At 46.5% G+C, this 115,343-nt stretch carries 107 protein-coding genes, 1 pseudogene and 1 CRISPR repeat array (2 of these 109 running past the window's edge); of the genes and pseudogenes, 62 read left to right on the top strand and 46 right to left on the bottom strand.

Going from position 1 to position 115,343, the window contains the following annotated elements; genetic code table 11:
• The 7 genes from GO755_RS10665 to GO755_RS10695 all read left to right on the top strand — a co-directional run.
• Positions 1-2,556 carry the 3' portion of an efflux RND transporter permease subunit gene (locus tag GO755_RS10665; protein ID WP_157584725.1) on the top strand. The gene continues 651 nt to the left of window position 1, outside the view, so 2,556 of the gene's 3,207 nt are visible here — the last part of the coding sequence; its start codon lies beyond the left edge, outside the window; its stop codon occupies positions 2,554-2,556.
• Positions 2,546-3,982: a TolC family protein gene (locus GO755_RS10670; protein ID WP_157584726.1), complete on the top strand. Its 1,437-nt coding sequence runs from the start codon at positions 2,546-2,548 to the stop codon at positions 3,980-3,982. The genes GO755_RS10665 and GO755_RS10670 overlap by 11 nt, the downstream gene beginning before the upstream one ends.
• Before the next feature lie 245 nt (positions 3,983-4,227).
• Entirely contained in the window at positions 4,228-5,094 is an 867-nt protein-coding gene (locus GO755_RS10675) for an STAS domain-containing protein (RefSeq protein WP_157584727.1), read from the top strand.
• 12 nt (positions 5,095-5,106) lie between these two features.
• Positions 5,107-5,505 carry an STAS domain-containing protein gene (locus GO755_RS10680; protein WP_157584728.1) on the top strand — a complete coding sequence of 133 codons (399 nt, stop codon included), beginning with the start codon at positions 5,107-5,109 and terminating at the stop codon, positions 5,503-5,505.
• Complete coding sequence (locus GO755_RS10685; protein ID WP_198174803.1) at positions 5,486-5,899, top strand: anti-sigma regulatory factor; 414 nt, start codon at positions 5,486-5,488, stop codon at positions 5,897-5,899. The genes GO755_RS10680 and GO755_RS10685 overlap by 20 nt, the downstream gene beginning before the upstream one ends.
• Positions 5,892-6,926 carry an ATP-binding SpoIIE family protein phosphatase gene (locus GO755_RS10690; RefSeq protein WP_157584729.1) on the top strand — a complete coding sequence of 345 codons (1,035 nt, stop codon included), beginning with the start codon at positions 5,892-5,894 and terminating at the stop codon, positions 6,924-6,926. Before GO755_RS10685 ends, GO755_RS10690 begins: the two co-directional genes overlap by 8 nt.
• Positions 6,927-6,945: 19 nt before the next feature.
• The gene (locus tag GO755_RS10695) at positions 6,946-8,580 is read left to right on the top strand and encodes an ATP-binding protein (protein WP_227686918.1); all 1,635 of its coding nucleotides are present in this window, start codon (positions 6,946-6,948) and stop codon (positions 8,578-8,580) included.
• A 30-nt stretch (positions 8,581-8,610) separates the two neighbouring features.
• Here the strand turns inward: GO755_RS10695 and GO755_RS10700 are convergent, their stop codons facing one another.
• Together GO755_RS10700 and GO755_RS10705 are read right to left on the bottom strand one after the other, a co-directional pair.
• On the bottom strand, positions 8,611-8,868 hold the full coding sequence (locus tag GO755_RS10700; RefSeq protein ID WP_157584731.1) for a hypothetical protein: 258 nt from the start codon (positions 8,866-8,868) through the stop codon (positions 8,611-8,613).
• Positions 8,869-8,924: 56 nt separating this feature from the next.
• Complete coding sequence (locus GO755_RS10705; protein WP_157584732.1) at positions 8,925-9,788, bottom strand: M23 family metallopeptidase; 864 nt, start codon at positions 9,786-9,788, stop codon at positions 8,925-8,927.
• 322 nt (positions 9,789-10,110) lie between these two features.
• Between GO755_RS10705 and GO755_RS10710 the strand changes: the two genes are divergently transcribed.
• The 5 genes from GO755_RS10710 to GO755_RS10730 all read left to right on the top strand — a co-directional run bounded on the left by GO755_RS10710 (position 10,111) and on the right by GO755_RS10730 (position 14,733).
• The gene (locus tag GO755_RS10710; protein WP_157584733.1) at positions 10,111-10,329 is read left to right on the top strand and encodes a YgaP family membrane protein; all 219 of its coding nucleotides are present in this window, start codon (positions 10,111-10,113) and stop codon (positions 10,327-10,329) included.
• A 101-nt stretch (positions 10,330-10,430) separates the two neighbouring features.
• Positions 10,431-11,159 (top strand): hypothetical protein, encoded by a 729-nt coding sequence (locus tag GO755_RS10715; protein ID WP_157584734.1) that lies wholly within the window; start codon positions 10,431-10,433, stop codon positions 11,157-11,159.
• Between the two features lie 272 nt (positions 11,160-11,431).
• Complete coding sequence (locus GO755_RS10720; protein WP_227686919.1) at positions 11,432-12,433, top strand: hypothetical protein; 1,002 nt, start codon at positions 11,432-11,434, stop codon at positions 12,431-12,433.
• 122 nt (positions 12,434-12,555) lie between these two features.
• Complete coding sequence (locus tag GO755_RS10725; protein WP_157584736.1) at positions 12,556-13,929, top strand: hypothetical protein; 1,374 nt, start codon at positions 12,556-12,558, stop codon at positions 13,927-13,929.
• A gap of 9 nt (positions 13,930-13,938) precedes the next feature.
• On the top strand, positions 13,939-14,733 hold the full coding sequence (locus GO755_RS10730; protein WP_157584737.1) for a phytanoyl-CoA dioxygenase family protein: 795 nt from the start codon (positions 13,939-13,941) through the stop codon (positions 14,731-14,733).
• A gap of 4 nt (positions 14,734-14,737) precedes the next feature.
• Here GO755_RS10730 and GO755_RS10735 read toward each other — a convergent pair whose 3' ends face one another.
• The 3 genes from GO755_RS10735 to GO755_RS10745 all read right to left on the bottom strand — a co-directional run bounded on the left by GO755_RS10735 (position 14,738) and on the right by GO755_RS10745 (position 17,319).
• Positions 14,738-15,274, bottom strand: a complete 537-nt coding sequence (locus GO755_RS10735; protein WP_157584738.1) for a GNAT family N-acetyltransferase — start codon at positions 15,272-15,274, stop codon at positions 14,738-14,740.
• 669 nt (positions 15,275-15,943) lie between these two features.
• Positions 15,944-16,768 (bottom strand): 1,4-dihydroxy-2-naphthoyl-CoA synthase, encoded by an 825-nt coding sequence (gene menB, locus GO755_RS10740; RefSeq protein WP_157584739.1) that lies wholly within the window; start codon positions 16,766-16,768, stop codon positions 15,944-15,946.
• Between the two features lie 92 nt (positions 16,769-16,860).
• Positions 16,861-17,319 carry a DUF2452 domain-containing protein gene (locus GO755_RS10745; protein WP_157584740.1) on the bottom strand — a complete coding sequence of 153 codons (459 nt, stop codon included), beginning with the start codon at positions 17,317-17,319 and terminating at the stop codon, positions 16,861-16,863.
• Positions 17,320-17,438: 119 nt separating this feature from the next.
• On the opposite strand from GO755_RS10745, the gene GO755_RS10750 reads away from it, so the two are divergent.
• From GO755_RS10750 to GO755_RS10765, 4 genes are all read left to right on the top strand, one after another.
• A complete protein-coding gene (locus GO755_RS10750) occupies positions 17,439-17,906 on the top strand; it encodes a QcrA and Rieske domain-containing protein (RefSeq protein WP_198174804.1) in 468 nt (155 codons plus the stop codon).
• Between the two features lie 74 nt (positions 17,907-17,980).
• Positions 17,981-19,084 (top strand): AMP-binding protein, encoded by a 1,104-nt coding sequence (locus GO755_RS10755; RefSeq protein ID WP_157584742.1) that lies wholly within the window; start codon positions 17,981-17,983, stop codon positions 19,082-19,084.
• A 27-nt stretch (positions 19,085-19,111) separates the two neighbouring features.
• Positions 19,112-19,852 (top strand): hypothetical protein, encoded by a 741-nt coding sequence (locus GO755_RS10760; protein WP_157584743.1) that lies wholly within the window; start codon positions 19,112-19,114, stop codon positions 19,850-19,852.
• 25 nt (positions 19,853-19,877) lie between these two features.
• A complete protein-coding gene (locus GO755_RS10765) occupies positions 19,878-21,032 on the top strand; it encodes a DmpA family aminopeptidase (RefSeq protein WP_157584744.1) in 1,155 nt (384 codons plus the stop codon).
• On the opposite strand, the gene GO755_RS10770 is transcribed toward GO755_RS10765, so the two are convergent.
• The 13 genes from GO755_RS10770 to GO755_RS10830 form a co-directional block, all read right to left on the bottom strand.
• Entirely contained in the window at positions 21,029-21,676 is a 648-nt protein-coding gene (locus GO755_RS10770) for a class I SAM-dependent methyltransferase (protein ID WP_157584745.1), read from the bottom strand. The genes GO755_RS10765 and GO755_RS10770 overlap by 4 nt on opposite strands.
• 5 nt (positions 21,677-21,681) lie before the next feature.
• A complete protein-coding gene (locus tag GO755_RS10775) occupies positions 21,682-24,135 on the bottom strand; it encodes a tol-pal system YbgF family protein (protein ID WP_157584746.1) in 2,454 nt (817 codons plus the stop codon).
• Positions 24,092-25,156: a hypothetical protein gene (locus tag GO755_RS10780; RefSeq protein ID WP_198174805.1), complete on the bottom strand. Its 1,065-nt coding sequence runs from the start codon at positions 25,154-25,156 to the stop codon at positions 24,092-24,094. The genes GO755_RS10775 and GO755_RS10780 overlap by 44 nt, the downstream gene beginning before the upstream one ends.
• 21 nt (positions 25,157-25,177) lie before the next feature.
• Positions 25,178-25,528, bottom strand: a complete 351-nt coding sequence (locus GO755_RS10785) for a hypothetical protein (RefSeq protein ID WP_157584747.1) — start codon at positions 25,526-25,528, stop codon at positions 25,178-25,180.
• Between the two features lie 267 nt (positions 25,529-25,795).
• Positions 25,796-26,332, bottom strand: coding sequence for a hypothetical protein (locus tag GO755_RS10790; RefSeq protein ID WP_157584748.1), 537 nt, complete (start codon positions 26,330-26,332; stop codon positions 25,796-25,798).
• A gap of 7 nt (positions 26,333-26,339) precedes the next feature.
• Positions 26,340-26,789 carry a hypothetical protein gene (locus GO755_RS10795; RefSeq protein ID WP_157584749.1) on the bottom strand — a complete coding sequence of 150 codons (450 nt, stop codon included), beginning with the start codon at positions 26,787-26,789 and terminating at the stop codon, positions 26,340-26,342.
• Between the two features lie 185 nt (positions 26,790-26,974).
• The gene (locus GO755_RS10800; RefSeq protein WP_157584750.1) at positions 26,975-27,610 is read right to left on the bottom strand and encodes a response regulator transcription factor; all 636 of its coding nucleotides are present in this window, start codon (positions 27,608-27,610) and stop codon (positions 26,975-26,977) included.
• Between the two features lie 37 nt (positions 27,611-27,647).
• On the bottom strand, positions 27,648-29,609 hold the full coding sequence (locus tag GO755_RS10805) for a tetratricopeptide repeat-containing sensor histidine kinase (RefSeq protein ID WP_157584751.1): 1,962 nt from the start codon (positions 29,607-29,609) through the stop codon (positions 27,648-27,650).
• 89 nt (positions 29,610-29,698) lie between these two features.
• Positions 29,699-32,029 (bottom strand): glycoside hydrolase family 65 protein, encoded by a 2,331-nt coding sequence (locus GO755_RS10810; RefSeq protein WP_157584752.1) that lies wholly within the window; start codon positions 32,027-32,029, stop codon positions 29,699-29,701.
• Positions 32,029-32,619, bottom strand: a complete 591-nt coding sequence (locus tag GO755_RS10815; protein ID WP_157584753.1) for a DinB family protein — start codon at positions 32,617-32,619, stop codon at positions 32,029-32,031. Before GO755_RS10815 ends, GO755_RS10810 begins: the two co-directional genes overlap by 1 nt.
• Before the next feature lie 98 nt (positions 32,620-32,717).
• Positions 32,718-33,323 (bottom strand): nucleotidyltransferase family protein, encoded by a 606-nt coding sequence (locus GO755_RS10820; RefSeq protein WP_157584754.1) that lies wholly within the window; start codon positions 33,321-33,323, stop codon positions 32,718-32,720.
• Positions 33,324-33,439: 116 nt separating this feature from the next.
• A complete protein-coding gene (truA, locus tag GO755_RS10825; RefSeq protein WP_157584755.1) occupies positions 33,440-34,198 on the bottom strand; it encodes a tRNA pseudouridine(38-40) synthase TruA in 759 nt (252 codons plus the stop codon).
• Positions 34,199-34,328: 130 nt separating this feature from the next.
• A complete protein-coding gene (locus GO755_RS10830; protein WP_157584756.1) occupies positions 34,329-35,567 on the bottom strand; it encodes a helix-turn-helix domain-containing protein in 1,239 nt (412 codons plus the stop codon).
• A gap of 178 nt (positions 35,568-35,745) precedes the next feature.
• Between GO755_RS10830 and GO755_RS10835 the strand changes: the two genes are divergently transcribed.
• The 3 genes from GO755_RS10835 (at position 35,746) to GO755_RS10845 (ending at position 42,639) form a co-directional block, all read left to right on the top strand.
• A complete protein-coding gene (locus tag GO755_RS10835; RefSeq protein ID WP_157584757.1) occupies positions 35,746-37,164 on the top strand; it encodes an aldehyde dehydrogenase family protein in 1,419 nt (472 codons plus the stop codon).
• Between the two features lie 262 nt (positions 37,165-37,426).
• Positions 37,427-38,113: a CRISPR direct-repeat array (repeat unit 30 nt; unit sequence CTTCTAATCGTACCTGTAGGGAATTGAAAT).
• Positions 38,114-38,257: 144 nt separating this feature from the next.
• Positions 38,258-39,421: a T9SS type A sorting domain-containing protein gene (locus GO755_RS10840; RefSeq protein ID WP_157584758.1), complete on the top strand. Its 1,164-nt coding sequence runs from the start codon at positions 38,258-38,260 to the stop codon at positions 39,419-39,421.
• Positions 39,422-39,705: 284 nt separating this feature from the next.
• The gene (locus GO755_RS10845; protein WP_157584759.1) at positions 39,706-42,639 is read left to right on the top strand and encodes a TolB-like translocation protein; all 2,934 of its coding nucleotides are present in this window, start codon (positions 39,706-39,708) and stop codon (positions 42,637-42,639) included.
• 97 nt (positions 42,640-42,736) lie between these two features.
• Here the strand turns inward: GO755_RS10845 and GO755_RS10850 are convergent, their stop codons facing one another.
• The 5 genes from GO755_RS10850 to GO755_RS10870 all read right to left on the bottom strand — a co-directional run bounded on the left by GO755_RS10850 (position 42,737) and on the right by GO755_RS10870 (position 47,684).
• Positions 42,737-44,059: an ABC transporter permease gene (locus GO755_RS10850; protein ID WP_157584760.1), complete on the bottom strand. Its 1,323-nt coding sequence runs from the start codon at positions 44,057-44,059 to the stop codon at positions 42,737-42,739.
• Positions 44,060-44,173: 114 nt separating this feature from the next.
• Positions 44,174-45,085 carry an ABC transporter ATP-binding protein gene (locus tag GO755_RS10855; RefSeq protein ID WP_157584761.1) on the bottom strand — a complete coding sequence of 304 codons (912 nt, stop codon included), beginning with the start codon at positions 45,083-45,085 and terminating at the stop codon, positions 44,174-44,176.
• A gap of 167 nt (positions 45,086-45,252) precedes the next feature.
• Positions 45,253-45,672, bottom strand: coding sequence for an RDD family protein (locus GO755_RS10860; protein WP_317165833.1), 420 nt, complete (start codon positions 45,670-45,672; stop codon positions 45,253-45,255).
• Positions 45,673-45,776: 104 nt separating this feature from the next.
• On the bottom strand, positions 45,777-47,024 hold the full coding sequence (locus tag GO755_RS10865; protein ID WP_157584762.1) for a dicarboxylate/amino acid:cation symporter: 1,248 nt from the start codon (positions 47,022-47,024) through the stop codon (positions 45,777-45,779).
• A 201-nt stretch (positions 47,025-47,225) separates the two neighbouring features.
• Positions 47,226-47,684, bottom strand: coding sequence for an SRPBCC family protein (locus tag GO755_RS10870; protein WP_157584763.1), 459 nt, complete (start codon positions 47,682-47,684; stop codon positions 47,226-47,228).
• 158 nt (positions 47,685-47,842) lie between these two features.
• On the opposite strand from GO755_RS10870, the gene GO755_RS10875 reads away from it, so the two are divergent.
• The 8 genes and pseudogenes from GO755_RS10875 to GO755_RS10910 all read left to right on the top strand — a co-directional run bounded on the left by GO755_RS10875 (position 47,843) and on the right by GO755_RS10910 (position 57,496).
• On the top strand, positions 47,843-51,844 hold the full coding sequence (locus GO755_RS10875; RefSeq protein WP_157584764.1) for a hybrid sensor histidine kinase/response regulator transcription factor: 4,002 nt from the start codon (positions 47,843-47,845) through the stop codon (positions 51,842-51,844).
• A gap of 252 nt (positions 51,845-52,096) precedes the next feature.
• Positions 52,097-52,456 carry a LytR/AlgR family response regulator transcription factor gene (locus GO755_RS10880; RefSeq protein WP_227686920.1) on the top strand — a complete coding sequence of 120 codons (360 nt, stop codon included), beginning with the start codon at positions 52,097-52,099 and terminating at the stop codon, positions 52,454-52,456.
• A 189-nt stretch (positions 52,457-52,645) separates the two neighbouring features.
• Entirely contained in the window at positions 52,646-53,164 is a 519-nt protein-coding gene (locus GO755_RS10885; RefSeq protein ID WP_157584766.1) for an RNA polymerase sigma factor, read from the top strand.
• Entirely contained in the window at positions 53,148-53,933 is a 786-nt protein-coding gene (locus tag GO755_RS10890; protein WP_157584767.1) for a HEAT repeat domain-containing protein, read from the top strand. Before GO755_RS10885 ends, GO755_RS10890 begins: the two co-directional genes overlap by 17 nt.
• 129 nt (positions 53,934-54,062) lie before the next feature.
• Complete coding sequence (locus GO755_RS10895) at positions 54,063-54,842, top strand: DUF4097 family beta strand repeat-containing protein (protein ID WP_157584768.1); 780 nt, start codon at positions 54,063-54,065, stop codon at positions 54,840-54,842.
• A 24-nt stretch (positions 54,843-54,866) separates the two neighbouring features.
• Positions 54,867-55,571 (top strand): DUF4097 family beta strand repeat-containing protein, encoded by a 705-nt coding sequence (locus GO755_RS10900; RefSeq protein WP_157584769.1) that lies wholly within the window; start codon positions 54,867-54,869, stop codon positions 55,569-55,571.
• Between the two features lie 149 nt (positions 55,572-55,720).
• The gene (locus tag GO755_RS10905; RefSeq protein ID WP_157584770.1) at positions 55,721-56,677 is read left to right on the top strand and encodes a glycoside hydrolase family 43 protein; all 957 of its coding nucleotides are present in this window, start codon (positions 55,721-55,723) and stop codon (positions 56,675-56,677) included.
• Between the two features lie 101 nt (positions 56,678-56,778).
• Positions 56,779-57,496: pseudogene (locus tag GO755_RS10910) on the top strand (endonuclease III domain-containing protein).
• Between the two features lie 19 nt (positions 57,497-57,515).
• Here the strand turns inward: GO755_RS10910 and GO755_RS10915 are convergent.
• The 3 genes from GO755_RS10915 to GO755_RS10925 all read right to left on the bottom strand — a co-directional run bounded on the left by GO755_RS10915 (position 57,516) and on the right by GO755_RS10925 (position 59,961).
• Positions 57,516-58,265 (bottom strand): hypothetical protein, encoded by a 750-nt coding sequence (locus GO755_RS10915; RefSeq protein WP_157584771.1) that lies wholly within the window; start codon positions 58,263-58,265, stop codon positions 57,516-57,518.
• A gap of 99 nt (positions 58,266-58,364) precedes the next feature.
• The gene (locus GO755_RS10920; protein WP_157584772.1) at positions 58,365-58,856 is read right to left on the bottom strand and encodes a hypothetical protein; all 492 of its coding nucleotides are present in this window, start codon (positions 58,854-58,856) and stop codon (positions 58,365-58,367) included.
• Positions 58,857-58,968: 112 nt separating this feature from the next.
• Positions 58,969-59,961, bottom strand: coding sequence for an OmpA family protein (locus GO755_RS10925; protein WP_157584773.1), 993 nt, complete (start codon positions 59,959-59,961; stop codon positions 58,969-58,971).
• Positions 59,962-60,206: 245 nt separating this feature from the next.
• Here GO755_RS10925 and GO755_RS10930 point away from each other — a divergent pair, with 245 nt between their 5' ends.
• The 3 genes from GO755_RS10930 to GO755_RS10940 all read left to right on the top strand — a co-directional run bounded on the left by GO755_RS10930 (position 60,207) and on the right by GO755_RS10940 (position 63,910).
• Complete coding sequence (locus GO755_RS10930; protein ID WP_157584774.1) at positions 60,207-61,247, top strand: threonine aldolase family protein; 1,041 nt, start codon at positions 60,207-60,209, stop codon at positions 61,245-61,247.
• Between the two features lie 103 nt (positions 61,248-61,350).
• Positions 61,351-62,964 (top strand): carbon-nitrogen hydrolase family protein, encoded by a 1,614-nt coding sequence (locus GO755_RS10935; protein WP_157584775.1) that lies wholly within the window; start codon positions 61,351-61,353, stop codon positions 62,962-62,964.
• A 220-nt stretch (positions 62,965-63,184) separates the two neighbouring features.
• Positions 63,185-63,910 carry a hypothetical protein gene (locus tag GO755_RS10940; RefSeq protein WP_157584776.1) on the top strand — a complete coding sequence of 242 codons (726 nt, stop codon included), beginning with the start codon at positions 63,185-63,187 and terminating at the stop codon, positions 63,908-63,910.
• Between the two features lie 24 nt (positions 63,911-63,934).
• On the opposite strand, the gene GO755_RS10945 is transcribed toward GO755_RS10940, so the two are convergent.
• Both GO755_RS10945 and GO755_RS10950 read right to left on the bottom strand, forming a co-directional pair.
• Positions 63,935-64,753 carry a peptidoglycan-binding domain-containing protein gene (locus GO755_RS10945; protein ID WP_157584777.1) on the bottom strand — a complete coding sequence of 273 codons (819 nt, stop codon included), beginning with the start codon at positions 64,751-64,753 and terminating at the stop codon, positions 63,935-63,937.
• Positions 64,754-64,887: 134 nt separating this feature from the next.
• Positions 64,888-65,304: a ribosomal maturation YjgA family protein gene (locus GO755_RS10950; RefSeq protein ID WP_157584778.1), complete on the bottom strand. Its 417-nt coding sequence runs from the start codon at positions 65,302-65,304 to the stop codon at positions 64,888-64,890.
• A 123-nt stretch (positions 65,305-65,427) separates the two neighbouring features.
• Here GO755_RS10950 and GO755_RS10955 point away from each other — a divergent pair, with 123 nt between their 5' ends.
• Entirely contained in the window at positions 65,428-65,835 is a 408-nt protein-coding gene (locus GO755_RS10955) for an RrF2 family transcriptional regulator (RefSeq protein ID WP_157584779.1), read from the top strand.
• Positions 65,836-65,902: 67 nt separating this feature from the next.
• Entirely contained in the window at positions 65,903-66,547 is a 645-nt protein-coding gene (locus GO755_RS10960) for an NAD(P)-dependent oxidoreductase (RefSeq protein ID WP_157584780.1), read from the top strand.
• A gap of 48 nt (positions 66,548-66,595) precedes the next feature.
• On the opposite strand, the gene GO755_RS10965 is transcribed toward GO755_RS10960, so the two are convergent.
• From GO755_RS10965 to GO755_RS10975, 3 genes are read right to left on the bottom strand one after another with little or no spacing between them, the layout of a single operon-like run.
• Entirely contained in the window at positions 66,596-67,621 is a 1,026-nt protein-coding gene (locus GO755_RS10965; protein WP_157584781.1) for a zinc-dependent alcohol dehydrogenase, read from the bottom strand.
• Positions 67,622-67,629: 8 nt separating this feature from the next.
• Positions 67,630-68,973: an MFS transporter gene (locus GO755_RS10970; RefSeq protein WP_157584782.1), complete on the bottom strand. Its 1,344-nt coding sequence runs from the start codon at positions 68,971-68,973 to the stop codon at positions 67,630-67,632.
• A 51-nt stretch (positions 68,974-69,024) separates the two neighbouring features.
• Positions 69,025-69,903, bottom strand: coding sequence for a glycerophosphodiester phosphodiesterase family protein (locus tag GO755_RS10975; RefSeq protein ID WP_157584783.1), 879 nt, complete (start codon positions 69,901-69,903; stop codon positions 69,025-69,027).
• Between the two features lie 174 nt (positions 69,904-70,077).
• Between GO755_RS10975 and GO755_RS10980 the strand changes: the two genes are divergently transcribed.
• Positions 70,078-71,094 carry an LLM class flavin-dependent oxidoreductase gene (locus GO755_RS10980; protein ID WP_157584784.1) on the top strand — a complete coding sequence of 339 codons (1,017 nt, stop codon included), beginning with the start codon at positions 70,078-70,080 and terminating at the stop codon, positions 71,092-71,094.
• Positions 71,095-71,185: 91 nt separating this feature from the next.
• On the opposite strand, the gene leuS is transcribed toward GO755_RS10980, so the two are convergent.
• A complete protein-coding gene (gene leuS, locus GO755_RS10985) occupies positions 71,186-74,026 on the bottom strand; it encodes a leucine--tRNA ligase (protein WP_157584785.1) in 2,841 nt (946 codons plus the stop codon).
• Positions 74,027-74,433: 407 nt separating this feature from the next.
• On the opposite strand from leuS, the gene GO755_RS10990 reads away from it, so the two are divergent.
• From GO755_RS10990 to GO755_RS11040, 11 genes are all read left to right on the top strand, one after another.
• Positions 74,434-75,627: a S8 family serine peptidase gene (locus GO755_RS10990; RefSeq protein ID WP_157584786.1), complete on the top strand. Its 1,194-nt coding sequence runs from the start codon at positions 74,434-74,436 to the stop codon at positions 75,625-75,627.
• A 112-nt stretch (positions 75,628-75,739) separates the two neighbouring features.
• Positions 75,740-76,324 carry a Crp/Fnr family transcriptional regulator gene (locus GO755_RS10995; RefSeq protein WP_157584787.1) on the top strand — a complete coding sequence of 195 codons (585 nt, stop codon included), beginning with the start codon at positions 75,740-75,742 and terminating at the stop codon, positions 76,322-76,324.
• 75 nt (positions 76,325-76,399) lie between these two features.
• Positions 76,400-76,849 (top strand): DoxX family protein, encoded by a 450-nt coding sequence (locus tag GO755_RS11000; RefSeq protein WP_157584788.1) that lies wholly within the window; start codon positions 76,400-76,402, stop codon positions 76,847-76,849.
• A 171-nt stretch (positions 76,850-77,020) separates the two neighbouring features.
• Positions 77,021-78,088: a sulfite exporter TauE/SafE family protein gene (locus tag GO755_RS11005; protein WP_157584789.1), complete on the top strand. Its 1,068-nt coding sequence runs from the start codon at positions 77,021-77,023 to the stop codon at positions 78,086-78,088.
• 103 nt (positions 78,089-78,191) lie between these two features.
• On the top strand, positions 78,192-79,382 hold the full coding sequence (locus GO755_RS11010) for a trans-sulfuration enzyme family protein (protein ID WP_157584790.1): 1,191 nt from the start codon (positions 78,192-78,194) through the stop codon (positions 79,380-79,382).
• A gap of 184 nt (positions 79,383-79,566) precedes the next feature.
• Positions 79,567-79,860: a hypothetical protein gene (locus GO755_RS11015; protein ID WP_157584791.1), complete on the top strand. Its 294-nt coding sequence runs from the start codon at positions 79,567-79,569 to the stop codon at positions 79,858-79,860.
• Positions 79,857-80,309 carry a type II toxin-antitoxin system VapC family toxin gene (locus GO755_RS11020; protein WP_157584792.1) on the top strand — a complete coding sequence of 151 codons (453 nt, stop codon included), beginning with the start codon at positions 79,857-79,859 and terminating at the stop codon, positions 80,307-80,309. Before GO755_RS11015 ends, GO755_RS11020 begins: the two co-directional genes overlap by 4 nt.
• Positions 80,310-80,316: 7 nt before the next feature.
• On the top strand, positions 80,317-81,426 hold the full coding sequence (locus tag GO755_RS11025) for a Gfo/Idh/MocA family protein (protein ID WP_157584793.1): 1,110 nt from the start codon (positions 80,317-80,319) through the stop codon (positions 81,424-81,426).
• A 1-nt stretch (position 81,427) separates the two neighbouring features.
• Positions 81,428-82,159, top strand: coding sequence for a phosphoadenylyl-sulfate reductase (locus GO755_RS11030; RefSeq protein WP_157584794.1), 732 nt, complete (start codon positions 81,428-81,430; stop codon positions 82,157-82,159).
• Positions 82,160-82,258: 99 nt separating this feature from the next.
• Entirely contained in the window at positions 82,259-83,161 is a 903-nt protein-coding gene (gene cysD / locus GO755_RS11035; protein WP_157584795.1) for a sulfate adenylyltransferase subunit CysD, read from the top strand.
• A gap of 86 nt (positions 83,162-83,247) precedes the next feature.
• Positions 83,248-84,498: a sulfate adenylyltransferase subunit 1 gene (locus GO755_RS11040; protein ID WP_157584796.1), complete on the top strand. Its 1,251-nt coding sequence runs from the start codon at positions 83,248-83,250 to the stop codon at positions 84,496-84,498.
• Positions 84,499-84,580: 82 nt separating this feature from the next.
• Here GO755_RS11040 and GO755_RS11045 read toward each other — a convergent pair whose 3' ends face one another.
• On the bottom strand, positions 84,581-86,074 hold the full coding sequence (locus GO755_RS11045; RefSeq protein ID WP_157584797.1) for a glycine--tRNA ligase: 1,494 nt from the start codon (positions 86,072-86,074) through the stop codon (positions 84,581-84,583).
• A gap of 200 nt (positions 86,075-86,274) precedes the next feature.
• Between GO755_RS11045 and GO755_RS11050 the strand changes: the two genes are divergently transcribed.
• Positions 86,275-87,216: a ribose-phosphate pyrophosphokinase gene (locus GO755_RS11050; RefSeq protein ID WP_157584864.1), complete on the top strand. Its 942-nt coding sequence runs from the start codon at positions 86,275-86,277 to the stop codon at positions 87,214-87,216.
• Between the two features lie 88 nt (positions 87,217-87,304).
• Positions 87,305-87,874, top strand: a complete 570-nt coding sequence (locus GO755_RS11055; protein WP_157584798.1) for a 50S ribosomal protein L25/general stress protein Ctc — start codon at positions 87,305-87,307, stop codon at positions 87,872-87,874.
• Positions 87,875-87,989: 115 nt separating this feature from the next.
• Here the strand turns inward: GO755_RS11055 and GO755_RS11060 are convergent, their stop codons facing one another.
• Together GO755_RS11060 and GO755_RS11065 are read right to left on the bottom strand one after the other, a co-directional pair.
• Positions 87,990-90,317, bottom strand: a complete 2,328-nt coding sequence (locus tag GO755_RS11060) for a heavy metal translocating P-type ATPase (protein WP_157584799.1) — start codon at positions 90,315-90,317, stop codon at positions 87,990-87,992.
• A gap of 11 nt (positions 90,318-90,328) precedes the next feature.
• Positions 90,329-90,535 (bottom strand): heavy-metal-associated domain-containing protein, encoded by a 207-nt coding sequence (locus GO755_RS11065; RefSeq protein WP_157584800.1) that lies wholly within the window; start codon positions 90,533-90,535, stop codon positions 90,329-90,331.
• A 218-nt stretch (positions 90,536-90,753) separates the two neighbouring features.
• On the opposite strand from GO755_RS11065, the gene GO755_RS11070 reads away from it, so the two are divergent.
• From GO755_RS11070 to GO755_RS11080, 3 genes are all read left to right on the top strand, one after another.
• Complete coding sequence (locus GO755_RS11070; RefSeq protein WP_157584801.1) at positions 90,754-93,852, top strand: efflux RND transporter permease subunit; 3,099 nt, start codon at positions 90,754-90,756, stop codon at positions 93,850-93,852.
• A gap of 457 nt (positions 93,853-94,309) precedes the next feature.
• Positions 94,310-94,987: a response regulator gene (locus GO755_RS11075; protein WP_198174813.1), complete on the top strand. Its 678-nt coding sequence runs from the start codon at positions 94,310-94,312 to the stop codon at positions 94,985-94,987.
• A gap of 103 nt (positions 94,988-95,090) precedes the next feature.
• Positions 95,091-96,509, top strand: a complete 1,419-nt coding sequence (locus GO755_RS11080) for a sensor histidine kinase (protein ID WP_157584802.1) — start codon at positions 95,091-95,093, stop codon at positions 96,507-96,509.
• A 57-nt stretch (positions 96,510-96,566) separates the two neighbouring features.
• Here the strand turns inward: GO755_RS11080 and GO755_RS11085 are convergent, their stop codons facing one another.
• The 10 genes from GO755_RS11085 to GO755_RS11130 all read right to left on the bottom strand — a co-directional run bounded on the left by GO755_RS11085 (position 96,567) and on the right by GO755_RS11130 (position 103,510).
• Positions 96,567-97,253, bottom strand: a complete 687-nt coding sequence (locus GO755_RS11085; protein WP_157584803.1) for a hypothetical protein — start codon at positions 97,251-97,253, stop codon at positions 96,567-96,569.
• Positions 97,250-97,627, bottom strand: coding sequence for a GntR family transcriptional regulator (locus GO755_RS11090; RefSeq protein WP_157584804.1), 378 nt, complete (start codon positions 97,625-97,627; stop codon positions 97,250-97,252). The genes GO755_RS11085 and GO755_RS11090 overlap by 4 nt, the downstream gene beginning before the upstream one ends.
• A 2-nt stretch (positions 97,628-97,629) precedes the next feature.
• A complete protein-coding gene (locus GO755_RS11095) occupies positions 97,630-98,466 on the bottom strand; it encodes a hypothetical protein (protein ID WP_157584805.1) in 837 nt (278 codons plus the stop codon).
• Complete coding sequence (locus GO755_RS11100; RefSeq protein ID WP_157584806.1) at positions 98,463-99,335, bottom strand: ABC transporter ATP-binding protein; 873 nt, start codon at positions 99,333-99,335, stop codon at positions 98,463-98,465. Before GO755_RS11100 ends, GO755_RS11095 begins: the two co-directional genes overlap by 4 nt.
• Before the next feature lie 153 nt (positions 99,336-99,488).
• Positions 99,489-99,725: a hypothetical protein gene (locus GO755_RS11105; protein WP_157584807.1), complete on the bottom strand. Its 237-nt coding sequence runs from the start codon at positions 99,723-99,725 to the stop codon at positions 99,489-99,491.
• Positions 99,726-99,954: 229 nt separating this feature from the next.
• Positions 99,955-100,164, bottom strand: coding sequence for a hypothetical protein (locus tag GO755_RS11110; protein WP_198174806.1), 210 nt, complete (start codon positions 100,162-100,164; stop codon positions 99,955-99,957).
• 108 nt (positions 100,165-100,272) lie between these two features.
• The gene (locus tag GO755_RS11115; protein ID WP_157584808.1) at positions 100,273-100,599 is read right to left on the bottom strand and encodes a hypothetical protein; all 327 of its coding nucleotides are present in this window, start codon (positions 100,597-100,599) and stop codon (positions 100,273-100,275) included.
• Positions 100,600-100,699: 100 nt separating this feature from the next.
• A complete protein-coding gene (locus GO755_RS11120) occupies positions 100,700-102,295 on the bottom strand; it encodes a peptide chain release factor 3 (RefSeq protein WP_157584809.1) in 1,596 nt (531 codons plus the stop codon).
• 81 nt (positions 102,296-102,376) lie between these two features.
• Positions 102,377-102,754: a DUF423 domain-containing protein gene (locus GO755_RS11125; RefSeq protein ID WP_157584810.1), complete on the bottom strand. Its 378-nt coding sequence runs from the start codon at positions 102,752-102,754 to the stop codon at positions 102,377-102,379.
• Between the two features lie 96 nt (positions 102,755-102,850).
• A complete protein-coding gene (locus GO755_RS11130; protein ID WP_157584811.1) occupies positions 102,851-103,510 on the bottom strand; it encodes a YggS family pyridoxal phosphate-dependent enzyme in 660 nt (219 codons plus the stop codon).
• A 190-nt stretch (positions 103,511-103,700) separates the two neighbouring features.
• Between GO755_RS11130 and GO755_RS11135 the strand changes: the two genes are divergently transcribed.
• The 8 genes from GO755_RS11135 to GO755_RS11170 all read left to right on the top strand — a co-directional run bounded on the left by GO755_RS11135 (position 103,701) and on the right by GO755_RS11170 (position 110,606).
• Entirely contained in the window at positions 103,701-104,642 is a 942-nt protein-coding gene (locus tag GO755_RS11135) for a hypothetical protein (RefSeq protein WP_157584865.1), read from the top strand.
• A 124-nt stretch (positions 104,643-104,766) separates the two neighbouring features.
• Positions 104,767-105,129 (top strand): 30S ribosomal protein S6, encoded by a 363-nt coding sequence (gene rpsF, locus GO755_RS11140; protein ID WP_157584812.1) that lies wholly within the window; start codon positions 104,767-104,769, stop codon positions 105,127-105,129.
• 11 nt (positions 105,130-105,140) lie between these two features.
• Positions 105,141-105,392, top strand: coding sequence for a 30S ribosomal protein S18 (gene rpsR, locus GO755_RS11145; protein WP_012925715.1), 252 nt, complete (start codon positions 105,141-105,143; stop codon positions 105,390-105,392).
• Positions 105,393-105,521: 129 nt separating this feature from the next.
• Positions 105,522-105,965, top strand: coding sequence for a 50S ribosomal protein L9 (gene rplI, locus GO755_RS11150; RefSeq protein WP_111341605.1), 444 nt, complete (start codon positions 105,522-105,524; stop codon positions 105,963-105,965).
• Between the two features lie 206 nt (positions 105,966-106,171).
• The gene (locus tag GO755_RS11155) at positions 106,172-107,170 is read left to right on the top strand and encodes a GSCFA domain-containing protein (RefSeq protein WP_157584813.1); all 999 of its coding nucleotides are present in this window, start codon (positions 106,172-106,174) and stop codon (positions 107,168-107,170) included.
• Positions 107,171-107,260: 90 nt separating this feature from the next.
• Complete coding sequence (locus tag GO755_RS11160; protein WP_157584814.1) at positions 107,261-108,364, top strand: Mrp/NBP35 family ATP-binding protein; 1,104 nt, start codon at positions 107,261-107,263, stop codon at positions 108,362-108,364.
• Between the two features lie 41 nt (positions 108,365-108,405).
• Complete coding sequence (locus tag GO755_RS11165) at positions 108,406-108,672, top strand: NifU family protein (RefSeq protein ID WP_157584815.1); 267 nt, start codon at positions 108,406-108,408, stop codon at positions 108,670-108,672.
• A 278-nt stretch (positions 108,673-108,950) separates the two neighbouring features.
• On the top strand, positions 108,951-110,606 hold the full coding sequence (locus GO755_RS11170) for a D-alanine--D-alanine ligase family protein (protein ID WP_317165835.1): 1,656 nt from the start codon (positions 108,951-108,953) through the stop codon (positions 110,604-110,606).
• Positions 110,607-110,671: 65 nt separating this feature from the next.
• Here the strand turns inward: GO755_RS11170 and GO755_RS11175 are convergent, their stop codons facing one another.
• On the bottom strand, positions 110,672-111,754 hold the full coding sequence (locus tag GO755_RS11175) for a Gfo/Idh/MocA family protein (RefSeq protein WP_157584817.1): 1,083 nt from the start codon (positions 111,752-111,754) through the stop codon (positions 110,672-110,674).
• A gap of 420 nt (positions 111,755-112,174) precedes the next feature.
• Between GO755_RS11175 and GO755_RS11180 the strand changes: the two genes are divergently transcribed.
• From GO755_RS11180 to GO755_RS11200, 5 genes are all read left to right on the top strand, one after another.
• Complete coding sequence (locus tag GO755_RS11180) at positions 112,175-112,549, top strand: hypothetical protein (RefSeq protein WP_227686921.1); 375 nt, start codon at positions 112,175-112,177, stop codon at positions 112,547-112,549.
• 196 nt (positions 112,550-112,745) lie between these two features.
• Entirely contained in the window at positions 112,746-112,979 is a 234-nt protein-coding gene (locus GO755_RS11185; RefSeq protein WP_157584818.1) for a response regulator transcription factor, read from the top strand.
• A gap of 121 nt (positions 112,980-113,100) precedes the next feature.
• A complete protein-coding gene (locus GO755_RS11190; RefSeq protein WP_157584819.1) occupies positions 113,101-113,814 on the top strand; it encodes a GntR family transcriptional regulator in 714 nt (237 codons plus the stop codon).
• Between the two features lie 57 nt (positions 113,815-113,871).
• On the top strand, positions 113,872-114,639 hold the full coding sequence (gene deoC / locus GO755_RS11195) for a deoxyribose-phosphate aldolase (RefSeq protein ID WP_157584820.1): 768 nt from the start codon (positions 113,872-113,874) through the stop codon (positions 114,637-114,639).
• Positions 114,640-114,663: 24 nt separating this feature from the next.
• On the top strand, positions 114,664-115,343 hold the 5' portion of the coding sequence (locus GO755_RS11200; protein WP_157584821.1) for a carbohydrate kinase family protein. It continues 442 nt past the right edge of the window; 680 of the gene's 1,122 nt are visible here — the first part of the coding sequence; it begins with the start codon at positions 114,664-114,666; the stop codon falls past the right edge of the window.

Raw genomic sequence — 115,343 nt, forward strand, 5'->3', positions numbered from 1 at the left:
GGGCGACTTGGTCAAAGCTCTGGTATAGCTGCCCAGTCGCTGGAATACGTGCTCACCTACAAAGGGCGTTATAGTGAACCCAAAGAATACGAAAGTATTATTATTCGAGCCAATTCACAGGGGGAAAGCATCCACTTAAGGGATATTGGCCGAGTTGAATTGGGTAGTGAATTCGTTAACATCTATTCCAACCTGGATGGCCACCCTTCGGCTGCTATCGTGTTGCGGCAAAACTATGGTAGTAATGCCAGTGATGTTATTGAGCAGGTAAAGAAGAAGCTCGAGGTAATGAAAGAGTCCTTCCCTCCGGGAGTGGATTATAAAATCAGTTATGACGTATCCAACTTCCTGGATGCATCGATCGAGCAGGTAATTGATACGTTGCGAGATGCGTTTATCCTGGTAGCCTTCGTTGTTTTCATCTTCCTGGGCGATTGGCGGTCTACCCTGATTCCGATCCTCGCGGTTCCGGTGTCTCTGATTGGGGCGTTCTTTGTGATTCAGGCATTTGGTCTTTCCATTAACTTAATTACGCTTTTCGCCCTGGTGTTGGCCATTGGTATTGTGGTCGATGACGCCATTGTGGTGGTGGAAGCCGTGCACGCCAAGATGGAGGAAAAGCCCCATCTGACCCCCTTTGGTGCAGTTAGGCAAGTGTTGGGTGAGATTAGTGGCGCCATTATCGCCATTACCCTGGTGATGGTATCGGTATTCCTGCCTATTTCCTTTATGACGGGTCCGGTAGGTACGTTCTATCGTCAGTTCTCCATTACCATGGCTAGCTCCATTGTAATTTCGGCCCTGATCGCTTTGACGCTTACTCCCGTGTTATGTGCCATGTTGTTGAAAAATCATCATGGCCATGAAAAGAAGAAAAGCGTAATGACTAAAATGCTCGACAGTTTCAACCGGGGTTTTGATAAAATAACTGGACGATATGTCGGCTTGTTACGATTAATCGTTAACCGAAGATTTGTTACGTTCCTGATATTAGCGGGCTTCTGTTTAGGAATTGCCTACGAGAACCAGATCCTGCCAGCAGGCTTTATTCCGAACGAAGACCAGAGTACGATTTATGCCATTATCCAGACGCCACCGGGTACGACGCTGGAAAAAACGAATCAGGTTTCTCAATCGCTACAGAAAATTTGCGAAGAGGTACCGGGAATTGAGTCGGTGTCTTCGTTGGCTGGTTACGAGATTATGACAGAAGGGCGGGGCTCCAATGCGGGAACTTGTCTGATCAACCTGAAACCCTGGGGGGATCGTAGCAAGAACGTGAAGGAGATTATGGAAGAGCTGGAAGGCAAAACGAGAAACCTGGGCGCGACGATCGAATTCTTCGAACCACCCGCTATTCCTGGTTTTGGTACATCAGGTGGTTTCTCTATGCGTATGCTGGATAAAAACACGGATACTGACTACCGTGAGTTTGATATAGTTAACAAGAAGTTCATGGCAGATTTGGGCAAGCGTCCAGAGCTTATGGGCTTGTTTACCTTCTTTGCCGCCAACTATCCTCAATACGAACTGGAGATTGACAATAACCTGGCTATGCAAAAAGGCGTGTCTATCGGAAAAGCGATGGACAACCTCAATATCATGATTGGCAGTACCTACGAACAAGGGTTTATTAAGTTTAACCAGTTCTTCAAAGTGTACGTGCAATCTGAACCCGGTTTCAGAAGGCTGCCAACTGATATCCTGAAGCTTTTTGTTAAAAACGATGCGGGCGAAATGGTACCTTACTCGGCTTTCATGAAGCTGAAAAAAGGGCAGGGTCCTAATGAAATTACCCGTTTCAACATGTACAATTCATCGGCTATTCAGGGTCAGCCAGCTAAGGGCTACACCACAGCCGATGCCATCGCAGCTATCCGGGAGGTGGCCGCCAAGACACTGCCCAAAGGGTACGATATCGCGTTTGAAGGGCTTTCGTATGATGAATCGATGCGGGGAAATGAGACCTTGTATGTCTTCCTGATCGTGATAGCCTTTGTGTACCTGGTGCTGGCTGCTCAATACGAAAGCTTCATCATACCACTAGCGGTGTTAACCTCGCTGCCGGTTGGGATATTTGGCTCGTTTTTCCTGCTAAAAGCAATGGGGCTGGAGAATAACATTTATGCTCAGATCGGGCTTATCATGCTGGTTGGTCTCCTGGGTAAAAATGCCGTACTGATCGTGGAATTTGCCGTGCAGAAGCGTCAGCAGGGCGAAACGATTCTAAATGCAGCCATTGAGGGAGCGAAGGTTCGTTTCCGCCCGATTCTGATGACCTCATTCGCCTTCGTAGCCGGATTAATACCCTTGATTAGTGCATCGGGTGCTGGTGCTATTGGGAACCGTACTATTGGTGCTTCTGCTATGGGTGGTATGTTATTCGGGACCATTTTCGGGGTAATCATTATCCCTGGATTGTACTATATATTTGGTAGTCTGGCAGATGGACGCAAGATGATTAAAGATGAAGAAGACGGTTCGCTCACCGAAAATCTGGTTCATTCTGTAGACAGTTTCCCCCAACTTGAAGAAAGTGAAATCAATGAGAAATAAAAGAATATTCACTTGGTTAGGGATAACGTTTATTATCACCCTAATCAATAACGGTTGTACAGTACCCCATTTAGTTGGTAAGACAGAGAATAAACTAGTGCCTGCGAGCTATTACAGCTCGCAGGACTCGACCAATTCGGCAAAGTCCAGGTGGAAGGAATATTTTACTGATCCTTACTTATATGCCCTGATTGATACGGCTTTATATAACAATCAGGAATTGAATATTACGATACAGGACATCCAGATGGCTAATAACGAAATATTAGCCAGAAAAGGGGCTTATCTACCCTTTGTATCGGTTGGTGGCGGAGCCGGTGTTGAAAAAGTGTCTCGCTATACCAGTCAGGGAGCTGCTGATGCCTATACAGAAATAAAACCAGGTGTACCAACGCCAGATGTTTTACCAAATACGTATGTAGGCGTCTTTGCCAGTTGGGAGGTGGATATTTGGCACAAACTGCGAAACTCGAGAAAAGTAGCCATAACCAATTACCTGGCCTCTATTGAAGGGAAGAATTTCCTAGTTACGAATCTGGTTGCCGAAATTGCCCGGTCTTACTATGAGCTCATGGCGCTTGATAACCAACTGGAGATCGTACAAAGGAACATCACTGTTCTTACAAATGCTCTGGCCATAATTAAGCAGGAGAAAGAAGCCGCCAAAGTAACTGAACTGGCAGTTCGTAGGTTTGAGGCCGAAGTATTTAAAACGCAGAGTCTACAGTACGAAATTCAGCAAAAGATTGTCGAAACAGAAAACCGGATTAATTTCCAGGTAGGTAGATACCCACAACATGTTCAGCGAAATTCTCAGAATTTCAATCAATTAGTTCCGACTAAAATCTCGGCGGGTATCCCATCGCAATTGTTAGAAAATCGGCCTGATATTCGACAAGCTGAATTGCAACTACAGGCCGCCAAGCTGGATGTAACTGTAGCGAAAGCAAATTTTTACCCTTCGTTAAACATCTCGGCATCACTGGGCGTCATGGCCTACAGTCCTCTGTATTTGGCGAGTTTACCCGAATCGTTAATTGCTTCTCTGGTCGGTGGTTTAGCTGGTCCGTGGATCAATAAGAATGCAATCACAGCTACGTATCAAAGCGCTAATGCAAGACAAATCCAGACTGTTTATAATTACGAGAAAACGGTTCTGAATGCGTTTATCGAGGTAGCTAATCAGTTGTCGAATATTGATAACCTGGAGAAAAAATACAACATGAAAAACAACCAGGTAGAGGCACTTACCCAGTCAACTGGGATATCCATTAAGTTATTCACATCTGCCAGAGCCGATTATATGGAGGTGTTATTAACCCAGCGTGATGTACTGGAAGCAAGAATGGAGCTTATTGAAACCAGAATGATGCAAATGAATGCCGTAGTCAATACGTACCGGGCATTGGGTGGCGGCTGGAAATAACTATAGGTCTAAATCTATCTAGTGCTAAAAAGATAAAAATCAGTCCTGATCAGGGCTGATTTTTATCTTTTTAGCACTTCTGTGCATTAAGCTGTAAAGACTCTTCTAGTTAATCCTAAGCGCTATTTAAGTGGATATTGTAACCACGGCAAACACTTTTATGACATCATGATACTCCTTTGTTATTTAATTTTTATATACCCTGCTAATTTTTACTTTTGTTTGACTTCCTAGCATATCTCCCTATGGCCACCAGTATTTCTCAATTACTAAAAAACAATAAGTCAACGCTTCTTGACGGATGGATTCAGAAGCAGCTAACAAATGAAAGTTTACGGGATGATTTAATGACAAATGACGAGCTCCGTACACAATCGGAAGAGTTAGTCAATGCCTTAGCCAAATCCCTAACCGATGAGAATATAACCCAGGTTGACTCCTCTGATTTCGACGAAGTCTTCGAAATTCTGTCAACGATCTCGATGTCCCGCGCCAGGCAGGGCTTTTCTCCGCGTGAAACAGGTTTATATATCTTCAGTTTAAAGGAAGCGCTGATAGACCTTCTGCAACAAAAACTGTCTGAGAATCCAACGGAGCTTTTTGAGCTTAGTCAGAAACTGAATCGGCTGCTCGATAATTTTGGCGTCCTTACGTTTGAAACCTTTATCAAAGGTCGGGAAGATGTAATTCTGAGGCAGACGGAAGAAATCAGTGATATCTCAACTCCGGTTATTCAAATTTGGGATGGGATTCTGGCTTTACCCATCATTGGCACTTTAGATAGTTCACGTACGCAGGTCGTTATGGAAAATCTACTCCAGAAGATTGTCGATACGGGAAGTAGCATTGCCATTCTGGATATATCCGGCGTACCAGCCGTCGATTCCTTGGTTGCCCAGCATCTGATCAAAACCGTGAGTGCTACGCGTTTAATGGGTGCCGACTGCATTATCAGCGGTATTCGTCCCGAGATCGCTCAAACGGTTGTCCATCTGGGAATCGATTTATCGAACATCATTACTAAAGCAACGATGGCTAGTGCCCTCAAACATGCCTTTAGTATGCATAGGCTGGCCGTAAAACGGCACGAAACCGAAAAGAAAGGCTTTTAACGCAACCTGTATATGGATAAAATACCTATCCTGCGAATGGGGCCTTTTTTATTGGTTACCATTCAAATTGATTTATATGACCGATTGGCATTAAATCTGGAAACGGATTTAATCAATATGGTTCACAAGACTGGCGCTCGTGGCGTACTGATCGATATTTCGGCGGTATCGATTGTCGATTCATTTATGGGCCGTATTCTGGGCAATATTGCCAGTATGACGAGAGTGCTGGATGCTGAAACCGTAGTCGTTGGGATGCAACCAGCCGTAGCCATTACGCTTATTGAACTTGGCTTATCATTACATGGCGTCCATACGGCCCTTGACGTGGAGAGAGGTATGGCCCTACTGCAAACAAAGCATAGTCTGGACGACGAAATGGCAGGCGACGATGCTGATGACACTGAGTAAGGACAGCATGTCGATTACGCGGGAACAGGATGTTGTTCCATGCCGTAATCGTGTAAAAGAAGTTGCCGTGAAAATCGGTATGGGTATCGTTAACCAAACGAAGCTCGTTACAGCCGCCAGCGAATTGGTTCGAAATATACTTCGCTACGCCGATAGTGGGGAGGTTTTAATTGAGGTCGTTAGTAAAGGCCGTGAATCAGGTATTCGGCTAACATTTTCAGATAAAGGGCCGGGTATTGCCGACATTAATCTGGCCATGCAGGACGGCTACTCTACAGGAAGAAGTCTGGGACTGGGTTTGCCAGGTACCAAGCGCCTGGTCAACGAATTTGATATTAAAAGTACGGTTGGCCAGGGCACTGTAGTAACTATTTTAAAGTGGAAGAATGGATAACTCCACGCATGTACGATTTAAGGTAGCCGACCGGAGCTATTTGGCGATCGTAAAGAAAGGAATTAACCAATTGGCCACTCAGGCGGGATTTCAAAGTCAGCGACTGAATGAAATTGACCTGATTGTTGCTGAAATGGCTTCAAACCTGGTAAAGCATGCAGGCGGAGGTGATATCCTGGTTCGCCCTATTCACCTATTTACTAATTCGGGACTTGAGTTCATTAGCATTGACAGTGGACCCGGTATGGCCGATCCTACCAGAATGATGCAGGATGGCGTGTCGACGACCAGCACATTAGGTCATGGATTGGGGTCAATTAACCGACTAGCCGATCAGGCTCAGTTGTACTCGATAAAGGATTGGGGCACCATTCTGCTAGTCCGTGTTTTCATCAAGCCTGTGGCTAATCTGGCACCGGCTTTAGGGATTGATTTTCGATCAATACTTGTATCCAAACCTGGTGAGACAGTATGTGGAGATGGCTGTTATTTGAAAACGACCCCCAGTCACATTAAGCTCTTTCTGGGAGACGGCCTGGGGCATGGCCCAGAGGCCAATACGGCGATTCAGACGGCAATCAATGCCTTCCGAATTTGTCCTGACCACCGCCCCGCAGATATCTTACGGTATATTCATCGATCTGTGACCAAAACCCGTGGCTTAGTAGGTTCTGTGATTGTATATGATGTGGCCACCCGACAGTGGAACTGGTGTGGGGTTGGCAACATCTCAACACGGCTCAGCGGTGCTATGGCAACCAAAAACTTCCTGTCTTATAACGGAATTATAGGTATGAACCTACCCACTACCATGAGTGATCATGTATTACCATTTGAACGGGGTCAACTACTGGTCATGTGTTCTGACGGGTTGCAATCCCGATGGGATCATACGAAGTATCCATTTATTTTTCGCTATGATCTAACAATTCTGGCGGCCGCCTTGTATAAAGATTATTCCCGGCAAACGGATGACACATCCTTAGTTGTCGGACGCATTCAGGGAGACTATGGAGGAATTAGCTAAAATATCTCTGAATAACGAGATGGATTTGATATTGTCTCATAAGCGGGCCATGAAACTGGCTGAGCTCGTGGGATTGTCATTAGCAAACCAAACTACGTTTGCTACGGCGGTTTCTGAAGTAGCCCGTTATGCACTTGAGCAAGGGACTAACCCTACATTGACCCTGTGCCTTAACAAATCCAGGAACAGTCAGTCGCTGGTGGCCATTATTGAAGACAAGAATCTACCGGTTGCCAATCCACTCCATCAAGGGTTGTTGTATGCCCAGCGATTGGTCGAGAAGATGGAAATAACCAACCTGGAAGCTGGAAACAAACTCACACTCTATTACAGTTTACCAACAAATCGTAAAATCAGTGCTGAGCACGTTGCCAATTGGCGTTCCCAATTCGACGCCAATCAACCCTTGTCAGCTTATGATGAGATCAAACGAAAAAATGACCAATTGCAGGAGCTCGCTGAGCGATTGCAAACGAGCGAGGAGCATTACAAGCGAGTAACAAATTCATTGCCGCTCATGATCTTTACGGCCAATCAGGCGGGACAGTTGTTATATGCCAACTCCTGGATAACTGAATTTACAGGGTATTCCGTACAAGCGCTTAATCAGACTAAATGGGCTCAAAGTATACATCCAGATGATTACAACGCTTTTTGGGCATTATGGACTAAACAAGCCGCCGAAGGCCTGCCATTTCACTATGAATGTCAATTAAAAGAAGGGGCTTCTCAATCGTATGTATGGCATCTTTTTTCGGCACAACCCATAAAAAGCGAACTCGGCAAATTAGCTGCCTGGACGGGCTTTGCGGTTAATATTCATGCTCAGAAGCTTGTCGAGAAAGCCCTTCGGGAAAATGAAGAACTGATTCAGGCAAAAACTAACCTGGAGAAAGCTCAGCAGTCCCTTGAGTCGACCGTGAGTGAACTGAACCGAAGCAACACCGAATTAAGCCAGTTTGCCTACATTGCCAGCCATGATTTACAGGAACCTCTCCGCAAAATTCAACAGTTTGGCGATCTTCTCCGTACACGGAATAGCACCGATCTGTCGACTGAGTCATTAACTTATCTGGAGCGAATGCAGTCGGCGGCCAATCGAATGTCATGGCTAATTAAAGATTTATTGGCCTACTCCCGCTTATCGACCCGCCGTGAGACGACGATTAGTTCTCCCCTCGCGAGCGTGATTAATCGTTCGTTAGAGAATTTGTCGCTAACCATTGAGGAAACAAACGCTCAAATTCAGATAGATACCCTTCCCATAATTGAAGGAGAAGCATCCCAATTGGATCAGTTATTTCAAAATTTATTGAGTAACGCCCTGAAATTTCGTCGGAATGGCATCATTCCTCATATTCGGATAAGCTCTCAGGAAATACCCGCCACCGATCTTCCTGCTTTACTAAAGCCTGCCCGATCGGCTGCGGCCTACCATAAAATTGACGTAACCGATAATGGGATTGGATTCGATGAAAAGTATCTGGATCGTATTTTTCAAGTCTTTCAACGGCTGCACCCTAAGAACGAGTTTGCCGGAACGGGGGTCGGTTTGGCGATCTGCCAGAAGGTAGCGGCCAATCATGGCGGTGCCATTACGGCCAGTAGTCAGCCAGGACATGGCGCCACATTTAGCGTTTATTTTCCGGTATAACCAGCGGTATACGTTTATGGGAGGTATGCTTTATAAATATCCCTTCCTCGCTTCATCCAGATCGGTCTCCGTTAGCATTCCCATCTGACCTAGTGTCGTTAGTCCTTCAACTGTATGGGCCCGGTCCGATTCCGATAACTTATTCTCTTCTGTCTGCCCATAAACTGCCTGGTCAATGGCTTCTCGAAGTTGAGTCACATTATCAAGGGCAAACACATCACTGGCCTCAGCGACTTTTTGCGTCAGGCCATCGTTGATAGATGGCATTTTCTGCTTACGTTTATCCATTGGAAAGACTGGTTAAGTTCTATCAATAAACAATTAATCGGGCCGTATTTCCCCGTTTATTTCACTTGCGGTATATCGGACGGATCAATCAACAAAAAGCCAGGGTTAATACAAGCTCCATGCCAACGTACGCCAAAGTGCAAGTGTGGGCCTGTTACCCGGCCCGTTTCGCCTACTAAGCCTATTTTTTGTCCCTTCGTAACGGTCTGATTGGGTTTAACCGAATAGCTCTTCAAATGAAAATACTCTGAGATCAAGCCATTCCCGTGGTCAATGTAGACCGAATTTCCACTATAGAAATGATTCGCAGCCAGTAGTACCCGGCCATTGCCAGCGCTTAATGCTGGTTCTCCCATTCCAACAGGGTAGTCTTGCCCCGTATGCCGATCGCGGGGTTGACCATCAAAGGTCCGACAAGCCCCAAAATTACCTTCTCCTTTCGGCAGCGGATTAGCGGGCTTGCCTATTGGCAAATCGAAAACGGCAGGGCGCACCGTAGCTTTGTAGCTAATTATTGGGTTGATGACAGCCGCTTCTTTAGCGGCACGAGCCTGATTTTGCGGGGATACATTGATGTATTCCTTCTTCGGGAAGTTTTTAAGATCTTCCTGTGTGCAGGCTTTGAGCATTACCTGGAGAGTGGCAGTTTCCAATTTTCCACCCGTTGTTCGACGCGAGATTGTATAGGAACCTGGCTTCATATCCATATCAACAGGATAGTAACAAGTGCCATTGACAGCCGACCAGGCTCGTTTCTCCAAACTACAACGTAGACAGTTACCCGCCCAGCGGGCTACTTCGCCTTGAGCCACACTCACCGATTTACCAACTGTCCCTAAAGAGGTTTTCTTATTTTGGGCATGGTTGGGAGGCAAGTTCAGGTAGGAGCTTATTAACGCGATTAAGAGAATGGCCTTCATGGGATGGAGCGTAAAGGTGCTCTTGATAAACCGCGAAAATGGTCCATTGTTTTTGTTGGTTAATCTTCCTGCAGATACTGTTCATGCCGAAAAGGGTGGGGCTCAATCTAATCGAAGATGCCTTTATAGGCAAAAAATGATGTTACGTAATGCCGTGTAACATCAATTAGTAGGTCACTAAGCAATAATTTAGTCAATATTGTCATTTAATTAGAAGAATTTGCAACCAACTGATATTTACCTACCAACTGACTCATAACCATTGCTTTCTACTAAGAAAATCCTATTTTTACCTGCCAACCTCTTGTAACTTTCTTAACTTATGCTACTCAAAAAAAATGTCAGTTTTGTAGACCAGATTATACGGTCTATACTAATCGTCGATTTGCTCGTTCCCTGTCTACTGGATCTTCTTCCCAGTATCGTTGCTTATTTTTTCATCGGCCTTTCGTTAGTTCTTGTCGTTAGCTGCATCACTCGTTACTGCTGGGTTTACGACTTGCTCAAGATTTCAACAAGGCAGCAGGAGATCAACTTTTAAGTAGCCAATTATTTTTGTCGCCAAAATCGCCCCTGCTCCTTAACAAGCAGGGGCGTCTTTTTTATGTAGTTTTACAACTCAAACCGGGTTGTCTCCAAGTTATGTCCGTAAAGAATTTTTATCAGACTCTGTATCAAAACGAATCGCTCTTCCAATTACCCGGCGAATCCTGGGAGCCATCGACACAAGTACAGGCCAACTCAGCTGATCTTATTCTTGCCGATGTATCAAGCACCCCCGAAACCACTGACTTACTAGCGGATTTAGACACTTTGTCGGCGGCAACACTAATCACTAAAACCGAACCTGTTCTGGACGATCTGGTACAACCCGAATTAATTGTTATTCCTACTGTCAACCGGCCAGAACCCGTCGTTTTAATCAATACCCCCGAGCCTTTGAGTGAACCAGCTCCACGCCCAACCACACCTTCTATATTGCCACCTGTTCAGCAAATCCGATTGCCACAACTTAACCATAAAGTTCTGTTGCTAGCCGATGAAGAGTTAGACCCGAGTAATTTGTTGTTTCTGGAGAAGATTCTGAAAGCGGTAAACCTGAATATTGAAGGCGTCGATTTACTCAATCTGCATGGTGTACGGGATATGGATTTCCCCGAACTACTCCGAGGGAAGTACATCAATCACTTCATTACATTTGGGGTACCTTTTGAGCGAATTAATCTCGATATCATGATGGACCGTTACTCTCCGGTTCGGTTCGAGGGCATCACCTTTCTAATGGCCGATTCATTGCCCACGATTGAAGCCGATCAAAATTTAAAAAAACGACTCTGGGGAGCTCTTCAACGGATATTTCTGCAACGATAAGCGCCAGTCACTGTTGGATGCGCATTTAAGGTAGAACGTCTACGCTTTTCTAACCTACCATCCAGCATAAATATTCTCCGTATCCCACTGGATGACTTGCATCAATAGGGTACTATTTCCGTATTTACAACCGTTTTATTTTTAACGACCTGATCGGACCAGCCTTGAGTTGTCCGGTTTCTCTAATGACGCTTATCAAACGCCTTTTTTCAGTTTTTTCCCGTAATCCTTCGCTACAGGCACCTGTGACACCAACTGTCGCCATAGTGCCAATGTCTGCATCGCTGGATATTACCCCGTTGAACCAACCGGAATCTGAACATCCACTCAACTCGTTACTTACTACCCATCTTCAACTTGAGCCTTTGCCTGGCTGGCTGGCCGATGAAGAAAGTCTGCGCGACGAGGGTGTCTTGTTTGGCCTCTCAGATACCCGCCCTGATAGTAAAGTTGCTCAGATCAGGGCCTATTTTGGGAAACAGTCAGCCCCATTAGACGAACAAATCGAGTACTATACCGAAAAGATTGGTGAGCTCAATTTATTCATCGAGCATCGTGAAAATCGTATTACGGCCCTTCGTGACCAGATAAGCGATCTACGCGATAGCCAGCCAACACCAAACAATTTAGTTCGGCATGGAGTAAGTCTTATTTTATCGACCGTATTGTGTATCGGTAATTTCTACCTGATCGACGAAACTCTGCACACAGCCTTCCCTAATCGCTGGATTGCGGTGGGTGTGTTTATAGCCGGTATGTTCAATTTGTTTGGACGTACATCGTTCTTTTATGAAACAGATACCAGGCTAACTGGTCGGCGACTAATTGAAGAGTTTAGTTTACCATTGGCGACGTCACTCTTTATACTTGTTCATGCTTTACAATCGCAATCGATAGGGCAGGCAATTGGCTTATTTGTCTTTGTGTTTTTTCTGTTCCTGCTGGCGGGCAAGTTACTGTTAAGTACGTTGACAGCGCTACAAACCGACTTCTCAGCCATTCAGAGCAACCACCGATTAGCGCTAAATAAGACACAAAATCTGTCAGCCTGGGAGGCCGAAATTGAGCAACTTAGCCAAGAGATTGACGCCATTCGGGCAAAGAAGTGGCCGCTTGTAACGGCTCTAAATCATGTACAGGCCGAGCAGACCCGTTTGAACACTCAGCGCGATGGGCTTGTTAACTTATTTATAAGTGAGTTTGAACTCGCCCGCAGTCTGCGCGATCGTCTGACTGAGCAACAGCGAAAATCAATTATGAATTATGAATTATGAATTTCTACACCATTACGTTTCATTTAGGGCTTCCGCATTATAGCACGACTAGTAGAGGAAAAGTCGGCGGAATAGCGTAGCTCTATCATTCATAATTTATCACTTATCGGTCATCATTGATTATGGAGCCAACTAACAATCCTGACTTTCAGCACGGTTACACAAGCGGTGTTGAAGGGGTAAACCGGGAAACATACGAAGGATATTTATCGAGCCAGATTAATACAGACTGGCTTTCTGAGCGAATTCAGGAAAAACGGACCGAATTGGCCAATACCGAACGCCAACTATCCGAAACCACCGAAGCGAACAGAACAGCCTTTGCCACCCTGCAGGCACATACGGTACAGGTTGAGCGATTGGCCAAACAAATCAGCCAGCGTGAAGCTGACCGGCATGCTTTGGAAGCCAGCCGGGATAACCTACTCGAACGCCGAACCAAAGCCGCTCCTGAATACTCGCTGCTGGCCGGTCTATTATTTCTAGTAGCGGGTATTTCATTTTTGGCGGGCGATCTGATTATCTCGCACGAAATTGTTGCCTACGCGCTCAACATTCGTAATACCAACGAAGCTTGGGCGTTTGCAGTCGGATTAGCCATGGTATCGATTCTATTAAAGCCTGCTTATGACCGACTTATCGAGAAACCTTACCAGGAAGATCCCGTAAAAAACGGTCGAAAATACGAGCGGTTTAAAATGGCTCTGGCTGTATTCGCCGTACTGACATTGGCCGTACTGGGCTGGTTTCGGTATGAAGCTTATCGGACAGACCAACTCAAATCAGCTATCAATAAATCGGTTCGACAACTCCAATTGAATACCGATCCGACTGCTACGACACAAACGCTTAGCCCATCGACACTAAACCAGATTGAAAAACAACTGAGCCAATCGAGCGAACTGAACCTAGCGCTGGTAAATAGTCCCTGGGCCTTATTATCGTTTGTATTGAGTGGCATATTGTTCGCTCTGGCAGGGGCTGTCTGTCTCGGCATTGCCTTGCCAGTGCTATCGGCATTCTGGTTTAGGTGGTTACAGGCTGATATAAAACTTTGGAAACTCCGCCGTCGACTAAAACGATTAGATAAGGAAATTGCGCCACTTGAAGCTCAATTTGCGGAGCAACTTACCCAGCAAAACGTATTACAGCATAATCTCGATTTATTGCCGAATCTTGCCGAACTAAAAGAACAGCGGCAGGCTACTTTAGCCGATTTAAACGAGTTACTAGCCGAACTAAAACTAGCCCAAACTGACAGTCGCATTAGCAATTTCAATGACGGATATGGTCAGGGAGAAGCTACCCGTACCGGTTTAAGCGACGACGAACAACGGCAATTACGAAAGGAAATGCTTTCGCTTCAGAGCAGTAACCGGAAACGAGTGGACGAACCTCGTACGAATGGGACTCCATCTACGAATGGCACAAATGGGAAACCACAAGCATTAAGACCTTACCAGACCGTTCGGAAATTTCTGTCGGACGAGTTGTAAGAATGGGCTATGGGAAATACACTTGACAGTAAGCAGATTCAGGATTTCGTCCAGAAGGGCTTCGTCCGGATTGATCAGGCGTTCTCATCTAAATTAGCCGAAGAAGGCCGAACCATTCTGTGGGCTGATACAGGCTGTGATCCCAACAATCCGGCAACCTGGACTAAACCGGTTATCCGACTTGGTAACTACGGACAAGAACCGTTTCGTCAAGCCGCTAACACTCCTTGCCTACTGACTGCGTTCGATCAATTGGTTGGGCCTGGACGATGGCTACCTCGGACAAGTCTTGGCACATTTCCCATTCGTTTCCCCAGCCCAGACGATCCTGGTGATGCAGGATGGCATATTGATGTAAGCTTTGCTTCACAAGATGATGACCCAAATGACTTTCTATCCTGGCGGGCCAATATAAATTCCAAAGGGCGGGCACTGTTGATGCTGTTTCTTTTCTCAACAATCACCGAGAACGACGCCCCGACCCGCATTCGGGTTGGTTCTCATGTAGATATTGCCCGGCAACTGGAACCAGCAGGCGAAGCGGGTTTAACCTTACGAGATCTGGCGGCCAACGGCTTTCAGGAAACAGCAGGACGACAGGTAGTAACAGCAACTGGCGAAGCAGGTACTGTTTACTTATGCCATCCCTTTTTGGTACATGCTGCTCAGGCTCATCACGGTTCTACTCCCCGTTTTTTAGCGCAGCCTCCTCTCCTACCAGCTGAGTCCTTACAGTTGGAGCGACCCAATGGCGACTATTCGCCAGTTGAACAAGCGATCCGTTTAGCGCTGGCAACAAACTAACTGGCTATAGATTGGGCAACCATTCAAAACATAGCTTGTCGGCATCATCGCTCGTTATCTGATGAAAACCATTTTTAGTCAGTACGCCAATGGAAGCCTGATTATCAGGCATAGTGTGGGCAATAATTCGCTTAACACCTGCTTGTTGCCATGCATGCCGAACGAGCGTGCCCACTACCTCGGTGGCAATTCCCCGGCGTCTCCATTCATCGGAAACCGAATAACCGATTTCGAGCAGACCCTCCGAATCGGGTGGCCCGAAATAACCTCCACTAGCCACTAAAGTTGCGGGTGTCGTTGTAGTTGGATAGGTAATCGCATACCAGCCGTACCAGCCAGCGACTTCTTCGCCACCTGCCAAAAGCTGATCCAGAAAAAATTGCATAGCTCCCTGATCGTACTCACCAGGAGGCCAATCGGAAGGAATAGCCACATTAAGTGCATGTCCTAGCTGTTGATTACTGACTAATTCGAACTGTAGTAAAGTTGGTGAACTAGCGACGAAGAGGAGTCGAGACGAATAGAGAAACAGTGAATTCATGCTCTAAACTACTAGGACTTTCGCTTAAAGCCGTGCCACGGTTTATAATGATAGTTAAAGTAAACGTGGCACGGCTTTAAGCGAAAGTCCTACTTATTTACGAATTAGAGTAATTCTCATAATTACAAATTCAATTACATTCGGTCTGTTGCTTTCTAGCACACGAAATCTATATAGGTGAACCAGGCATGATGTAATAAGGCCGTTGATTAACAAAGCCTCATAGTATAAACGATAATGACAAATGATGCTTCGAACTCCCGTTGGCAGAACCTATATTTCTGGGCTTCACTAATTGGGTTTATAATCTGGATACTTGCCTTCATAGGGCAGAAAATCGATCATAATGACTGGGGTTATGGAATTATCGTAATGGGGCCTGTCTATTTCTTCATTCCACCACTGCAAATACTACTTTGTGGAATAACGACATACCACTGGCAGGAATGGCATGATCGTCGTAAGCGAATAAGTACATTACTTTGCTCGCTAGGCGTTTTAGGCTCTTTGCCGCTTATGTTTTTCCTAGGAATTCTTCCCTAATATGACTTAGAGCTTACTTCACAAAAAGAGCCAGAAAAGACAGCTTATTAAAATCGCTGTTTGTTCTGGCTCTTAAAAACCGATATTCTACAACACTGGGTTTAAATCCCGGTGCACAAATCTTCTTTATGGAAACTTTGGAAATTTACTAAAGTCAGGCTTACGCTTTTCCAGGAAGGCATCTTTTCCTTCCTTCGCTTCTTCTGAAAGATAATAAAGCAGCGTCGCGTCGCCAGCCAATTGCTGGATGCCAGCCTGTCCATCCAGTTCGGCATTGAAAGAGGCCTTCAGCATGCGAAGGGCAATAGGGCTTTTCTCCAGAATTTTTCGGCACCAGGTAAGGGTCACTTCTTCCAATTGATCGAGGGGTACAACCTTGTTGACTAAGCCCATGTCTAAGGCTTCCTGTGCATCGTACTGATCGCACAGAAACCAGATTTCGCGGGCTTTTTTCTGTCCGACTACCCGCGCCAGGTACGATGCACCAAATCCACCATCAAACGAGCCCACTTTAGGGCCAGTTTGACCAAAGCGGGCATTATCGGCGGCAATGCTAAGATCGCAAACGACGTGCAGAACGTGGCCACCACCAATTGCATACCCTGCCACCATCGCAATAACAGGCTTCGGAATGCGCCGGATCTGCATTTGGAGGTCCAGCACATTCAGACGTGGCACTTTGTCTTCACCTACATAACCACCATGCCCACGAACAGACTGATCGCCCCCAGAACAGAATGCTTCGCCCCCTTCGCCGGTGAGAATAACAACGCCAACGCGCTCATCCTGCCGCGCCAGCTCCATCGCTTCCGACATTTCCCTGACGGTCAGCGGTGTAAAGGCGTTGCGCTTGTGAGGACGATTGATACTGATCTTGGCAACTCCTTCGTAATAGGTGAACAGAATCTCCTCGTATTCTTTAATGGTTTCCCAGGGGTAATTGCTTTGCATAAATAAAAAGTGAAAGTGCGAAAGAGTGAATGAGCGAAAGAGTGTTGCAGCAGAAATTGGCTATTGCAACACTCTTTCGCTCATTCTCTCTTTCACTCATTAAATGAAACTTCGTGATACTGCACATCCCACGTATGATCTGCCATCATGCGGACGGTGGCGAGGCAGCGTTCAAATGGGAACTTACGACCCCATTCGTTCGGGCCAATCATCGACAACAGATCGGTGCCGTTTTTACGTTGATAAAAATGATAGGTATGGCCAACAACGGGCTCAAAATTCATCTGAGCCGAATAAATCCGCTCCGATATTTCGACCCGGTTTCGAATGGCCGTAGCCTGTTCGGCCAGCAACTGCATTTGTTTATACAGTTGACTAAGCTGCATGTCGGTTTGTTCGCGCATGGCTGCAACAGCCCGTCCTGTGATCTTGCCCTTGTCTTCAGGGCGAATAACAGCGCTACCGGCTGTGTGTGCATAAGCCAGCAGGCCCGGTGCCTCGGCAACTTTATCCGGCGAAATCGGATTGATGATAACTTTCGCTTCTTCCATAAGTAATAATTGGGTAACCGCCCTGCGAACGTCTTTGTTCGCTGTCGTTGAATGACAAAAAATAAAGCATATTTACACCGTGAAACGGCTTAATGCCACAAAAGTACGTGAAAACCGTTATGGAAACTACCCTTCCAGCAACAGATCAGCCAACAATAGACCGTCAGGAGTTTCTTAAACTCGTTGGCACCAGTATTGGCGCACTTATTCTAACACGCTGTATGGCAGGTTGCTCAGGACAGAGCAACGCGGACCCAACGCCAAACCAGACTCAGAAAGTTGATTTTACTCTTAGTCTGGATGATAATGCCAATCAGAACCTGCTTGTTAAAGGAGGTTCTGTGATTGTCGACAATGTGATTGTCGTTCAAACCAAAGATGGGAAATATGTGGCAGTATCAGCCAATTGTACACATGAAGGAACGAAATTAGTCTACAAAGGAGCTGATAATCAATTCTATTGTCCGCTCGATCTCTCTCGTTTCGATATTAATGGTAAAGTAGTCTCTGGTCCTGCCAAACTGCCTCTAACTCAATATATCATCGAATCCAATTTTACGGCTGGCACACTGCGGGTACATAATTAATGATGAATGATGAATGATGAATGATGAATGATGAATGATTTTACAAATAGTAGTTCATTATTCTATCGTAACAAATGACGCTTGATCCTATTCGTCCTGACACTTGGCCATTGCCGCAAACGCCTTACGAAGCAGAGGCTCTGGCGTTTTGTCGAGCCTGGTTGAGCGGTCAGACGGAGTTTACACTGTACACCTCTGGTTCAACAGGGACGCCTAAGCCCATTCAACTCACACGGGCACAAATGCAGGCAAGCGCGCATTTAACTGGCCAAACACTTGGTTTACAGGCAGGTGATGTTGCTCTTGTTTGTCTGAATATTCGCTACGTAGCCGGTATTATGATGCTCGTGCGCGGACTTGAGCTTGGTCTGCCCATGACAGTCATTGAGCCAGTGGGCAATCCGCTACTTGATTTCAACACAGATCGTTTTGCGTTTACCGCGCTGGTTCCGTTACAACTCCAGACAATTTTAGAAACTAATGATCCCGGCAAACTGGCAATTCTGAACGGAATGAAGGCCATTTTGGTGGGAGGAGCAGCTACAAGTCCAGCTCTGGAACGAGCTATGCAGGTCATTACAGCTCCGGTTTACGCCACTTATGGCATGACCGAAACGGTTTCTCATATTGCCCTCCGACGACTCAACGGCTCTGACGCCAGCGAGTCATTTACAGCCCTCACTGGTGTCGACCTGGGTACCGACGAACGAGGTTGCCTACACATCACCTCAGCCGCCACAAATTTTGAGCGGATTCAGACCAACGATGTGGTTGAACTAGTTGATCCCATGCATTTCCGATTAGTAGGTCGAGCCGACCGGGTAATTAATAGCGGGGGTGTTAAAATACAGCCCGAACAGGTTGAACAGGTGATTCAGGGGGTATTGACCACACTCACTTCAGGAAATGATAATACGACTAGGCGGCTCTTTGTAACGGGTCTGCCAAATGAACGCCTGGGACAACGGGTTGTGGTGGTTTATGAGCAAGGAGCTTGGGGCTCGTGGCAGGGGCAAAAGAGCAGCTTAAGCCAGGAAGAATGGGCGAAGATACAGGAGGCTGTTCGGGAGAAATTAGGCGTTTATGCCGTACCGAAAGAACTCATTGCAGTTGGCCAATTTATAGAAACACCCACCGGCAAGATTGATCAAAAAGCGACAGTAGCACAAATACGCTAACTTTGCCAGACTATTAACCGACGTGTTATGTCTTTCAAAAGTCTCCAGATTCGCTACCAGACCGCCCGGTCGCTGCCTGCCCCTTATGCTTACTTTTATACCCTGACCATAGATAAAATTGCGGGAAACGCTATTCAGGTAGATCTGGCAATTACTTATCCAGATCGCGATGATATCGACGATGACGAATTGATCGCTGAAGGTTATACGCGAGATGATGATTATGTATGGTCGGGACAATTGCCCAGAGCCTGGTGGGAATCGCTGTCCAATCTGGTCGGTAAAACACGTCTGCAACCCATTAACGAAGACGAGCTGGACGAAGACGATGATTTCTGGGACATTACCATTGATACCGACAACGGAAACAAAACACAGGGAAAGCCAGCCAAAGCTGATGACTGGCAGTATTTAATGCAGGAACTGATTCAGGCTTCCTATGAAGTCGTCGGTCGTGAGCGGCCTTTTGAGCTGACATTCCTGACTATAAGTGGCCAACAAGGTATACAGGAAATGCGCATGATGGCTTCCTTCGCCGAACGCACGGTCAAAATCACAAGCGTTGAAAATCGACGTGACCACACCAAACTACTTCCCTGGTCAACGTTACAACACGTAATGGGGCAGGTCTACAACCACGATTACGATCCCGATGATGCCCTGCCTAAACGCCCAAAACAGGAAGGCCAATGGCTAAATCTGGGCACCGAGGAATGGCATGAAATAAGTGATTATCGGGCATTGGTGAAACTTTTAAAGGGTTTGTAATCTGGGGTCAATACTCAATCATCTTATGAACTACCTCCTTTCGTTCCTACTCTTTGCAGCCACAATTGCCGAAGCACAAACACCGACAAAACTCAGAGCGCGTGATTTAGGGATTCCATTCAATGGAACACCGGGCAAATTCAACGCAATTACGGATGTACCGGGCGTACTGGTTGGCTACAAAACCCGAATTGAAGGAGCAGGTAAATGGGTATTGGGAAGTGGTCCTATCCGAACGGGTGTAACAGTGGTGATGCCGGTTGGCAAAGCCGCTAAAAGTTATCCGGCGGGTTATTTCATTTTCAACGGGGATGGCGAGATGACTGGAATTCCGTACATCCACGATTATGGAATGGGCTATGGTCCAATTGGGATTACGAATACCAACAGCGTGGGAGCGGTTAGAGATGCTATTGGTGCCTGGTGTCATCAGAAGTTCAACACTAAAAATCCGCTCGATTTTGCCTTTGGTTTACCTATTGTCGGAGAAACCTGGGATGGCGTTTTGAATGACATTAATGGCCTTCATATTCAGAAAGAGCATGTATTCAGCGCTTTGGACGGAGCGACTTCAGGCCCAATACAGGAAGGGAATGTTGGCGGAGGTACAGGTATGGTTTGCTATGCGTTCAAAGGTGGCACCGGCACCGCTTCACGAATCGTTAAAATCGGGAATAAGTCCTATACAGTTGGCGTATTGGTGCAGGCCAACTTCGGTCGTAGACCGGATTTGTTGGTTGCGGGTTTACCCGTTGGACAGGAAATTTCGGATCTGATGCCAATTATCAATGAGAAAGATGGGTCGATCATTGCCATCGTCGGAACAGATGTGCCGCTGGTTTCTTCGCAACTGAATCTGGTAGCTAAGCGCGTAACAATGGGCATTGCCCGAACGGGTACATACGGCACCAATAGCTCGGGCGATATTTTTATGGCCTTTTCGACCCAGACTGCCGATCATGATACCACCACAAAATTGACCACGTACCGATCAGTGGATAAATCGAGTCTGGACCCCATATTTAAAGCGACTGTTGAAGCAACGGAAGAAGCGATTATAAACGCTTTGGTCGCAGCTGAAACAATGGCGGGCATTAACAACAATAAAGTGTATGCCCTACCGCATGACCGACTGCAAGGCGTTTTGAAAAAATACAACCGACTCCAAAAGGTGAATTAAGGGCGAATCCATACCTCGGCCGACACCATTCCGCCTACCTGAGTACGGCATTTTTCACAGGTTAATCCTGCTTCAACAAGGAGTTTTTGCCAATCGGCTAAGCGTTGGGTCTGTATTCCTGCCGTAAGTTGAAAAAAGCGAATCATCGTCCATAAAAGCGCTTTTTGCCAGCCGATTTTGGGTTTTACAAAATCGGCAACGATCCATACTCCAGCCGTTTTCAGCACATTGCACAGCTGTGGAATCATAGATGATGCTAACGTTTGCTCCGTGAAAAGATCCAGCACAAAAGGAGTAAAGATACCATCAAAGCGTTCGTCTGATTTCAGGCTTGACTCATCCCCCACCCGAAATTCGACCGAACCAACCAACGATTTTCTGACCATACGTTGGCTGGCGAGGGACAGCATTTGAGAGGAAGCTTCCAGATAAAGAACCTGTTTCGGTCGACATGTGAGCAATACCTGTTCCAGTAGCCAACCCGACCCACCACCCAGGATCAATAAGGAGGCATTAGGTGGAATACGATCCAGAAATACAGTTTGTGCTCGTTGCAATCGGTGGCCAAATACACAAAATGCAAGGGCATCATATACCGGAGCAATCCAATTAAAATTACCTCCGGCATTCGTTTTTGCCCTCATATAGTCTATTCATCAACCCGGTCGCCAAACGTCAGGAAATCCTTGTACATCGCACACTCACGAATCATTTCTTTGTTAAACATCGTACGGGTGTGGTTGTTAACAAAGTCATTGTAAGCGCTGGCGTATTTAGTTTTGCGCAGGGCCAGCATATTCTTTACAAAAGTCGAATCCTCCTCATACACATACCCATTCCGAATCTGCTCAATGGAGCGTTGCAATGAAAACGCATGCGCTTCGCAACGAGCAGCCATGTAGGCAGAACGGTCGGTCAGGGCGGGCGTTTTCGCTGATTTTACTGATTGTTCAAAATACCCTCTGGCATGAGTTGTCGTATAATAATCGGTATTCATAAGCTGGTCAATGCGTTTTTGCTTCTCGACAGGATTCGAAGGAAGCAGGTAAATCGGTGGTTCGCCCCCACTCCAGTACGATTTCACCAGCAACCACGAATTGCCATACCAACTCAAATTCCAGGCTCCACAACCTAACTGATAATACAACTCAGCCGCTTTGTCGCCCGTAGCGGCTTTAGCCTGTTGTTCTAAATCGGCCATGTGTCGGGCAAACTGAACGGGTGTATATGGATTTTCATCGGCCTCTTCGGGGAAGTTTACACTGCCATCGGTCGCATGAATGGCGGGCATTTTAACCGCAAAGGGATTTTTCTGAAAGTACATCGCGAACGACTCATTCGCCCAGGTTTCGTCGGATACCTTCTCGAAGGCATCGGCGGCTTTGGCATACTGGTGTTCCATCATCAGTCGGCGGCCCAATAACAGACTCAGATAGTCATTGTTTACGCCCGACAACTTCAGCAATCGTTTATCAAAATCCGTTTTCGCCTGACTCGCGAAATCAATCGTTTGCTCCACAGTCGTGGCAGAAATAGTATCCTCAATGGTATTTTTGTCTGTGGTACTGGCAAAATAACTATCTGAACCTGCCTGCGTCGTAAGCATCGTCAGCAAATACGCTTTAGCCTCACTTGGCCCGTCAACAGGTTGTTCTTTCGAACGACTACAACCTGACAACCAGCCACTTTTCGATTCGGTCTTGTGGCGATAGGTATCTGCAAACTGCTTACAGACAGTCACAAAGGCATTGTTCAGTCGAAAGTTACCTGTCGTATCAAACGCTTCCAGATAACCAATCAACTGGTTTTCTGCTTCGGGCGTAATTGTCGTAATTTGAGCAGCCAGCAATAGCATCCGCTGTACATTAATCTGCTTTTTCAGGTTGGCATTGGCCGATGGCAACAAAACGGCCTCATCCAGATGCGTTTGAGCAGCCTTGTAGTCTTTTCCAATGTAATCCAGATAAGCTGCGGCTGTGTACCAGAAAGCGGGATTAGTCAACGCTTTATTCTCAGCCGATTCGAGGGCAAACGACCGTAGTTTATCAAAGTACGAAGCGGGGTCACTTTTGCGAGTTACCAAAGTCGAATCAGGATGATTACTCATGTTCGTGCTGATATACCCCTCATCGGTCGTAAAAAAATAGTATTCATTCCGGTTGATTTCTCGCGCCATGACCAGCTCAATCAGCGGGTTTTTCGGTGTTAACCGGACTATTTCTTTAAGCAAGTCCAGCGCATCCTGCCCTGGCTGAATGGCGCACAAAGCGTAGACAGCCGCTCGTTCTCCATCCGTTTTGGCATACTGTAAGGCACTTTCCTGAAAGTGAATACCATACTTGCGCAAACTCGTTTCGGCCGCTTTCCGACGCGATGGACATCGGTCAAAAACCTGGGCAAATTCGTAGATAGCCTGTGCCGTATCGCCCAATGCCAGCGTAGCTCCTGCCCGTCGGCAGAAGGCCCAATCGCTCATAAACGTGTGCTTAGGCAAGGGCTTTACCAGTTGGTCATACAGTTGTTGCGCCTGCTTATAATCCTCGATTTCACAGGCTAGTTTTACAGCCTGAAAGGCATAGCGTTCTTTCAAAAAAGCATCTGTTGTCGTTCGATAAGACGTTTTAGCATCATCCAGCAGTTCAGGAAGTTTCGTACTATCTGCCTGAGTAGGATTCGGGTCCCAGGGATTTCCCTGACCATCATCGGCGGCCCAGGCAAAGTCCAGATACGTAACAGCCGGGGCATTTGTTCGGGCTAATTTGGCTTTAAGGGCGCCTACTGCATCTGGCTCTTCGCTGTACAATGCCTTGTAAATCTGCGGTTCCGAGAAGCTATTGCCTGCATAGGTTGTCCAGGCTTTGATGTTCTCATCTATCACCATACTATCGCTGTACTGCTCGCTTATTTCGGCATCATTATAAAACTGAGGAGTGAAAAAATAGCGGCTATCGCCCGGCTGGCTATTGGCCGACTCGGGCATAAAAAAGCTCATGAATTCGTTCGGATCGAACGATGGACCACAGGCAAAGCCAAGTACTACAGACACTAACAGAAAAGGTCTACGGAAGCGGCCGAGGCCGAAGGAGAGTTTGAAGCGTTTCACGCGGGTATGTTGCTAGAAGGGTAGAGTCGAGATGGTATAAAGCAAATGTAAGCCGTTGATTAGAAATCTGATTGAGTAATCTGTCCTTTTCGATTAACAGTATGTCAGGTGAGATCGCTTCAGCCCGAAACAGATCACCCCGACGAATGGCAAACCCAAACGCCGATGTATCGCGGGTTGCAATAAACCGTGTACTGTCAGATTGAGCCATGAGAAACCTAGTGTTTACCAGCACCTTCCGATCAATATTGTTCAAGAAAGTCAGGAACCGATTGTTACGATACACAACCGTCCAGCGAAAGAGCGGCATGACAAAATCGAGCGGCAACGGATAGGTGGGTATGTATGATAGATACTGATTAGCCACATTAGAATCATAAATCGAGTTACGGGTATCAACCCGCTTCCAGTCGGCCACGTTGTAGAGCATCAGCATACCCCGCGCTACGGGAGGAATACCCGTCTGGTCGGTGTATTTAATCTGGTGCAGGCGAATCGTTGCCGAAAGCGGACAGTGGAGTTGGTTTTTCAGCAAGGTTAGCAGCCGGAAGTAGCGGTCACGAGTGCCGGTACTCCAGTCGCAATCGAACTGCACTTCCGAGAATGTCAATGCCTGTTGCTGACTGATTTTCTTAATAGCCTTAGTAATATGCGTGGCGAGTTCAGGCAAAGCATTAGGCGACAAATTGGCCAGTGTTCGATTGGTTATAAATATCACAGGTACGAGGCTACCAATGGGCTTTTGCCGAAATTGAACAAAGGCTTTAGGCACAGGTTGTCGAGTTCTGGGCTCCCAGTCTACATCGAAAAAATGAATATATAGCTTCTTGACGTTCAGGCTTTTGAGCTGATCAATTTCCGTACGTGTCGGATTATAGGCGACTTTCCAATGATAAAAAGCGGGCGTGAGTTCGTGCGGTGCCTCCTCTGTTTGATGGCTCGACGATTGGCAAGCGACTACGTTCAGGCACAATAGTATAAAGGTTAGTATACGCCCACGCTCCTTACTTTGTTTTTCCATTAAAATTTTAAACACAGCGTACTAATATCGGTATAGATCCGACGGATTTTCAAGACCATTTATCCAGGCTACAACTTCCGGCAACGTACCGGTAAAGTTACCAGCCTGTCCGCTAACCTCACCTTGATTTAACGCTACATTCAGCGTTACGGCACATCCAAGTAAGCCAGGATATAGCCGAAGGTTCATGGTAACCGTTGATTCATCCAGCCAGCGTACATCATCTGCCGACCAAAGATGTTCCAGTCCAAATAAAGTCTTGTTGTCGCTAATCCGAACCAGATAGGGCTGATCAACCCAATGGCTCATGCGAATTTCCATACTGCCAAAACTCACCTTATACTGTTTATCAGGTGAAAAGAGCTCCTCCATCTGCCTCTATTTTGTTAAGTGGAGCAAAAGTAATTCGGCAGGCCAGGAATCGACTAGAGGTATTTAGTATCTGGTATAGATGGATAAATTATAGGTATCAAAAGGCAGATAGGATACAGTTTTTCCTTTCCCCTCACCCCAACCCCTCCCGCAACGGCGGACCGCCCAAAACGGGAGAGGGGCTAAAAAAGGTCGGTAGTGCTCCCCTCTCCCGTTTTGGGCGGTCCGCCGTTGCGGGAGGGGTCGGGGGTGAGGGGAATGGGAAAATTATCGTCCCAGATTCAAGCCATACGCAAAATTGAACGAGAAAGCGCCACTACCTTCGCCGAAACTGGTAACAAAGCTGGTTCCGATATCGACGTAATTATGATTCGGTAGGCGGACGACATAACCAAAGGCAGGTTCGAATCGGAAGGCGGTGGCGGCAATTCGACTTACACCTATGTCGACACCCAGGTTCAGGCCGGCGTGCAAGCCATCTATAATATAAAAACGCGGGCCTATCGTTATGGGAATCGAGATGCCCGAGGCCGCTCCGTAGTAATAGCGAAAATCGTCTCGATATCGACCTTTCACCAGAAAAAACTCCATACCCGTTTTTCCGGTAATCGTTATGTTAGAGCCTAGTGGTTGCTGGTAACGAATGTCGAGTCCGGTTGTAAAACCAGTTGCATTATACCGACCAACGCCAACAGCCAGGGGCGTACCAATGAACAGAACTTGGTTGCGGCCCTGAGCCAGAACCGATGTTTTTGCGCCGGAGAAAGCCAGCAACAATAGGAGGATGAGGATGCAGCGTTTCATGTCAAAGTTATTTTTTAGCGTTGAATTTCAGGGCTATAGGTTCATTCGTTTGCGCGTCTGTTTCCGACACATTGAAGATGATATTATCTCCATCGGCGTCTGCTACGAGTTCACCATCCAGATAAAGTCCGTAGGCTTCGCTGGTTTTCTTTACCTGAATGTTGTCAATATCAATGGATGAATCAGTCTGCCCTGTCACCTTTAGGATAAGGGTAAGCGTAATATGATCTTGTGATGTAGCTGCCAGTTTAACTGTACCTGAAATGGTTTGCCCACTCTGGGAATAAGGCATTTTGGGGAGGTCAATCTCGTCGGAGCCAGCTGCATAGTAGAACGATGTCAGCGTATAGGTGCCCGCGACTGCATCGGCTGGGTTTTCCGGGGCGATGTCATTTTCGCCTTTTTTACAAGCGCTGAACGCCAGCGTTACGCATAAGAAAAGAATGAGCTTTTTCATGGCATTTGGTTTTTTACATCAGCGATTACCGTCAATCACTGAGGCAAAACTATCGGCTCATTTCAGGGCCGACAATACCGCATTTGCATGATTTTTAAAGAGCGAAAGGACGAATGAGTGAAAGAGTGAAAAGCTGTCGCATGCTATTTTTCGCTCTTTTACTCATTCGCTCTTTAAACCGCTTTTTACTTTCGCCCTAGGTACTTGTTCACTGCCTCTACTTTGGAGTGGACCTGGAGTTTTTCGTAGATATTGAAGATGTGCTTACGCACTGTAGTGGGGCTGACAAACAACTCATTAGCCACTTCTTTGTGGCTGTGCCCTTTGGATAGTCGATCCAGGATTTCGCGCTCACGGGGCGTCAATACATCGAGTTCGTTTGGTGCAGAGGTGTTGACATGGAACGAACCGGCAATTTTGCGGGCAATCGTACTACTCATGGGAGCTCCGCCTTCATGGAGTTCGGTAATGGCTTCGAGGAGTTTATGGGGTGGGCTGCGTTTCAGGATATACGAGTTAGCGCCCGCTTTAAGGGCTTCAAAGACGGTTTCATCTTCGTCATACATCGTGCACATCATGAACTGCGTATTGGGACAGCGCGTTTTCAGATGTCGAACGCAGTCGATCCCGTTCATACCAGGCAGGTCGATATCCATGAGCACCACATCGACGCAATGATCTGGCAGGTAATCGAGGGCCGATTCGGCAGTCTCGAACGTAGCCTGGCAGGAGAATCCTTCAGCTCCATCGACCAGAATAGCCAATGACTGCCGAATGGGCTCTTTGTCTTCAACGATGGCAACCGTAATGGAGGTTTTCATCCGGCAATATTGGTCGTTTTTTCAATTCAATACTATACTACGTTTGTAGTATTTTCTCCGTCGAACCGAGCGGGTACGGATAGGTAATTTTCACGCAGGTTCCTGTTGGCGACGGCAAAATTTCACAACTTCCTCCCGATTCGGCCATTCGGTTCTGCATATTTCCTAAACCATTCCGCAAACGGGATTTTTCAGTTGGGGTAAATCCCCGTCCGTTATCGCATACCTCAATCGATAACTTTCCAGCCTCAGGTTTAATGCGTAAGGTTACTTCCGTCGCCTGCGCATGCTTGACGACATTGTTAAGCGCTTCCTTTACGGTTAGAAATACGTTCCGACGGTCGGCGCCCCGCATCGTTATCTCACTGGCAGACTCCTCTACGTTGGTTCTCAAGAGAAGGGTAGTGTTTTCAATGAATTCGCTGGCGTAAGCGCGCGTATAAGCAATCAGGCCGTTGAGACTATCATTTTTGGTATTGAGCGACCAGATAATCTCATTCATAGTCGTCACCATATCCGCCGAAATACTCGAGATCTTCTCCACTTCAGGCGTTGTATTAGGCCCCATACGCGTCTTAACTACTTCACTTAGCAAACCAATAGCGGTAAGCGATGCCCCCATGTCATCGTGCATTTCCTTAGAGATACGAAGCCGCTCTTTCTGCTGCCCCTGTAATTCAGACTGCACCACGGCCAATTCTCGTTCGCGCTCAGCGGCCAATAACGCGTTTTCTGCCGTTCGCTGCCGCTGTCGATAGTAGAGATACCCAAAAATCAACCCACCGATAACGATCACGACAGTCAGGCTCGCCAATAAAAGCCAGAAGTCCTGGCGTTGCCGCTCCAGTTCTAGCTGGTCAATATGGCGCTGTTTTTCGGCAAGTTTCTGGCGATTTTCAGCTTGCTTCAGTTGGAGTTCATAGCGCTCCAGTAGTTCTTTTGTCTCCTGATTATTCAGTGAATCATCGATACCAATGTACTTATCGAGCCATTCGGCAGTCGTTTTATACTGATGGAGTCCTTCATTGGCAACTGCATATTCCCGATAAATATTCCTTAATTCGGCTAAGCCAGCCTCACTTTTTGTAGCTATCGCATTCGATTCGTCCAGCAGTGTTTTGGCCCGTGCGAACTGCCTCATACGGTTATTCGTCTGAGCCAGTGCCATCAGCAAATGCAGTTCATGACGAGGATTTTCTACCTTCCGACTCATGCGAAGGGCTTCATGCTGGTAATAAAGCGCCGAATCATATCGGGCTTCAGTCATATACTGGTGCCCGATATTGTTGAAGAGGTTGATCATGAAATCCAGGTCATTTTCAGGATCAACCCACTCTTTTGCCTTGAGGTAATACGCCCGCGATTCGTTTGCTTTATTCTGTTTACTCAACAGATTGGCAATGCTGAAATAGTCGATAGCAATTGAGCGACGATCCTGTTTATCTGTGATGTCGAAAGCCAGCGCCCGTTTGTAATAATCTAATGCTTGTGGAAGCATTCGTTGCTGCTCATAGATGTAGCCTAAATTCTGATTGATAATCGCCACGTTCTTCAGTTTGCCAATCAACTGCATGAAGTGGGCAGCCTGCCGATAGTTTGGAACGGCTTCCTGCAATTTACCTGAAAATAAAGCGGTATTGGCCAGTGCAAAATAGCTCAGTCCCAGGTTCCGTTTCGATGTATCCTGCTTAGCCTTCAGGAGCGCGGCTTGGGCAACTTTTCTGGCTTCATCGTGCCGACCGAGATTGTTTAGCAAATAAGCCATCAGCCGAACACTCTCGAAATAGCCTTTTGTGTATTTGATTTTCTCAGTGAATTCGTAGGCTTTCTGATAATTGGCCAGCGCTGTTGTCGCCTGTTTGGTTTCAATGGCCTCCCCTTTTTTGAGCAACTCCATCACGTAGCTGGTATCGGTCGGGTTAGGTACTGGCTGGCTAAAGCTGGTTACCCAATTGGTCAGTAAAACAATCCATAGAAACCAGAGTGATCGAAACAACATAGCAATGACAGTTGAAAGCAACATTCCGTGCCCTGATGTCAAAACCAGAACACGGAATGTTAGTCGGTAAACTAAGTACTCGCTCAGGCTTAAGCCTTCAGACTCACCGTCTTCTGACTCTCGGCTTTTATCGTCACCTCTTTGCTATGCAACTTAATCGTAACAGGCTGCTCCGAAAAATTCTGCACTGTTACGTCCTGTTGTGTAGCCGTTACCTGTAACAACGCACCCCGGAAACGAATTTTGAACGCCAGCGATTGCCAGTTATCCGGGCAAAAAGGATTCAATACAACGCGATGGTCGGCCCCGTTCTCGCCTTCAATACGTAAGCCACCAAAGCCTTTCACTACTGCCAGCCATGTTCCGGCCATTGAGGTAATGTGGCAACCATCTTCAGTGTCATTGTTGTAATCGTCGAGATCGAGCCGGGCGGTCCGCAGATACATTTCGTAGGCTTTCTCTTTCATACCCAGCTTCGACGCCTGAATGGAGTGAACGCAGGGTGACAATGACGACTCATGCACGGTCATCGGTTCGTAAAATTCAAAATTGCGCCGGAGTGTATCCGTATCGAACTCGTTCTCAAAGAAATACAGTCCCTGCAAGACATCAGCCTGTTTGATGAAACACGACCGCAGAATCCGATCCCACGACCAATGCTGGTTGATGGGTCGCTGTCCTTTCGGAATGTCTGACACCGGCATCAAGTCTTTATCCAAAAAGCCTTCCTGTTGCAGGAAAACACCCAATTTTTCGTCGCTCGGCAAGTACATCTTGTCAATAATCTGTCGGGCGGTGGCTAGTTCTTTCTCTTCGCGGAAATGAATCCGGTCAATCAGTTCAGCATATTTTTCGGCATCCAACGCCTTTACTTTACCCACCGCTTCTACCGTGTAGCGCAGCGTCCAGGCCGCCAGGTAATTGGTATACCAGTTGTTGTTGACGTTGTTTTCGTACTCATTTGGCCCCGTCACGCCCAACATCACATACTGTTCTTTTGACTTCGACCAGTTCACGCGCTGGGACCAGAACCGGCTAATGGCAATGAGCACTTCCAGGCCATAATCGACCAGATATCGTTCGTCGCCCGTGTAACGCACGTAGTCGTAAATGGCATAAGCGATAGCGCCGTTCCGGTGGATTTCCTCAAATGTGATTTCCCACTCGTTATGGCACTCTTCCCCATTCATGGTCACCATCGGATAAAGTGCGGCTCCAGCCCGGAAACCGAGTTTCTTCGCGTTTTCGATCGCTTTGCCAAGCTGTTTGTAGCGATAAACCAGCAGGTTTTTGGCCACTTTCTGATCGGCGGTCGAGAGATAGAAAGGCAGGCAGTAGGCTTCGGTGTCCCAATAGGTTGAGCCGCCGTACTTCTCTCCAGTGAACCCTTTAGGACCGATATTCAATCGCTCATCTTCGCCCGTGTACGTCTGGTTGAGCTGAAAAATGTTGAATCGTATACCCTGTTGGGCTGCAATATCGCCTTCAATAATAATGTCGTTGGTTTTCCACTTATCGGCCCAGGCCTGCCTCTGCTCAAAAAGCATTTTGTCAAAGCCTTTCCGCGTAATCCGCTGAATGTACAGATGGGCGTCCTTAATAATGGTATCCGAATCATAATTGAGCGACGACAGGTTCACTCCGTATTTATAGATAACGGTTTCCTGTCCTTTACGGCAATCGAGTGTAATTCGGTTGGCTACATACTTCTCGTACTTGATCGGTTGCGACTGAAAATCCACTTTCACACCATCCTGCTCAATGTCGACACACATGCCAGTGGCTACATGGAAGCCCGTTTTTCGTGTGCGGAGTTCGATATAGGCTTCACCGTAGGCCGTTTCCTTACGCACTTCATCCCAGAACGTTTCATCGTAGTTCGCATCCCGGTTGCGAATGTCGCCATCGATGTAGGGTGTAATGGTGATTTTAGCCTCGAAATTCAGCGGCTTGACAGCGTATCGAATAGCCCCGGATTCATCATCCACGATGGAGCAAAATCGTTTGGAATTGACTTTTAGCTCTTTACCACTTTTTAGAACGGCGATGAATGATCGTTCGAGATACCCTTCCTGCATATTCAACACTCGCCGGAAATCACGGACTTCACACTGATTCAGGTCGAGCGTTTCGTATTCAATGTCGATGTCGATACCAATCCAGTTCGCGGCATTCAGGACTTTGGCAAAGTATTCAGGATAGCCGTTTTTCCACCAGCCTACGCGGGTTTTGTCGGGATAATACACCCCGGCCACGTAGTTGCCCTGTAAGGTTTTTCCGGTAAATTTTTCTTCAAACGAACCGCGTCCGCCTAATCGGCCATTGCCGAGCGACATTACGCTTTCGGTAATTTCATTAAAGTCACGGTGAAATCCCTCTTCAACAATGTTCCAGGGGTCTTGTGTGATATAGTGTTTCATCAGAGATTATTAGTCGTAATCGCAAAAGTAGCCATTTCAGCTTTTACACGCATGGCTTGTTTCATGTGTCGCTCGGTATGCGCTACCAGCATAAGGAAAGCATCTCCCAGCCTAATTTTGAGCCAGTTACCGAACAATGTCATCACTTTCTCCTGATTCCAATCGAGGTAAACGGCTTTATCTAACAGGCTATGTAATAGCGTTTGCAACTCAAGAAACTGGCCCATAACATCGGCAGGAACCAACTCGGCAGCTGGGCGTGGCCGAATCATTCCCGGAGCGGGCAGTTTTATTTTAACCTGAGGATCAACGGCATATCGGATCGCCTTACCCACCCAATCACTTTCAAGTACCTGGTCGGTTGGGCTCATTTGTATCAGTCCCAGTTTGTCAACCTTATGTTGAATGTTACGGATGTAAAAGCGCTCGGCCAGGTTCAGGTGTTGCAGGCATTCAATAATGCTCCAGCGTTCAGGAGCTGGTTTCCAGCGCAATTGCGCATCGGTCAGGGTCGCAAACTCCATTTTCACCGTTTCCAGAACGGCTGAAAGGCGCGTTTGCAAGTCGTGGGCAGTATCGAGTTTTTGCATGTATTTAGGGTTTAACCGCAAAGGGCTTCGCAAAGAGCGCAACGTTTAAGACAACTTATTGCTTTGCGAAGTCTTTGCGCGCTCTGCGGTTAAGAAAATTATTGTGATTGCATCTGCGCCTGCTGAAATGCTTCAACATCGCGTTTTGAATCCAGGTCTATGCTTCCAGCTTCAAAGGGTACTTCTGAACAGTCGTTGCGATGTTTGCCGATTACCCATTTCACACCTTTATCACCCGCTAACTGAAGCAGCTCATTAATATAATCCCGGTCAAAAATGGCAGGTACACTCAGTTGTGTATCGTAGCGACAGGCAACGATCCCTTTGCCCCCATCTTTGCGTACCTCGAACATATGCAATAATAACCCCAGCGATACTAAGGGTTGATCGGTATGTAAAACCAGCACCGCTTCGATGTCTTTATGCGTTAAATACAAGGCCGCCAGACCTGTTTTCAGCGATGAGGCCTGCCCTGTTGGCCAGCTCGGATTATCAACCAGCGTGACTGGCAAACCAGTTAATTCGGGTACGATACGAGCGCGATTGGCACCTAATACCACTACCACTGGACCTCGTTGTAATGCCAGCGCATTTTCAGTTACCCGACGAATGAGCGATTGGCCTTTGTAGGTCAATAACTGTTTTGGCTCACCACCCATACGCGAGGAATCCCCGGCAGCTAATATGATTGTTCCAATTTTCAAGTGAACTCTTTTTTGTTTGGGACAAGATAACAAAAAAATGAGTGAAGAGTGAAGAATGAAAAGTGAAGAATAAAAAGCTGACGCGTAGATATTCTTCACTTTTCATTCTTCACTCTTCACTCATTTTTTCGCTCTTTAAACACTTCAGCAGGATAACCAACTTCCACCAGCGATAGGCCTTCGGCAGGCGCTGCCCGGCCAGCCCGTCGGCGGTCTCGGGACAGAATTATCTGCTCAAACTCATCCAGCGTCAATCGCCCCTGCCCTATTGCCAGCAACGTACCGACAATGGCGCGTACCATACCATGCAAAAACCGATTGGCTTTAATGTGAAAGACTAAATCTCCGTTTGATTTTTGCTCCCAATATGCTCGATCAATCTGGCAATTAAATGTTCGAACGTCGGTTTTCACCTTGCTAAAACTCTCGAAGTCAGTATGATTCAGTAAGATCAAAGCTGCTTCATTCATAGACCCCACATCCAAGGGCAGCGTAAACACATACGCCAGACCTTCCCGAAATGGGTCTTTACGTCGGCTAATTTGGTACTGGTAGTAGCGAAATGTAGCGGTGTAACGAGCGTGGTCGTCGGCTCTTACGGGGAAGCAGTTGTAAACGGCTATATCAGGCGGGAGCAAACTATTCAGTGACCGGATCAAGTGTCCGGGCAAAGGTGTATCGAATTCAAAATGAGCGAATTGCTGGCCTGCATGAACGCCCGCATCGGTTCGGCCACTACCCACAATAGGAATAGGCCGACGGAGTACCGTTGCCAGGGCTGTTTCCAGAGCTTCCTGTACACTTAGGCCATTAGGTTGCCGTTGCCAGCCATGATAGTTGGTGCCCCGATAGGCCAATTGGAGAAAATAACGCATAACACCAACAAAAGTAAGCGTTGCTGGCGTTGACAGAGCAAGTTTTTTCTGACAGGATTTACAGGATTTACAGGATTGTAGCTGCTAGAAAAATCCTATTTATCTTGTAAATCCTGTCAGAAAAAAAGTTTTAAAGCCGCTCGACTTCAAATCTTAATTCATCGACTAGTTGCCGCAGGCGATCCGTATTTGGTGCTGGCGGGGGAAGTTGCTGGCTCACAAAGGCAGCGATTTCCCACACTTCCAGTACATCTTTCAGGGCTACTTCACGATTGGCAATATCGGCCCGGTCGGCGGTGAGCAGCAGTGACCCTTTCACTTTCACTTGATTGTATACCCGCCGACAGCAGATAGCTGATCCTGTAGGTTGCTGATGAATGAGCAGGATATATAATTTCCCATCGGCAATGTCGAACCAGTTTCGGGTAAATTTCCCTACGAGTAAGGCGCCGGGAAAGGCAAAGTCGTCGCCCGCTTCGAATGCTCGATAATGACCTTCGGGTAAGGTTGGCAGGTGCATAGCCGGGAGCCGGTGCAGAAAATCAGCCTGCTGAAAGCGCTGTCCATATTCGGCAAATTGTCGTTGCATTACCACAGGAATCGTGGGTGCAATCGGCTGGGCAGACGAGCTTGAATATGCTGAATTTGACGATCCTTCATATATATTGTTGAACGTCAGCGACTCCGTTTGCCGGGTTGGTGTATTAGGCCGAACGGGTTCAGGCCGGGGTTTTGGATCAGGCTGCGACGCAAACAATCGGTCGACAGCCGATTGGCCGGTGCGATCTGATTGACGATTATCGGGTTGCGGCTGAAATGTAGGTTGTACAGGTCGCTCATTTCCAGCGTTCGGCACGCCGGGCCGCACAGGTGGTGTAATGACAGGAGGAACGGGAGTATCTTGAACTCGACGTGGTTCGTCCTGCGTTTTGTAATACTTATTCAGTACCGACGACAGCGGTTGTGGTTCTGGTGTTGGGGGCGTGGGTTGCGAAAAAATATCCGGGAAATCGGGATGCTGGAACGGGTCGTCATCATCGGCTAATTTTCCATCAGATCGGATTGACGGCCCATTATCGCTGCTTCCCCGGTCATTTCGATGAGCGTACACATCGGCTGTTTTCTGCCCAAGCGGTATACTAAGATTAGGTGTTTCACGAAGTTTACGCAGATCCTGACGAGTTAGCAGTTCCACCGTCGTGTTAAACGCTTTTGCAATGGTCTGTATATTTTGCTGATTCGGGTTGGCACGCCCTTCCTCATAAGCCCCTAACAGCGAGCGCTTTATATTTATTTTTCGAGAGAATTGCTCCTGCGTCAAACCATTCAGTTTGCGTAAGTAGCGGATGTTGTCACTAACGAGCGTCATCCAGTTCGGGGTGGCTAAAGTTTCAGCTAAGATAAACGATTCATGTTTTAAATCCACATCGTCTTCTTTTTTGTACTTTTAGCGTATTCTTTAAAAATGTTTCAAGTTCAAGGTTCCACATTTCCTGTTTCAACCTGAATTTTGACTATGAAACGTTGAATTTTGACCCTGACATCGCATGATCTCTGTAGAGAATAAAACTGGTTTTCAGGACGCATTCGATGCGCAACGACGCTATGCTTCTCAAATAGCCCTGACCACCGTCGATCAGCGTCTTGAACGTATCCGACGTCTGCAAACCTGGATCACTGTCCATGAAGCGGCTATCCAGCAAGCTCTTTACGATGATCTCCGAAAGCCAGCGTCCGAAGTCATGCTGACCGACTTGATGTCGTTACACGTCGAAATCAAACATACTCTTCGCCACTTAAAATTGTGGCTGAAACCCAAACAATTACCTACGCCCTTACCACTGATTGGCACGAGCAGTTACGTACGGCATGAACCCAAAGGGAACGTGCTCATCATTTCGCCCTGGAATTATCCGATTGCCCTTACTCTTCGCCCTTTAGTATCGGCTATCGCTGCCGGAAACGTGGCAATCCTGAAACCTTCCGAACTAACGCCACACACGTCTGCCCTACTTAAACGGATGATTGCGGAGCTGTTTCCGCCTGAAGAAGTGATCGTTTTTGAAGGTGATGCCGATGTGTCGCAAACCCTGCTTGAACTTCCATTCAACCACATTTACTTTACCGGGAGCCCTGCCGTTGGCCGGGTGGTAATGACGGCAGCAGCAAAGCATCTGGCTTCAGTAACGCTCGAATTAGGGGGTAAATCGCCCGCCATTATCGACGAGTCGGCGAATCTACAACAGGCTGCGGGTCAGTTGGCCTGGGCCAAATGCATCAATTGTGGCCAAACCTGCATTGCCCCGGACTATATTCTTATCCATCAGTCCATTAAGCAGCCCTTTATGGAGGCTTTGCGCGAGAAGCTGACGGCTATGTATAGCCCCGATGGCCAACCTGTTGAAGCTTCCGACAGCTACGCCCGTATTATAAACGATCGGCATTTTGGACGCCTTCGCGATCTTATAGACGATGCAGTGACCAAAGGAGCCAAAGTTACACTCGGTGGCAAGATGAATCCCGGCCAGAACTTCATTGAGCCAACGGTTCTGGAAGATGTTACCGACAATATGCGTGTGATGCAAGAGGAAATCTTTGGCCCACTGGTACCCGTATTGACATACTCAACCCTCGATGATGCTTTACGGATTGTAAACCAGCGAGAGAAACCACTGGCTCTCTATATTCATAGCCGAAACCGCCAGCATACGCAGTACATTCTGGATCGCACATCGGCGGGGGATACCGTTGTGAATGAAACGATGCTCCAATTCGTCAACTCCGAACTTCCCTTTGGTGGCATCAATAACAGTGGTGTAGGCAAGTCAAACGGCTTTTTCAGTTTTCAGGAATTCTCCAATCAGCGGGGCGTCATGCAGCGTGACTTCGGCACTATGAAATTCATCTATCCGCCTTATACTGATACGGTGAAGAAACTGATCAATTACATCATGAAGTTTTTATAGTTTCCGTAAAAGACGAGGTGCCGACAACGCCAAAGTCAGGCAATGTCGTCGACCGTTTTTTTACAAGTAAATTTGTTCTTTGATCGACGGAAAATCCCCCAACTTAGGGCAACAACTAGCTCTATACCACTGGCTATCAGCGAGTCGTCAATCGGCCTATAGTATCGTAGTATTACTGAACGACGACTTTATAGACGATTTGGCCATGCTAATTCCCCCATCTAGGCTACAGAAAGGCTTTTTTTTAGTTGTAAATTCACGTCTTCTAATCGTACCTGTAGGGAATTGAAATTTGAGACTCAGATGGCGAAGGCGAAGGCAGAAATACTTCTAATCGTACCTGTAGGGAATTGAAATAAGGTTATAGCCTGAAGCAATTACCTGGATCGTATACTTCTAATCGTACCTGTAGGGAATTGAAATTTGCCGGGCGCAGGCACAGACGGATACCGAACAGGTCTTCTAATCGTACCTGTAGGGAATTGAAATTAGTTTTTGCTCGGAACGGTTTGGTAAAACCTTCACTTCTAATCGTACCTGTAGGGAATTGAAATGTGGCATTAGCCGCTTGCGCCTGGGCAATAGCTTGACTTCTAATCGTACCTGTCGGGAATTGAAATTGTTGTTTACCGCCGTGCCGTCAGGTCGGTCAAAATCTTCTAATCGTACCTGTCGGGAATTGAAATTTTGTACCGTTAACGGGAGGGTCAGGCTTGGGCAGCTTCTAATCGTACCTATCGGGAATTGAAATCGATCCCCGATGTTCCAGTGGTGACGCCCGTCTTTGCTTCTAATCGTACCTATCGGGAATTGAAATTGTTCCACTCATTTCCTCCGTCATCCGGGTCACGACCTTCTAATCGTACCTGTCGGGAATTGAAATGCGTCGGCAAGACAATGCTGTAATACTGGTCGTTGCCTTCTAATCGCACCTGCTGGGAATTAAAATAGTGAATATAATAGCCTATAAAGTATCTTAACTTATGTACTATTGCTTCAAAACTTAACACAGATTCTTTTTAAAACCGAAGCAATTTCTATAGTATTGCGCCAAAGTATATTTTTCTAAAAAAACAGCTTACTTCTGGCACCAATGAATAAACGGCTCTACTCCGATTTTTTTTTAATTCGTATCCTGATAATCAGCTTTCTGACAGCCATCCCTGCTATTAGTTTTGGGCAGCTTTACAACAACACTTTCACGGGGGCTTCTGCCTGCCCAACCAATGGAAATGTACCAACGAATGGTGCTAATGCAACAGGTACTCCATTCACAAGAAATACAATAACCTGTATGAATACCGGAAATGTATTCAATTCGACAACCCTGAATATCACAGCGGCCGTTAATGATAATTCCTATATTCAGTTTTCAGTAACTGCCGATGCCGGCCATAAATTATTTATTACCTCGCTTAGTTTTTTTCGTCAGGCAAGTAACAGTGCACCAAACCAGTTGGAGGTCCGGTATAGTACAGATGGGTTTGTTACGTCAACCAGTTGGGGGGCAGCGCCCATATCATCCCCAACTGGCTCTATTACTACGTGGGATTTTCCCGACTTTTCAACACCACTGGGCGGTACGGTAACGTTCCGCTTTTATCCATACGGTACACAGCGTGCCGATTTACTAACTACCGGGGCTAAAGCTGACGGCACGTTTCGGGTCGATGATGTTACACTGAATGGAGCCTCTCCCCTTCCGGTAAGCCTTGTGTCGTTTACGGGCAAATCCAGCAAAAATGAGGTCCTACTCAATTGGGTTACCGATTGGGAAGATAAAAATCAGGGCTTTGAAATTCAAAAAAGCACAAATGCCCAAAGTTTTGAACGTATTGGCTTTGTCGAAGGGAATAGGAATACCCAGCTGCAGTCTGTCTATGCATTTACGGATGCGGATGTGCTGCCTGATCAACTTTATTATTACCGTCTCAAACAGATAGATATAGGGGGTAACTTTGCATTTTCGTCTATCGTTGCTGTTAGAGCTACTGCTGATGAGATAGAAGCAGAATCAACCGTATTTCCCAATCCCAGTAACGGCAATTTTACGCTTTCGGTAAACGATTCCGGGCTATCCACTATCAATTTATATACGGTCTCTGGCCTTGATATACCAATTAGCGCAACCCCGGCAGAAAATGCCAAAACATTTAACATTGCAGCACAACGACCATTAGCTCCCGGTCTGTATTATCTAAAAGTCAACGCTGCGAATGGCGCCAAAACAAAAGCGCTGAAAGTATTCATTCATTAATTCAACTTGTCAATCTCTTCTCAAGCAAGGCTTAATTCATTTTTAGGCAACAAAATGATTGATTGTCCACGGAGACACAGAGAACTCAGCGCATTAATGAATTGATAGTTAGGTGATTAAATCTCCATGTTCTCTGTGTCTCCGTAGACAATCATTTTGCGCGCTTACTTGACTATCAATAACCGATCTGGCTGGCCGGTCGATAATACAATAACTTTACACTAACACTTATTCCATAAACACGCAGGGCCTTTTTTCGTTAAAACTCCGTACATTGATACCGCATGTTACGAAGAAACGTCCTTACGATCTCACTCCTGCTCGTAGCCCTACTTGGCGCGGCACAAACATTACCGATTCTCGATCAAAATCCAACCAGCCTACGCTGGTATAGGCTTACGACTCCGCATTTCCGGGTACTCTATCCAACGGGTCTCGACTCAACGGCTCAACGAACCGCCAGCCGACTTGAAAGTCTGTATGAACCCACCAGTGCATCGCTCGAAAAACAACCCCGAACTATTTCGGTACTCCTTCAGAATCAGACAACCAATAGCAACGGATTTGTCACCCTGTTTCCTCGACGATCAGAGTTTTTTGCCGTGCCCCCACAAGATCCAGGTTTGCTAGGCACCTTTAACTGGCTCGATCTGCTAGCTGTGCATGAGTATCGGCATGTGGTTCAAAATGATAAAGCGTTGCAGGGGTATGGGCGAGTTCTCTATTCGCTGCTGGGCAATACGGGCTTGTTTTTACCACTACTGACCGTGCCCGACTGGTTCGCCGAAGGGGATGCTGTCAGTAATGAAACTCTCCTCAGCAACAGCGGGCGCGGACGAATTCCGAATTTCGATTTAGGCATGCGAGCCAATCTACTCGCCGGAAAACCATTCGACTATCCAAAGGCGGTTGCTGGCTCGTACCGGGATAATGTGCCCAATCACTATGTGCTGGGTTATTTTCTGACCACTTACCTTAAGCGCACTTACGGTCCCGATGTTTGGAGTCGTGTTTTGAATCGTAACTACCGGCGATGGCCGTTTCCGTTTGCTTTCTCGGCCAGTATCAAAGATGAAACCAAGTTGCGAACGGAGGATTTGTACCAGAAAACAATGGATGATCTAACCGAAATCTGGAAGAAACAGCAGGAAAGATTGACCATTACCCCTGCCACTGGCTTCTCAGTTAGTGCCGAAAATCAGCAATCGTCCAGGCCAGTCTTTACAAACTATCAACATCCCCAATTCCTGACCGATTCGACTGTATTGTGTGTCAAAAGCGGACTCGGCGACACTCCCAGGCTAGTCATTTTATCAAAAAACAAACCGGAGAAAGTCATTCAGGTACAAGGTTTCCCGAACGACCCCGATCTGCTGTCAGCCACACCCACCAAAGCCTGCTGGATTGAATTTGGCTATGATCCCCGCTGGGGCCAGCGCGTTTACTCCAATATACGGTTGCTCGATCTTAAAACCGGTAAGTTGACCCGTCTGACTCACCGCGCCCGTTATATGGTGGCCACGCTCTCGCCCGATAACACGAAACTGGCTGTTGTTGAAAACACCGATCGTTACAAAACCCGATTGCTTGTACTCGATGCAAAAACCGGTAAGCTGTTGAAACAATTACCCAACGCCGACAATACATTTTACCAGCATCCCCGTTGGCAGAACGACAATCGCACGATTGTGACGATTGCGCTCAAAAACGGCCAGAAAACTATACAGGCAATCGACACTCAAACCAACACGAAAAGCGATTTGCTTCCCCCCGTCAATGAAAACATTAGCCATCCGCAGCCTTGGGGAAAGTACGTGCTTTACAACTCACCCCGATCGGGTATTGATAATTTGTATGCGGTAGATAGTAGCTCGAAGCAAGTCTTTCAGGTTACGTCGCGGCCGTTAGCGGCTTATCATGCTGCGGTATCGCCATCGGGCACACGACTTGCGTTCGAGGATTTTGCAGCTACGGGCTACCGGATTGCTGATATGCCACTTGATCCCAGCACTTGGAAATCTGTTCATGAGCCTGTAAAGGAACAAACCACTCGTTACTTCGGCCCATTGACCAGGCAGGAGCCGGGGGCAGCACAGGGACGTCGTATCCTGGGAGATTCCATAACAACCACAACGTTATATAAACCTTCGCGCTTTCGCCGACTGGCCAACGTCCTCAATGTTTATAGCTGGGGGCCAACCATCGGTAGTACTGGACAGGCCTTGTCGGTTGGGTTAAGTTCGCAGGATTTGCTGAGCACTACGCAGATTGGGGTGGGTTATACATACAATCAGGCCGAACGGGCTGGCAATTTCTATGGGCTACTGAGTTATCAGGGGCTTTTCCCAATTATAGATGTGAGCTTTCAGCGCGGCACACGTAGTACATCACTTTATATTGATAACGCTTATCCGCTTGATAGTCTGCGCACTGACCGCTGGCAATACAATCAACTAACAGCTGGTTTTCGCCTGCCTTTGCAACTCACTAATTCGAAATACGTTCAGAGTATAAGCCTATCTGCCTACTACAACTACCTACATGTGACTGGATACGATCTACCTTACCGTTATCCAACCGAAGTAGGCGCGTCGGGGTCGCTCAGCGCACTCACGTATGGGTTCAGTTATTCGCATCTCCTTCGGCAAAGTAAACGCGATGTAGCTCCGCGCTGGGGACAAACCGTCTCCGTAAATTACCGCACAACACCTTTTGGGGGCAGACTAACCGCCGAGCAATTTGGCGTACAGGGCAACCTGTTTTTACCCGGTCTGTCAGAACATCATTCCTTACGATTTCGGGCTGGTTACCAATTACAGGCACGAGGAACGTACATATTTGGACCACTAGTTTTTTTCCCGCGTGGGCAATCTTATGTCACAGACGATCAGATTAAAGCGGGTAGTGTAGAGTATAAATTACCGCTTGCCGACACGCATTGGTCGCTGGGTCGATGGCTGTATGTACAGCGCATCAAAGCGGGAGGATTTTTTGATCTAACCAAGGGGCAAAGCAGCGTTGAAGTGCGGGATGTGTATGGACGGCTGCGTGGCTATGAGATCCAACATCATGACTACCAGACAACGGGTCTCGACGTCTCCTTTGTCTTCAATACCCTTCGCTTACGAACTCCCTTTGAAGCTGGTTTCCGCTCAATTTACAACCTTACCACAGGGCAATGGCTAATTCAGCCGCTGGTTATTGATATTGGGTTTTAAGTGAAAGTTGTAAGTGGGTAAGTTGCCAGGTTGTAAGTTTGACGTATGAAACCAAACACTTACAACTTGACAACTTACCCACTTATTACTTAAAGATTTACCCTTTATAAAATACCCACTTGGCCAGTTCGCGGAAGGAGGTTTTCTTGCCATACATCAGAATACCGACGCGATAAATCCGGGCTGCGATCCAGGTTGTACCGATAAAACCAAGTACCAGTAATAACATGGAAAGGATCAACTCCCAGGCAGGTACGCCGAATGGAATCCGAACCATCATCACAACGGGCGACGTAAACGGAATGATCGATGTCCAGAAGGCCAGCGGCCCGTCGGGGTCGCGAACTGCGATTTGAGCAAAGGCGATGGCCGCAATGATGGGCATCATGATAGGAAACATAAACTGTTGTGTTTCAGTCTCGCTATCAACAGCGGCCCCAACTGCACCAAACAAGGCACTGTATAATAGGTAGCCTCCTAAGAAATAAAATAGAAAGCAGGCAACAATCAACGGAAGATTGAGTGTTTCAATGGCCGTCATAACATCGGCAACCGGATTTTTGGCTGTTGCCATTTTATGTTGCACCTCCTGTCCTCCAGGCATTCCATTCATGCGAGCAGTCACAGCTGATTTAGCCGTTTCCTTCTGCCCAAATACGCTTGACCCAAGAGTGATCAGCCCGACTGTCAAGATGATCCAGAGCATAAACTGAGTAAGACCTACCAGCGCCACGCCAATAATTTTACCCAACATCAATTGAAACGGCTTCACTGATGAGATAATAACCTCGACAATACGACTGGTTTTTTCTTCCATAACCCCGCGCATCACCTGCGTACCGTAAATGAGTACCGAAATGTAGATCAGTAGCGCACAAAAACCACTGATGATGGTTGTAGCAATACCATTACTATTCTTTTCACCGGCATCGCTCAGGCTTATCGTCTGGGCATCTACGTTCACTTTAGCATCCTCAATAACTTTCTGGGTAATACCCGCCTGTTCTAATTTTATAGTTTCTATTTCCTTCCCGATAGCCCGTTCAATATTGCTTTGCAAAGCCAGACTGACGCTTTTTTCGGCAAAAATCTGAACTGTTTTAGGGTATTGAATAACATCTTTCGGAATAAAAACCAGGGCGTCGTAGCCTTGCTTCACGAACGATTTTTTAGCTTCCGAAAGAGATTGCTTCGGGAAGGAAAAATTCGTTTCATCGTCGTTTTTGAATTTGCCGGAAAACCGACCACTTTCATCAACTACAGCAATTTTTTTCTGGTTGATAGAGCTAACAGCTGCCCAGCCTATAATAGCATAGAAGCCAAAAATCAGCACCGGCCCCAGAATCGTCATAATAATGAACGACTTTTTACGGACCCGAACCAGGTATTCTCGTTTTATAATCAGGAAAATTGTGTTCATATTTTTAAGGAGTGAAAGGGTAAAAGGAGTGAAGAATGAAAAGTGTAAAGTGAAGGCTAAAAAACTGACGCAAATAAGTATTCTTCACTCTACACTTTTCATTCTTCACTCCCTTCAATCATTAGTTTCGCCAACGGTCTGAATGAAAATGTCGTTTATGCTGGGAATATTCTCGCCGAAAGACCGGACGGTGACGCGGTCAATTAACTGCCGAACCAGGTCATTTACAGCGGCATCGGGTGGAATCTTAATGTCGGCACGGAGAAATCCATCATCCGTTTGACGGGTATTTAGTACTTCGAATGCAGTAGGCAGATTTTCCAGCACACCCAGGTATTCGACATGGTACGTGTGCGTTTTAAACTGCTCTTTAATGGCTCGTTTAGGGCCATCAAGAACTTTATGCGACCGGTTAATAAGTGCAATATAATCGCAGAGTTCTTCTACAGATTCCATGCGGTGGGTCGAGAAAATTATCGTCTTGCCCTTATCGCGTAGTTCCAGAATTTCATCTTTAATCAGGTTCGCATTGATAGGGTCGAAACCAGAAAAGGGCTCATCCAGAATAATCAGGTCAGGCTCGTGCATAACCGTTGCCACGAATTGCACTTTCTGCTGCATCCCTTTAGAGAGATCCTGAATCTGCTTATTCCACCAGGTTTTAATATCAAACTTAATAAACCACGTTTTCAGCTTGTCCATCGCCTGCTTCTCAGACAATCCCTTGAGCTGAGCCAGATAGAGCAGTTGTTCACCAACCTTCATCTTTTTATAGAGCCCCCGCTCTTCGGGCAAATACCCGATTCGCTTGATATGGCTGGGATTAAGATGCTCACCATCCAGAATAACCTCTCCCGAATCTGGTGCCGTAATCTGGTTAATGATACGAATAAGTGAGGTTTTACCTGCTCCGTTGGGACCGAGAAGCCCGAAAATACAGCCTTTGGGTACGGATAAGCTGACGTCGTCTAAAGCCCGGTGTTCGGCATATTGTTTTACAATGTGATGGGTTTCGAGGATGTTCATTTAGTTTAGGGAAGAACCATTGGTTACGTTTCGTGGGCTCAAGCTACGAACTTTGATTGGTCAACAACAATCAATTTACGGATGAACTGCCAATCGCCTATACAGACGGCAATAAAAAAGGCCACAACCGCGCAGGTTATGGCCTTAACTATATAATGTAGCAGCAATTAGGCCTTCACAACAATCGTTTTAGCCCATTTATCGCCAAACCGTTTTCCTTCATCACTGAATACCATTAACGCATCGACAAACCCAAAGAAAGGGATCATCAGCGACACCTGCCGTGTAATAGCTGTTCCATAATCGCCAACCAGGCTAGCGCCCGTATCTTCTTTGATGGCTTTGATACCCATTAATTTTTTTCCGATACTCTGGCCGCCTAAAAAGCCTCCTGTGGCAGGAAGTGCATCTTTAGTAAGTAGGTAGCCGATCGCGATCGCATAGCCAACCATCCCTAAACTATAGGATATCATAATCAATATCCAACAGGGTATGTAAGCCACAATGCCATCAATAAAGGCGGCAATGAAACGCTGCACAGGCGTAGCCTTCGTATAGGTACTGAGCGGGGTGTAAGAGGGTTGCACAAGCTTAGGGGTTTAGGTGAAAGAAATATTCAGCAATTGCATCCCTAACCTACGAAATCAAGTGTGAATAGCCATACATTCCTGCCTAAACGTCGAATCATTTATCAAGCGGTAACTTCGTCAGTTTCAACAGGCTGTGTTCTAAACTCACCCTCCCACTTTGAAATAACACAAGTCGCTACAGCATTACCCGCAACACTGGTAGCCGATCGGCCCATATCGAGCACCTGGTCGATTCCCAACAACAAAGCCAGCCCTTCGATGGGTAGATTAAATAGAGACATGGTTCCGGCAATAACAACTAATGAAGCCCTGGGTACACCAGCAATGCCTTTAGAGGTAATCATGAGTGTCAGCATCATTGTAATCTGCTGCTCAAGGCTAAGCGGTACGTGATAGGCTTGGGCAATGAAGGACGTCGCAAACGTCATATACAACATTGACCCGTCGAGATTAAACGAGTACCCCAGTGGCAGTACAAACGAAATAATTCGCTCGGAACAACCAAATCGACGTAGTGCTTCGATGGTTTGTGGAAACGAAGCTTCTGAACTAGCCGTACTGAACGACAGGATAACGGCCGATCGAATTTCTTTTAATAAAGCAACGTAAGGAATACCAACAACCAGACAAATGGCCGCCAGCACCACGAAAATAAAGAACAACAAACCGCCGAAAAAGCATAAAATCAGGTAGACATAGCCTCCCAGAATACCCAGACCCTGTTGAGCCACAATAGCCGCAATGGCTCCCAACACACCAAACGGCGCAAAGGACATCACGTAGCTGGTAATTTTGAACATAATGTGTGAAAGTGCATCGAGAGCTTTTATCATGATTTTCCCCTGCGCACCAACGGCACCAACAGCAATACCAAAAAAGATACTGAAGACAACAATTTGAAGAATTTCATTCGATGCCAGTGCATCTATAAAACTAGTCGGAACAATGTGCTCAATAAAGGTATTGAAGGACATTTTCTGTGCAGTCACGCCAACATCCGTGCCTTTGACGGGCAACTGAGGTATATTCATGACCTCACCAGGCCGCATAATATTGACAACCAGCAAGCCAACAACTAGTGACAGAATCGTAGCAAAATAGAAATAAGCTAGGGTCTTGAGGCCAATCCGACCGACGGTACCAAAGTCGCCGAGCTTGGCAATACCGACAACCAGCGTAGCAAATACAAGTGGCCCGATAATCATTTTAATGAGCCGTAGAAAAATCTTGGACAGGATGTTCAGATCTGTACCCGAAAAGCCAGAACCTGTATCTGGGAAAAAGTAACCAATAGCAATGCCGAGCACCATGCCCAGAAAAATTCGTGTAGTCAGGTTGGGAAGTTTCATGAAGTGAGATTAAAAGACCCCGTTTTAACAAATGTAGAAGAATCCATGCAGTTCCGAAAATACATACCCAGAGGTTACAATGCTAACAAGAACTGAATTTGACTAGTTAAGCAACAAACTGAAAGGTCAAAAACAGCTTTTTTTGCATGTTTAGGTTCCCTTTTGTATTATGCAACTAAATCCATGAATTAAGTAATCACATTAGACATGACCTAATACCCGCCGATACACGGGTTTACGATATGCAAACTGTAACCAAAGTATTGGGTAAAGAAGATAATTCGTCAGTAAAAATGGCGTACGGAATGTAACATCGTCAATGATAATTGTTTGTTCCTGACCGGTCAGCTCATCGACAGAACGGCACAGCCCATGTCGATGTCTCCAAAAGGTCAGAAAAAAAGGCAACCGGGTCCCCTGGTCAATAAAGTAAATCTCTTCGTTGCTCGTTTGTTGGTCAACAATGAGGCTGATCCAGTCCTGGCGAAACAGGAAGAAATTTAACTGTAAATGAACGACATCACCCCGCAGGCACCCATCAAAGCGAACTACGTTCACGGGTGGAAACGCTGGTGAGAGCTGTTCGAACAGGCTACGGTTAAACCCAGACCAGACAATTGATAATGATTGATTAACCTGGGTTTTAAGAACAAACTGCATAACATGGCGCACGAATTGTGGAGCGAAAAGCAAAAGAATATATTTACCTTTCGCAAAATAAGACTATACTGAAGTTGCCGAAAGCAACTAAAAGTAGATATTTGTTCCATTATTACCTGCTTTATCCAAGCCCGCCAGGGCAAATTTATGATCAGTTTATGCTCCTACTTACCCGTTGGTTAGTTTGCTGGGTGATTATTGGACTGCTCTTTGGGTCAAAGCAGGTGGGCGCCACTACCCCTGAACCTGAGTACCTTACCGTACGAAATGGCCTACCACAGGGATATGTTAACTCCATTATTCAGGATCACGGCGGATTCATTTGGCTGGCTACACGCGACGGACTTTGCCGGTACGATGGCATTCGGTTTCGTATTTACACCCATGATCCTCAACGGGCTCAATCACTGTCGTTCAGTAGTATTTACGAGATTCAGGAAGATCGAAGGGGAAAATTATGGATTCGGACAGAGAATAATCATATCGATTGTTTCGATCCGGTTACAGAACGGTCGAATCGAATTTCCAACTCGCCCGCATTTAGGCAGGCATTAGGTCGTGACCAACTCATTAGTATCCAGCCCGATCAGGCAGGAAACGTTTGGGTAGCGACCTATACAAATGGCTTTTTCCGGCTCAATGCAAACGGAACGATCTCGCATCGGCACTGGGCTGTGCAGAATGATTCGACCTATCATGTCATCCACTCCTTATTGGTTGACCGCCACAATCAACCGTGGCTGGCAACTCAGGATGGACTGGTTCGGTACAATCCGGCATCGGCAAAATTCGATAGCTTTCAGGAACAACAGGGACTTCCTCAAACGGAAGTGTATAAACTACATGAGCGGAAAAACGGCGAATTCATGTTGGGGTTTCCCGGAGAGTTTGCGCTATTCGACCCCATTGGTGGACGGGTTCAGCAAGTGATCACACTACCCAATGAACCAGGTCTACCCATATTCGCTAGGGATCATCAGGGCGTTGATTATGTGAATCAAAACCGATATACCGATCAGCATGGGCTTGTTTCTTTGTGGCCCGACCGAACTGCTGAATCACCAAAGCTGGCCCGGTTTTCTGCCTTATCGCTGTTGATCGATAAAACGAATGTTCTCTGGATTGGTCTCAATGGGGATGGGGTTATTAAGTATGATCTCAATAAACGCCCGTTCCAGACCTGGCCTTATACCAGTAACTTCCAGACCGACTGGTTAAGTCAGCAGATGGGCATCCAACGCGATGCTATTCCGGCTGATATCCGTCAGCAACCCTCAGCTGGTATTCGGTATCAATTCGACCGCCGTAGAAAGCTTTGGATTACCAGCCTGCAAACCGTTCCCTATCAATATGATGTTCTCCGACGAACGTTTTTGCCGGTGTTACCAACTGGCATTGAAGCCCGCTGGCTCCCTGATAAAGCATTTCGGTTAACTACCCTTGCAACTGGGGCACAGGGGGAACTCTGGGGTTTGCTGGGGTCTACAAACCAGGCCATTGTCCGTCATAATCCCGATTTGGGCACATTTACAACGTTTCCGTTGCCCCTTCCACCGAATAACCCTTATGTTATTACGGCTATGGTAGTAGATGGTGGTCGTATTTATCTGGCTACCGAAAATCACGGGCTATTACGGGCCGATTTGTCGCAAAAACGCCTGATTCACTGGCGTAACGTAGCAGATGATCCTAAATCACTTCCCGGTAATGCCTTATTGTGTCTGGCTCAGGACCCTATTCAGTATAAATATCTCTGGATTGGAACATTTGGCGAAGGACTTTGTCGACTTAATAAAATGACTGGCCAGATTGAGCGGTTTACCGTTGGGCAGGGGTTGTCGAATAATGTAATTTACGCGATCCGAACCGACAACAATGGTCATCTCTGGCTAAGCACCAATCGGGGACTTTGCCGATTTGACACCCGGTCCTATGAAGTGCGCAACTACATGACCGACGATGGATTGCCAAGTGAAGAATTTAAACAGTATTATGACGTAGCGCTTCCCGACGACCGGCTCATTTTTGGTGGTATTGGTGGCTATACAGCATTTGATCCCCGCCAAATTAGTGAAGACCCCATTAAGCCATCAGTAGCCCTGACAGCCCTACGTATCAACAATCAGTTGGTAACCGCTACCACATCCGATTCGCCGATTGAAAAAGACATCAACGAAACAACAGAAATCGTCTTAACAAACCGGCAAAACTTTTTGTCAATTGATTTTGCTGCCCTCGAATTTAACCAAAGTCATAAAAATCAGTACCGCTACAAGTTAATTGGGTTAGATAAAGACTGGGTCTACAGCGGTAATCTGGCTACAGCTACCTACACAAATCTACCGCCGAACACCTACACATTTGTGGTTAACGCGTCAAATACGTCAGGTACCTGGAGCCCTATTACTCATTCGCTGCGCCTTATTATCGAACCTCCCCTGTGGGCAACATGGTGGGCTTATGCGATCTATGGACTACTGCTGACAGGGGCGCTTCTGCTGTTTATACGAGTGAGGATTCGCCGTATTCATCAGAAAAGTCAGATGGAACTCCGTGAGCAGGAGTCTATCCAGCTGAAACAACTCGATGCGGTTAAAACGCGATTCTTTGCTAACATCACTCACGAGTTCCGAACGCCGTTGACCCTGATACTAACTCCGTTAGAACAGGTTTTAAACGACACAACCGATTCGCCTTATCATAATCGACTTACTCTTATTTACCGGAATGCTAACCGGCTCCTTCGATTGATTAATGAGTTGCTTGATTTGGCAAAACTTGATGCCGGAAATCTAACCATTACTCCAACTCCTGCCGATTTGCCAGAATTTATTCGACGCATCGTGGCGGTCTTTACGGAAGAAGCCCAACGGAAACACATTCAGTTACAGCTAACTGACCAGTTCAAGCAGCCCTACTACTGGTTTGACCCCGATAAAGTTGAAAAAATACTGAGCAATCTACTCTCGAATGCGTTAAAATTTACCAACGAAAACGGCTCTGTAATTATCTCAATACAGGTCGAGCCCATTGATCCGACCATAGCAAGTTCAGCGAAAGCAGATTTGATCCGACTAACTGTTCATAATACAGGGGCGAAAATTCCAGCCCAGAAACTACCCCGTATTTTTGACCGGTTTTATCAGGCCGATCCGTTAGAAGGAGCCATGGCTGGGTCGGGTATTGGCCTCGCCTTAGTAAAAGAACTTGTCGAGATGATGCAGGGCACTATTTCGGTAACAAGCCAGGCTAGACAAGGCACTACTTTTACTGTCGAACTACCTTGTCGCCAGGCCCGCGCCGACCTCGTTGTGGCAACGCCTATCAATGAGCCTGTATCAACCACTGGTAATGGTCAGCTATCTGTCAATTCAGATTTCACAGATGAAAAAGCCCATCGGATATTACTAGTAGAAGATAACGACGAGCTGGCCGAATACATAGCCTCAACCTTGAATACAGAGTGGCAGGTGAAGCGGGTTAGTAATGGTCAGGTAGGTGTTACAACTGCTCTTGCCGACGGTCCTGACCTCATTATTAGCGACGTACTGATGCCAGAAATGGATGGTTATGAACTTTGCCGCCAGTTAAAAGGAAACCCCGTTACCAGCCATATCCCAATTATCCTGCTGACAGCGAAAGCCTCTGTAGACAGCAAACTCGAAGGCTTAACTGCTGGTGCCGATGATTACATAGCAAAACCATTTCAGGTAGCCGAATTACGCGGTCGGGTTCGAAATCGACTGGAGCAGCAAATGCGAACCCGGCAGCATTTCAGGGCTCAGTTGCTACGTCAGGGCAACCTACCCACAACCAGTCAGGACCCACAGGATGATTTCATGAATCGTGTATACACTATCCTGTCAGATCGACTTGACGATTCTACATTTGGCGTCGAACCCTTGGCAACTACTATTGGGATGAGCCGTATGCACCTGAACCGGAAAGTAAAGGCTATGACTGGTTTAACACCCAATGAACTGATCCGGATTGTGCGGTTAAAACGGGCAGCCGAATTGCTGCTGACAGGCGTATCTATATCAGAAGTTGCCGACCGGGTAGGCTTCGATACGCCAGCCTATTTTTCTAAAGTTTTTAAAGATCAGTATCACCTCACTCCTTCTGAATACGTCGATCAAAACCGACACGAAATTGTCTAAAGCTGATACTATTCGGTAATTAATAGTATTTATTCGTCACCGCTTAGAGGCCGCCATGCCTTTTTTATCCCTCATTTAGGGTCTTCGAACAAATGTTCATACCTGATGTTACAAATTTTATAGTTCTTGTTACGAATGAGCAAGATGAGGTAAGTCATTGGACTTAGTATTGCGTAGGTATTATTTCATCAATATTCTGAAAAATACTACACATGTATGTCTATGTCTGTCTTTTCTTATTCTAATCGATCCATGCCAACGGATTGGCCTCCGCTAAAACTATACCTTCGTGAAACCGGTCGCCAGTTTTTTTCTGTATCGGACCTAGTCTATCTACAGGCAGTTGCTAACTACAGCTGGTTAAACTGGGCAGATGGGCGTCGGATGTTGATGCCCCGCACGCTTAAGTATTATTCGCCCCAATTACCAACTGAGCTATTTATCCGACTTCACCGAAACTGTGTTGTTAATCGTCAGTTTGTCGAGCGGCTGGAGCGTACCGAAACTGGTGGACTGGTTCATTTAAGTACGGGCGAAGTTCTTCCCGTGTCACGTCGGCGCTGGAGCCTGGTTCGACGACAATTGGCAAGCCATCGATCTTACCTGAGTTAATCTATTTTTACGTCTTGTTACGAGGCCTTTCCTTTGAGTTATTCTGGCTTAAGTCTAGCTAGAATAACTCAAAGGAAAGGCCTTTTTTAGTTGCCTCTGTTTTGCTGGCACCAGCCCGACAACCTTGTTCAAAAAATAGTTGCTACCAATCTGTAATGTTTTCCAGGCTTAGTCGTCTATGTGATTGATATGGATCTACAAGTCTTTAAACAACGCATACTTCCGGTGCAGGGCCGCCTTTTCCGGCTGGCTCAGTTGTTTCTTCGAAATCGTGAAGAAGCCGAAGATGCCTTACAGGATGTGTTGCTCCGACTATGGACAAATCGACAACAGTTAGATGCCTATCATAGTGTAGAAGCTCTGGCCGTTCAGATGACTAAAAACCTGTGTCTGGATCGACTGAAGGCACATACCAAACGCAAGGCAACCGACGATACGGCCCTGTTAGGTATTGCAACGGAGGAAGTTTCTCCCTATCGGCAGGTAGAATTAACGGATAGCAACGAGTTAATCCGGCAGTTAATGGATGACTTGCCGGATCAGCAGAAACTTGTTCTCCATCTGCGTGATGTAGAGGAATATTCGTTTGAGGAAATCGAACAGGTAACCGGCCTGAGTATCAATAATATTCGTGTGATTTTGTCGCGGGCACGTCAACGTATACGCGACAATTACCTAAAAGTCAATGATTATGAATCAGGACATTGAAAAGCTACTTGAGAAATATTACGAGGGCGAAACAAGTTTGCAGGAAGAAAAACAGTTACGACAGTTTTTTCAGCAGGAAAGCATCCCGGAACATTTGCAGTCGCATGCTGCCCAGTTTCGTTATTTCGCAAGCGCTCGAACCCAGCATCCATCTATTGCCTTTACGAATCAGCTGGCCAACAAACTGAGTGCCCCAGAACCTGGTCGAATCATCAGTCTGACAAGCTGGAGCCTTCGGCTGGCGGCTAGTGTAGCACTGCTCATTCTTGGATTTAGTGCTGGCTTAGTTTACACCCGCTGGCAATCTGGTTCAACAGGAACAGTAGCCTCATCGACCGATGAACAGTCTGCCCTGGCGATGAAAAAAGTACTCATGTTTGAGCATCTGCCCAAAACATCAGCCAGTGAACGCATTCAGGCCGTCAATCAGAGTTATGACCTCACCCAGGTCGACCAGGAGATTACGCAACTGCTCATTAATACGCTAAACTTCGACGCGAATGTCAATGTGCGTTTGGCGGCTTGTCAGGCATTGATTCGTTTCGAGAATGAACCTGACGTGCGCGAAGCCCTGATTCAGTCGCTCAAAATACAGACCGATCCGAATATTCAGATCACCCTGATCGACGCGCTGGTGGCTATTAAAGAAAAACGGGCCGTCGAAGAAATACAACGACTAGTTCAGGACAAACAGGTGCTCGACGTGGTGCGTCAAAAAGCAGAAGAAGGTATTAATCAATTAACCAGAGAAGGGAATACACCCTCTTAAAAGCTCAATTACAGGCCAATTCCATTGATTCCTGGAGTATAGAACTCCCAGAATCAATAGAATCAAAGCTCTCCAATTAGTAAACAAATACAAATCAATTAGTTTAAACAACCGCATTGGCGGACTATTATGAAAAAGCTCCTTTTGTTGAGTGCAGGATTCCTATGCCTTCTAGTGAACGCTCAGGCCCAGGAATACAAAACTAAATTAACGAATTCCAAAGATCACAAAGTGACGCTTGAGATTGACGCAGGCGATATCAAAATTGAAGGACACAACAGCGACGAAGTGATTATTCAGGCCTCATCGGGCTACGAAGCGCCACCAGAACGGGCCAAAGGACTGAAACCACTTTACTACCAGGCTGTCGACAACTCGGGAATCGGGTTAGCGGTAACCCCCGAAAATGGCGGATTGAAAATTGAAAAAGCTACCCGCAAGACGATTAAATACACCATCAAGCTGCCTCGCAAAGTAGCAATTCTTTATCAGCAGACCAACTGGCAGAATGCGGATGTTGCCATTAGCAATATGGATGGGGATTTGGAAGTACGGACCAACAATGCCTCGATTGAACTGACGAATGTAACAGGCCCTATTGTAGCCAATACCACAAATGGCGAAGTAAAAGTTGTGTATTCAAGTTTAAGCCAGGAAAAGCCGACGGCAATATCCACCATCAACGGCCCAATCGATATTACCATGCCAGCCAATTCTAAAGCCAATCTAAAACTCCGGTCAATTCAGGGTGAAATGTACACAGACTTTGAGCTTGGCTTGAAATCAACAAAAGATGGTATGCCTAGAGTTGGTGGTGGGAATAACATCGACGGCAGTACTAACGGCGGAGGGGTTGAGGTACAACTCAAGACTATCAATAGCAACATCTATGTTCGTAAGCAAAAGTGAGCCCCTTTAATCGACTTTACCTACATGAAAAATCCCTTCTTCCTTCTAGTACTGGGCCTACTTAGCCTACTCATTCAGCCCATTTTCGCCCAGAAAATCATTGAAAAAACCTTGCCCGTTACCGCAGATCAAACAGTAAACCTCAATCTTCGGTTTGCTGACAGCATCAAAGTTCGTTACTGGGACAAGCCAACGGTATCAGTCCGAATTGAGGTAACCATTAACGGAGGCAGACTTAACGATGCCCTGGTGGTAACAACCGGCTCAACATCTCAAGAGGTCAGCGTTAAAACGGATTTTGATAAGGAGATGATAAAGCAGGGAAAGGCCGAAGACTGCCCCGAACAGCGCCACTCCTGGAGCTCGGACCAGGATGGAAAGCGATATTACGTATGCAGTACCCTTAACTATCAGGTATTTCTGCCCAGGCAAGCCCAATTGAAGATAGAAACCATCAATGGTAATATCGACATTCAAGGAGCAACAGGACCGGTATTTGCCAAAACCATCAGTGGTTTCGTGGACATGACCTGGCCTAAATCTAAAGGAGCAAACGTAGCCATGAAAACCATTACGGGAGAGGTATATTCGGATATGGATATCAGCTTCAAGAATAAAAAAGAAAAAAATCCGATCGTTGGCTACCAATTAGAAGGCACATTAAACGGTGGTGGCCCAAACGTAAAATTAGAGTCGATCAGTAACAATATTTACCTTCGAAAAAACTGAACTAGCCTTGTTGTTTAAGTATCGAGCGTAGATGCTACTAGGCAATCAGGAATCAGACAATGGCCCGACCCAACCTTCTATCGATCAACTTCCTAAAAGTTTTTAACTTTCGGGAAGTTGATCGATAGTTTGGCATAAGTCGCACTGGAATGGCTATACGTCTCTTTATTCCCCTCAAAACAGTTCATTTCACATTTTTCCTACTATTTGTAGCCGGTTCGGTGCTGGCCCAGAAATATCCCCCTATTTATTTGTTTTCCTATTTCAAAGGCAACGGGGAAGATGGATTGCATCTGGCTTATAGTACGGATGGTTATCAGTATCAGGCACTCAAACGTGATAGTTCTTTTTTGAAACCTACCGTAGGGCAGGACAAACTCATGCGCGATCCGTGCATTATTCGAGGGCACGATGGTCGGTTCCATATGGTTTGGACGGTAAGCTGGAAGGAAAAGAGCATCGGTTATGCCTCCTCTGCCGACCTGATTCACTGGACCGAACAGCAGAACTTGCCGGTGATGGCCCACGAAGAAGGCGCTCGTAACTGCTGGGCGCCCGAAATTACGTACGATTACCGGTCAGGGCAGTATATGATTTATTGGGCAACGACCCTCATGGGGAAATTTCCGGAAACGCAGGATGCTGCCGAGAACGCATACAACCACCGGATTTATTATACAACAACCACAGATTTCAACTCCTATTCGCCTACTAAACTTCTGTACGAACCCGGCTTCAATGTGATTGATGCTACTATTCAGCGGAATGGGGATCAATTCGTTATGTTTCTGAAAGACGAAACCCGAACCCCGCCACAGAAAAACCTCCGCCTGGCGTTCAGCAACTCACTAACGGGGCCATACAGCAAGGCGGGTTCGCCAATAACAGGTAAGTACTGGGCCGAGGGGCCAACGGTAGCTAAATTGATTGATTTGTGGATCGTTTACTTCGATAAATATACCGAGCACACCTATGGGGCTGTGACGTCAACGGATTTAAAAACCTGGACAGATGTGTCCGACAAGGTCAGCTTTCCCAAAGGTACACGCCATGGCACGGTACTCACCATTACGAAGGAAGAACTGGCGAGATTGCAGAAACATTAATGCTGCAAGGCAAATGTCTTACGACATCAAACGGAAACATTATTAGTCAGGCTGGGTTCAAACGGGTAAGCATATATCGTTTGAACCCAGCCTGTTTTTGTATGCAATCCAGTTCCAGTTTGGCCGCCAAAACACGTGATACGCACGAACGATTGAATGAGGTATATGGTATTCAGGCTATTCATGGGTATGCCGACCCAATGCATGAGTTAATCGGTACAATTTTATCACACCGCACCACACACGCGAATGAAGTAATCGCTTATCGTACAATGCGGGAGCGTTTTCCGACTTGGGAGCAGGTTCGCGATGCGCCCCTTCCAGATCTGATCGACGCTATACAGACAGCGAACTATCCTGAACTAAAAGCGCCCTACATTCAAAATCTGCTGACACATCTTTTTCGGGAAACTGGTGCGGCCAATATTGACTTTCTGGCCAACCTGTCTACAGAAGAGGCTATGGGCTGGCTAACAGCTCTTCCAGGTATTGGCCTGAAGACGGCCACGATTCTGCTTCTTTTCACATTCCATAAACCCGTTCTGCCAGTTGACACCCATGTCCATCGCGTTTCTAATTGGCCCTAAGGTCAGCGCCGAAAAGGCCCATACGCTCTTACTGGCTTATTTACCCAAAGATGCTACGATCCTGTTCAATTTCCACAAGCATTTCTACTGGCATGGTCAGCGAATATGCACCTGGTATGACCCCAAATGCGCCAACTGTGTTTTGCAGGATCTATGCGACTTTTACCAATCGGGCAGAATTACTTCGTTGAGTAGTACGCCCATCCGAAAGAAGAAATCCCTGAATCCTTAATCAGTAGGGCCAGCGAAAATTAGTTTTTCGAACCGTACTTCCTGTTATAAAACTCTTTTGATTGTTCCACCCAATTGTCACGTTCAATTCGACCGGGAAAAAATTCAATAATTTCGTTCACCTTGCCAATATCTTCTTTCGTGAAATTAGCGATCTGCCGGAAGGTATAGATACCTAAACTATGCAGTTTACGCTCCAGAAATGGCCCTATACCAATAATATCTTTTAAATCATCAGCCTCCGAAGCCGTGGCCCGCCCAATCCGGTCGAAATTAACTTCATTGGCTCTCGACGCAATCCTATTTAACACAGCAGCCTCAGAGTTGCCAGTTAGTATGGGGGCCGGCACATCAATCGGAACTGGAGGTTTAACGGGCGGAATTTCTGCAACTGGTACAACAACGGGTGGTGCCACAACAATAGGCACCTCCAGAGGTGCATTAACGACTGGTGGTTCTGCATCAATTTGTTCTGGTGTATCGTCGAACGTGAAGGCTGGGAGCAGTGGATCGGCATGTATAAATGCTGGCGGTGTTTCAGTAATGGGTTGGGAGTGAACGGGTGCTTTAACTACCGGTTTCCCAGTTGATTTCGACCGACGGCATTCTTCCAGTTCAGCTTCTTTATCGTCAATCGACGCTCGAAGCGAATTAATTCGACCAGCCGGTATCAATCGACCCAGAAACCAGCCAATAAATGCGGCTAATGCTAATAAAAGTAGTATTTCGGCAATGGCTACCGGACGACTAAAAGGATCTAATACAAACATAACGGGATTGAAGTTTTAAAGGGAAATCTATTCCATGATTTAACGTTTCAGATTAGGTATGACCTGTACTATAAAACGTTGACTCATAGAACGTAAAAATTATTTCTTGTTTGCCAGCTCAGTAGCTTGACCTACCCAGTCGTCGCGCTCAATCCGACCAGGGAAGAACTCGATAATGTCGTTGACTTTCTCAATATCTTCCTGATTGAAATTAGCAATCTGTCGAAACGTATAAATTCCGATGGCATGTAGTTTCTTTTCCAGAAACGGTCCCACACCAACTATTACTTTCAGGTCGTCCGCATTGTCTACCGAGGCCATACCGATCCGCGAAAAGTCAATCTCACTGGCCCGGGCACGAATCCGATTTAGTACAATACTTTCACCATCAGTTGCCGAAGCAACAACGACAGGAGTTCGTAGACAATCGTCGATTGCACGCTCTGTACTAGCCAGTTCACCTTCCAGTTCCCGAATGGTCCGTTGACGGGAAATATAACCAATAATAAAACCCAGTACACCCGCTACCAGCAGCATAATCAATTGCTGCATCTGAGCATCGGCCAGGTTGAGGGGATTCATATTAAACATAATTCTTGACTGTTTATTGGTTAAAGGTTTCCTATTGATTGATACCCAATGAGTGTCGAATCTGAAACCTTGACTAACACCGGCGACCCGGCTGAAACTCGTTTAGCAAATTTTATTGAACGACTACCGTTACACGCCGATTGGCTTTCCGGCCCGACATAGTACTATTGTCAGCCTTGGGTTCCGATTCGCCTTTGGCTTTCACCTGAATCTGATCTGCATCGATACCGGCTTTGCGTAGTTTCAGTTTTACATCGTTGGCACGATCGCGTGAGAGGCCCATATTTACATCATCTGGTCCAGAGTTATCGGTATGGCCAGTTAGCAGCAGTTTTTTATCCTTATGAGTAGCCAGGTACTTGATAGCCTCCTCAAAGAATTTTTTCGTTTGGTCTGTTTTAATGTAATTAGCCTCACCTAGCTGAAAATAAAGATCAATCGGTTTAAAAACCGACGTAAATTTCTCGGCTTCGGCCAGCGCTTTCTCCGTAATTGGTTCAGTAATCTTAATCGGTTTGCCAGTTGCTGCTTCTACTGGTTTCTCAGCCGGTTCCTTAGCAGGCTTTTCTTCGGGTTTTTCTGCACCAGCGAAGGCAAAATAAAGTCCACCAAGTAATGAATCCCCTTTCGCAATGAACGACAGATTACGCTCTTCTGATTTGGTGCTCAGCGATCCTGCGGGAATACCTTGTTGGACCAGATATTGCTTAATGCCTTCAGCCCGAGCCAGCCCCAGATTTGATAAAGAAGTGGTATTTGTTTCAGTCGGTGAGTAATAGCCTGTTATTTCCAGGGTTCGGCCAGGGTTTGCTTTCAGATAGGTAATCATCGACTCCAGCGACCCGCCCAGACTATTCATATTGGCATTGGCTCCCGATTTAGCGAAGCTGAAATTTCCAGGAAGGTCCAGTCGGAACAGATTGCCGTCTGCAATTGTAAAGCCATCGGCTCCAGGGGGTGTTGTGTCTACGTTTGTATCAGTCGATAGAGCCGATGAATTTATGACATCACCGCATAGCTGCTTGATTTTGCAGACATGCCACCAGGTCGAGCCAATCATCCAGATAATCAACAGGACGATCCAGGGAGCTTTGTTTGTTAGCATAATAAAGGTAGGGGTTTACAGACGCCGTATTTCGGATTCCTGCGTTGAGACGTAACAGACCGAAAAAGGTTGCTCAAAAATACATGCAAGTGCTATAAATGCAAGACTATCAACGATTTTGACAAAAATTACGATAAACTTCATCTTTAATCGCTTTTAGGTACCAGCTTGAGGGTTTTAAGTTGACGCTTAATTTATCAACTTTAGGGGTTTAAGTGCTTCAACTTGATATTGAATTCTGTAAAATGATTATTGATCTGCGTAGCGATACTGTTACTCATCCTACTCCCGCCATGCGCGAGGCCATGTTTACGGCCCCACTCGGCGATGATGTGTTAGGCGACGACCCGACCGTAAATGCGCTGGAGGCAAAAGCTGCTTCGCTGTTTGGGATGGAAGCCGCTCTGTTTTGTGCGTCGGGCACGCTGACCAATCAACTTGCTATTCGCACGCACACTCGCCCCGGCGATGATGTCATCTGCGACTACCTGTCGCATGTATACCAGTACGAAGGTGGGGGAATTTCGGTGAATGCGCTCGCTTCGACCAGTCTGGCCCATGGCGAACGAGGCAAACTTACACCCGACCTGATTCGCGAATACATCTATAATCCAACGGACTCACATAAGCCCCTATCCCGCTTAGTTGTTCTGGAAAACACAGTCAACAAAGGGGGTGGCTGTTATTATACGGTTCCCGAAGTTGCTGCTATTCGACAGGTTTGTAACGAGAATGGCTTGATCCTGCATCTGGATGGTGCACGGCTTTTCAACGCGCTTGTTGAAACGGGCGAACCGACTACAGCCTACGGTCAGCTATTTGATTCCATTAGTATTTGCCTCTCGAAAGGGCTTGGTTGCCCGGTGGGGTCGCTCCTACTCGGTAAATCAGATTTTATTCGGCAGGCCCGGCGTTTCCGTAAACTGATGGGTGGCGGCTGGCGGCAGGCGGGTTTTCTGGCCGCAGCGGGCATCTACGCTCTCGACCACCACGTGGATCGGCTAAAACTGGATCATGCCCGCGCCCGCAAAATAGGAGCTATTCTCGAACGCCTTCCCGAAGTTGTCGAAATCTTGCCTATTGACACGAACATCGTCATTTTCAGGCTGCCCGAAACCATCTTAGCTACCGATTATGTTCAACAATTAGAAACAAAAGGTATTCGTGCTATCACCTTCGGTAAACATCTGGTGCGTTTTGTCACGCATCTGGATTTCACCGACGAGATGGTAGCGGAAATGGAAAATATTCTGACCGCGCGGGCGGCCCCGCCGGGATTTAGCTGATTAATGGATTTACAGGATTTTGTCTTGATGGATTCGCTTCGAAGAAGCGTAAAGCAAAATCCTGTAAATCCATCAATCAGCTAAATCCCGGTTCTGACAACTTATGCATATACAAACCAGAACGTTACAGAAAGAAGATTATCATGACCTGAAAGAGGCCATGATTGAGGTATATAGTGGCATTGGAGGAGATTATTGGCCAAAAAGCTCGATTACCAAGCTACTTAACATTTTCCCAGAAGGCCAGTTTTGTGTGGAAGTCGATGGAAAAGTCGTAGCAAGTGCGCTGGCTATCAGGGTGAAATACGATGATTTTGGTGATAACCATACCTACTTCCAGATTACAGGTGGCTATACCTTCAAAACCCATAATGACGAGGGCGATTACCTTTACGGTATCGAAGTATTCGTGCATCCCGACTTCCGCGATCTACGATTGGGTCGGAGGTTGTACGATGCCCGCAAAGAGCTTTGCGAACAGCTAAACTTAAAGGGAATTCTGGCTGGTGGGCGTATTCCGAACTACAACAAATTTGCCGACGACCTCACTCCACGTGAGTACATTACCAAGGTGAAGCAGAAGGAAATTTATGATCCAACGCTCACATTCCAGCTTTCCAATGACTTCCACGTCAGGAAAGTGCTGCGTGGTTATCTACCCGGTGATACTGAATCGAAAGAGTATGCTACCTTGCTGGAGTGGATCAATATTTACTACGTCATTGAAAAAGACAAGCGTCCGCACACCGATTCGATTATCCGGCTTGGGGTGATTCAGTGGCAGATGCGATTGTTCAAAAACCTGAATTCCTTTCTGGAACAGGTTGAATTCTTCGTCAATGCCGTTAGCGATTACCGGGCCGATTTTATGGTATTACCGGAATTTTTCAACACACCGCTCATGGCCGATTTCAACGATCTACCAGAGCCGGTGGCCATCCGAAAATTAGCCGACTTCACTGAGCCTGTTCGGGAGAAACTCTGCGAACTGGCCATTTCCTACAACGTCAATATTGTTGGCGGCAGCATGCCCCTGATCGACAAAGACGGTAAGCTTTACAACGTAGCTTACTTGTGCCGACGTGATGGCTCGTTTGAAGAATATCGAAAAATTCATATTACGCCCAACGAAGTGAAGCACTACGGTATGGTAGGCGGCTACGAAATTCGGGCGTTCGATACCGATTGCGGAAAAGTTGGTATGCTCATTTGCTATGATGTAGAATTCCCCGAACTGGGTCGAATTTTGGCGCAACAAGGCATGCAGATCCTGTTTGTTCCCTTCCTGACCGATACGCAGAACGGCTATTCCCGAGTACGGCTCTGTGCCCAGGCCCGAGCCATCGAAAACGAATGTTATGTGGCTATTTCTGGCTGTGTCGGCAACCTCCCGCGTGTGCAGAATATGGACATTAACTACGCTCAGTCGGCGGTATTTACGCCCTCTGATTTCCAGTTCCCGACCAATGCAGTGAAAGCCGAAGCCACTGCCAACACCGAAATGGTGCTCATTGCCGACGTGGATTTGAGCTTGTTGAAGGAGCTGCATGAACATGGTTCAGTGCAGGTATTGAAAGATCGCCGGACGGATTTATACGATGTAAGCCTTAAAAAAGCGGCAAAAAAAGCATTGAATCGAATCAACGGCAAACCCAAGAAAGACTCAGCAGACAACGACCCGGAACAGATTCCACCCGTGATTGTTGTAGCAAACTGATTTGCCGGAGTACACTGATAAAAAATGCCCTAACCTCACCGTTAGGGCATTTTTTAAACAGGAGTTCTACAAAAAGCCGTGCCACGGTTATCCATAACGCTTAATTAAACCGTGGCACGTCTTTTTGTAGAACTCCTATCAAAGAATATTTTGCTCTTATTTCCAACGCTTAGCTCGCTATAGGCATCTATAAAGCGTTCCTACCCTTATATGACCAGTTATGTCTATTAACCGTTTTATTGCTTTCGTATTCCTAATCGGAGTTTGTGGATGTCAGCGCCAGGCGACTCAACCAGCTCCTATTGTTCTCAAAGATGCTCCTTGCGACTGCCCATTCATAACTGGCCAGCCAACCTACACGATTAACCAAACCCCCGACTCGCTAACACAGTATTATCTGGCAATCTGGAAACGTAAGTTTATGCAACGCAACGGCATTGACGACGCTCGTTTTGAGGCAACGATTAAGTACGTTAGTGGGTCACTCCAAACCTGGTTGCAAGGCGTCTCGTTTCGAGTCGATTTTATGTATCAATTGGATTGGCTAAGTATCCGTCACAGTGAGCAATTTCAGGTTTACTACGACCCTGAAGCAACCAAAGCTTATGCTATTGATGTACCCCGTGGCATTTATCTAGCCGAAGCGCAGATTCCTTCGCGTGGGCTCTGGGATAATTATCAGCCTCTTCAGATTGGCGCAAAACTGGCGTTTGCCTCCTGTGCAGATGCTTGTCAGGCGTTGAAGATAAAAACCAAATTTCCAGTGCTTAAACCGGGCGAGGTTTTGTTTTACCCATCCCTTCAACTTCCTGCTTTGCCTGCCGGCGAACCGTATTTATTTAGTGGGGGAACGATTGATTCAACGGCTAACCGGTGCGTTTTTGGTCGGATTAATCTGGTAACAGGAGAAGCACAGGCAACGGAGGAACCTTGCTGGATCAACTAAGTTAACCCGTTCACTGAAGCAGGTTTATACCAGACTTTCAATAGAAAACACATCGAGTTTTGACTTTCTGAAATTCCGTACCCGGCTCAGTACAGCATTGCCATTGTTCGATCCGCCATCGTTGGTATTTCCCTCAATTGTTTCAAAGACATCATCGTCTATACCCGAAATAATACCGGCGTGTACCCAGTCGTTAGGGGATTTTTGCAGGAGAAAAATATCGCCCGGTTTCACCAGCGACGGGTCATTGCGTATCTGGGTATATCTAAACAGAATTCCTTTTTGTAAACCAGTGGTACCAACCGTATCGCAGCTATAGGTTAATGGCATCAGTTTCTTAAAGCTTTTTCCGAGTTGAGAAGCCGCCTGGTCGATAATCGTCTGCACAAAACCCATACACCAGAGCCATTCCGCCCCCTCATTACCATCCATATAGGCTCGTACCCAGGGACCAGAATTGGGCTCCTGATCGACAACCAACTCAAATGGGCGATTTAATAAGTGGTTGTGTGCCGTATTTATGACAAGTTCCCGTAACCCATTGCCAACGCCATTTGTCAGGAAAGCAGCCCGCATGGGAGCCACCAGCAGATCGAACGTCGACTGATCGACGATGCCTGTTTGAGCTACTTCTTTTGCTTTCTGGAAATTTTTAACCGCCAGTTCAGTTGCCTTTCCGAAATCGCCATCAATACCAGTGGCCGTTGCTAAACCAGGATTCGACAGGGAGAAAAGCGTAAGCCAGGACTGGATTTTACGGACATCTTTCTTAGTATTCGTCGTTCCATTTCGTTGCTGTATAGCACTAATGGTCAGTTCATTTTGAAATGAGGTCTTTTGCATGGGAATAGATTTTGTTAATTGCGCCAACTCATTTCGCACAAGTTATGGCAGCGTGTGGATTGTGAATCAATCTATGAAACCCTGCTTAATCAAGCCTAAACTTTTGAGCGAATGGTGCAGCAATCAATTAGTAGTCATTCTGAGGCCGGTGTGTCATTAAGTTTGTAATGGTCCGGGATCAAATACGTTTCAATTACCCAGCCAATTCCAACTCCAATACTATAACAGACTAGATCACTCCACACAAACGTAAAGCCCAGCACCAGACCACCCAGGCGTGTAGCCCGCAGGTTATCAATCCATAAAGCATGGTACAATTGACTAATTTCGATGCCAAAAGAGAATAGTAATGTAGCTAATCCAATCGTTCTGGCAGACCTATGGTTGAACAGCGTGGCAAAACCAAAATAGACCATCAGTGCCCACAGCACATCGCCAACATAGGCTCTCACAAATACAATTTCTCCCAGTAAATACCTGGAAGCCAATCCCAGAAAGAGAGTGCCTATCATTAATAACCCATAAATAATTCGGTTTCGCTTGAAAGGCATTAGTGCTTTATACGAGGTGTAAAAACGAGAACAAGTTTATCAGGAAACATTGGCTATACAAACTAATTTCATGCTCATGGGAATTTTTGCTTCAATAAATCTGTAACAATAAACAGAACAGTTATGAACGGACGATTTGCCATATCGATGCACATCTTAACTCTGTTGGCCAAAGCCAATGGAGAATGGGTAACGTCTGACTTCCTGGCGTCGAGTGTCAATATCAATCCGGTACTCGTCCGGAAGGAGCTCAGCAACCTGCGAAACAAAGGCTTAGTCATCAGCCGGGAGGGTAAAAACGGGGGCAGTATGCTGGCTAAACCAGCCAGTCAAATCCGGGTATCCGATGTTTTCCTGGCTACGCGTCAGGGAGCTTTTCTGGGTACATCCCGAAACATACCCAACCCCGATTGCCCCGTTGGAAAGCAGATCAATAAGCATTTAGATACGCTGTATGAAGAAGCCGAAAACGCCCTGATTCAACAGTTGGGCGATAGTACACTAGATAGTTTTAGTCGTCGGTTCGACTAATTTTTTTTACCCAAAACTGTAACAAATTTTATTACAATAAATTAATCTTAATCAACCAATTATCTCTATGAAACTGGCAATTATTGGTGCTTCAGGCTTTGTCGGCTCAGCCCTCCTTACTGAATCCTTACAACGCGGTCATGACGTAACGGCTATCGTACGCCATCCAGAAAAAATCACGGTTAAAGACCCAAAACTTACCATCAAGCAGGGTGATGCCGAAGATGCCGATCAGGTAGCTGAACTCGTGGCGGGCCATGATGCTGTCCTGAGTGCTTACAATGCGGGTTGGACAAACCCGAATCTATACGATGACTTTTTAAAGGGATCAATAGCCATCGAAAAAGGTACCCAACAGGCGGGTGTTAGTCGGTTACTGGTTGTTGGTGGTGCTGGTAGTCTGGAAGCCGCTCCGGGCGTTCAGTTGGTCGATACGCCCCAATTTCCGGCCGAGTGGAAAGCAGGTGCGACAGCCGCCCGTGATTACCTGAATGAACTACGCCAAAACACAACCCTCGACTGGACGTTCCTAAGCCCAGCCATTATGCTGGTCCCCGGCGAACGCACAGGCACCTTCCGCCTAGGCACCGACCAGCCTGTTTTTAACGAAAAAGGAGAAAGTACAATTTCGGTAACTGACTTAGCCGTAGCTGTTCTGGATGAAATTGAGCAACCACAGTTTATTCAGAAGCGGTTTACGCTGGGATATTAATCTATTTCAAGAACCTCCCGAAAGGTTCAACCTTTCGGGAGATTTTCCTTATAAAGTCAGCACGATCTTGGCGTGCTGACCCGCACAGGCAACTTCAATGGCCGAAGGCAAATTACTGAAGGATTCCCGCGCCGAGATAATGCGCCCTGGCTGTATAAAGCCGGTTTCAATCAACCCAATCGTTCGCCGGAAATCAACGGGATGTTGATAAATGATCGAGGTGATAATATTGATGCCCTGCCGTGTCATACCAAACTCGGTAATCGCGCTGGGTTTGTCGGATAGGCCCGCTACAACCACATAAGCGCCACGTGGAGCGGCCTCTACCGATAGCGTGAATGCCGGAGCTGCACCCGCGCACTCAAAGACGGTATGCACATTTGCTCCTTTCCAGATGGCAGCAATCAGGGCCGTAGTAGCATCGGCAGAAATGGGTATCGCGCCATAGCTTGAGGCCAGATTTACCTTTTCCTGAACGCGGTCGTAGGCCAGAACGGTATAGCCCATTTTCTGCGCCAGATGCGTAACCAACAGGCCGATAGCACCCAGGCCAACAACGGCAATTGTATCGCCCGGACGGGCGGGTGATGAATACAACGTATGCAACGCGACAGCCGTTGGCTCAATCACAACGGCATCCTCATCGCTGATTGTATCAGGAATTCGCCAGGCGAAATTGGCGGAAATTACAGCATACTCGGCAAAACAGCCGGTTTCCAGCACGCCAATAATGCGCTTATTGATGCAGATATTGCCGCGTCCCTGCCAACAATAGTCACAGTGACCGCACGGATAATTCGGTTCAATCACGACGCGTTCGCCGGGTTGTAAGTGGCTTACCCCATCGCCGAGCTTATCAACATAACCGATACCTTCATGACCAATAATCAACGGGAATTTCAGATCGGGACGATGGCCCTGAAAAATGGATACATCGGAACCACAGATACCAACCAGTTTCATTTTCAGTCGAACTTCACCGGGACCTGGCTCTGGAATGGGCCGTTGCTGAATCCCAATAGATCGGGCTGCGGTTAGTAAACCGGCCTGCATAGACGTTCCAATATCGCTCATTGCATTGTTTATTCGACGATGACACTCGTTCGTTCGTGAACTATCTCAATTGGCCGCAGGGCAGGCAAAACCAGGTGAATAACAAGCAGGCCAATCAAATACGAACTACTCGCAAAAATAAACATAGGCGTATAGCCGAAGGTCGCCACGATATAGCCGGTGGCAGCTGCCACGACCATACTGATCATGCCACCCAGAAAACCACCCATGCCAGTAGCCGTAGCGACTGAGCCTTGAGGAAAGAGCGTCGTGGACATCGCATACACATTGGTCGACCAACCCTGATGGGCGGCTGTAGCCAATGCCAGTAAGGCGACAACGCCAGCAAAACTATGTACGGATGGAATCAAATAAATGGGTGTGACCGAGAGCGCGCAGATCAGCATCGTTAGTTTGCGCGCCTTGTTTTCGGTCCAACCGTTTTCCATGAGTTTTGTGGCCAGCCAACCAAAGAAAATACTCCCAATATCAGACACCACATAAATAATCAGAAACGGAATACCGAAGTTTTTCAAGTCCAGTTTCCGGTCTAGTTGGTTGTTGGTTAGCAGAAAGTCGGGGAGCCAGGTGAGATAAAAAAACCAGACAGGATCGGCGAATATCTTGCCAAAACAAAACGCCCAGGTTTGCCGGTACCGACTTAACTGAAGCCAGGAGAACTGAGGTTGATGTTCAGATTTGTCGGCAATGGCCCGCCCTTCTGTTATATAATTGTATTCAGTGGCAGAAAGCGCTTGCGTCGATTCGGGCGTTGAATAACTAGTCCACCAGATTACGAGCATCAGCACGCCCAAAACCGCCGAAATCAGGAAGGCACCCCGCCAGCCAAACTGTTCCATCAGAAAAGGGACCAGCAAGGCTGTCGTAATAACTCCCATATTAGAGCCTGCATTCAGGATGCCGGTAGCCGTGGAACGCTCCCGTTTCGGAAACCACTCGGCAATCGCCTTCATCGCCGAAGGGAAGTTGGCCGCTTCGCCAAGTCCTAACACAGCCCGTACAACAGCAAATTGCCCGACGGTCGAGATAAACCCGGACGCAATACTGGCAACACTCCAGACGGCAATACCGATGGAAAACCCTTTTTTCGTGCCCACCCGGTCAATGAGCCAGCCAATCAGCAGAAAGCCAATGGCATAAGTCGCTTTAAAAGCCGAGTCGACAAGTCCCATCTGAATCCGAAACTGTTTCAGGTATTCATCTGTCAGCAGGGCACCCGGCGATAAACCCAGGATAGTTCGTTTAAAAGCACCATCTGTCATAACGAATGACAGCGCCTGCCGATCTACGTAATTAATTGTTGTCGCCAGGAAAAGCAGCGCGATGATTCGCCACCGGTAAGTAGTAGTCATGAAAATTAAGTCAAGCTAAGGTAGATTAGGTAAGTAGTCTAAACCAGGAACCTACCTATAGAGCACCTTCGCCATTTCCAGCGGCCTGTCTGTTGACATGATATCGGCCCCATTTTGGACAAATGTTTTATATACCTGATCCCCTTTAGCAGCCGCTTGTTTATCTAAATTGCCCAGCGTTCCCAAAATACAGGCAATACCTTTGTCGTGCAGAAATTTGTACAGCGCGGCATCCGGCTCTTTCACCCCAACAAAGGCCACCATCCGATTGTCGGGAACGCCTAGTTCGTGCAGACGGTCGTATTCAGCCTGATTGCGAATTGTCACCGAAATCATCAGGTTCGGGTCGAGCTGATTGATTTTGGCCGCGTCCTGAGCGTTATAAGTGATAACGGCTGCGTAGGCACCCATTCCCGTTTTGTGAACCATGTCCACCACTTTCGCAAATGATACGTTCCGCTTGACATCGAGCGTGAAGGTCGCCTTGTTTTTTCCCCAGCGCAGGACCTCTTCCAGCGTCGGAATTTTGTATGGTGTCACGTTCCCCATATTGTCTTCCAACCGGTAAGCGCTCAGTTCGGCATATGCCTTATCAATTAGTTTGCCGGTGCCGGTAGTCGTGCGGTCGAGGGTGGCGTCGTGCATCATCACCATAACGCTGTCTTTGGTCAGGTCAATGTCGCATTCAATGATGACCGGCCGCGTGGATGTGCCAAGGTTTTTGGCCATATAGGCAAACGATTCGATGCAATTTTCGGGATACCCTTTCAAGTCGCCCCCACCCCGATGCACCGAAATCTTTGCTTCCTGATTGGGTTTGTAGCTAAAGAAATCAGGCCCTTTACCAGAGGAAGTATTGGTATAGGTTTTGGGGGAGCAGGTAATCAGGCCGACGCTGAGGCCAAGTACGATAAGTTGTTTTGTGATCATTCTGGTTGATGATAAATTAACTGTAGGCTATTAAGCAGGAACCGTTCTGATAAAGCCTATTGTTGACACAGGTAATAGAACGCGAATTCTTATGGTCAATATGATTTAGTATGATCTTAAAAATCTTCGGTCTATATGCCGTAAAAATAAGGCAACTCGTTATAACAACGTCGTATGATCCCCTTTTCAATTTTGGATTTATCGCCCATTGTCGAAGGCGAGACCGCTACTCAGGCGCTACGCAATACGCTTGATCTTGCCCAACACGCTGAAACACTGGGCTACAATCGCTACTGGCTGGCTGAGCATCACAATATGCCGGGTATTGCCAGTGCCGCAACTTCTGTTGTAATTGGCTATGTGGCTGGTGGCACGAAGACCATTCGCGTAGGTTCGGGTGGTGTTATGCTGCCCAACCATTCCCCCCTGGTCATCGCCGAACAGTTTGGAACACTGGAATCACTTTACCCAGGCCGGATCGACTTAGGCTTAGGCCGCGCGCCTGGGTCCGACCAGATGACTGCCCGAGCGCTACGTCGGGATGCAACTGGCCCCGATACGTTTCCGCAGGATGTAGTTGAGTTACAGCGTTATTTTCAGCCCGACGACACGAGCCAGTTTGTACAGGCCGTGCCTGGAAATGGCCTGAATGTGCCGATCTGGATTTTGGGCTCCAGTCTATTTGGGGCACAATTAGCGGCCATTCTTGGCTTGCCATATGCCTTTGCATCGCATTTTGCCCCAACTGAATTAATGCGGGCGTTGTATGTGTATCGCACGCAGTTTAAACCATCAGCCCAATTGAAGGAGCCATACGTAATGGTAGCCGCTAATGTGATTGCCGCCGATACCGACCAGGAAGCCGAGCGTTTGTTTACCTCCGTTCAACAGCAATTCTTGTATATCCGGCGCGGCAAAGCCCGGCAGATGCAACCACCCGTCGATAATCTGGCAAATCACTGGCCTGATTATGAGCTAGCGGGTATTGAATCGATATTTCGCTACGCAGCCGTAGGATCGCCTAAAACCATTCAACGCACGCTGGCAAGTTTTATCGAGCAAACGCAGGCCAATGAGTTAATTCTTTCAGCCCCTATTTATAGTCACGAGGCACGTAAACATTCTCTCACGCTGACAGCTCAAGTGCGCGATGCGCTGGCGGCTCGGGAAGCCGAGGCAGTTGGAATATGATAAAGTAGTTTTCGCTTGGCTTTGCCGAGTGAAAACGGAGAACATCTATAAACGCAGTGGGGTCGGTTTTGAGAAACCGACCCCACTGCGTTTATATCACTACATTCACAATCCGCTTCGGTACGACAACCACTTTTTTAGGTGCTTTGCCTTCCAGCCACTTCTGTACGATTTCATCGGCCAGTACTTCCCGTTCGATTTCAGTTGGAGCCCGGTCGATGGCGAAGCTGATTGTTGTGCGCACTTTGCCGTTAATCTGAATCGGGTATTCGAAGGCATCCTCAACCAGATAATTCGGGTTGAATTTGGGAAACTCGGCTTTTGAAATTGTACCGGGCTCGTTGCCCAACGCTGCCCAAAGCTCCTCCGTAATGTGGGGTGCGTATGGCGACAATATCAACACTAAATCCTGTAAAATAGCCCGTTTGTGGCAGTTCAGCGTAGCCAGCTCATTCACACAAATCATGAATGAACTTACCGACGTATTGAACGAGAACGCATCAATGTCATTCCCGGCCTTCTGAATTGTTTTGTGCAAAACTTTCAGTTCAGCAGGTGTGGGTTGCTCATCTGTAACAATCCAGTTGGTTGAGCCGTCTGCATTATCCTTATAAAACAACCGCCAGAACTTACGGATAAAGCGATACACACCATCAATGCCATTGGTATTCCAGGGCTTGGCCTGTTCGAGTGGTCCAAGGAACATTTCGTAAAGCCGTAATACATCAGCGCCGTATTTCTCGACAATCGTATCGGGATTAACGACGTTGAACTTCGACTTCGACATTTTTTCAACCTCCACACCAACAATATAACGGCCATCTGGCTCGGTTATAAACTCAGCATTTTCGGCCAGATCCGGGCGAAGTTTCTTGAAGGCTTCGATATCTAATACATCATTTTCCACGATATTGACATCAACGTGAAGCGGGGTCACCTCTTGGCCGTTTATCTGATTCAGCGACAAAAATATGGCTGGCGCCCCTTCTCGTCCTGTACCTGCTACCCGATACACAAAATTTGATCGTCCCTGAATCATGCCCTGATTGATGAGCTTTTTGAATGGCTCTTCCTGAGGCACATATCCCCGATCTTTCATGAATTTGTTCCAGAAACGGCTGTACAGCAAGTGGCCTGTTGCGTGTTCAGTACCACCAATGTACAGATCCACATTCTGCCAATAATTGATGGCTTCTTTACTGGCAAAGACGTTGTCATTGTTTGGGTCCATGTAGCGGTACCAGTACCACGATGAACCCGCCCAACCGGGCATAGTGCTCAATTCATACTCATACTCACGTTGATATTTCCAACCTTCTGCCCGGCCTAGTGGTGGCTCGCCAGTTTCAGTAGGCAGGTATTTGTCAATAGCGGGTAATTCCAACGGCAAGTCGCTTTCATCAATCAAATACGGCAAGCCCTCTTTGAAATAAACGGGCACAGGTTCACCCCAATAGCGCTGACGGCTAAATACCGCATCGCGCATCCGGTAGTTGATTTTACCCTTACCCAGGCCCCGTTCTTCCAGCCATGCAATCAAGGTGGCAGTAGCCTCTTTGTAGGTCATGCCATTGATAATCCCCGAGTTGATATAGTGGCCTTCTTTGGTATTATCGGCCTGTTGATCAACGTCTTTCTGCGCATCCAGAATTGGGATAATTGGCAAGTTAAAGTACGTCGCAAAGTTCCAGTCACGCTGGTCGCCCGAGGGAACAGCCATGACCGCACCCGTGCCGTAACCCGCTAATACATAGTCGGCCAGGAAGATCGGCACCTTCTCGTCGTTCAACGGATTAAGGCAGTAACTTCCCGTAAATACGCCAGACACAGCTTTCGTATCTGCCATACGGTCACGTTCGGAGCGTAGTTTAGCGGCATTCACATAGGCTTCAACGGCCTCGCGCTGTTCTGGCGTCGTTAACTCATCGGCCAATTCATGTTCAGGAGCCAGCACCATGAATGTAACGCCATAGATGGTATCGACTCGGGTTGTGAAGACTTCGATAAACGGTTCAGGTTTATTGGTTTTATCAACGTTTAACGTAGAACCTGAAACCTGAAACTTAACGGAAGCTCCTACCGATTTTCCGATCCAGTTGCGCTGTTGTTCTTTCAGCGATTCGGTCCAGTCGATGGTGTCCAAACCAGTCAGCAAGCGGTCGGCGTAGGCCGTGATGCGCATCATCCACTGGCGCATCAATTTCTGTTCAACAGGATATCCACCTCGCTCCGAAACCCCGTCCTTCACTTCGTCATTCGCCAGAACTGTACCAAGAGCCGGGCACCAGTTCACCACCGCATCGGCCAGATAGGTTAGGCGGTACTTCAAGGTTATCTCGTAGGACTCACGTGTGGACATAGCATTCCACTCAGCAGCCGTAAAAGTCGGAATATCATCCGCACACACCGCGTTGACGTCCGTCGTGCCGTTCGTTGCGAACTTTTCCAGCAGCGTTTCAATGGGTTCGGCTCGGTCGTTGTCTTTGTTGTACCACGACCGGAACAACTCCATAAAAATCCACTGCGTCCACTTATAATACGATGGATCGGACGTTCGAACTTCCCGGGTCCAATCGTAGCTAAAACCAATATTTTTTAGTTGCTCAATGTATCGCTTACGGTTCTCTTCCGTTGTGACAGCCGGGTGCTGACCCGTCTGAATCGCATACTGTTCGGCTGGTAATCCGAATGAGTCGAAGCCCATAGGATGCAGCACATTGTACCCTTTCAGCCGCTTATAACGCGCTACAATGTCGGAGGCAATGTACCCCAGTGGGTGACCAACGTGCAGGCCAGCCCCAGACGGATACGGGAACATATCAAGGACGTAATACTTTTCCTTTCTCGTATGTTCTTCAGGCTTATAAGTGTGGTGATCGTCCCAAAACTGTTGCCATTTCTGTTCAGTCTCGCGGTGGTTATAGTCGGCCATAATAGTAGTGCGGCTGAGAGCCGCATGATAAGCTCAATTAAATGTGACCGGTTCGGACTCTGATTCCAGTCATGTTACTCAATTATCTCGCAAAAATAGCCGATTACAAAGACTTTTGCCTACCAATCAGTCGATGAATGTATAAACACATAATGAATCAACTATTGTCACCTGTTCCTGTACCCAACTTTACTTGTACCGCGCTTCGTCCATGGCCAAAACCTCACTCCCAGCAGTAGGGCAAACGATGCTTATTACACTGAATCAGTGGTAAAATCGTTACTATATAGAACACGCAACGGCCCGCTGGCTTTTTGCGTATACTCAATTGAATCAGCTCCCGAAACAACGCATGATATGACTTTTTACGATTGATACTTTTCCAACTATCTATTTCGTACGTACCCATGCGACGTTTTTTATCGTTCGCGACGCTTACCAACGTCGCCCTTATCGGCTTTAGCCTTTTTGGTTGCCAGATTGACAGCAGTGTAGAACCAACTAGTATTGCAGCCGACTGTCTCGTCAAAGCTTCTTCTACAAATGGGACTGCTATTGCCGGTTCTTATATTGTCACGTATCGACCAGCTTTAGCAGTCAGTTCATCGCCTAATGCACGTCTTGCCAGTTCAGAAGCACAGGTCGAGCAGTTTCTTACGGATGCAGAAGTCGTCAATTCACAGGCAGAAGTTCTGGCTACAGGTGATCAAACCAGCTTTCTAGCCCACCTGTCTGAAAGTGAGTCTCAGAAATTACAACAGGACCCAGCTGTCTTACTGATTGAGCCTGACCAGATTATGTCTATGTGCAACTGCGTCGACGTAACAACGACAACGACATTACCCTGGAATATCAGCCAGACTGGTTACGGACGGGGCGACCTCCAAACCACGAAAACAGCCTGGATTATCGATACAGGCATTGATCTCGATCATCCCGACCTGAATGTAGATGTCAGCCGCAGTAAATCTTTTGTGAGTGGAGTAACTTCGGCCGATGACGAAAATGGACACGGCACCCACGTAGCAGGTATTATTGGCGCTAAAAACAATAGCATCGGCGTAACAGGCATTGCGTCGGGTGCAACGCTGGTTTCGCTTAGAGTTCTGGACGATGAAGGCGAGGGTCGGTTGTCGGGGATTATTCAGGCAATAAATTACGTCCGACAAAATGGAAAAGCGGGCGATGTTGTCAATCTCAGTCTGGGTGGAGAAAGTACATCAACGACGCTCGACCAGGCAATTACCCAGGCAGCCAATGCGGGTATTTTGTTTGCCATTGCGGCAGGTAACGACAGCAAAAACGCCGATAATTATTCGCCATCGCGGGTAAATAATGCCAACGTATTTACAGTATCGGCCATGGATAGCAGAAACCAGTTTGCTTCGTTTTCAAACTTTGGTAGCAGTGTAGATGTATGCGCTTACGGTGTCCGCATCACCTCGACTTACATGGGTGGAAAATACGCGATATTGAGCGGAACTTCTATGGCGGCTCCCCACGTAGCGGGTTTATTATTTATTCGGGGGAACACGTTCCCGAAACACGGAACAGTTACCGGCGATCCCGATGGAACACCTGATCCCATGGCAGGGGAATAGTCGTTTATTATCATTGAAGCCAGCTATAGACAAGAATTGCCATTTGTTGTTATACGATTGTATTTGATGATTTTTACAACAAGTAACGACTCCTGTCCATAGCTGACTATCAATGCCAACAACTACCAATGCTATTGACCGACTCCGCCAACGCTTTGACCTATTAACTTCGCAGAGCGACGACGACTGGCTCCGTTTCTCAACGATTGTTGAGTCGGTTGCTTACCAGAAAAACGATTGTCTGATTCAGGCGGGTCAGGCTGAAAAATACATTTACTACATCGACGAGGGCATGGTTCGGCTCTTTCTAACGAACAATGGACGAGATATCTCGCTCGATTTTATTTTTAGTAATGACTTCGTTTCGGCTTATTCTTCATTTCTCACCGGCCAACCTACTGCGTTTACAGTTCAGGCATTAAGTGATGTCCAGGCGTTACGATTCAGTCGTACGAAGTTGCTGGCTTTGTACGACCAATCGCACAAAGCAGAACGCATTGGGCGATTAATTGCTGAACAGGCGTTCCTGCGAAAAACCAGCCGCGAAGTACAGTTTCTGACTAATAATGCCAAGCAACGCTATGTGCAGTTACTGGAACAAAATCCTGTTTTAGTGCAGACAATTCCCGTCCGACACCTTGCTTCTTACTTAGGCATTGCGCCCGAAAGCTTAAGCCGTATTCGCCGGGAGGTTTGATTTCCTAACAAATGTTAGTGGATGGCAACAGCCTCTGCCGGAACTTTGATCCATAAATCAAACGGTATCAAGGCTATGGCTTTCTTTTTGGGTTTATTATCAATTGGGTCGATCCTGTATGGAATTGGCTGGCTGACCCAAGCTCCTTATTTGCTTAATCCACATCACGATGCGTTGTTAGCCACTACGGTTATGTTCGTGATGATTGGTCTGACTCACCTCCGAAAACCGGAACAGCTTACCTACATGATCCCAAAGTTTCTACCAAATGCTCGTCTGCTTGTTTTGCTGTCAGGAGTGGCAGAACTTGTACTAGGCATCGGTTTATTGATTTCGGAAACTCGCTTCTGGTCGGCCTGGGGATTAATTATTTTATTGATTGTGATATTCCCAGCCAATATTAACGTTGCGGTCAATAACCTTCCCCCACCAGGAGGCTTACCAGCCAAACCCTGGTATGTCTGGTCACGATTGTTATTTCAGCCGGTATATATCATCTGGATTTGGTATGCAGCACTGGCCTGATGGATCAGTGTGGTAGTTTATACGAATCCCTTGCATCTTTCCTGATCCCTAACGTATCTTTGTGACACTTTCAAGTCAGTATATACGTTGCTGACTTGAAGACATGCGGCACGCTGACGTGCCGTTTTTCATAAATACAATACTCCATTAACTCGATAGGCATTATACTGTATGAGTCAACAGCTAGCCTCTACCACCGATCCGGTAGGCACTCCATTTAGTCTGGCAGAGCCAGAAATCGACCTTAATGGACTGACGATCAGTCTTCAAGGAGAGAATGCAGCAAAACAAGCTAATGTTTTGCGTGCTGCCTTTCCAGCGGCTACCGTGCAAACAGGCTCATCTCGCCCTCTACTCCGACGCAGGAATCGTACTGAAATTGCCATTTATGTTTTTTCGGCTCTCGCCTTAATGGTTGTAGGACATCTGTTATTCAGCTACTTCACACTGGATCGACTGACGGTTATTGCCAATTCTATTGACCTAACTCCCCAAATTTTTTACTTCATTTTAGCCGGATTCGTGGCCCAGATGATCGACGGAGCCCTGGGAATGGCTTATGGCGTAACAGCTACGACTTTCCTGACAAGTGTAGGCATCAGTCCATTATTCGCTACCGCCAGCGTACACAGCTCCGAGATTTTCACCAGCGGTGTGTCGGGCTATATGCACCTTAAATTTGGCAACGTCAACAGTCGGTTATTTAAGATTGTCCTGATTCCGGGCGTTATTGGTGCTGCGTTAGGCGCCTTTCTGATTACCAAATTGGCCGATATGGAAGTAGTAGCGAACTACTTATCACCAGCCATCTCGGTTTACACGGCTATTCTGGGTATTCTAATTCTCCGAAAAGCCTTAGCGAAACAGACCAAGAAAAAGCCCGTTCGGCAAATTGGCTTGTTGGCCTGGTTTGGGGGATTTGTTGATGCTATTGGCGGTGGTGGCTGGGGCCCTATTGTCAATACAACACTCATTGCCTCTGGTCGGCACCCGCGCTACACCATTGGCTCGGTCAACTTAGCCGAATTTTTCGTCTCATTTGCCAGTTCCGTTGTGTTCGCCTTATATGCCGGTTTGGATAACTACGGTATGGTAATTCTGGGTCTGATTCTGGGTGGTATGATTGCCGCACCTATTGCCGCTCGTTTGGCGCAAAAACTACCAGTCAAGACCATGATGATTTTAGTCGGAATTGTGGTTATTCTCGTAAGTTTGCGAAAGATTATTAAGTTTTTTTAGAGTAAAGTTGCCAAGTTGCAAGTGATTAAGTAGTAAGTAACTCACAAGTCAACAACTCACTCCTCGATAACTTACTACTTAGCAACTTACTACTTTTTAGTATATGCAAAAACAAACCAAAGCCATCCGTACCCAGGCGCAGCAATCGCAAAACCGCGAACACTCTGTACCCCTGTATCTGACATCCAGTTTTACCTTCGAAAGTGCCGAGCAGGGCAAAGCGCTGTTTGAAGAAACAGAAGAAGGTAATATCTATTCACGCTTCTCGAACCCCAACGTAACGGAGTTTGTCGAGAAGGTCTGCATGTTGGAAAATGCCGAAGATGGCATTGCAACGGGAACAGGCATGGCTGCCGTTTTTGCCAGTATGGGTGCTTTATTGAAATCGGGCGATCACCTGGTTGCCTGTCGGGCTTTGTTTGGCTCGGCGCATCAGATTATTACCCAGATTCTCAGTAAGTGGGGCATTACGCACACCTATGTTGATGCGACTGCCACTGAAGAAGAATGGGAAGCCGCTATGCAGCCCAATACGCGTATGGTTTATCTGGAAACGCCCTCAAATCCAGGCCTGGAGTTAGTTGATCTGAGGATGCTGGCTCGTCTGAAGGCGAAATATGGCTTCATCCTGAATGTAGATAACTGCTTCGCTACGCCCATTTTACAAACACCTATTGATTTTGGTGCTGATTTGTCGGTGCATTCGGCCACTAAATACATGGATGGACAAGGCCGGGTGCTTGGCGGCATTGTAGTAGGCCGCGCCGACTTGATTCAGTCGATTCGGTTCTTTGCCCGGCATACAGGCCCATCGTTGTCGCCATTCAATGCCTGGATTTTGTCGAAAAGCCTGGAAACACTGGATCTTCGTATGGAGCGTCATTGCCGCAATGCGCTGCAACTGGCCGAAGCTCTGGACACTCATACAGACGTTGAGCGTGTATTATATCCATTCCTTCCCTCTCACCCGCAATATGATCTGGCCAAACGGCAGATGAGCGCAGGCGGAGCCATCGTAACCATCGAACTGGAAGGCGGTTTCGATCGTGTGAAGGCTTTCTTCGATGCATTGACTATTCCTACCCTTTCTTCAAATCTAGGCGATTCTCGTACAATTGTGACGAATCCGAACACAACAACTCACGCCAAGTTGAAACCTGAAGAAAAAGCCGCGCTAGGTATCACGCCAGGCTTGATCCGGATTTCGGTGGGTCTGGAAGCGATTGAGGATTTGATCGAAGACTTCACTCAGGCAATAGCGAAATCAGCCGAGGTGCTAAAAGTAGGTGTTTAACGACCAATTAGCTCATCAGTCAGGCAATCGACCAGCCGAGCAATGTCGTTTTCAGCGAGTGGGTCTACGAGTTCACTGATTTGTCCGGATAATGCTTTTCACTTCCAGAAGTTTCAGTTCAGTATTGGCGTAATGAACTGATTCAGTCCGAGAAGTTTTATTACAATAAAGCACTGAAGACACCATGAAAACACTGACGATTGACATACCTGACTCCCTTGACCCGGCAGTTGCTCGTTGGGAAATGGCCCGTGCACTGTATGAAAAAGGTAGTTTAACACTGGAACAAGCCGCTTCACTAGCAGAATTAGCACCTACATATTTTAAGATGCGATTGGCAGGTATGCTAACTGGAGTAAACCTATCAACCAGCAACTCACCTGCTAAGCCCTTTGATCCTGAACGAATTAGGCAAATTGCAGAAAAAATGGATATACAGGAATCCTGGGAGGAACTAGTGGCAATGATTGGTAAATGATATATCTCTTCGATACGAATATTGTTCTGGCTTATATACGCCAAAACAATATTGCCGATTCCGTTACGGCGATTTTGAGTTTAACCGAAAATAATCAGGTTCAGATTTCAGTAGTCACTGCTGGCGAGCTTTGGTCAATAGCACGACAAAACAATTGGAGCACGGCTAGACAAGCTAAATTACAGGATTTATTAAACTGCTATATTCGAGTAACTATAGCTGATGATGAGTTAGTCCAGCGATACGCCGACATTGATGCATTTAGTCAGAATAAGTTAGCGGGTCGATCATTAGGTATATCGGCCCGGAACATGGGCAAAAATGATTTGTGGATAGCGGCATCGGCATCACTGACCGGAGCTACCCTCATTACAACTGATAAAGACTTTGATCATCTGCACGGGCAGTACGTCGAAGTCGTCTGGCTTGACCCTAACCAATACAAATAATACTATAATGCTCCTGCGTCCTTCACTTTTCCTCTTGCTACTCCTTCTGGCCCACTTGGCCAATGCGCAAAGCTCTAAAAAACCACTTCGTGTGGGTATAGCTGGCATGGCGCATGATCACGTGCATGGCATTCTGAATAAAGCATTCAAGCAGACAGGTCAGACAGACATTGAAATAGTAGGCATCGCCGAGCCTAATCGTGAACTAGCCGAAAGACTCGCCAAGCAGCATGGATTCAGTATGAGTTTAGTGTATCCAACCGTTGCCGAAATGCTCGACAAAACCAAACCCGAAGCGGTTACCGATTTTGGTCCAATTGTCGATCATAAAAAAACGGTAGACATTTGTGCTCCACGTGGCATTCATGTGATGGTCGAAAAACCACTGGCGACGACTTTCGCTGATGCCAAGCAGATGGAAGCTTTGGCCAAAAAGCATAAGATTCAACTGCTGACCAATTACGAAACTACCTGGTACGGCAGCAACCATAAAGCCTATGCAATCGCTAATACTGACAAATCGATCGGTGATTTACGAAAGATTGTTGTACATGATGGCCATCAGGGACCCAAGGAAATTGGCGTAAGTAAAGAATTTTTCGCCTGGCTAACCGATCCGGTTACCAACGGTGCCGGGGCATTGTTTGATTTCGGTTGCTACGGTGCCAATCTATCTACCTGGCTTATGCATAATGAGCGTCCGCTGTCGGTAATGGCCGTGACACAACAGATCAAACCTGACATTTATCCCAAAGTGGACGACGAAGGAACTATTATTCTGACATACCCAAAAACCCAGACAATTATTCAGGGATCGTGGAACTGGCCGTTTAGTCGTAAAGACATGGAAGTGTATGGTCAGACGGGTTATGTTTTTACCGTAGATGGCTCTCGTATGCGTATCCGGCTTAAAGATGACAAAAACGAGAAAGCAGTTGAAGCCCCACAGACAGACGCTCCTGCTACTGACTCATTTGCCTACTTCGCCAGACTAATTCATGGCGAAACTAAACCCGATGAATTAACGTCACTAGAGAATAACATAATCGTCATGGAGATTCTGGACGCTGCCCGGCAGTCGGCCAAAACCGGCAAGGCGATAAAATTGCCTAAATGAAATGATTGCCGAACCAACTTACACCCTCGAAAGCCTGACCGAACAGCTGCACGGTCTGAGCAATATCGAAGCTCTACGGACGCTGGCCGAATTATTTCCTGGCGAGGTCGTTTTTTCGACCAGTCTGGGCTATGAAGATCAGGTTATTACCGATCTGATTTTGGCGAATGATATTCCTATCAAGATTTTTACGCTCGATACAGGTCGGATGTTTTCAGAAACGTATTCGGTCTGGAAAAAAACCAACGATCGGTACGGCGCCAAAATTGAAACATATTTCCCAAAAGCTGAGGCTGTTGAGAAATTGATGACCACCAAAGGTCCCTACAGTTTCTACGAATCCGTTGAGAACCGGAAAGAATGTTGCGGCATTCGGAAAGTTGAGCCCTTAAACCGTGCATTGAAGGGGCAAAAAATCTGGATTACGGGTATTCGCGCTGAACAATCGGCCAACCGTCAGAGCATGCCCCAACTAGAACGGGACGACGCACACGACCTCTTCAAATTCCACCCTTTGATGGACTGGACATTCGATGAGGTAAAGCAATACATAAAAGACCATAACGTACCTTATAACCCACTCCACGACCGAGGTTTTGTGAGCATCGGTTGCCAACCCTGTACCCGTGCTATTCAGGAAGGCGAAGATTTCCGCGCCGGACGCTGGTGGTGGGAAGACAATTCGAAAAAAGAATGTGGGCTTCATACCCACGAGGAAACGTTTAAACCGTAAAGTGTTTAAAGTTAAATGAATGATTGGTTAATTAATACTACTCCAGCTGCCTGGTCTGTATTCACTCAATCGCTCATTCACTCAATCACTCATTAAAAAATGAAGTTAGATTATTTAGATCAGCTTGAATCCGAAGCCATCCACATTATGCGGGAGGTAGCCGGTCAATTTGAGCGACCTGCGCTGCTTTTTTCGGGTGGCAAAGATTCCATTACCCTCGTACACCTGGCATTGAAAGCGTTTCGGCCAGGTAAGTTTCCATTTCCACTCGTGCATATCGACACGGGGCATAACTTTCAGGAAGCACTCGATTACCGCGATAATCTGGCAGAACGGATTGGTGAAAAACTAATCGTTCGCTATGTTGAAGATACGATTCGGGAAAAGAAGTTGAAGGAACCAACGGGTCGTAATGCGACACGTAACGGGCTGCAAACGTTTACGTTGCTAGACACTATCGAAGAATTTGAATTTGATGCCTGTATTGGTGGTGCTCGTCGGGATGAAGAAAAAGCGCGGGCAAAAGAACGTGTATTTTCAGTTCGTGACGAATTCGGTTCCTGGGACCCCAAACGTCAGCGACCTGAACTTTGGAATCTCTATAACGGTCGGATTCACAAAGGCGAAAACGTTCGCATATTTCCAATCTCGAACTGGACCGAACTCGATGTCTGGAATTACATCCGGCGTGAAAAAATTGAACTACCCAGCATTTATTTCGCCCATGAGCGCGAGTTGCTCATTCGTGACGGAAAGCTAATGGCAACAGCCGGGGGCGTTATCAAACCCGAAGCCGACGACCAGCTTGTAACACGTCGGGTACGCTTCCGCACAGTTGGTGATATTTCCTGCACAGCCGCATCCGAATCGACTGCCGATACACTGGATGCCGTCATTGACGAAATCCAGGCCACGCGCATCTCCGAACGGGGCGAAACCCGCATGGACGACCAGCTTAGCGAAGCCGCTATGGAAGACCGCAAGAAGGGCGGGTATTTTTAATTATGAATGATGAATTATGAATGATGAATTAGTCTACCTGTCAATTTTTCATTCATAATTCATCATTCATCATTCATAATTGACTGATGGATCTTCTCCGATTTATAACTGCCGGTTCGGTTGACGACGGCAAAAGCACGCTCATCGGGCGGCTTCTTTACGATTCTAAATCCATCCTGGCCGACCAGTTGGAAGCGATCGAACGCGCCAGCAAAAGCCGCGACGATGGTGAAATTGACCTCGCCCTATTAACAGACGGTCTCCGTTCTGAGCGCGAACAGGGTATTACCATTGATGTAGCGTATCGCTACTTCCAGACGCCAGCCCGCAAGTTCATTATTGTGGATGCGCCGGGACATATTCAATATACGCGCAACATGGTTACGGGCGCATCGAACTGTCAATTAGCAATTGTGCTGGTTGATGCCCGACATGGTGTAGCCGAACAGACCCGTCGACATTCGTTGATTGCATCACTTCTGGGCATTCCCCATATTGTGGTAGCCGTCAACAAGATGGATTTGGTTGGTTATTCGCAGGATGTGTTCTCTGACATTTGTATTCACTATGCCGACTTAGCCAAGAATCTGAATGTCAAGCAGGTAACATACATTCCTATGAGTGCGCTTAACGGCGATAACGTCGTTGATCGGTCAGAATCAATGCCGTGGTATGAGGGACAGACGCTACTCGAACATTTGGAAACAGTAGTGATCGACGATGACGTCAATTTAGATCAGGCTCGTTTTCCAGTGCAGTACGTTATTCGTCCACAAACCGCTGAGCTACACGATTACCGAGGTTACGCAGGTAAAATTACCAGTGGCCAATTCCGGAAGGGCGATTCCATAACTGTATTCCCTTCGGGCGAAACCTCTACTATCGACGCCATCGAAATTGCAGAAACTCACCTGGACGAAGCCATTACGCCAATGTCGGTTGTGCTGCATCTGGCTACTGATGTAGACATTAGCCGGGGTGACCTGATTGTTCGTTCGGATAGTCAGCCTCTCAGTAGTCAAACGGTTGAAGCCATGCTTTGCTGGATGGACTCTAAGGAGTTCAAAGTGGGCAATAAGTATGTGCTGCAGGTCGGCACATTCCGCACACGTTGCTCGGTTCGAGAGATTTCGTATCAACTGAATGTCAATACCTACGAACAGATTGAAGGTGTTGAGCAACTGAGACTCAATGATTTGGCCAAGGTTGTTCTGCGGACTGCACAGCCGATCAGTTTCGACCCCTATGCAACAAACCGTGCTTCGGGTGGCGCTATCCTGATAGATGAAACATCCAACGTAACAGTGGGTGCGTTGATGCTGGTTGGCGAAGCATAAATCAAAAACCACAGACCACAGACCACAGAAAAGCCCCAGGGATTGCTCTCTGGGGCTTTTCTGTATGTCAAACTCGAATTTTTTACATCTTCTCCAGCACTCGTTCCATCGAAACCTCCTGCCCAATGCGAGCTTTCAGTTCGCTGATGGGAATGCGAATTTGCTCGGTTGTGTCGCGGTAACGGATCGTTACGGTATTGTCTTCTAAAGTTTGGTAATCGACCGCAATACAGAACGGTGTGCCGATCAGATCTTGCCGGGTGTAACGCTTACCAATAGCGTCACGTTCTTCATACACGACCCGAAACTCCGAACGTAAGCTCTTCACAATTTCTTCTGCTTTTTCTGGCAGACCATCCTTACGAACAAGTGGGAATACAGCCGCTTTCACAGGAGCCAGTGCCGGATGCAGTTTCAAGTATGTCCGCTCTTTCTGCTGATCACCCTCTCCTACTGTTTCTTTGGTGAACGCGTTGCAAAATACCGCTAAAAACAAACGGTCAGCACCAACTGATGTTTCAACTACATACGGAATGTAATTACCATAGGGTTTGCCGGTTGCTTCGTCTATGTCATTATCGAAGTACTGTTGTTTTTTGCGGCTCAGTTCCTGGTGCGCTTTCAGATCAAAATCTGTGCGAGAGTGAATACCCTCCATCTCGCGAAAACCAAACGGAAACTTATATTCTATATCTACTGCAGCATTGGCATAGTGGGCCAATTTTTCATGAATGTGGAATTTGAGTTTTTCAGCGGGCAAACCAACAGCCTCATGGAACTTCATCCGCGCATCGCGCCAGGTTTCGTACCATTTCATTTCGGTGCCAGGGCGAACAAAAAACTGCATTTCCATCTGTTCGAACTCACGCATTCGGAACGTAAACTGGCGGGCCACGATCTCATTCCGAAACGCTTTTCCGATCTGGGCAATGCCAAACGGAATCTTCATTCGACCCGTTTTCTGCACATTCAGGAAGTTGACAAAAATACCCTGTGCTGTTTCAGGGCGTAGGTAAATCAGGCTGGCGTCTTCAGCCAATGAGCCAACTTGCGTTGAGAACATCAGATTAAACTGACGAACTTCAGTCCAGTTATCAGTACCCGATACGGGATCTTTTATTCCTTCGGCGATGATCAGATTTCGAACACCTTCAAGGTCGTTATTTCCGAGCAAACGACCCATTTCCTGTAACAGGGCCGTACTTTTAGCTTCATCGCCCGCATTGGCGTAGGCTTCAGCTTTCAGTTCCAGCAGTTGATCAGCCCGGTAGCGTTTCTTCGAATCTTTATTATCGATCATCGGATCGTTGAACGAGTCAACGTGACCCGATGCTTTCCACGTCAGTGGGTGCATAAAGATCGACGCATCAATCCCGACGACGTTGTCGTGGAGTTGCGTCATGGCCTTCCACCACAGCGTTTTAAGGTTATTTTTGAGCTCAACGCCATTCTGTCCGTAATCATACACGGCCTGTAAACCATCGTAGATTTCGGAGGATGGGAATACGAAGCCATATTCTTTGGCGTGGGCGATAATGTCTTGCAGCGATGTTGCTGGCGCTTGTGTAGTATTCATACGTGAGCGCAAAAGTACAAAAGTTCTCAATGCGCTACCAAAGCCATAGAACAGCGAATTAAGCGATGCGTGTAAATAAAACTCCCAAAGTATTACCCCACTTCGCCATCATAAACTGTTTATTTGAAAAGAAACTTCAAATCCTACCAGCCATTCTGCCCGTTTTTTCCGTACCTTTGCGGAAAATTTGTCTGGCACACATGGCATCGTTTAATCCGGTTAAGATTTTTTCGGGGAGTCAGTCTACGTATTTAGCCGAAAAAATCGCGCATTATTACGGCAAAGACTTAGGTGGGTATACCTGCCGCCGGTTTAGCGATGGTGAAATGTCGCCCAGTTTTGAAGAGTCCGTTCGGGGTTGCGATGTGTTTCTGATTCAGTCGACTCCTCCTCCAGCCGATAATCTGCTTGAGCTGTTGCTCATGGTCGATGCTGCTCGGCGGGCTTCAGCGCACTACGTTACGGTTGTGATTCCCTATTTTGGGTACGCCCGGCAGGATCGGAAAGACAAACCCCGTGTGTCGATTGCCGCTAAACTAGTGGCAAACATGCTGGCTGCGTCGAAAGCAGACCGTCTGATGACGATTGACCTTCACGCTGGACAAATTCAGGGTTTCTTCGACTTTCCGGTCGACCATCTGGAAGGAACATCCGTGTTTGTACCATATATCAGAAGCCTGAATCTAGATAACCTGGTGATTGCCTCACCTGATGTGGGTGGTGCTAACCGTGCCCGCGTATTCGCAAAGCATTTCAACGCAGATATTGTGTTGTGCGATAAACACCGTAAACGAGCCAACGAAATCGCATCCATGCAGGTCATCGGCGATGTAGAAGGTGCAAACGTTGTGCTGGTCGATGATTTGATTGACACGGGCGGAACAATGGCAAAAGCAGCCCAGATTATTATGGATAAAGGTGCCCAATCGGTAAGGGCCGTCTGCACACACCCCATTATGTCGGGGAAAGCGCACGAAAACATTGCTAACTCTGTGTTGGAGGAGTTAGTCGTTGCCGATACGCTGCCATTAAAGCAGACCAACGAAAAAATCAGAGTACTGTCGGTGGCGGAGTTATTTGCCAAAGCAATTGGCCGTATTCGAGACCATGAATCTATTAGTTCACTGTTTATAAAATATTGAAGAGCGAAAGAGTGAAAGAGTGAAAGAGCGTCAACAGCTAATCACTCTTCCGCTCTCTCGCTCTTTCACTCTTTAAAGTTTCAAAATCATGAAAAAAATCGAGATTGTAGGGTATCAACGAGCGAATCTCGGCCGCACGGAATCACAAGCGATTCGGGCCGAGGGCAATGTTCCGTGCGTGTTATACGGTGGCGACGAGCAAGTGCATTTTTATGCGCCAGCTATTCTGTTCCGCGACTTAGTATATACACCTAATATTTTTGAAGTAGCCCTAAATATTGAGGGTGCTGAATACCGGGCAATTCTACAGGAAACCCAGTTCCATCCAGTAAGTGACGTGCTTCTGCACGCCGACTTCCTGCTAGTGACGGATCAAAAACCTGTTAAAATTTCGGTTCCGGTTCGATTGATCGGTACGGCTCCAGGTGTACAGAAAGGTGGTAAATTAGTAACTCGCGTGCGGAAGCTGCGCGTGAAAGGAAATGTTGAAAACATTCCAGATTTCATTGATGTAGATGTATCGAGTCTTGACTTAGGAAAATCTGTCCGTGTTGGTCAAATTTCGGTAAAAAACATCGAAGTGCTTGAACAAGCATCAAACCCAGTGGCCAGCATCGAAATTCCACGTGCACTGCGTGGTACGGTTTCGGCCAAATAGATTCGGCATATTACCAGTTTTTTTATACTAATAGATTTACAAAAATCCCTGGCAGTTTGGCAGGGATTTTTTGTGTTTACGCAACTAGCTTTGATTTGAAAGCGTCTATTGAAACTCAGAGCTTCATGCCCCGAAGGCGCAGGCTATTGCTTACCACGGAGACTGAACTCAAAGCCATAGCTGCTCCGGCAATCATTGGATTTAGCAAAAAGCCATATGAAGGATAGAGTAGACCAGCGGCAATTGGAATGCCGATCAAATTATAAATAAAGGCCCAGAATAAATTCTGCCGAATCACCCGAACGGTTTGTTTCGAAAGTTGTAGAGCTTTAGGTATGCTGATCAGATCTGATGTAATCAAGGTCATCCGGGCTACATCCATAGCAATGTCTGAACCTTTGCCCATCGCAATACTCACGTCGGCATGAGCCATTGCTTGTGAGTCATTTATTCCATCGCCAACCATTGCCACTACCTTCCCATTAGCCTGTAATTCCTTTACGAAATTGGCTTTATCGGCAGGCATCCTATCCGCTTTAAAGTGATCCACACCTACTTGCTTTGCTACGGCAGCAGCAGTCTGAACATTATCGCCCGTTAGCATATACACGGCAATACCTCGACTTTGCAACGTCTCAATAGCCTGCTTCGAGCTTACCTTGATAGGGTCCGCGATAGCGATAATTGCCAGAATTTCGCTTTGCTTGCCGTCAAAACCGCGCTTGGCAAAAAATACGACAGTTTTGGCCAGGTTTTGCCAGTCAGCAGTCTGTTTGATCAACTCATTGGAAAGGTCAATCTGATGGTCAATCAACAAGTTCTGGTTACCTACCAAATAAGTATCGTTTTGATAATGGGCCATCACGCCCCGCCCTGTTACACTTTCGAAAGAATCCAGTAAGACTAAATCCGTATTTGCCAACTTTGCCGTTACAGCTTCGGCCAGCGGATGTTCCGACTGCGACTCCAACGTATATAATACCCGTTGAAGCTGGAGTACCTCATCGCCAGAAACTGTCCAGCGCAAATCCGTTACGACTGGTTTACCTTCGGTAATTGTGCCGGTTTTGTCCAAAATAATAGCATTGACCCGATGGCCTATTTCGAGACTCTCAGCGTCTTTAATCAGTATGTTGTTTTCAGCTCCCTTGCCAATGCCCACCATAATCGCTGTTGGCGTAGCCAGCCCTAACGCACAGGGGCAGGCAATAACCAGTACTGTTACAGAGGTCAGCAAAGCTGTTGTAAATGGATCGGAATTAGGAGCCAGATAATGCCCGAATACCATCCAGACCACGAATGTTAGGAGCGCAAAGCCAAGCACTATAGGCACGAAGATTCCTGCAATCCGGTCAACCAGTTGCTGCACTGGGGCTTTACTCCCCTGGGCATCCTGAACCATGCGAATAATTTGAGCCAGAAGCGTATCGGCCCCCACTTTTTCGGCCCTGAAACGAAAGCTCCCTTTTTGATTAATGGTCCCGGCAAAAACGATTGCCTCAGCTCGTTTTTCAACCGGCAACGGCTCGCCACTAATCATACTCTCATCGACATATGACTCTCCCGATTCGACCCGTCCATCCACCGGAATTTTCTCGCCGGGTCGAACGACAAGTAATTGTCCAACCTGCACCGACGAAATAGGAATCTCGCGCTCAATAGTACCATCAAGTAGACGAACTGTTTTGGGTTGCAGGCCCATCAGTTTCTTAATAGCCGAAGAGGTCGTTGATTTAGCCCGCTCTTCAAGCACTTTTCCCAGCAAGATAAACGCAATAACTACCGAAGCCGCTTCAAAATAAACGTGAGGGTGCTGCCCTCTCTGATGCCAGAATTCAGGGTAAATTGTGTTAAACGCACTAAACAGAAAAGCAATACCAGTACTTAGCGCCACCAAAGTATCCATGTTTGCGCTGGCATGGCGGGCCTGTTTCCAGGCATTGACAAAAAACGACCGCCCTAATCCAAAAACAACCACAGCAGATAAAGCCATCATGAGGTAATTGGAATAGGAGTTCCAGCCCATAGCCTCAGCCTGATCCATAAAGAACATGCCAATCACAACAATCGGAAGTGACAGAATTAGTGCCCAGATGGTTCGTTGCTTTAGTTGCCGGTAATGGTGTTGTTGGGCTGCGGCCTGTACCTGTTGAGGATCGGGCTGGCTAGGATCTTCGGATTCAATGACGATATCATAACCCATGGATCGAACAGCATTCTGCAGTTCCAATACTGTTACAACGTCAGGATCAAACTGCACCCAGGCAGATTGATTTGCATAATTTACGCCCGCATCACTAACTCCTGTCGTGCTTTTCAGGATTGACTCAACGCTGACCGCACAGGCCGCACAGCTCATCTCAAGCACTGGAAACGTTTTCCGAATGCCAGCGAGTCTTGGTGTACCACTTTGCGAAATTGTTCCAATGCTATCCGTAGTCATCGTAATAGCAGTTAATTCAGCGGTTCAGCTTTATAGCCCGCTTTTTCAATAGCTTGTTTAACTATTGATATATTGCTGGCTTCGACTGTCAACACTTTATCAGGGGTTTGGACATCAACCTGCCAGCGGCCTTCGCCAACGGCTTCATTCAGAAAAGGGGTAACAGTAGAGATGCAACTGCCACATTTAATATTGGTTTTGAATTTCAGGACTTCCATAGTTTTACTACTCTTCTTTTCAGGGATAACATAGTTTACCTGACAAAGGTCACCATCAGATGCTACAAAATACTTATACAATTATAGATGACTCTTATAAAATTAGTACAATTTACGGCGCAGTGTTTTAACCCATTTTTAACAAAAGATTAAGCCCGATTTAAGTCTAGAAGAAGACTTTTGTGGCTGTATCAATATCTGCGCTGTACGCCACCGGCATGAATAAGTTCATTAAGAGTATTTTGTCTTTTTCGCTTAAGAACAAATTTTTTATATTTTTTCTGACAGCTCTAGCCGTTGTAGCAGGAGTTATCAGCTATCAGAATACCCCTATCGAAGCCTTTCCCGACGTTACGAATACACAAATCACGCTCATCACTCAATGGCCTGGTCGATCAGCGGAGGAAGTTGAAAAGTTTGTTACGATACCTATTGAAATTGGGCTGAACTCGGTTCAGAAACGAACCGATATTCGTTCGACCTCTCTATTTGGCTTATCAGTTATAAAAGTTCTGTTCGACGATGGTGTCGATGATGCCTTTGCCCGTCAGCAGGTCAATAACCTGCTCAGTGGGGTTGAACTGCCCGAAGGTATTCGCCCCGATGTGCAGCCGCCTTACGGCCCGACTGGTGAGATTTTCCGCTACACACTCCAGTCACCCACTCGCACAGCCCGCGAACTAAAAACCGTGCAAGATTGGGTAATCGACCGTCAGTTGAAAAGCGTACCGGGCGTAGCCGATGTAGTAAGTTTCGGCGGTGAAGTCAAAACCTATGAGATTTCAGTGGACCCACGCCGTCTTATGGACTATAACATAACTCCGCTCCAGTTATATCAGGCGGTAGCCAACTCCAATGTGAACGTAGGAGGTGATGTTATTGAGAAAAACTCAGAGGCCTATGTGGTACGCGGTATTGGCTTACTCCGTAATCAACAGGATATTCAGAATATCATTGTCAAGAATGTTAAGGGAACGCCCATTATGGTGCGCAATGTGGCACAGGTATCTGAATCTGCCTTACCCCGACTTGGTCAGGCTGGTCGTGACCGGACAGATGATGCCGTAGAGTGTATTGTAGTGATGCGGAAGGGTGAGAACCCAAGCGAAGTTATTGAACGTGTAAAGGAAAAAATCAACGATCTGAATACACGGATCTTACCATCCGACGTACAGATCAATACGTTCTACAACCGCGAAACACTGATCAATTTTGCGACCCATACGGTTACACACAACCTCATAGAAGGAATCATTTTCGTAACGGTCATCGTCTTCATTTTCATGGCCGATTGGCGTACCACTGTTACGGTATCGATTGTTATTCCACTGGCCTTATTGTTTGCTTTTATCTGCCTGAGGCTCAAGGGTATGTCGGCAAACTTGCTGTCGATGGGTGCAATTGACTTCGGTATCATTGTGGACGGTGCAGTTGTGATGGTCGAGGGTATTTTCGTGACGCTCGACGAGATGGCCCATAAAGAGGGGATGGCGAAATTTAATAAGCTGGCCAAATTGGGAATTCTTCGGAAAACGGGGACCGAAATGGGTAAGGCGATCTTTTTCTCCAAACTTATTATTATAACCTGTCTGGTTCCAATCTTCTCGTTTCAGAAAGTTGAAGGCAAGATGTTTTCGCCGTTGGCCTGGACACTCGGATTTGCCCTGCTTGGCGCCTTGATTTTCACGCTGACACTTGTACCTGTCCTGGCCAGTATTCTGCTCAAGAAAAACGTTCGTGAGAAACATAATCCATTTGTTAATGTCGTGACCAAATACGCGACGAAAGCATTTGGGTTTACGTTTGCTCACAAAAAAATTAGCTTGCTCGTAACAACCATTATTGTGGTTACCGGCTTGTCAGGATTTAGCCTGCTTGGAACAGAGTTTCTGCCTGAACTGAACGAAGGGTCTATTTACGTTCGGGCAACAATGCCAATGAGTATTTCGCTGCCCGAATCGGTGAAACAAACGGTTCAAATGCGGCATATTTTTGAGCAATTCCCCGAAGTAAAAGGGGTTATTTCGCAAACTGGGCGTCCTAACGACGGCACTGACCCGACTGGTTTCTATAATATCGAATTTCTGGTCGACATTTATCCTCAGGATGATTGGAAAAGTAAACTGACCAAAGAAGAACTGGTCGACAAAATGCAGGAAAAACTGGCTGTATTCCCCGGCGTGAACTTTAACTTTTCGCAACCCATCATGGACAATGTCGAAGAGGCCGTTTCGGGTGTAAAGGGATCTATAGCTGTTAAAATTTATGGCTCTGATCAGACTATTCTGGAAGCCAAAGCAGTTGAGATTCAGAAACAGTTAGCCACCGTGCATGGTATCGAAGATCTGGGGGTTATTCGTACCACTGGCCAGCCTGAAATGCGGGTCGAGTTAGACGAACGAAAGCTCGCTCTATATGGCGTTAATAAAGCAGATGCAGAAGCCGTAATCGAAATGGCTATTGGCGGTAAAGCTGCTACCCAGATTTATGAAGGTGAGCGCAAGTTCGATCTGCGCATTCGCTACGACCAGCCATTCCGGTCGAATGAACAGCAGATTAGCCAGTTAATGGTGCCAACAGAAATCGGCAGTATGATCCCCATCAAGGAAATTGCAGACGTATATACCCAAATGGGACCAGTCCTGATTTTTCGGGAAGCTAGTCAGCGCTATGGGGCTGTAAAGTTTTCCGTTCGCGGGCGCGATATGGGAAGTGCCGTTGCAGAAGCACAACAAAAGGTACTTGCTAACGTTAAACTTCCATCTGGCTATACCGTTAAATGGGCAGGTGATTTTGAGAACCAGCAGCGGGCTACTGCTCGATTAGCACAGGTAGTACCTATTAGTTTACTGGCTATTTTCTTCATTCTGTTTGTTCTATTCGGGAATGTAAAAGACGCTGGGTTAGTACTGTTCAATGTTCCGTTTGCCATTATTGGTGGTATTGCGGCATTGCTTATTACGCATGTCAATTTCAGTATTTCGGCCGGTATTGGCTTCATTGCCTTGTTTGGCATATGCATTCAAAACGGTGTAATTTTAATTTCGGTCTTTAAAAAGAATCTTCGCAACAGTTTAGCACTCAACGACGCGATTCGCGAGGGAGTTATTTCCCGTATCCGACCCGTCGTTATGACGGCTATGATGGCCGGTATAGGGCTAATCCCGGCCGCTGTTTCACACGGTATCGGCTCTGAAACAGCAAAGCCATTAGCCATCGTCGTTATAGGTGGATTAATCACGGCAACCCTATTAACGCTGTTCATATTTCCGCTAATTTTCTACGTTTTTTATCGGCAGAAATTAGATGACAATTAAGATTTAGTCCGTTTTATATACGTTAGGTAATTTTAACCTCCGATTCGCGTTTTTATTGAAAAAAATTATAACATTTGTAATATAATACAGCCATATAAAAAGCTTTTTTGCGCTGTATAAAAGAATTTGCGTAGTTTCGCAGAACAATCCTTTACAAAGGGAAGGTTGAACATCAAGATCCGGCGGCCGCCCGGTCGTCGATCTTGAAATGGTGTGGATAGAAGCGGAAAGCCGCCCCGATTTTCGGAGCGGCTTTTTTGTTTTATCCCACATACTACCCAATCGCTTTAACGTACTTTTAATGCTGTTTTCAATCCCTTTTAATACCCTAAGCCGACCTTGAGCATGTAAGTAGAAAGTCCTTTGGTCAGCAATATCAGAGTGCTTGGCTGCTTTTATAAACTAATAACTTATTCTGCCGTTTTTAAATCAGACAAGAGCTATGTATGTTGCCGACATGAAAATTCTGGTAGTGGAAGACGAGCCAAAATTAGCCTCGTTTGTAAGGAAAGGGCTGGAAGAACAATCCTGCGAAGTGGATGTGGCTTTCGACGGTCAGGTTGGGCGAACGATGGCCCTTAATAATCTCTACGATGTGATTATTATGGACATTAATTTACCTAAAATGAACGGTTTCGATGTCGTTCAGGCTATTCGTCAGGAGAAGAATCGTACCCCTGTACTTATGCTAACGGCTATGGGTTCGGTAGATGATAAACTAACTGGATTTGAAGCAGGTGCCGATGATTATTTAGTTAAACCTTTTGAATTTCGGGAGCTAATGGCCCGGCTACGTGCTCTTACAAAACGTAGCAGCGAAGCCGGTATGCAGGCGAACGTCCTGAAAGTAGCCGACCTTGAACTGGACCTGAACGAGAAAATAGCCCGCCGTAGCGACAAACGGATTGAGTTGACGGCTAAAGAATTCGGTCTTCTTGAATACCTTATGCGTAACCGGGGTCGGGTTGTGTCGCGCGTTGATATTGCTGAGAAAGTTTGGGATATTCACTTCGATACAGGTACCAATGTAATTGATGTATATGTAAACTTTCTTAGAAAAAAGATCGACAAAGATTTTCCTAAAAAACTTATACATACCGTTATTGGAATGGGTTATATGTTGAAAGAAGAGTAATAAAGAATTAAGCATACGTAATAAGAATGGCTGACACTGGATTTTTTATCTTGCGTCAGCCATTCTTATTACGTATGCTTAATTTTTCACACCCCTGAATAATATGAACATTCGCACTCGCTTAACGCTGCTGTTTGTGCTGCTGGTCGCTTCGATCATGCTGCTCTTTACGGTTTCTGTTTATTACTTATATGACCAGTTCAGGCAGCAGGAATTTGAACAACGGCTCGAAGAAAAAGCATTTACCACCGTACGGCTCCGCGAAGATGTAGGTGAAGTGCCCCAGGCCGATTTACCAGTGATGGTCAATGAGCAGGTTACGATTTACAATTCTAAGGGTGTGGTTTTGTATAATCAAGGTAATCAACGGCCGCATTACCCAGTAACGCCAAGTTTCCTTAGTAAAATCACACTTCATCATTCTCAATATAGTCGAATTGGCGACCTGGAAGCGGTTGGCGTTCGGCATCTTAACTCACGGGGACAAGTTTTGCTCATTGTTGCATCGGGCAATGACCGTTATGGCTTGACAAAGCTCGACCGACTCCGGGAAATTTTGTTTTCAGGATGGTTATTGAGTCTCGTGATTGTTGGTATTGCAGGCTATCTCTTTGCGACAGACGCACTCAGACCTGTAGCTGAGCTAATTGGACAGGTAAACGCTATTTCGGCCACAAATATCCATGAACGATTGCGAGTAGGACGGCAACGCGACGAACTAGCCGATTTGGCCAGTACCTTCAATGACTTGCTCAGTCGACTCGAAGAAGCGTTTGTTTTGCAAAAGAGTTTCGTTTCCCATGCTTCGCATGAGTTACGGACGCCTTTAACGGTTATGATGGGCCAGATTGAAGTGACCCGACTATTAGCTCGCTCAACCGATGAATATGAATCTTCTTTCGATGCTTTACTCGATGAAGTTAAAAGTATGATTCGGCTCGTGAATGGCCTTCTTGAACTGGCACGAGCCAGTTCAGACGCCGTCATGCTGAACCACCAGCCCTTGCGCATTGATGAATTACTATGGCAAGCTCAGAGCCAAGTCACGCATACAAAGCCTGACTACCAGATTGACATTGATTTTGACAATTTACCTAACCAGGAAGAAGAACTGGTTATTCTTGGTGAGGAGTCACTTCTCCAGACAGCCTTCCAGAATCTGATGGAAAATGGCTGTAAATACTCGCCCGATGAGCGAGTATCGGTCAGAATTTCATTTGAAAGTGGCTATGTGCAACTCACATTTACTGACCAGGGCTACGGGATTCCAGAATCGGATCTACCCCATATTTTTGAGCCTTTCTACCGCTCCGAAACAACTATGACGGTAAAAGGTCATGGCATTGGCCTTGCCCTTACAAAGCGGATCATCGAACTACACCGAGGACTAATTCGGGTTGAGTCTGTTGTTGGAAAAGGCACTAAGTTTTGGATAACTCTGCCTATTCCCTATCGTTCGGCCAAGCTTCCAGAAGCCACGTATTCTTCTGATGAACAGATAAAAACGGAGGCAACCAGTTAAACTGACTCATTATGTTGCTGGTACGAGTGAATTCCCGCGCCAGCAACACAATTCTCCCTATTTCAGCCACTTCAGCGCTTCCCCCTGTAGGTCTAGTTGGGCTTTTGGTGACGCTTGCAGCTTGAATGAATCTATCTGTGTATTATTCAGCCAGATGCCGCTCGAATCCCCTACAGTCGCTTGCAATGATTTTACCTGATCATTGCCTAAGGCAGCAAAACTATTCTGATTCGCAATCAATGTAAATGACTCTGAAACTGCTAGTTTACTTGTTCGTAAACGGCTTTTCCGTAACGATACAACTAGTTTATCCGTCACGAATTCACGCAATGTCAATCGTGCGTTTTTAATCTGCATTGTTTGTGGACTGGGCAATTGTAAAACCAGCCGAACGCCAAGTTCACGCGTAGCGTCCTCGCGAGGTTCGTTTTGATAACCCCTATCATCTGGTGTGAAGGCAACAAATACGGTATCACCTTGCTGGCGTATCCGGTAGAATTTAACCAGATCGGGATCTATTAATGCCAGAGGTTTAGCAACCGTTTTTACAACTATTATTTCTTCAGTCGGTGTGCCTTCAACAACCCAGTGTTTTGCGGTTGGCAGCGCACGTTGTACAAACTCTTGGTAGGGATTTTTCCAGTCGATTTTCTCGAATTGCTGCTTGAGCATCACATCGGTTGCGACCATGCCAGTTAGCGTCACGAAGACAATAATGGCCAAAAGAATATAGCTTGTTTTCATTGCGCGTTAGTTGTGGTATTTACATATGCATCATAACGTGTTTCTATTTCGCGTAGGTTAATACCCAATAGCGTTAAGTTTTTAAAGAATTGAGGCAGGTCATTCTGCAAAAACTGCTCGCGTCGAAACGTTCGAATCTTGTCCAGCGCATCTTCGGCAGAAAAATAGCCAATGCCTCGTTTATTGGCAATAACGCCTTGCTGGCTTAAGAAATCATAGGTTCGCATGACTGTATTCGGATTCACTTCCAGTTCTGCCGCCAAATCGCGGACCGACGGAATTTTCTCACCCACTGGCCAACGGCCTAGCAGTACCTGCTCACTTACATATTCAGCAATTTGCAGGTATATAGCTTGTTTATCTCGAAAATCCATTGTTATACCTCCCGCTCTTTAAATCGAACATAGGCCGTGATATACAGCAAAATGATCGCTGTAACGCCCACTATATACCGCAATTGGCTGCTTAGTGATGTAGGCAGATTGACCATTCGATATTGATACTTATGAATAGGTGATTGGGCAATTGCTTCGGCAAATGGAAAACCACTTCTGATCGTATCTGAACCAGTCAGGCTTTGTAACAGGAAATTATTGACGATTAAACCAAACAGGAGCAATGTAAACGCTATAATCACAATCAGCGAAAGTGTGTAACGCCGAATGAACAAGGCAAATGCCATTGTAAACGAATGCAATATGGCCGTAAAAACCCATAATGAATCCGGGACATCACGAAGATTAATGCCATCAAAGAAAGACGTAATCTTCAGTAATCCTCCTTGCTCACGAATCATTGCAAGTTGATCGGGGGGCCAATGACGATTATTAACGAACGCAACGCCTAGCGTGTCCAGGAAGAAAAAAAGTAGTAGATAGCTTAGCACAAATCCCACTCCAGAGATAAGCCAGACGAGGCTTATTTTCTCAAATTGAGAAGCTGGTTGCATCAGGTAATTTATCGCACGCTCCTTCTGATTTATACCTGTGATTTGTTGTACTGTAAACATATACCAACACGGCCAGCCCAGCACAAAAAACAGGATTGACCGAATGTTTTTTACCTCAGAAGGCCAGCCCCGATATATAATGATACCCAATACAAGTAAACAACCTATCAATAAGCTAAGGTCGGCTAATAATTGCCCCCGGTTGTCGGTGAAATACTTGCGTAGTAACCGCCCAAAGCGGCTAATTGAAAATGTCTGATTCATACGGCCGCGTACGTTGAAGTGGATGAAAATAGTTGACTAATTCGCTGTGGCTCGGCTTGAACTGTATTGAAAAGCCGCTCTAGGTCCAGTCGGCTCGGTTCACCAGACTGGTTTTCCGCTACAATCGCATACCCTCCAACAGCTCGCTCGGAGTACAATATCGGGCGACTACTATCCAGTTCAGAAACCATCCCAAACCATAGTTTTGCCGTGATTTCCTCAACGCTGGCTTTCAAAGCAACGGTCATGCGCGAACGTGATCGCTCGGCCAGAATCACCACCGGATCGATAAGCGCTTCGAGATCCCGAATCTGATGCGTTGAAATTACTACTATCCGGCGTTCGTCTACGGCTCCCGCTACCAATCTCCGAAACTGGCTTTTTGAGGGAATATCGAGCCCATTAGTAGGTTCGTCCATGAGTAAAACGGCAGTATTGGTAGCCAGGCCAAACCCGATGAGCACTTTTTTCTTCTGGCCATACGAGAGTTCATTCAGTTTCTGATCATCGGTCAGGCCGAACTCCTGAACATAATGTTTCATCTGCGACCGATCGAAACGCGGATAAAAAGGCGCATTCGAGTCAACAAACTGCCGAATTCGTACCGGTGGCATATAAAACTCCTCGGGTACCAGAAATGTGTCTTCCAGAAACGCCGGATGACGGTCGCCGGGAACATAATTACCTACCCGGATTGCTCCCGCTTTCGGATACAACAAGCCTGACATCAAACGCAGCAGTGTGGATTTCCCAGCTCCATTAGGGCCCAATAGTCCATAAATTGACCCTTCCGATAGCGTTAAATCCAGTCCTTCGTAAAGTGGCCTACCCCGTTGATACCCGAACGATACTTTAGTTAGCTCGATCATACATACAACTGCTTTAGTGTATTAGTAAAATAGTACACTACAATAGTATGTATACTTATACCTACAAGTCAAGCTTTTAAGAAATTTTATTTTTTAGCGCATAAAAAAACCTCTCTATATGAGAGGCTTTCAACACCTTAAGCTGACTATTAATTAGTTTGACGGCGTCTTCTTAGCGTCTTTCTTTAATAGTTTAGCCTCATGCTTTACATCTTTCGCAGCATCTGCTTTTATATGGTCGTTTTCCATCTTGGCTTCCTTTTTCGCCACTTTAGCATCATGTTTTAATTCCTTTGCCTCCATTTTTGCTTCCTTTTTCGTTTTATCCTGAGCAAAAACAGAACCTGTCATTAGCAAGGCAATGACACTGGCTAACATTAGATTTTTCATATCTATTAGTAGTTAAGTTAATTGTTGTACAACTACTATATGAACCAGCTCTTGGCTAAAAGGTTGTCAGACTTTTGTCGGTTAGCATTTCGGAGGCAGTTTGTGTATATCCTGTTTACCGACTTATATCGACCAAAATTGCTATAACAACCTTATTTCAGGCATTGTCAGCATAAAAAAAGCTTCCCTAGTAGGAAGCCTTTTTGTTTCACAAATAGCGTAAACGAGTCTAGCTCGATTTCTTTTTCATCATTTTGGCATTCTTCTTCATCATTTTAGCCGAATCGGCCATCATGCCATCGCCCGATTTTTTAGCATCATGCTTCATCGCTTTGGCATCATGCTTCATTTTCTTCTCATCTTTCTTCGTGTCATCCTGTGCAAAAGCAACTCCCGACATTAAGAAAACCGCAATGGCAGCTATCATTAATTTTTTCATTAGTCTATCTAGTTTTAGTGGTTTGACTTTGCAGATAGAACTATCTATTTTTTAGAAAGTTATTAAACCTCTATTAAAACGTTTCTGTGGGAAACCCCGAATTATTCATCAATTACTTGCCTTTGGAGACCTCTTTCGACCTTTTACAGATGCAGCACCAGTTTTAACACTACTATTGGCATCAACTTTTGCCGGGCCATTCGTTGGATTTTGAGAAGCCTGGGCTTGATCGTTTGTTAAGCCGGTTCCGGCTCCTGTGGAGGCCCCATTGGTGCCATCGTGTGTATTAGCCGCAGATGGATTTGAGCGAGCAGCGTCAGTAGCCGATACCGTTCCAGCAGACGATTTCTTGCTCCGTTTGGGTGATTTTTCCTGAGCAGTGGCTGTTCCGGCAAGGAGCAAAACTAAAGCAAGGGTTGCGAGTGAGTGTGTCATACGTATATATCATTTTAACGTGAGTAATACCTATAACAACTCACTCGCCTGCAATGAGTTTTATTCACAGGAAAGAATCTAAGCATATGGGCCTAAAAATCTAGGCAGTCACTTTAAATTCTGACGTGAGGTGAAACTGAATATCGGGATTGTTCTGCTGGTTCATACGCAACATCCAGTCCGACTCGGCTAGAAAAACCGGATTCTGGTCCTTGTCATAAGCAATCTGGTTTCCTTTTAGTCGGATAAATTCGGCTAGTTTAACGGGATTCTCTGCCGTAATCCAGCAGGCTTTGGTGTAGTTCAGCGGCACCCAACGGCATTTAGCACCATATTCATTTTCCAGTCGATATTGGATTACCTCAAACTGGAGTTCGCCTACTGTGCCAACGATTTTTCGGTTGCCCAGTTCAAGCGTAAATAACTGCGCTACACCTTCATCGGTCAGTTGTTGAATACCTTTATCCAATTGCTTCGACTTCATTGGATCGAGATTGACGAGTTCCTTGAAAATTTCGGGCGAAAAACTCGGAATCCCCTGAAATTGCAAATCTTCGCCTTCGGTCAGTGTATCGCCGATTTTGAATGTACCGGTATCGTATAACCCGACTACATCACCTGGGAATCCTTCTTCCACAACGCTCTTGCTATCAGCCATAAAGCTGAACGGACTGGCAAAGCGAACATTTTTATCCAGCCGCGTATGATGATAGAATTTGTTCCGCTCAAACACGCCCGAGCAAATCCGCAGAAACGCAATCCGGTCGCGGTGGCGGGGGTCAAGGTTAGCGTGGATTTTAAAGACAAAGCCGCTGAAATTTTTCTCATCGGGAAACACTTCCCGCTTATCGGTTGGACGAGCGATTGGTTCAGGAGAAATGTCGCAGAACCCTTCGAGCAACTCTTTCACCCCAAAATTATTCACCGCCGAGCCAAAAAATACCGGAGCCAGTTTTCCATCCAGATAAGCTTGTCGATCAAAATCGTCATAAACGCCTTCAATCAGTTCAACATCCTCACGAAGTTGAGCCGCATCGCGGGCGCCTACTTTCTCATCTAATAAATCATCGGCAAGGTCAATGGCCAGTACATCGTCTTCTACTTTCGTTTTATTAACCTTAAAGAAATATAATTTTTTCTCGATCAGGCTGTAAACTCCTTTAAAGTCAGAACCCATATTGACGGGCCAGGTCATGGGCCGTACGCGTATGTTCAGTTTCTCTTCCAGCTCGTCCAGCAGGTCGAATGGATTGCGGCCTTCCCGGTCGAGTTTATTGATAAAAATAATAACCGGGGAATCGCGCATCCGGCAAACTTCCATGAGCCGCTCGGTTTGTTCCTCTACTCCTTTCACGCAGTCAATAACCAGAATAACACTGTCAACAGCGGTTAGTGTCCGGTACGTATCTTCGGCAAAATCTTTGTGACCGGGCGTATCAAGAATATTGATCTTCAGATTGTCGTACTCGAAGGTCATAACGGAGGTAGCCACAGAGATACCCCGTTGTTTCTCGATTTCCATAAAATCCGAGGTGGCCGTCTTCTTGATTTTGTTGGATTTGACGGCTCCGGCAGTCTGGATTGCTCCACCAAACAGGAGGAGTTTTTCAGTTAATGTTGTTTTCCCCGCATCGGGGTGACTAATGATGGCAAATGTCCGCCGACGAGCGGTTTCAGCCTGTATATTGGTTTGCATTATTCTCAGAATCAGAAGACAAAGATACGGATTGAATGATGAATTCGCTGATGTGATAAGCTAACATTCACCACTCATCATTTATAAGAACGCCCACAGCAATAGCGCCCAACCGACAATCATGGCAAGGCCACCGATGGGTGTAATAGCTCCCAGCCAGGTAACCCCTGTAAAACAGAGTATATAGAGCGACCCCGAAAAGATGATAACTCCACCTAAAAAGGCGTATCCTGACCAGTTGAGCAGTTTTACAATTGTTTCGTTGGTGCCAACCGTATGCATCAGTAAACCCACCAGTACCAGGGCCAGTGCGTGGTAAAACTGGTATTTAACGGCTGTTTCAAAAGTAGCAGCCCGTCCCGATGCATCGAGCATCACCCGTAATGCATGTGCCCCAAACGCACCTAACGCGACCCCTAATAAACCTAAAACAGCACCTGCCTGAATGAAGAATTTCATATACTTTTTTGTCATGCTGACGAAGGAAGCATCTTCTGATGAGATCATTTATATAGCTAGCGAAGATGCTTCCTTCGTCAGCATGACAAAAAACAGTCAGTTTCTATTTCCAAAAATAGCGCTCCCCACTCGAACCATCGTACTACCTTCTTCGAGAGCAATGCGGTAATCGCTACTCATACCCATCGACAGTTCGTGAAATTGGACATAAGGGCTCTGAATTTCAGCTAGTTTATCAAACAGTTGTTTCAACCCTCGAAACTCCTGCCGAATCTGGCCTTCATTATCCGTATTGGTAGCTAATCCCATTAAACCAATAAGGCGTATGTTAGAAAGATCGTTCAATTCGGGTGCTCTAAGCAGCATTTCGGCTTCAGCAGGTGAAAGCCCAAACTTAGTTTCCTCGTCGGCAATGTAAATCTGCAAAAGACAATCAATGATCCGATTCTGTTTCGCGGCCTGTTTATTAATCTCCTGCAATAGTTTCAGGCTATCGACCGAATGGATAAGTGTCACAAAGGGGGCAATGTATTTGACCTTATTGCTCTGCAAATGTCCAATTAGATGCCACTCCACATCGGCAGGCAGTTGAGGCTGTTTATCAACCATTTCCTGCACTTTATTCTCCCCAAACCGTTTACAGCCGGCATCGTACGCTTCCTGTAACAATGAAACCGGTTTTGTTTTAGTGACAGCAATCAATTTGGCTTTACCCGCTAATTCACTCTCAATCAGGCGAATCGTTTCAGCAATCATCCTATTCAATGTAGTGGTCTTAAGCAACCGTTTGTTAATATTGTGCAAAGATAGGTTTGAGAACTACGTAGAAACCTGTAGTTTTTGGCCAAAATTCATGAGAGCCACTAGGTTAATGCAATAATTTCTCTACTACTTTGGTTTTGGTAACGATTAAATGAATACCCCATCCTCGTAATTTATGACTCCAATGGAACCCCGACCTCAGCCTAGTAACAACAGTCGTAGCTATTTATTAGCCGCATTATTAATTCTGGCTGCGCTTAATGTACTCCTCTTATACTTCTACTACCAGGAACGGCAGGACAATAAAACCAAAGACGCGACCATTGCTGCTAAAACAGAAGAAGTGTTGGTTGCCAAAACTAAACTAGACTCTATTTCAGCGCAGTTAGACGCTAAAATTGCTGAAATTCAACAATTGGGTGGCAGTATCGATTCCCTGATGAAAGTGAAGGCCCAACTGGAAGTCGATAAGCGTGAACTGAAGAATGTAGGCACGTTCGATAGCAAAAAATACGACCAGAAAATACGTAACTACCAGACTATCCTGGCGCAGAAAGATCAGGAAATTGCCCGCCTGAAAGAAGAAAACGGTGTATTAACGCAACAAAACGAAAGCCTTAATCAGGAAAACAGTGGTCTGAAAGCCGAACGACAAACTCTCAGTGATTCGGTGGTGGCGGTTTCCACAAAAAATAAGGAGTTAGAAGAAAAAGTTACCATTGCTGCCGCCCTTCGAGCCGAAGCCGTTACGGTCAATTCCGTCAACGCAAAAGGAAAAGAGACCGATGGTGGCACCTATAAAGCCAAGAAGCTTGATAAAGTCCATATATCTGTTTTACTGGCTCCTAACGGCCTGGCTAAACAAGATGAAAAAGTACTGTATATGCGGCTTCTGGACCCCAGCGGTGCTGTTGTATCTGATCTGGCAACAGGTTCGGGTGAATTCACGTACAACGGCCAGGGAATGATTTATACGGCTATGCAACGCTTCAACTTCGACAATAGCCGTCAGCGGATCGATTACTTTTATGGCCGCGGAGGGCAACGATTCAACGAGGGTAAATACACAATTGAAATCTACTGCGAAGGCTTCCGCATTGGCGAAGGTGAGTTTACGATAAAGTAGTAGGGATCAGAGTAAACCAGTACGGTGCAGAGAGCAAGGGGCATGTAGTTTTTACACTATGCCCCTTGCTCTCTGCTTTTTTTTCATTACCTTTGCGCCCTAATTTCAAACCAATTCCAAAAAAATGTTTCTCAATAACTACGAAACGGTGTTCATTTTAACTCCCGTTTTATCTGATGCTCAGATGAAGGACACCGTTGACAAGTTCCGTAAAGTGCTGACCGATAACGGTGCGGAGCTTGTTCACGAAGACAATATGGGCCTGCGTAAACTGGCCTATCCGATTCAGCACAAGAACACGGGTTACTACCAACTCTTCGAGTTTAAGGCCCCCGGCACGATCATCGAGAAGCTCAACACTGAGTATCTCCGTGACGAGCGTATCATCCGCCACCTGACGGTTTCGCTCGACAAGCACGCTGTTGCCTACAACGATCGTAAGCGCAATGGCTTAGTGGGTAAGAAAAAACAAACCGAAAACGCCTAGGCACAGTAACCATGAGTTTGCAAAACGAATCTGTCTCGAAAACCGAGAACCGTAAAAAATACGACCGCTTCAAGAAAGCCGGCATCAAATACATTGATTACAAGGATGGTAACTTCCTGCTGAAACTGTTGAACGAACAGGGCAAAATTCTTCCCCGTCGGTTAACTGGTACAAGCCTCAAAAACCAGCGTAAAGTGGCCCAGGCTGTCAAACGCGCTCGTCATTTAGCCATCCTGCCTTACGTAGGCGATTCACTGAAATAAAAACAGTTGTAAGTTGTAAGTGTACAAGTAAATAAGTGTGCAAGTGGCAGGCAATTCAATTGCAGTCTTCTTCACTTACAACTTACTCACTTATAACTTACGACTTTTTCACTTACGACTTTTCAAAAAATGAATATCATTTTAAAAACCGATATTGCCGGCCTGGGCTACAAGAACGACACCGTTGCGGTGAAGCCTGGTTACGGCCGCAACTACCTGATTCCTCAGGGATTTGCGATAATGGCAACCGACTCGAATAAAAAGATCGTTGCCGAAAACATTCGTCAGGCAGCTCACAAAGCTGAAAAACTGAAAAACGATGCGCAGGCTATTGCTGATGGCATCGGCGATATGACGCTAACGATCCCAGCAAAAGCAGGTGACAGCGGCAAAATCTTCGGCCGTGTGACCAATACGCAGGTTGCTGATGCACTCCGTGCAAAGGGCTTTGACATCGACCGGAAGAAAATTACGGTAGAAGATGTAAAGGTTCTTGGTACCTATGAAGCATCGATCGATCTACACAAAGATGTGAAGCACAAAGTGAAATTCGACGTCGTTTCGGCTGAATAAGTCACTTCGATTTCAGACTAAACCGACCAGTTCGTTACATGACGAAATTGGTCGGTTTTTGCGTTAAATGCATGTACCATTACATAGCCTTCACGTTAAGTCTTTGCAATTCAATTTACTATTTTAGCAACTAATTATCAGACGATTAAAGGCAAAATCTTTTCTTAAAAACGGACCTAATCAGCCCGTTTTTTTGTTAAAAAGGTATGCAATTTCATACCGAATTTTCGCCCGAAGTACTCCCCTATCGCATTGGTTTGAATAGCCAAATTGTGACAATTGGCTCCTGCTTTGCTGAAGTTATGGGGCAGCGATTAGTCGATGCTAAATTAACGGTACTGAACAATCCGTTCGGCACGATCTTTAACCCGGTTTCCATCTCGAAGCTACTAATGATGGCTTTATTTGGCACGGCACCTGAGGAAACTAGGTATGTCGAACGCGATGGCGTTTGGTTTCACTACGATTTTCACTCATCGCTTTGGGCCACTAGTCAGGACGAACTTCGCGATAAGCTAATCACTTGTTTAGCTCATACGTCCGAAGCTATTCGTAAAGCAAATTTCCTGTTCCTCACGCTCGGTTCGGCGGTTGTGTATCGCCATATTGACACGGGGAAAGTGGTCGCCAACTGCCACAAAATGCCAGGTTCGCTGTTTGAGAAATACTTGTACCAGATCGACCATCTCCGCGACGACATAACACGGTTGTTGAAAACACTTCACAAGGTCAATCCGAAATTGAATGTTTTATTGACAGTAAGCCCTGTTCGGCATACCCGCGACACGCTTCCCCTCAACAGTGTTAGCAAATCCATGTTGCGCGTTATTGCCCATGAGCTGACGGTATGGAATGAATGGGTATCCTATTTCCCGGCCTACGAGCTGATGATGGACGATTTACGCGACTATCGATTTTATGAAGCCGATTTGATTCACCCGAATACACAGGCACACGACTATATTTTCGGAAAGTTTGTCGAAAGTGCATTTGACCCTGAACTTCGTGACTTTATTGCCAAATGGGCACAAATCAGCAAATCACTGGCACACCGCCCGCTCTATAGCGATACTAGCCCAGCCAATCGGCAATTTCTGGTCAAATTAATTACCGAATTAGAAACGTTGTCGAAACGAATCGACGTTTCGGCGGAACTGGCAGAGGTGCAGGGGCGTTTAGAAAAGTGTATAATGAGTAATGTATAATGGAGTTGCCGAAACAGCCATTCTTATCCATTTTTATAGTACTCATTTTATCGCACAGGCGACACCGATTATCCATTATTCATTTCCCGAATGTCTGATTACCGATTATCTAAAGAAGCCGTTCTACGGGCGTTAAGTACCGTTGAAGAACCCGATTTAAAGCGTGATCTCGTTTCGCTTAATATGGTGAAGGATATTACGCTGGGCATAAGCTCTGTTCGCTTTACTGTTGTACTTACAACCCCTGCCTGTCCACTGAAAGAAGTTATTCGCAAACGGTGCGAGGATGCCATTCACACACATATCGGGGCAGATATTCAGATTACAATTGATATGAGTTCGGACGTGACCTCTACTCGAGCGAATGCCCCAACGCTTCCAGGTGTAAAAAACATTATTGCCGTTTCATCAGGGAAAGGAGGTGTTGGCAAATCGACAGTTACGGCTAATCTAGCGATTGCGTTACACAAGTCAGGTGCTAAAGTAGGTATCATTGATGCAGATATCTACGGTCCTTCTATGCCAACGATGTTCGGGGCGGAGAATATCCAGCCACGTATTTTTCAGGAGAATGGTCAAACCCGCATGGAACCTATTCAGCAGTTTGGCATCAAAATGCTATCGATGGGCTTATTGATTGCTCCTGGTCAGGCTGTTATCTGGCGTGGTACAATGGCTGGGCGAGCCCTGCAACAATTTTTCTCGGATGCTGATTGGGGGGAACTAGATTATCTACTCATCGATTTACCACCAGGCACAGGAGACATTCACCTGACACTTGTGCAGACCGTTCCCGTTACAGGAGCCATCATTGTAACTACGCCCCAGAAAGTGGCTTTAGCCGATGCAACGAAGGGACTAGCGATGTTCCGTCAGCCGCAGATTAATGTGCCGGTGCTGGGTGTTATTGAAAATATGTCCTATTTCACCCCTGCCGAACTTCCCAACCATAAATATTATATTTTTGGCCAAGGGGGCGGTCAACTACTAGCCGACCAATTCGATGTGCCCATGTTAGGCCAGATTCCGCTTGTGCAGAGTATTCGTGAAGCTGGTGATGAAGGGCGACCTGCAATTAGTGTTGGCGAACCTATTGCCAGTGAAGCTTTCCGATCTGTTGCCGAAGCACTGGCGCAACAAGTAGCCATTCGTAACGCAACTATCGACCGCACCGAGCGTGTTCAGGTTGCATAAATAACACAGAAAGTATAAATTTACCGGAAATCAATCATTCAATGGAAACGGTAGTTAGCAACGACCAACTTATTACAAAAATTGAACGGGCGCTTGACACGATGCGGCCCTATCTGGCAGCAGATGGCGGCAACGTAAAGGTCCTGGAAGTGACTGATGATAAAATTGTACGACTTGAGCTGATTGGCTCCTGTGGTTCATGTCCCATGTCGGCGATGACGTTTAAAGGTGGCCTGGAAGAAGCCATTCTGAAAGCTGTTCCAGAGATTACTAAAGTTGAAGCTATCAACATCACGCCCGCGTTTTAAACGAACTGGCAATGCTGCCTGATGTCATCTTAATAAATTCAAAGGTTAGGGACGGGGCACCTGTGTTTAACAGGTTGTTTCTACTCTGAAAATAGCTGAGCGTTTATTAATAGCTACCAACCTTAATATGATATATGAGGTTACTCCTTGAGCTATTGCAAGATCTTTGCTAACATCGGCAACTATTGTAAAGGACAAGTAAATCTTCTGTATAACATTAGAACGCCGAATCAGGCGTTTTTTTGTTTCTTTGCACTTCTCAAATATTCCTCAATTCAGTGAAAATAGGCATTTTCTTCGGTGGTCCAGCGCGGGAGCGTGAGGTGTCGTTTGCGGGTGGTCGCACGGCTTTAGCAAATTTGGATAAGGGCTTGTTCGAGCCTGTTTTGGTGTTTGTAGATGGACGCGGGCGCTTTCGACTCGTTACACCCGAATTCCTGCAATCGCCTTCTTTACGCGATGCCTTGCCGCAGGATGGATCGGGATTTTCGGTCTACGATGAGTCCCTCGCTACAGATGCACTGGATGCCCTCTTACCTGGACTTCGGCCCGAACAATTTCGTGACCATTTCGATGTGGCTTTTCTGGCCATGCACGGTCCTGACTGCGAAGATGGTGCCATTCAGGGATTGTTGGAGTGGTATAAGATGCCCTACACCGGACCTGGGCTTGTCGGATCGGCGGTGGGGATCAACAAAATTCTGCAAAATGAACTGATCGCATTGGCCAATGGGCAACAGAAGAAAACAGCTACCATCAGTCGCGATGCCTATGAACAAGCCGACAAAGCACAATTTTTTCAATCACTGACCAATCATCTGGGTTTACCCATCGTTGTAAAAGCTCCGCATCAGGGTTCATCGATCGGGGTAGCTATTGTGCGCGAGGCTGATCTGACACAGTTCTGCCGGGCGGTTGAGCAGTGTTTTTTCACAATGAGCGTGCAACCCGACGGCTGGAGTAAACTCAGCGAATGGGCTGATTTATCGCCAGCCGATAAGCAGGAATTAGCTCAGAAAATGGTTAGTCTGGATTCGGGAATTAGTTTTCCTGTTGTTATCGAACAAACTGGTGAGGTTATTAAGCACCCCGCCGATTTTGTCGCTAAACTGGATGCAATCACAAAAGAAGGCGCTGGAACTATTACGCTTGCGTCGCTGAATGCTGAAGATGAAGTCCTATTTGAAGAATTTATCAGCGGACAAGAATTTTCCTGTGGCGTTATTCAGGATGACAATCAGGTTGCGATTGCTTTACCCCCAACCGAAATTTATAACGTAACGAGTTTTGATTTTGACTCGAAATACAAACTCAATACGACTAAAAAGCGCATTCCAGTTGGAACAAGTTTAGAGAATAACCGCAAAATCCAATTGGCTGTAGCCGAAGTATTTTCGCGCCTGGGTATTAATGTCTATGCACGAATCGATGGCTTCCTGACGCCCGCTGGCGATGTACTACTCCACGATCCCAACACGATTCCAGGTATGTCGCCTTCGTCGCTGATTTTCAAGCAAATGGCAGAAATTGGCCTGAATCTATCGAATTCGCTTACATACCTCATCCGTCAATCCTTGCGGGAACGTATTCGTACAGGCAAAGACACCTTTCATCTCAAGTCTTTACTTGCCGAACTCGACGCCCAGTTAGCCAGTCGCAAAGCGAATCCCTTGCCCGAACGCGTCGTCTCGTTCGGTGCCAGTGATGAGGAATTTACAGCAGCCAAACAACAGTATAACGAACTGGCTGCTTCGGGTACTGTCCGCCCGTCGTTGATGTACATCAAAAGCAAATTGGAATCGCACGAAATTCCGGTGAATCTGCTCTTTAAAGACACCATCGACGAACTGGAAACGGCCCTCAGCCAACCACGCCATCCCCTGCTGGTTGAAACAACCGAACGGGCATGGCACATTTCGGAACGATACGTGTAAATTGTTGAAACGAAAAAGGCGTGCCACGGCTCTAAGTCGTGGCACGCCTTTTTCGTTTCAACAATTTATAACATCACCGGCTGCCCTGTTCGAACTGACTCATCGCAAGCAAAGGCAATTTGCAGACTGTTGACCGCATCCTGCATATGATCGGTTAAATCAAGGTCTTCCTGGATAGCCTTCAAAAAATAGCGTTGCTCACGATTGCATAGTTCCTGGTGATCGGGTTCATCCTGCATGTCGATCCAGGTATCTGTCTCAACAAACTGATCATTGGCATCAAGCGCAGCCTTATGAACCCGTAGTGATTCCGTTTTTGTATGGGAATCTACATTATCCGACTTTCCGGAAGAACCCGCATTTTTTGCCACAATAGATACACAACCATCTGGCCCGATCACATCTTTTACAAAGAACGCCGTTTCACTCATCATTGGTCCCCAGCCAGCTTCGTACCAACCTACCGAGCCATCTTCGAATCGGATCTGTAACTGGCCATAGTTATAATTGCCAGCCGGAATATCGTTCGTAAGGCGCGCACCAATCGCGTTGACTTGCAACGGTTTAGAGCGAGTCATCTGGCACATCACGTCAATATAATGTACGCCACAGTCGACAATCGGGCTCAGGCTTTTCATCAAATTCCGATGAACAGTCCACATAGTGCCGTGGCTTTGCTGATTGAGATTCATCCGCATAACCAGCGGCTTGCCCAATCCCTGTGCTACTTCAACAAACTTTTCCCAGGAAGGATGATGCCGTAAAATATAACCTACGACCAGCTTTTTTCCAGCTTTCTCGGCAGCGGCCATAACGCGCTTCGCTCCCTCAACGGTATCGGCAATAGGTTTTTCCATGAATACATGGCAGCCCTGTTCAAAAGCCTGAACGGCAAAGGATTCATGGGTATCAGGGTATGTTGAAATACAAACCGCATCGGGCTGGGTTGCTTTTAGGGCCGTTGTGTAGTCGTCATATAAAGTATAACCGCCACCCAGACGTTCATTCAGAACAACTTTGCTATTGCCGGTAGAAACGATGCCACAAATTTCGAATCCGCCGATTGTTTTGTAAGCGATGGCGTGCGATGCGCCCATATTGCCGCATCCGACAACGAGTACTCGCAAGGCTTGAGTAGGTATTGACATAATTGATTTTAGAATCTGACGACTGTTTTAATGAATTGGGTAAAACAAAATTACTCCGTCTACCTCATAAGTTAAGCACCTATTAGCCAATTAAGGCTCTGCGATTGAGTAAGGATCAATGGACCAAACTTTACTATTGACCATTCACCTAAATCGTAATCATCAATACACTCTGTTACGGTTTTCTTACGGTTCATAGACTGATTTCTACAACCCAGATTAAGTGTATTTAGCCTTCAACTTATACACCCTACTTTTGTCCGCAAGTGAACGAAGGCTGTCCAGTTACGGACATCATTGAGTCAACCTCAAGTTATCAAGTTATTGATAATCAATAATTTATCTACTTGGCACGGCCTTTGGATCATGTTGAATGAACAGTAAACAACCATTTTTCAAAACACTAAACTTAATACAGCCATGTTTTCACTAATGAGCAAAGTAGCAGCCACCGTTCTTATGAGTGCCTCTACGTTAACTAATCCTACTACGCCTAAGGCTTTATCATTTGATGCCAGTGCGTTCGTCACAACCAACAATCAAATCCGGGTTGCCGTACAAAAAAATACAGAATTACCCGTTGTTGTGATGCTTCGCAACAAAAGCCATGAAGTTCTATTTCGGCAGAACATCAGCAAAAACGAACTGCGATATGCTGTAAAATTGGATGTAAATGAATTGGCCGACGGACAGTATGAAATCGAAGTAAGATCAAGCGAGGGAAGCATTGTTAAAGAAGTTACGTTAAAAACAGCTCCCATTCAGCAGACAAGTCGTATAGTGGCAATGCAATAGAGCGCAAATGGAATTGCTCGTCCCTTATCAAATTCACCTGGTCCTTTAGGGTAGGTTTTAGTAGGTAGAGTTAGGATTTAGTTAACGGTATATAAAAAACTACCGTTAACTCATTTGATTTGGAATATGGCTCCGAGTTTGCTTACTTTCAAGCAGTTAGCTAACTAAATAGTTAATTAATACCTCACGCCATAAGATGACCAACCTAATCACTCTCCGTAACCTGAACTCCGTTCAGTTGAAACCTCGTGAACATCATTTCCTTCAACTGGCCTGCTCCGAATTAACCTACGTCCAAATCGCGGATCAAATGTGCGTTAGCCCGCGCACCGTGGATGGTTACCGGGAAGCGTTGTTTGAACGCTTTCAGGTAAAAACTCGTGTTGGACTGGCCATGTGCGCCGTGCGAGGAGGGCTGGTCATACCTTAAGACCAGTTTTACTATCACTCTAGAAAAAAACAGGCTGATGAAAAATCGCTTTTTCATCAGCCTGTTTTTTTTCATCTCTCGCTAACTTGTCTATACAAGTATCACTTCCTACCTTTGGCATATGGTTACCAAACCCCGCCAATACCAGCTTATTTATGAATCTCTTAAGCGCCAGCTTGTAGAGGGGATTTATCCCAAAGGGAGTTTGTTGCCATCCGAAAATGAATTATCGGTGACATTTCAAACTACCCGAATGACTGTTCGCCAGGCGCTGACGGAGTTGGTACGAGAGGGATTCATTGAACGACGGCATGGGAAGGGTAGCATCGTTCGGTCGGAGCGACAGGCGCTGGGATTATTGTCGTTTCAGGGGTTTTCGGAGGTAGTGGGTAATAACCACGTAGTGCGAACGGAGTTTTTGGCACCACTCACACTGATGTCCTGGCCCACCGATTTTTTCTACAACCTTACCGATACAGAACGGAATCTGGATTGTCTGTTTCTACATCGGCTACGTTATGCCGATAACAACCCTATCATGCTCGAACACACATTTGTGCCAGACATTGGTCTGGATTCGCTTCAGGCAGATGGGTTGCTTGACGGTTCGCTGTTTCGGACGCTGAGTAATCGATATCAACTCGACATTCGGAATATGGAACAACGATTACGGGCTGTAAAGGCCACCATCGAGCAGGCTCACCTATTTGGTTGTACAAAAAACACTCCTCTGCTCTACATCGAACGTCGTTATCTGACGAATCGACCTAACCTGAATGTATATAGCCGACTGTTTTGCTTCACCGACCATTACGCCATTAGTGGCGGCCTTTAGCCCAGGAAGAATTTTCTCAATCACTCAAACATTTACCCCTAAATCACTCATTGATTTATGAACACAACCCTTATCTGCGAAATTGCCAAAATGATTGACCACTCGCTGCTCCATCCGACCATGACTGATGCTGAGCTACGCGAGGGCTGCGAGCTGGCTCTAAAATACGATGTGGCCTCAGTCTGCATTAAACCTTATGCCGTCCGCATGGCCGCCGAATTACTCGCTGGCTCCGATGTGCTGGTCGGAACGGTTATTGGCTTTCCACATGGCAATAGTACAACGAGTATTAAAGTCGCCGAAACCGAGCAGGCTTGCCAGGATGGGGCTGTTGAAATTGACATGGTCGTCAACATTGGCAAAGTCCTGGGGGAAGACTGGGAGTATGTAACAGATGAAATCGGAGTGGTTCATAAAATTTGCCAGGTACATGGAGCCATTCTGAAAGTGATTTTCGAAAATGACTTTCTGCCCAATGATGCCCACAAGATCAAGCTATGTGAAATTTGCACTGAGGTTGGTGCTGAATTTGTCAAAACGTCTACTGGATACGGCTTTGTGAAAGGTAGCGATGGCAAATACAGCTACGAAGGGGCAACCGAGCACGATCTTCGCCTAATGCTCGATCACGTTGGACCGAACGTTCGGGTAAAAGCCGCTGGAGGAGTCCGCACGCTCGATGGATTGCTGAAGGTTAAGGAAATGGGTGTTTCTCGGCTGGGAGCCTCGGCTACGGCGACCATTATGGAAGATGCTTATCGGCGGTTTGGCGCCGTCGACGCCGATACACCTCTGGCCCCTGTTGCTGAAGCGAAAGGATATTAATAGGTGTTCCCTCCCTTTTTTCCTATGCCTTTACCAAATTTCCAATCCCTCATTGATCGGCTCCGGGCAGCCCAACCCATAACCGACTTCCATGCCTTTGTTGGTTTCGACGGATATGTGGACAAGATTCAGAAAGTCGTCGAATCGAAAAGCGCATTGGGGAATCAATACATGGGGGGCATCAGTGAACTAGCAGCACTGATTCACAGCCTTTCGGGCAAAAGCGGCCAGATTGAACTCGTTACAGAAGCGACTAAAATTGGGGGCAACGCACCAATTATGGCTCACGCGCTGGCATCGCTGGGCATAACGAATTGGTGCGTTGGCACGTTATCGGACCCAATTTTCGAACAAATGCATCCCCATTGCGAACGGGTGTCGCTAGGGCCACCTGCCGAATCGAACGCACTGGAGTTTGGTGATGGCAAAGTGATTTTATCCGAAGTATCCGTTTTTGAGCGATTACGTTGGTCCTATCTGGCGCATACAATTGGAATTGACACTTTGCGACAACAATACGCCCAAAGTCAATTACTGGCGTTTGTCGATTGGGCTAATCTGCCTCATGGCAATGATTTATGGGAGGGCTATTTAACGCAGATTGTTCAGACAACGCCAACCGATAATCCACCCCTTTTCTTTTTCGATCTTTGCGATCCAACCAAACGGTCGGCCAAAGATATTCGCGAAGCTTTAGATATTGT

The sequence above is a fragment of the Spirosoma arboris genome (genome assembly GCF_009754945.1).
GTDB lineage: Bacteria > Bacteroidota > Bacteroidia > Cytophagales > Spirosomataceae > Spirosoma > Spirosoma arboris.

Bases quoted from the DNA above. Each gene is read 5' to 3' on its own strand.
- GO755_RS10670 (WP_157584726.1), top strand. From the start codon at position 2,546: ATGAGAAATAAAAGAATATTCACTTGGTTAGGGATAACGTTTATTATC.
- GO755_RS10675 (WP_157584727.1), top strand. From the start codon at position 4,228: ATGGCCACCAGTATTTCTCAATTACTAAAAAACAATAAGTCAACGCTT.
- GO755_RS10680 (WP_157584728.1), top strand. From the start codon at position 5,107: ATGGATAAAATACCTATCCTGCGAATGGGGCCTTTTTTATTGGTTACC.
- GO755_RS10685 (WP_198174803.1), top strand. From the start codon at position 5,486: ATGCTGATGACACTGAGTAAGGACAGCATGTCGATTACGCGGGAACAG.
- GO755_RS10690 (WP_157584729.1), top strand. From the start codon at position 5,892: ATGGATAACTCCACGCATGTACGATTTAAGGTAGCCGACCGGAGCTAT.
- GO755_RS10695 (WP_227686918.1), top strand. From the start codon at position 6,946: ATGGATTTGATATTGTCTCATAAGCGGGCCATGAAACTGGCTGAGCTC.
- GO755_RS10700 (WP_157584731.1), bottom strand. From the start codon at position 8,868: ATGGATAAACGTAAGCAGAAAATGCCATCTATCAACGATGGCCTGACG.
- GO755_RS10705 (WP_157584732.1), bottom strand. From the start codon at position 9,788: ATGAAGGCCATTCTCTTAATCGCGTTAATAAGCTCCTACCTGAACTTG.
- GO755_RS10710 (WP_157584733.1), top strand. From the start codon at position 10,111: ATGCTACTCAAAAAAAATGTCAGTTTTGTAGACCAGATTATACGGTCT.
- GO755_RS10715 (WP_157584734.1), top strand. From the start codon at position 10,431: ATGTCCGTAAAGAATTTTTATCAGACTCTGTATCAAAACGAATCGCTC.
- GO755_RS10720 (WP_227686919.1), top strand. From the start codon at position 11,432: ATGTCTGCATCGCTGGATATTACCCCGTTGAACCAACCGGAATCTGAA.
- GO755_RS10725 (WP_157584736.1), top strand. From the start codon at position 12,556: ATGGAGCCAACTAACAATCCTGACTTTCAGCACGGTTACACAAGCGGT.
- GO755_RS10730 (WP_157584737.1), top strand. From the start codon at position 13,939: ATGGGAAATACACTTGACAGTAAGCAGATTCAGGATTTCGTCCAGAAG.
- GO755_RS10735 (WP_157584738.1), bottom strand. From the start codon at position 15,274: ATGAATTCACTGTTTCTCTATTCGTCTCGACTCCTCTTCGTCGCTAGT.
- menB (WP_157584739.1), bottom strand. From the start codon at position 16,768: ATGCAAAGCAATTACCCCTGGGAAACCATTAAAGAATACGAGGAGATT.
- GO755_RS10745 (WP_157584740.1), bottom strand. From the start codon at position 17,319: ATGGAAGAAGCGAAAGTTATCATCAATCCGATTTCGCCGGATAAAGTT.
- GO755_RS10750 (WP_198174804.1), top strand. From the start codon at position 17,439: ATGGAAACTACCCTTCCAGCAACAGATCAGCCAACAATAGACCGTCAG.
- GO755_RS10755 (WP_157584742.1), top strand. From the start codon at position 17,981: ATGACGCTTGATCCTATTCGTCCTGACACTTGGCCATTGCCGCAAACG.
- GO755_RS10760 (WP_157584743.1), top strand. From the start codon at position 19,112: ATGTCTTTCAAAAGTCTCCAGATTCGCTACCAGACCGCCCGGTCGCTG.
- GO755_RS10765 (WP_157584744.1), top strand. From the start codon at position 19,878: ATGAACTACCTCCTTTCGTTCCTACTCTTTGCAGCCACAATTGCCGAA.
- GO755_RS10770 (WP_157584745.1), bottom strand. From the start codon at position 21,676: ATGAGGGCAAAAACGAATGCCGGAGGTAATTTTAATTGGATTGCTCCG.
- GO755_RS10780 (WP_198174805.1), bottom strand. From the start codon at position 25,156: ATGGAAAAACAAAGTAAGGAGCGTGGGCGTATACTAACCTTTATACTA.
- GO755_RS10785 (WP_157584747.1), bottom strand. From the start codon at position 25,528: ATGGAGGAGCTCTTTTCACCTGATAAACAGTATAAGGTGAGTTTTGGC.
- GO755_RS10790 (WP_157584748.1), bottom strand. From the start codon at position 26,332: ATGAAACGCTGCATCCTCATCCTCCTATTGTTGCTGGCTTTCTCCGGC.
- GO755_RS10795 (WP_157584749.1), bottom strand. From the start codon at position 26,789: ATGAAAAAGCTCATTCTTTTCTTATGCGTAACGCTGGCGTTCAGCGCT.
- GO755_RS10800 (WP_157584750.1), bottom strand. From the start codon at position 27,610: ATGAAAACCTCCATTACGGTTGCCATCGTTGAAGACAAAGAGCCCATT.
- GO755_RS10805 (WP_157584751.1), bottom strand. From the start codon at position 29,609: ATGTTGTTTCGATCACTCTGGTTTCTATGGATTGTTTTACTGACCAAT.
- GO755_RS10810 (WP_157584752.1), bottom strand. From the start codon at position 32,029: ATGAAACACTATATCACACAAGACCCCTGGAACATTGTTGAAGAGGGA.
- GO755_RS10815 (WP_157584753.1), bottom strand. From the start codon at position 32,619: ATGCAAAAACTCGATACTGCCCACGACTTGCAAACGCGCCTTTCAGCC.
- truA (WP_157584755.1), bottom strand. From the start codon at position 34,198: ATGCGTTATTTTCTCCAATTGGCCTATCGGGGCACCAACTATCATGGC.
- GO755_RS10830 (WP_157584756.1), bottom strand. From the start codon at position 35,567: ATGACGCTCGTTAGTGACAACATCCGCTACTTACGCAAACTGAATGGT.
- GO755_RS10835 (WP_157584757.1), top strand. From the start codon at position 35,746: ATGATCTCTGTAGAGAATAAAACTGGTTTTCAGGACGCATTCGATGCG.
- GO755_RS10840 (WP_157584758.1), top strand. From the start codon at position 38,258: ATGAATAAACGGCTCTACTCCGATTTTTTTTTAATTCGTATCCTGATA.
- GO755_RS10845 (WP_157584759.1), top strand. From the start codon at position 39,706: ATGTTACGAAGAAACGTCCTTACGATCTCACTCCTGCTCGTAGCCCTA.
- GO755_RS10850 (WP_157584760.1), bottom strand. From the start codon at position 44,059: ATGAACACAATTTTCCTGATTATAAAACGAGAATACCTGGTTCGGGTC.
- GO755_RS10855 (WP_157584761.1), bottom strand. From the start codon at position 45,085: ATGAACATCCTCGAAACCCATCACATTGTAAAACAATATGCCGAACAC.
- GO755_RS10865 (WP_157584762.1), bottom strand. From the start codon at position 47,024: ATGAAACTTCCCAACCTGACTACACGAATTTTTCTGGGCATGGTGCTC.
- GO755_RS10870 (WP_157584763.1), bottom strand. From the start codon at position 47,684: ATGCAGTTTGTTCTTAAAACCCAGGTTAATCAATCATTATCAATTGTC.
- GO755_RS10875 (WP_157584764.1), top strand. From the start codon at position 47,843: ATGCTCCTACTTACCCGTTGGTTAGTTTGCTGGGTGATTATTGGACTG.
- GO755_RS10880 (WP_227686920.1), top strand. From the start codon at position 52,097: ATGCCAACGGATTGGCCTCCGCTAAAACTATACCTTCGTGAAACCGGT.
- GO755_RS10885 (WP_157584766.1), top strand. From the start codon at position 52,646: ATGGATCTACAAGTCTTTAAACAACGCATACTTCCGGTGCAGGGCCGC.
- GO755_RS10890 (WP_157584767.1), top strand. From the start codon at position 53,148: ATGAATCAGGACATTGAAAAGCTACTTGAGAAATATTACGAGGGCGAA.
- GO755_RS10895 (WP_157584768.1), top strand. From the start codon at position 54,063: ATGAAAAAGCTCCTTTTGTTGAGTGCAGGATTCCTATGCCTTCTAGTG.
- GO755_RS10900 (WP_157584769.1), top strand. From the start codon at position 54,867: ATGAAAAATCCCTTCTTCCTTCTAGTACTGGGCCTACTTAGCCTACTC.
- GO755_RS10905 (WP_157584770.1), top strand. From the start codon at position 55,721: ATGGCTATACGTCTCTTTATTCCCCTCAAAACAGTTCATTTCACATTT.
- GO755_RS10915 (WP_157584771.1), bottom strand. From the start codon at position 58,265: ATGTTTGTATTAGATCCTTTTAGTCGTCCGGTAGCCATTGCCGAAATA.
- GO755_RS10920 (WP_157584772.1), bottom strand. From the start codon at position 58,856: ATGTTTAATATGAATCCCCTCAACCTGGCCGATGCTCAGATGCAGCAA.
- GO755_RS10925 (WP_157584773.1), bottom strand. From the start codon at position 59,961: ATGCTAACAAACAAAGCTCCCTGGATCGTCCTGTTGATTATCTGGATG.
- GO755_RS10930 (WP_157584774.1), top strand. From the start codon at position 60,207: ATGATTATTGATCTGCGTAGCGATACTGTTACTCATCCTACTCCCGCC.
- GO755_RS10935 (WP_157584775.1), top strand. From the start codon at position 61,351: ATGCATATACAAACCAGAACGTTACAGAAAGAAGATTATCATGACCTG.
- GO755_RS10940 (WP_157584776.1), top strand. From the start codon at position 63,185: ATGTCTATTAACCGTTTTATTGCTTTCGTATTCCTAATCGGAGTTTGT.
- GO755_RS10945 (WP_157584777.1), bottom strand. From the start codon at position 64,753: ATGCAAAAGACCTCATTTCAAAATGAACTGACCATTAGTGCTATACAG.
- GO755_RS10950 (WP_157584778.1), bottom strand. From the start codon at position 65,304: ATGCCTTTCAAGCGAAACCGAATTATTTATGGGTTATTAATGATAGGC.
- GO755_RS10955 (WP_157584779.1), top strand. From the start codon at position 65,428: ATGAACGGACGATTTGCCATATCGATGCACATCTTAACTCTGTTGGCC.
- GO755_RS10960 (WP_157584780.1), top strand. From the start codon at position 65,903: ATGAAACTGGCAATTATTGGTGCTTCAGGCTTTGTCGGCTCAGCCCTC.
- GO755_RS10965 (WP_157584781.1), bottom strand. From the start codon at position 67,621: ATGAGCGATATTGGAACGTCTATGCAGGCCGGTTTACTAACCGCAGCC.
- GO755_RS10970 (WP_157584782.1), bottom strand. From the start codon at position 68,973: ATGACTACTACTTACCGGTGGCGAATCATCGCGCTGCTTTTCCTGGCG.
- GO755_RS10975 (WP_157584783.1), bottom strand. From the start codon at position 69,903: ATGATCACAAAACAACTTATCGTACTTGGCCTCAGCGTCGGCCTGATT.
- GO755_RS10980 (WP_157584784.1), top strand. From the start codon at position 70,078: ATGATCCCCTTTTCAATTTTGGATTTATCGCCCATTGTCGAAGGCGAG.
- leuS (WP_157584785.1), bottom strand. From the start codon at position 74,026: ATGGCCGACTATAACCACCGCGAGACTGAACAGAAATGGCAACAGTTT.
- GO755_RS10990 (WP_157584786.1), top strand. From the start codon at position 74,434: ATGCGACGTTTTTTATCGTTCGCGACGCTTACCAACGTCGCCCTTATC.
- GO755_RS10995 (WP_157584787.1), top strand. From the start codon at position 75,740: ATGCCAACAACTACCAATGCTATTGACCGACTCCGCCAACGCTTTGAC.
- GO755_RS11000 (WP_157584788.1), top strand. From the start codon at position 76,400: ATGGCTTTCTTTTTGGGTTTATTATCAATTGGGTCGATCCTGTATGGA.
- GO755_RS11005 (WP_157584789.1), top strand. From the start codon at position 77,021: ATGAGTCAACAGCTAGCCTCTACCACCGATCCGGTAGGCACTCCATTT.
- GO755_RS11010 (WP_157584790.1), top strand. From the start codon at position 78,192: ATGCAAAAACAAACCAAAGCCATCCGTACCCAGGCGCAGCAATCGCAA.
- GO755_RS11015 (WP_157584791.1), top strand. From the start codon at position 79,567: ATGAAAACACTGACGATTGACATACCTGACTCCCTTGACCCGGCAGTT.
- GO755_RS11020 (WP_157584792.1), top strand. From the start codon at position 79,857: ATGATATATCTCTTCGATACGAATATTGTTCTGGCTTATATACGCCAA.
- GO755_RS11025 (WP_157584793.1), top strand. From the start codon at position 80,317: ATGCTCCTGCGTCCTTCACTTTTCCTCTTGCTACTCCTTCTGGCCCAC.
- GO755_RS11030 (WP_157584794.1), top strand. From the start codon at position 81,428: ATGATTGCCGAACCAACTTACACCCTCGAAAGCCTGACCGAACAGCTG.
- cysD (WP_157584795.1), top strand. From the start codon at position 82,259: ATGAAGTTAGATTATTTAGATCAGCTTGAATCCGAAGCCATCCACATT.
- GO755_RS11040 (WP_157584796.1), top strand. From the start codon at position 83,248: ATGGATCTTCTCCGATTTATAACTGCCGGTTCGGTTGACGACGGCAAA.
- GO755_RS11045 (WP_157584797.1), bottom strand. From the start codon at position 86,074: ATGAATACTACACAAGCGCCAGCAACATCGCTGCAAGACATTATCGCC.
- GO755_RS11050 (WP_157584864.1), top strand. From the start codon at position 86,275: ATGGCATCGTTTAATCCGGTTAAGATTTTTTCGGGGAGTCAGTCTACG.
- GO755_RS11055 (WP_157584798.1), top strand. From the start codon at position 87,305: ATGAAAAAAATCGAGATTGTAGGGTATCAACGAGCGAATCTCGGCCGC.
- GO755_RS11060 (WP_157584799.1), bottom strand. From the start codon at position 90,317: ATGACTACGGATAGCATTGGAACAATTTCGCAAAGTGGTACACCAAGA.
- GO755_RS11065 (WP_157584800.1), bottom strand. From the start codon at position 90,535: ATGGAAGTCCTGAAATTCAAAACCAATATTAAATGTGGCAGTTGCATC.
- GO755_RS11070 (WP_157584801.1), top strand. From the start codon at position 90,754: ATGAATAAGTTCATTAAGAGTATTTTGTCTTTTTCGCTTAAGAACAAA.
- GO755_RS11075 (WP_198174813.1), top strand. From the start codon at position 94,310: ATGAAAATTCTGGTAGTGGAAGACGAGCCAAAATTAGCCTCGTTTGTA.
- GO755_RS11080 (WP_157584802.1), top strand. From the start codon at position 95,091: ATGAACATTCGCACTCGCTTAACGCTGCTGTTTGTGCTGCTGGTCGCT.
- GO755_RS11085 (WP_157584803.1), bottom strand. From the start codon at position 97,253: ATGAAAACAAGCTATATTCTTTTGGCCATTATTGTCTTCGTGACGCTA.
- GO755_RS11090 (WP_157584804.1), bottom strand. From the start codon at position 97,627: ATGGATTTTCGAGATAAACAAGCTATATACCTGCAAATTGCTGAATAT.
- GO755_RS11095 (WP_157584805.1), bottom strand. From the start codon at position 98,466: ATGAATCAGACATTTTCAATTAGCCGCTTTGGGCGGTTACTACGCAAG.
- GO755_RS11100 (WP_157584806.1), bottom strand. From the start codon at position 99,335: ATGATCGAGCTAACTAAAGTATCGTTCGGGTATCAACGGGGTAGGCCA.
- GO755_RS11105 (WP_157584807.1), bottom strand. From the start codon at position 99,725: ATGAAAAATCTAATGTTAGCCAGTGTCATTGCCTTGCTAATGACAGGT.
- GO755_RS11110 (WP_198174806.1), bottom strand. From the start codon at position 100,164: ATGAAAAAATTAATGATAGCTGCCATTGCGGTTTTCTTAATGTCGGGA.
- GO755_RS11115 (WP_157584808.1), bottom strand. From the start codon at position 100,599: ATGACACACTCACTCGCAACCCTTGCTTTAGTTTTGCTCCTTGCCGGA.
- GO755_RS11120 (WP_157584809.1), bottom strand. From the start codon at position 102,295: ATGCAAACCAATATACAGGCTGAAACCGCTCGTCGGCGGACATTTGCC.
- GO755_RS11125 (WP_157584810.1), bottom strand. From the start codon at position 102,754: ATGAAATTCTTCATTCAGGCAGGTGCTGTTTTAGGTTTATTAGGGGTC.
- GO755_RS11130 (WP_157584811.1), bottom strand. From the start codon at position 103,510: ATGATTGCTGAAACGATTCGCCTGATTGAGAGTGAATTAGCGGGTAAA.
- GO755_RS11135 (WP_157584865.1), top strand. From the start codon at position 103,701: ATGGAACCCCGACCTCAGCCTAGTAACAACAGTCGTAGCTATTTATTA.
- rpsF (WP_157584812.1), top strand. From the start codon at position 104,767: ATGTTTCTCAATAACTACGAAACGGTGTTCATTTTAACTCCCGTTTTA.
- rpsR (WP_012925715.1), top strand. From the start codon at position 105,141: ATGAGTTTGCAAAACGAATCTGTCTCGAAAACCGAGAACCGTAAAAAA.
- rplI (WP_111341605.1), top strand. From the start codon at position 105,522: ATGAATATCATTTTAAAAACCGATATTGCCGGCCTGGGCTACAAGAAC.
- GO755_RS11155 (WP_157584813.1), top strand. From the start codon at position 106,172: ATGCAATTTCATACCGAATTTTCGCCCGAAGTACTCCCCTATCGCATT.
- GO755_RS11160 (WP_157584814.1), top strand. From the start codon at position 107,261: ATGTCTGATTACCGATTATCTAAAGAAGCCGTTCTACGGGCGTTAAGT.
- GO755_RS11165 (WP_157584815.1), top strand. From the start codon at position 108,406: ATGGAAACGGTAGTTAGCAACGACCAACTTATTACAAAAATTGAACGG.
- GO755_RS11175 (WP_157584817.1), bottom strand. From the start codon at position 111,754: ATGTCAATACCTACTCAAGCCTTGCGAGTACTCGTTGTCGGATGCGGC.
- GO755_RS11180 (WP_227686921.1), top strand. From the start codon at position 112,175: ATGTTTTCACTAATGAGCAAAGTAGCAGCCACCGTTCTTATGAGTGCC.
- GO755_RS11185 (WP_157584818.1), top strand. From the start codon at position 112,746: ATGACCAACCTAATCACTCTCCGTAACCTGAACTCCGTTCAGTTGAAA.
- GO755_RS11190 (WP_157584819.1), top strand. From the start codon at position 113,101: ATGGTTACCAAACCCCGCCAATACCAGCTTATTTATGAATCTCTTAAG.
- deoC (WP_157584820.1), top strand. From the start codon at position 113,872: ATGAACACAACCCTTATCTGCGAAATTGCCAAAATGATTGACCACTCG.